Source organism: Mesorhizobium sp. B264B1B (genome assembly GCF_020165765.1).
In the GTDB taxonomy this organism is placed as follows: Bacteria; Pseudomonadota; Alphaproteobacteria; order Rhizobiales; family Rhizobiaceae; genus Mesorhizobium.
Genome location: NZ_JAIUIS010000007.1, coordinates 53,670 through 169,012, shown reverse-complemented (window position 1 = coordinate 169,012; position 115,343 = coordinate 53,670). Strand labels below are relative to the sequence as shown.

The 115,343-nt window shown below is 64.8% G+C and carries 97 protein-coding genes, 1 tRNA gene and 1 pseudogene (2 of these 99 cut by a window edge); 54 read left to right on the top strand and 45 right to left on the bottom strand.

The window, feature by feature from the left end:
• Nucleotides 1-612, top strand: the final stretch of a protein-coding gene (locus tag LB547_RS16415; RefSeq protein ID WP_140759032.1) for a PhoX family protein. Its footprint begins 1,392 nt before the window's first position; the window shows 612 of its 2,004 coding nt (coding positions 1,393-2,004); its start codon lies beyond the left edge, outside the window; its stop codon occupies nt 610-612.
• Nucleotides 613-671: 59 nt separating this feature from the next.
• Here LB547_RS16415 and LB547_RS16410 read toward each other — a convergent pair whose 3' ends face one another.
• The gene (locus LB547_RS16410) at nt 672-1,853 is read right to left on the bottom strand and encodes a flavin-containing monooxygenase (protein ID WP_140559138.1); all 1,182 of its coding nucleotides are present in this window, start codon (nt 1,851-1,853) and stop codon (nt 672-674) included.
• Between the two features lie 331 nt (nt 1,854-2,184).
• Between LB547_RS16410 and LB547_RS16405 the strand changes: the two genes are divergently transcribed.
• Complete coding sequence (locus LB547_RS16405) at nt 2,185-3,222, top strand: phosphatidylglycerol lysyltransferase domain-containing protein (RefSeq protein WP_140559137.1); 1,038 nt, start codon at nt 2,185-2,187, stop codon at nt 3,220-3,222.
• A gap of 31 nt (nt 3,223-3,253) precedes the next feature.
• Here LB547_RS16405 and LB547_RS16400 read toward each other — a convergent pair whose 3' ends face one another.
• Together LB547_RS16400 and LB547_RS16395 are read right to left on the bottom strand one after the other, a co-directional pair.
• Nucleotides 3,254-4,015, bottom strand: a complete 762-nt coding sequence (locus LB547_RS16400) for an ABC transporter permease (RefSeq protein ID WP_140551751.1) — start codon at nt 4,013-4,015, stop codon at nt 3,254-3,256.
• A complete protein-coding gene (locus LB547_RS16395) occupies nt 4,012-4,938 on the bottom strand; it encodes an ABC transporter ATP-binding protein (RefSeq protein ID WP_140655140.1) in 927 nt (308 codons plus the stop codon). The genes LB547_RS16400 and LB547_RS16395 overlap by 4 nt, the downstream gene beginning before the upstream one ends.
• Nucleotides 4,939-5,140: 202 nt before the next feature.
• On the opposite strand from LB547_RS16395, the gene LB547_RS16390 reads away from it, so the two are divergent.
• The 3 genes from LB547_RS16390 (at nt 5,141) to LB547_RS16380 (ending at nt 10,274) form a co-directional block, all read left to right on the top strand.
• A complete protein-coding gene (locus LB547_RS16390; RefSeq protein WP_140559135.1) occupies nt 5,141-6,502 on the top strand; it encodes a cytochrome ubiquinol oxidase subunit I in 1,362 nt (453 codons plus the stop codon).
• Between the two features lie 13 nt (nt 6,503-6,515).
• On the top strand, nt 6,516-7,520 hold the full coding sequence (locus LB547_RS16385; protein WP_140759030.1) for a cytochrome d ubiquinol oxidase subunit II: 1,005 nt from the start codon (nt 6,516-6,518) through the stop codon (nt 7,518-7,520).
• A gap of 141 nt (nt 7,521-7,661) precedes the next feature.
• Complete coding sequence (locus LB547_RS16380; RefSeq protein ID WP_140759028.1) at nt 7,662-10,274, top strand: mechanosensitive ion channel family protein; 2,613 nt, start codon at nt 7,662-7,664, stop codon at nt 10,272-10,274.
• A 94-nt stretch (nt 10,275-10,368) separates the two neighbouring features.
• Here the strand turns inward: LB547_RS16380 and msrA are convergent, their stop codons facing one another.
• The 5 genes from msrA to LB547_RS16355 form a co-directional block, all read right to left on the bottom strand.
• Nucleotides 10,369-11,094: a peptide-methionine (S)-S-oxide reductase MsrA gene (gene msrA / locus LB547_RS16375; RefSeq protein WP_140759026.1), complete on the bottom strand. Its 726-nt coding sequence runs from the start codon at nt 11,092-11,094 to the stop codon at nt 10,369-10,371.
• 133 nt (nt 11,095-11,227) lie between these two features.
• Nucleotides 11,228-11,506, bottom strand: a complete 279-nt coding sequence (locus LB547_RS16370) for a hypothetical protein (RefSeq protein ID WP_140524380.1) — start codon at nt 11,504-11,506, stop codon at nt 11,228-11,230.
• A 127-nt stretch (nt 11,507-11,633) separates the two neighbouring features.
• Nucleotides 11,634-12,338, bottom strand: a complete 705-nt coding sequence (locus LB547_RS16365) for a DUF1223 domain-containing protein (RefSeq protein WP_140759024.1) — start codon at nt 12,336-12,338, stop codon at nt 11,634-11,636.
• A gap of 311 nt (nt 12,339-12,649) precedes the next feature.
• Nucleotides 12,650-13,021 carry an endonuclease domain-containing protein gene (locus tag LB547_RS16360; RefSeq protein ID WP_140491726.1) on the bottom strand — a complete coding sequence of 124 codons (372 nt, stop codon included), beginning with the start codon at nt 13,019-13,021 and terminating at the stop codon, nt 12,650-12,652.
• A 178-nt stretch (nt 13,022-13,199) separates the two neighbouring features.
• Nucleotides 13,200-14,279 carry a TadE/TadG family type IV pilus assembly protein gene (locus LB547_RS16355; protein ID WP_140759022.1) on the bottom strand — a complete coding sequence of 360 codons (1,080 nt, stop codon included), beginning with the start codon at nt 14,277-14,279 and terminating at the stop codon, nt 13,200-13,202.
• A 211-nt stretch (nt 14,280-14,490) separates the two neighbouring features.
• Here LB547_RS16355 and lepA point away from each other — a divergent pair, with 211 nt between their 5' ends.
• Nucleotides 14,491-16,296, top strand: a complete 1,806-nt coding sequence (lepA, locus tag LB547_RS16350) for a translation elongation factor 4 (protein ID WP_224655815.1) — start codon at nt 14,491-14,493, stop codon at nt 16,294-16,296.
• 32 nt (nt 16,297-16,328) lie between these two features.
• On the opposite strand, the gene LB547_RS16345 is transcribed toward lepA, so the two are convergent.
• Nucleotides 16,329-18,197, bottom strand: a complete 1,869-nt coding sequence (locus LB547_RS16345; RefSeq protein WP_140763077.1) for a KGGVGR-motif variant AAA ATPase — start codon at nt 18,195-18,197, stop codon at nt 16,329-16,331.
• Complete coding sequence (locus LB547_RS16340) at nt 18,197-18,721, bottom strand: type II TA system antitoxin MqsA family protein (protein ID WP_140763074.1); 525 nt, start codon at nt 18,719-18,721, stop codon at nt 18,197-18,199. The genes LB547_RS16345 and LB547_RS16340 overlap by 1 nt, the downstream gene beginning before the upstream one ends.
• 71 nt (nt 18,722-18,792) lie before the next feature.
• Here LB547_RS16340 and LB547_RS16335 point away from each other — a divergent pair, with 71 nt between their 5' ends.
• Nucleotides 18,793-18,960, top strand: coding sequence for a hypothetical protein (locus LB547_RS16335; protein ID WP_181171709.1), 168 nt, complete (start codon nt 18,793-18,795; stop codon nt 18,958-18,960).
• A 1,255-nt stretch (nt 18,961-20,215) separates the two neighbouring features.
• Here LB547_RS16335 and LB547_RS16330 read toward each other — a convergent pair.
• Together LB547_RS16330 and LB547_RS16325 are read right to left on the bottom strand one after the other, a co-directional pair.
• Complete coding sequence (locus tag LB547_RS16330; protein WP_140763072.1) at nt 20,216-21,856, bottom strand: ABC transporter substrate-binding protein; 1,641 nt, start codon at nt 21,854-21,856, stop codon at nt 20,216-20,218.
• A 244-nt stretch (nt 21,857-22,100) separates the two neighbouring features.
• Nucleotides 22,101-22,907, bottom strand: coding sequence for an undecaprenyl-diphosphate phosphatase (locus LB547_RS16325; protein WP_140649544.1), 807 nt, complete (start codon nt 22,905-22,907; stop codon nt 22,101-22,103).
• A gap of 319 nt (nt 22,908-23,226) precedes the next feature.
• On the opposite strand from LB547_RS16325, the gene LB547_RS16320 reads away from it, so the two are divergent.
• The 10 genes from LB547_RS16320 to LB547_RS16275 all read left to right on the top strand — a co-directional run bounded on the left by LB547_RS16320 (nt 23,227) and on the right by LB547_RS16275 (nt 32,818).
• Nucleotides 23,227-23,919 (top strand): glutathione S-transferase family protein, encoded by a 693-nt coding sequence (locus LB547_RS16320; protein ID WP_140491712.1) that lies wholly within the window; start codon nt 23,227-23,229, stop codon nt 23,917-23,919.
• Entirely contained in the window at nt 23,900-25,054 is a 1,155-nt protein-coding gene (gene queG, locus LB547_RS16315) for a tRNA epoxyqueuosine(34) reductase QueG (RefSeq protein ID WP_140763069.1), read from the top strand. The genes LB547_RS16320 and queG overlap by 20 nt, the downstream gene beginning before the upstream one ends.
• Nucleotides 25,051-25,953 carry an SDR family oxidoreductase gene (locus tag LB547_RS16310; protein ID WP_140649548.1) on the top strand — a complete coding sequence of 301 codons (903 nt, stop codon included), beginning with the start codon at nt 25,051-25,053 and terminating at the stop codon, nt 25,951-25,953. The genes queG and LB547_RS16310 overlap by 4 nt, the downstream gene beginning before the upstream one ends.
• Nucleotides 25,954-26,108: 155 nt before the next feature.
• Nucleotides 26,109-27,194, top strand: coding sequence for a penicillin-insensitive murein endopeptidase (gene mepA / locus LB547_RS16305; RefSeq protein ID WP_140649550.1), 1,086 nt, complete (start codon nt 26,109-26,111; stop codon nt 27,192-27,194).
• A gap of 110 nt (nt 27,195-27,304) precedes the next feature.
• Nucleotides 27,305-27,853 carry a cation transporter gene (locus LB547_RS16300; protein ID WP_224655816.1) on the top strand — a complete coding sequence of 183 codons (549 nt, stop codon included), beginning with the start codon at nt 27,305-27,307 and terminating at the stop codon, nt 27,851-27,853.
• Between the two features lie 133 nt (nt 27,854-27,986).
• Nucleotides 27,987-29,012, top strand: coding sequence for a glucokinase (locus tag LB547_RS16295; protein WP_140524358.1), 1,026 nt, complete (start codon nt 27,987-27,989; stop codon nt 29,010-29,012).
• A gap of 160 nt (nt 29,013-29,172) precedes the next feature.
• Complete coding sequence (locus LB547_RS16290) at nt 29,173-31,044, top strand: ABC transporter ATP-binding protein (RefSeq protein WP_140685311.1); 1,872 nt, start codon at nt 29,173-29,175, stop codon at nt 31,042-31,044.
• Complete coding sequence (dapB, locus tag LB547_RS16285) at nt 31,041-31,883, top strand: 4-hydroxy-tetrahydrodipicolinate reductase (RefSeq protein WP_140763066.1); 843 nt, start codon at nt 31,041-31,043, stop codon at nt 31,881-31,883. The genes LB547_RS16290 and dapB overlap by 4 nt, the downstream gene beginning before the upstream one ends.
• A gap of 92 nt (nt 31,884-31,975) precedes the next feature.
• The gene (locus tag LB547_RS16280; protein ID WP_140491695.1) at nt 31,976-32,596 is read left to right on the top strand and encodes a 2,3-bisphosphoglycerate-dependent phosphoglycerate mutase; all 621 of its coding nucleotides are present in this window, start codon (nt 31,976-31,978) and stop codon (nt 32,594-32,596) included.
• Between the two features lie 137 nt (nt 32,597-32,733).
• Nucleotides 32,734-32,818, top strand: a tRNA-Leu gene (locus LB547_RS16275).
• A 180-nt stretch (nt 32,819-32,998) separates the two neighbouring features.
• Here LB547_RS16275 and LB547_RS16270 read toward each other — a convergent pair.
• Nucleotides 32,999-33,175 carry a hypothetical protein gene (locus LB547_RS16270; RefSeq protein WP_181165187.1) on the bottom strand — a complete coding sequence of 59 codons (177 nt, stop codon included), beginning with the start codon at nt 33,173-33,175 and terminating at the stop codon, nt 32,999-33,001.
• Between the two features lie 97 nt (nt 33,176-33,272).
• A complete protein-coding gene (locus tag LB547_RS16265) occupies nt 33,273-35,354 on the bottom strand; it encodes a transcriptional regulator (RefSeq protein WP_140763063.1) in 2,082 nt (693 codons plus the stop codon).
• A 231-nt stretch (nt 35,355-35,585) separates the two neighbouring features.
• Between LB547_RS16265 and LB547_RS16260 the strand changes: the two genes are divergently transcribed.
• The 8 genes from LB547_RS16260 to LB547_RS16225 all read left to right on the top strand — a co-directional run bounded on the left by LB547_RS16260 (nt 35,586) and on the right by LB547_RS16225 (nt 44,789).
• Nucleotides 35,586-36,674 (top strand): PLP-dependent cysteine synthase family protein, encoded by a 1,089-nt coding sequence (locus LB547_RS16260; protein ID WP_140763060.1) that lies wholly within the window; start codon nt 35,586-35,588, stop codon nt 36,672-36,674.
• 12 nt (nt 36,675-36,686) lie between these two features.
• A complete protein-coding gene (locus LB547_RS16255; RefSeq protein WP_140514172.1) occupies nt 36,687-38,171 on the top strand; it encodes a pyridoxal phosphate-dependent decarboxylase family protein in 1,485 nt (494 codons plus the stop codon).
• Nucleotides 38,172-38,219: 48 nt separating this feature from the next.
• Complete coding sequence (locus tag LB547_RS16250; protein WP_140559119.1) at nt 38,220-38,576, top strand: hypothetical protein; 357 nt, start codon at nt 38,220-38,222, stop codon at nt 38,574-38,576.
• Nucleotides 38,577-38,691: 115 nt separating this feature from the next.
• Entirely contained in the window at nt 38,692-39,063 is a 372-nt protein-coding gene (locus tag LB547_RS16245; RefSeq protein ID WP_140559118.1) for a hypothetical protein, read from the top strand.
• A gap of 107 nt (nt 39,064-39,170) precedes the next feature.
• Complete coding sequence (locus tag LB547_RS16240; RefSeq protein WP_140491673.1) at nt 39,171-39,797, top strand: CDGSH iron-sulfur domain-containing protein; 627 nt, start codon at nt 39,171-39,173, stop codon at nt 39,795-39,797.
• 116 nt (nt 39,798-39,913) lie between these two features.
• Nucleotides 39,914-40,069, top strand: a complete 156-nt coding sequence (locus LB547_RS16235) for a DUF559 domain-containing protein (RefSeq protein ID WP_140491671.1) — start codon at nt 39,914-39,916, stop codon at nt 40,067-40,069.
• Nucleotides 40,070-40,248: 179 nt separating this feature from the next.
• Nucleotides 40,249-42,291, top strand: coding sequence for a hydantoinase/oxoprolinase family protein (locus LB547_RS16230; RefSeq protein WP_140559117.1), 2,043 nt, complete (start codon nt 40,249-40,251; stop codon nt 42,289-42,291).
• Nucleotides 42,292-42,617: 326 nt separating this feature from the next.
• Nucleotides 42,618-44,789: a malate synthase G gene (locus LB547_RS16225; protein ID WP_140559116.1), complete on the top strand. Its 2,172-nt coding sequence runs from the start codon at nt 42,618-42,620 to the stop codon at nt 44,787-44,789.
• Nucleotides 44,790-44,845: 56 nt separating this feature from the next.
• Here the strand turns inward: LB547_RS16225 and LB547_RS16220 are convergent.
• From LB547_RS16220 to LB547_RS16205, 4 genes and pseudogenes are all read right to left on the bottom strand, one after another.
• Nucleotides 44,846-46,378 (bottom strand): annotated as a pseudogene (locus LB547_RS16220) (YifB family Mg chelatase-like AAA ATPase).
• Nucleotides 46,379-46,563: 185 nt separating this feature from the next.
• Nucleotides 46,564-47,505 carry a glutathione synthase gene (gene gshB / locus LB547_RS16215; RefSeq protein ID WP_140514181.1) on the bottom strand — a complete coding sequence of 314 codons (942 nt, stop codon included), beginning with the start codon at nt 47,503-47,505 and terminating at the stop codon, nt 46,564-46,566.
• 73 nt (nt 47,506-47,578) lie between these two features.
• Nucleotides 47,579-47,953, bottom strand: a complete 375-nt coding sequence (locus LB547_RS16210; RefSeq protein WP_140763057.1) for a GtrA family protein — start codon at nt 47,951-47,953, stop codon at nt 47,579-47,581.
• A 4-nt stretch (nt 47,954-47,957) separates the two neighbouring features.
• Nucleotides 47,958-48,968, bottom strand: coding sequence for a glycosyltransferase (locus LB547_RS16205; protein ID WP_140514184.1), 1,011 nt, complete (start codon nt 48,966-48,968; stop codon nt 47,958-47,960).
• 162 nt (nt 48,969-49,130) lie between these two features.
• Between LB547_RS16205 and LB547_RS16200 the strand changes: the two genes are divergently transcribed.
• The 7 genes from LB547_RS16200 (at nt 49,131) to LB547_RS16170 (ending at nt 57,079) form a co-directional block, all read left to right on the top strand.
• Nucleotides 49,131-50,927 carry a GtrA family protein gene (locus LB547_RS16200; protein ID WP_140763054.1) on the top strand — a complete coding sequence of 599 codons (1,797 nt, stop codon included), beginning with the start codon at nt 49,131-49,133 and terminating at the stop codon, nt 50,925-50,927.
• A gap of 153 nt (nt 50,928-51,080) precedes the next feature.
• Nucleotides 51,081-52,430, top strand: coding sequence for a putative bifunctional diguanylate cyclase/phosphodiesterase (locus LB547_RS16195; RefSeq protein WP_140491655.1), 1,350 nt, complete (start codon nt 51,081-51,083; stop codon nt 52,428-52,430).
• A gap of 155 nt (nt 52,431-52,585) precedes the next feature.
• The gene (locus LB547_RS16190; RefSeq protein ID WP_140662524.1) at nt 52,586-53,353 is read left to right on the top strand and encodes an SDR family NAD(P)-dependent oxidoreductase; all 768 of its coding nucleotides are present in this window, start codon (nt 52,586-52,588) and stop codon (nt 53,351-53,353) included.
• Complete coding sequence (locus LB547_RS16185) at nt 53,350-54,321, top strand: 2-dehydro-3-deoxygalactonokinase (protein WP_140763051.1); 972 nt, start codon at nt 53,350-53,352, stop codon at nt 54,319-54,321. Before LB547_RS16190 ends, LB547_RS16185 begins: the two co-directional genes overlap by 4 nt.
• Entirely contained in the window at nt 54,321-54,965 is a 645-nt protein-coding gene (locus LB547_RS16180; RefSeq protein ID WP_140524327.1) for a 2-dehydro-3-deoxy-6-phosphogalactonate aldolase, read from the top strand. The genes LB547_RS16185 and LB547_RS16180 overlap by 1 nt, the downstream gene beginning before the upstream one ends.
• Entirely contained in the window at nt 54,962-55,843 is an 882-nt protein-coding gene (locus LB547_RS16175; protein WP_140763048.1) for an SMP-30/gluconolactonase/LRE family protein, read from the top strand. Before LB547_RS16180 ends, LB547_RS16175 begins: the two co-directional genes overlap by 4 nt.
• A gap of 183 nt (nt 55,844-56,026) precedes the next feature.
• A complete protein-coding gene (locus LB547_RS16170) occupies nt 56,027-57,079 on the top strand; it encodes a D-alanine:D-lactate ligase-like protein (RefSeq protein ID WP_140763045.1) in 1,053 nt (350 codons plus the stop codon).
• A 26-nt stretch (nt 57,080-57,105) separates the two neighbouring features.
• On the opposite strand, the gene LB547_RS16165 is transcribed toward LB547_RS16170, so the two are convergent.
• The 9 genes from LB547_RS16165 to dnaK form a co-directional block, all read right to left on the bottom strand.
• Entirely contained in the window at nt 57,106-57,522 is a 417-nt protein-coding gene (locus LB547_RS16165; protein ID WP_140763080.1) for a GFA family protein, read from the bottom strand.
• A gap of 29 nt (nt 57,523-57,551) precedes the next feature.
• Nucleotides 57,552-58,016, bottom strand: a complete 465-nt coding sequence (locus tag LB547_RS16160; RefSeq protein WP_140491642.1) for an SRPBCC family protein — start codon at nt 58,014-58,016, stop codon at nt 57,552-57,554.
• Nucleotides 58,013-58,333 carry an ArsR/SmtB family transcription factor gene (locus tag LB547_RS16155; RefSeq protein ID WP_140491640.1) on the bottom strand — a complete coding sequence of 107 codons (321 nt, stop codon included), beginning with the start codon at nt 58,331-58,333 and terminating at the stop codon, nt 58,013-58,015. Before LB547_RS16155 ends, LB547_RS16160 begins: the two co-directional genes overlap by 4 nt.
• A 277-nt stretch (nt 58,334-58,610) precedes the next feature.
• Nucleotides 58,611-58,898, bottom strand: a complete 288-nt coding sequence (locus LB547_RS16150; RefSeq protein WP_140491638.1) for a DUF1330 domain-containing protein — start codon at nt 58,896-58,898, stop codon at nt 58,611-58,613.
• Between the two features lie 29 nt (nt 58,899-58,927).
• Nucleotides 58,928-59,626, bottom strand: a complete 699-nt coding sequence (pyrF, locus tag LB547_RS16145) for an orotidine-5'-phosphate decarboxylase (RefSeq protein ID WP_140491636.1) — start codon at nt 59,624-59,626, stop codon at nt 58,928-58,930.
• A gap of 11 nt (nt 59,627-59,637) precedes the next feature.
• Nucleotides 59,638-60,234 (bottom strand): NADPH-dependent FMN reductase, encoded by a 597-nt coding sequence (locus tag LB547_RS16140; protein ID WP_140582725.1) that lies wholly within the window; start codon nt 60,232-60,234, stop codon nt 59,638-59,640.
• Nucleotides 60,235-60,456: 222 nt separating this feature from the next.
• Nucleotides 60,457-61,062, bottom strand: a complete 606-nt coding sequence (gene pmtA, locus LB547_RS16135) for a phospholipid N-methyltransferase PmtA (protein WP_140625262.1) — start codon at nt 61,060-61,062, stop codon at nt 60,457-60,459.
• A 210-nt stretch (nt 61,063-61,272) separates the two neighbouring features.
• Nucleotides 61,273-62,403, bottom strand: a complete 1,131-nt coding sequence (gene dnaJ, locus LB547_RS16130; RefSeq protein WP_140491627.1) for a molecular chaperone DnaJ — start codon at nt 62,401-62,403, stop codon at nt 61,273-61,275.
• Nucleotides 62,404-62,616: 213 nt separating this feature from the next.
• Nucleotides 62,617-64,533 carry a molecular chaperone DnaK gene (dnaK, locus tag LB547_RS16125; protein WP_140514198.1) on the bottom strand — a complete coding sequence of 639 codons (1,917 nt, stop codon included), beginning with the start codon at nt 64,531-64,533 and terminating at the stop codon, nt 62,617-62,619.
• 591 nt (nt 64,534-65,124) lie between these two features.
• Here dnaK and LB547_RS16120 point away from each other — a divergent pair.
• The 5 genes from LB547_RS16120 to LB547_RS16100 all read left to right on the top strand — a co-directional run bounded on the left by LB547_RS16120 (nt 65,125) and on the right by LB547_RS16100 (nt 74,547).
• Nucleotides 65,125-67,104 (top strand): hypothetical protein, encoded by a 1,980-nt coding sequence (locus LB547_RS16120; protein WP_411909470.1) that lies wholly within the window; start codon nt 65,125-65,127, stop codon nt 67,102-67,104.
• A 10-nt stretch (nt 67,105-67,114) separates the two neighbouring features.
• Entirely contained in the window at nt 67,115-70,768 is a 3,654-nt protein-coding gene (locus tag LB547_RS16115; RefSeq protein WP_140763042.1) for a hypothetical protein, read from the top strand.
• Between the two features lie 202 nt (nt 70,769-70,970).
• A complete protein-coding gene (rpe, locus tag LB547_RS16110) occupies nt 70,971-71,648 on the top strand; it encodes a ribulose-phosphate 3-epimerase (RefSeq protein WP_140524315.1) in 678 nt (225 codons plus the stop codon).
• Between the two features lie 415 nt (nt 71,649-72,063).
• Nucleotides 72,064-72,810: a GntR family transcriptional regulator gene (locus tag LB547_RS16105; RefSeq protein WP_140493447.1), complete on the top strand. Its 747-nt coding sequence runs from the start codon at nt 72,064-72,066 to the stop codon at nt 72,808-72,810.
• Between the two features lie 207 nt (nt 72,811-73,017).
• Nucleotides 73,018-74,547 carry a malonate--CoA ligase gene (locus tag LB547_RS16100; RefSeq protein ID WP_140763039.1) on the top strand — a complete coding sequence of 510 codons (1,530 nt, stop codon included), beginning with the start codon at nt 73,018-73,020 and terminating at the stop codon, nt 74,545-74,547.
• Between the two features lie 78 nt (nt 74,548-74,625).
• Here the strand turns inward: LB547_RS16100 and LB547_RS16095 are convergent, their stop codons facing one another.
• From LB547_RS16095 to LB547_RS16075, 5 genes are read right to left on the bottom strand one after another with little or no spacing between them, the layout of a single operon-like run.
• Nucleotides 74,626-75,738 carry an NAD(P)/FAD-dependent oxidoreductase gene (locus LB547_RS16095; protein WP_140763036.1) on the bottom strand — a complete coding sequence of 371 codons (1,113 nt, stop codon included), beginning with the start codon at nt 75,736-75,738 and terminating at the stop codon, nt 74,626-74,628.
• A gap of 9 nt (nt 75,739-75,747) precedes the next feature.
• Nucleotides 75,748-76,926: an N-acetylglucosamine-6-phosphate deacetylase gene (nagA, locus tag LB547_RS16090; RefSeq protein ID WP_140559106.1), complete on the bottom strand. Its 1,179-nt coding sequence runs from the start codon at nt 76,924-76,926 to the stop codon at nt 75,748-75,750.
• On the bottom strand, nt 76,923-77,975 hold the full coding sequence (locus tag LB547_RS16085) for an SIS domain-containing protein (RefSeq protein ID WP_140559105.1): 1,053 nt from the start codon (nt 77,973-77,975) through the stop codon (nt 76,923-76,925). The genes nagA and LB547_RS16085 overlap by 4 nt, the downstream gene beginning before the upstream one ends.
• Nucleotides 77,972-78,754, bottom strand: coding sequence for a GntR family transcriptional regulator (locus LB547_RS16080; RefSeq protein WP_140491609.1), 783 nt, complete (start codon nt 78,752-78,754; stop codon nt 77,972-77,974). Before LB547_RS16080 ends, LB547_RS16085 begins: the two co-directional genes overlap by 4 nt.
• Nucleotides 78,751-79,629, bottom strand: coding sequence for an N-acetylglucosamine kinase (locus LB547_RS16075; RefSeq protein WP_140559104.1), 879 nt, complete (start codon nt 79,627-79,629; stop codon nt 78,751-78,753). The genes LB547_RS16080 and LB547_RS16075 overlap by 4 nt, the downstream gene beginning before the upstream one ends.
• 199 nt (nt 79,630-79,828) lie before the next feature.
• Between LB547_RS16075 and LB547_RS16070 the strand changes: the two genes are divergently transcribed.
• From LB547_RS16070 to LB547_RS16045, 6 genes are all read left to right on the top strand, one after another.
• Complete coding sequence (locus LB547_RS16070; protein WP_140763033.1) at nt 79,829-80,779, top strand: N-acetylmuramic acid 6-phosphate etherase; 951 nt, start codon at nt 79,829-79,831, stop codon at nt 80,777-80,779.
• Nucleotides 80,780-80,896: 117 nt separating this feature from the next.
• Complete coding sequence (locus LB547_RS16065; protein WP_140685619.1) at nt 80,897-82,156, top strand: ABC transporter substrate-binding protein; 1,260 nt, start codon at nt 80,897-80,899, stop codon at nt 82,154-82,156.
• Nucleotides 82,157-82,405: 249 nt separating this feature from the next.
• On the top strand, nt 82,406-83,335 hold the full coding sequence (locus tag LB547_RS16060; protein WP_140524307.1) for a carbohydrate ABC transporter permease: 930 nt from the start codon (nt 82,406-82,408) through the stop codon (nt 83,333-83,335).
• 226 nt (nt 83,336-83,561) lie between these two features.
• Nucleotides 83,562-84,401 carry a carbohydrate ABC transporter permease gene (locus LB547_RS16055; RefSeq protein WP_140728776.1) on the top strand — a complete coding sequence of 280 codons (840 nt, stop codon included), beginning with the start codon at nt 83,562-83,564 and terminating at the stop codon, nt 84,399-84,401.
• A 241-nt stretch (nt 84,402-84,642) separates the two neighbouring features.
• Nucleotides 84,643-85,704: a Gfo/Idh/MocA family protein gene (locus LB547_RS16050; RefSeq protein ID WP_140763030.1), complete on the top strand. Its 1,062-nt coding sequence runs from the start codon at nt 84,643-84,645 to the stop codon at nt 85,702-85,704.
• Nucleotides 85,705-85,930: 226 nt separating this feature from the next.
• A complete protein-coding gene (locus LB547_RS16045) occupies nt 85,931-86,929 on the top strand; it encodes an ABC transporter ATP-binding protein (protein ID WP_140514224.1) in 999 nt (332 codons plus the stop codon).
• 186 nt (nt 86,930-87,115) lie between these two features.
• Here LB547_RS16045 and LB547_RS16040 read toward each other — a convergent pair whose 3' ends face one another.
• The 5 genes from LB547_RS16040 to LB547_RS16020 all read right to left on the bottom strand — a co-directional run bounded on the left by LB547_RS16040 (nt 87,116) and on the right by LB547_RS16020 (nt 93,713).
• Nucleotides 87,116-87,961 (bottom strand): fumarylacetoacetate hydrolase family protein, encoded by an 846-nt coding sequence (locus tag LB547_RS16040; protein WP_140514225.1) that lies wholly within the window; start codon nt 87,959-87,961, stop codon nt 87,116-87,118.
• A gap of 169 nt (nt 87,962-88,130) precedes the next feature.
• Complete coding sequence (locus LB547_RS16035; RefSeq protein WP_140514227.1) at nt 88,131-88,862, bottom strand: SDR family oxidoreductase; 732 nt, start codon at nt 88,860-88,862, stop codon at nt 88,131-88,133.
• A gap of 179 nt (nt 88,863-89,041) precedes the next feature.
• Nucleotides 89,042-91,414: an aldehyde dehydrogenase family protein gene (locus tag LB547_RS16030; RefSeq protein WP_140559098.1), complete on the bottom strand. Its 2,373-nt coding sequence runs from the start codon at nt 91,412-91,414 to the stop codon at nt 89,042-89,044.
• A gap of 223 nt (nt 91,415-91,637) precedes the next feature.
• On the bottom strand, nt 91,638-92,678 hold the full coding sequence (gene deoC / locus LB547_RS16025; RefSeq protein ID WP_140559097.1) for a deoxyribose-phosphate aldolase: 1,041 nt from the start codon (nt 92,676-92,678) through the stop codon (nt 91,638-91,640).
• Nucleotides 92,679-92,885: 207 nt separating this feature from the next.
• Nucleotides 92,886-93,713: a ferredoxin--NADP reductase gene (locus LB547_RS16020; RefSeq protein WP_140491577.1), complete on the bottom strand. Its 828-nt coding sequence runs from the start codon at nt 93,711-93,713 to the stop codon at nt 92,886-92,888.
• 222 nt (nt 93,714-93,935) lie between these two features.
• Here LB547_RS16020 and LB547_RS16015 point away from each other — a divergent pair, with 222 nt between their 5' ends.
• The 4 genes from LB547_RS16015 (at nt 93,936) to LB547_RS16000 (ending at nt 98,599) form a co-directional block, all read left to right on the top strand.
• Entirely contained in the window at nt 93,936-96,020 is a 2,085-nt protein-coding gene (locus LB547_RS16015) for a hydantoinase/oxoprolinase family protein (protein WP_140763028.1), read from the top strand.
• 1 nt (nt 96,021) lies between these two features.
• The gene (locus LB547_RS16010; protein ID WP_140763025.1) at nt 96,022-97,707 is read left to right on the top strand and encodes a hydantoinase B/oxoprolinase family protein; all 1,686 of its coding nucleotides are present in this window, start codon (nt 96,022-96,024) and stop codon (nt 97,705-97,707) included.
• Between the two features lie 105 nt (nt 97,708-97,812).
• Nucleotides 97,813-98,019, top strand: coding sequence for a hypothetical protein (locus tag LB547_RS16005; RefSeq protein WP_140491571.1), 207 nt, complete (start codon nt 97,813-97,815; stop codon nt 98,017-98,019).
• A gap of 4 nt (nt 98,020-98,023) precedes the next feature.
• Complete coding sequence (locus tag LB547_RS16000) at nt 98,024-98,599, top strand: Fic/DOC family protein (protein ID WP_224618431.1); 576 nt, start codon at nt 98,024-98,026, stop codon at nt 98,597-98,599.
• A 9-nt stretch (nt 98,600-98,608) separates the two neighbouring features.
• Here the strand turns inward: LB547_RS16000 and LB547_RS15995 are convergent, their stop codons facing one another.
• The 3 genes from LB547_RS15995 to LB547_RS15985 form a co-directional block, all read right to left on the bottom strand.
• Entirely contained in the window at nt 98,609-99,265 is a 657-nt protein-coding gene (locus LB547_RS15995; RefSeq protein WP_140491569.1) for a methionine ABC transporter permease, read from the bottom strand.
• Nucleotides 99,246-100,334 (bottom strand): methionine ABC transporter ATP-binding protein, encoded by a 1,089-nt coding sequence (locus tag LB547_RS15990; RefSeq protein ID WP_140763022.1) that lies wholly within the window; start codon nt 100,332-100,334, stop codon nt 99,246-99,248. The genes LB547_RS15995 and LB547_RS15990 overlap by 20 nt, the downstream gene beginning before the upstream one ends.
• 71 nt (nt 100,335-100,405) lie before the next feature.
• Nucleotides 100,406-101,260: a MetQ/NlpA family lipoprotein gene (locus tag LB547_RS15985; RefSeq protein ID WP_140491565.1), complete on the bottom strand. Its 855-nt coding sequence runs from the start codon at nt 101,258-101,260 to the stop codon at nt 100,406-100,408.
• A gap of 748 nt (nt 101,261-102,008) precedes the next feature.
• Here LB547_RS15985 and LB547_RS15980 point away from each other — a divergent pair.
• The 7 genes from LB547_RS15980 to LB547_RS15950 all read left to right on the top strand — a co-directional run bounded on the left by LB547_RS15980 (nt 102,009) and on the right by LB547_RS15950 (nt 110,071).
• Entirely contained in the window at nt 102,009-103,103 is a 1,095-nt protein-coding gene (locus LB547_RS15980; RefSeq protein WP_140763019.1) for a transporter substrate-binding protein, read from the top strand.
• Nucleotides 103,100-103,717, top strand: coding sequence for an ANTAR domain-containing response regulator (locus LB547_RS15975; RefSeq protein WP_140491561.1), 618 nt, complete (start codon nt 103,100-103,102; stop codon nt 103,715-103,717). The genes LB547_RS15980 and LB547_RS15975 overlap by 4 nt, the downstream gene beginning before the upstream one ends.
• Complete coding sequence (locus LB547_RS15970; RefSeq protein WP_140554661.1) at nt 103,695-104,603, top strand: ABC transporter permease; 909 nt, start codon at nt 103,695-103,697, stop codon at nt 104,601-104,603. The genes LB547_RS15975 and LB547_RS15970 overlap by 23 nt, the downstream gene beginning before the upstream one ends.
• Nucleotides 104,600-105,520, top strand: coding sequence for an ABC transporter permease (locus LB547_RS15965; RefSeq protein ID WP_140625241.1), 921 nt, complete (start codon nt 104,600-104,602; stop codon nt 105,518-105,520). The genes LB547_RS15970 and LB547_RS15965 overlap by 4 nt, the downstream gene beginning before the upstream one ends.
• 34 nt (nt 105,521-105,554) lie before the next feature.
• Nucleotides 105,555-107,198, top strand: a complete 1,644-nt coding sequence (locus LB547_RS15960) for an ABC transporter substrate-binding protein (RefSeq protein ID WP_140514253.1) — start codon at nt 105,555-105,557, stop codon at nt 107,196-107,198.
• A complete protein-coding gene (locus LB547_RS15955; RefSeq protein WP_140763016.1) occupies nt 107,188-108,132 on the top strand; it encodes an acetamidase/formamidase family protein in 945 nt (314 codons plus the stop codon). The genes LB547_RS15960 and LB547_RS15955 overlap by 11 nt, the downstream gene beginning before the upstream one ends.
• Nucleotides 108,133-108,295: 163 nt before the next feature.
• Nucleotides 108,296-110,071 carry an ABC transporter ATP-binding protein gene (locus tag LB547_RS15950; RefSeq protein WP_140763013.1) on the top strand — a complete coding sequence of 592 codons (1,776 nt, stop codon included), beginning with the start codon at nt 108,296-108,298 and terminating at the stop codon, nt 110,069-110,071.
• 85 nt (nt 110,072-110,156) lie between these two features.
• Here LB547_RS15950 and ggt read toward each other — a convergent pair whose 3' ends face one another.
• The 5 genes from ggt to LB547_RS15925 all read right to left on the bottom strand — a co-directional run.
• Nucleotides 110,157-111,743, bottom strand: coding sequence for a gamma-glutamyltransferase (ggt, locus tag LB547_RS15945; protein ID WP_140763010.1), 1,587 nt, complete (start codon nt 111,741-111,743; stop codon nt 110,157-110,159).
• A gap of 48 nt (nt 111,744-111,791) precedes the next feature.
• Complete coding sequence (locus tag LB547_RS15940; RefSeq protein WP_140491547.1) at nt 111,792-112,592, bottom strand: ABC transporter permease; 801 nt, start codon at nt 112,590-112,592, stop codon at nt 111,792-111,794.
• Nucleotides 112,589-113,515 carry an ABC transporter permease gene (locus tag LB547_RS15935; protein ID WP_140625237.1) on the bottom strand — a complete coding sequence of 309 codons (927 nt, stop codon included), beginning with the start codon at nt 113,513-113,515 and terminating at the stop codon, nt 112,589-112,591. The genes LB547_RS15940 and LB547_RS15935 overlap by 4 nt, the downstream gene beginning before the upstream one ends.
• Entirely contained in the window at nt 113,515-114,597 is a 1,083-nt protein-coding gene (locus LB547_RS15930) for an ABC transporter ATP-binding protein (protein WP_140763007.1), read from the bottom strand. The genes LB547_RS15935 and LB547_RS15930 overlap by 1 nt, the downstream gene beginning before the upstream one ends.
• Nucleotides 114,598-114,666: 69 nt before the next feature.
• Nucleotides 114,667-115,343 carry the 3' portion of an ABC transporter substrate-binding protein gene (locus LB547_RS15925; protein ID WP_140514265.1) on the bottom strand. The gene runs 364 nt beyond the window's last position, so 677 of the gene's 1,041 nt are visible here — the last part of the coding sequence; its start codon lies off the right edge, out of view; it ends in the stop codon at nt 114,667-114,669.

The following is a 115,343-nucleotide window of genomic DNA, read 5'->3' as shown; positions in this document are numbered from 1 at the left end:
AACGGCAAGGTCTATGTCATGCTGACCAACAATTCCAAGCGCAAAGCCGACCAGGTCGACGCCGCCAACCCGCGCGCCGACAACGCTTTCGGCCACATCATCGAGATATCGGAAGATGGCGGCGATTTCGCCGGCACCAGGGGCAAATGGGAAGTGCTCCTGAAATGCGGCGATCCGGCGGTTGCCGATGTCGGCGCCACCTTCTCCACCGCCACCACGGCCAATGGCTGGTTCGGCATGCCCGACAATTGCGCGGTCGATTCAGCCGGGCGCCTGTGGGTCGCCACCGACGGCCAGGGCCCGAAGGCCACCGGCCGCACCGACGGCCTGTGGGCGGTCGACACCGAAGGGCCGGCGCGCGCGACGTCAAAACTGTTTTTCCGCGTGCCGATCGGCGCTGAAATGTGCGGGCCGCTGTTTGCGCCCGACGATCAGACCGCCTTCGTCGCCGTCCAGCATCCAGGCGACGGCGGCGAGGATTGGGAGGCGTTCGGCCGCCCGTCCTATTATGAGGATCCGTCGACGCGCTGGCCCGATTTCAAGCCGGACATGCCGGTGCGGCCGGCGGTCGTCGCCATTACCAGGCAAGGCGGCGGCAAGATCGCGATTTAGAGGGCAATTCCAGGAAAGTGGGGTTCCGTCCGACGCGTAAAACGAACCTCCAGCCCGGTTCAGCGGCCCGAATTGGCGATCCGCCGGGCAATCCGCTCGGCGATCGCCTTGGCCTGGATGGCGGCATTGGCGAAGCAGCCGCGGATGCTCGGCCGCATGCCGGTGAACCAGAGGCCAGGCAGTTTCGGATCCGCATCGCCGCCGTTGAAGACCGGAACGCCCTTGCCGTCGAGCACGCCGAGATTGCCGACCATCTGCTCAAGCCCGGTGCGGTAGCCCGTCGCGGCAATGACGATGTCGGGATCGATCAGGCTGCCATTGGCCAGGATGACGCCGTCGCGGGTGAATTCCCGCACCCCCGGCACGACGGTGATCCTGCCCGCGCGGATGGCGTCGATCGCGCCCTCGTCGGCGGCGATCGCTGTGTAGTCGGTGGTCAGGCGGCTGGCGCCGCCCACCGGTGCCGGCGGCACGCCGAATTTCGTCAGGTCGCCGAAAACCAGGCGCTGCGTCAAGGCGATCACCGCATCGGCGACCCGCAAAGGCAACCGCGCCATCAGCGGCGACAGCCGGTGCACGGCAATCTTGCCGATGCGCTTGGGCAGGACCGACGGACCGTTGCGGGCCGACAGCCACAGCGAGGCGGTGCTTGCCTGCGCCAGGTGGTTGAGCGCGTCTATACCCGAGTTGCCGGCGCCGACGACCAGCACCTTCTTGCCGGCATAGTCCTTCGCGTCGCCGAAATCCGCCGAATGGATGATGCGGCCGGCGAAATCCCGCATTCCTTTCCAGTCGGGGATGAACGGCTGTCTGTCGCGGCCGGTGGCGATCACGACGTGGCGCGCCAGGCGCATCCCGGCGCTGGTCTCTATCGCCCAGTGGTCGCCCCTGAACAGGACCGCCTCGACGGCGACGCCGAGCTCCACCGGCAGCCGGTTCGCCTCGCTGAAATCGTTCAGATAGCGGATGACGGCGGTTCTGTGGGGGAAGGCGAGCGTGCCCTTCGGATAGGCAAGGCCGGGAAGTGACGAAAGGTCGCGGTGAGTATTGAGGCGCAGCTGCTTGTGACGCCGATGCCATGGCTCGGCCAACCGGCTCTCCTTTTCCAGGATCGCCGTCGCCACGCCGGCCTTGACCAGCGCCTGCGCTGCCGCGAGACCGGCGGCGCCGGCGCCGATGACGATCGCCGGTTCGATGGTTACCGTCTGGTGCGCTGCCGGTCTGATTGTCGTATCTGCCATTCGCTCACGAACCCCATTCCACCCTTGTGGCGCTTCCGCCGACACCGGCAGAACGCCCTCCCGCGCATGATCCATACAGCAGATCGGCCCCGGATTTCGAGGCCATGCGCCGCACCGCGGTTGCGTCCTATATGGCATATACGCGAGATCGGCGATAATCAGGTCGCGGCAATGTGATTGATTCGAGATCCGGGGGCTGGCGGATCTCTGTTACCGGTACAGGAATCCGAAGTCCTCGAAACGCTTTTTTCGGCTTCCTGTGCAAAATCAAGGCGCCACGGCGTATAGCGTACCCGGGTGCGCGCCGCAGATGCACGCGGAATCTCGACCCATGCCCTCCTTGCGGATCTATCTCGACAAAATCCTCGAGCGTGCCTCGCCAAAGGTCGAGCGCCAGGCGTTCACCCATGCCGAACGGCTGGCGCTGGTGCGCCGCCACGGCGACTTCTCACTCGCCTACTCCTCCGCCGTGCAAGGCAGGCTCTCCTATTTCGGCGACGCCGACGGTTACATCGCCTTCGGCACCAAGATGAAGCATCATTTCGCGCTCGGCGACCCGGTCGCCGATCCGGCCCATCGGGCCGACTATATCAGGCGCTTCGTCGAGACCGCCGGCAGCCCCTGGTTCGTGCAGATCGGCGAACAGTCGGCGCGGGTGCTGGCCGGGCTCGGCTACAAGGTCAACCGGCTGGGCATCGACACCCGTCTGCCGCTGCCCGAACACGATTTTTCCGGCAAGCGCAACGAAACCGTGCGCTACTCCGAGCGCTGGCTGTTGAAGAAGGGCTTTTCGTTCGCCGAGGACAAGCGGACGATCTTTCTCGACGAGATCTCCCGGCTTTCGGCGAACTGGCGCGGCGACCGCATCGTCAAGCGTTGGGAAATGGGCTTCCTCAACCGGCACTTCGCCGATCATGTGGGCGTCGACATGCGCCGCTTCGTGCTGCACGGCCCCGATGGCGAACTGGTCGCCCTGCTCGACTTCGATCCGCTGTTTCGCGGCGGCAAGGTCATCGGCTACACCACAGCCTTCAAGCGCAAGCACATCGACGCCTCGCCGCATGCGGAGGTCGGCCTGACCAAATTCGCCGTCGACCGCTTTCGCGAGGAAGGCATTTCGGTCGTCACGCTCGGGCTGTCGCCGCTGGTCGACGTCGGCCCCAGCGGATTCGCCGAAAGCGATTTCTGGCGCAACGCCTTCCAGCGCGCCTATGATTCGCCCTGGGTCAACCGCCGCCGCTTCAACCTGCAGGGGCAGGCGGCGTTCAAGCGTCGTTTCCACGGCATCGAGGAGCCGGTCTACGTCGCCTTCCGTGAGGGAACCTATGTCGAGATGCTGGGCCTGCTGCGGCTGGTGAAGGCGATCTAGCTCTGACCGCGGTTCAGCGTGGCTTCGCCCCTCAATTCCTCAGCCGGTAGCCGGTTTTGAATATCCAGGCGACGGTCGCCACGCAGATCAGCAGAAACACCACGGTCATGCCGAGGCTGATGCCGACCGAAACGTCCGATTTTCCGAAAAAGCTCCAGCGGAAGCCGCTGATCAGATAGACGACCGGATTGAACAGCGTCACCGTGCGCCAGGCGCCCGGCAGCATGTTGATGGAATAGAAGCTGCCACCGAGGAAGGTCAGCGGCGTGATGATCAGCAGCGGCACCAGTTGCAACTGCTCGAAGCTCCTGGCCCAGATTCCGATGATGAAGCCGAACAGGCTGAAGGTCACCGCCGTCAGCACCAGGAAGGCCAGCATCCAGAACGGATGCTGGATCGAGAGCGGCACGAACAGCGAGGCCGTCGCCAGAATGATCAGGCCGAGGATGATCGACTTTGTGGCGGCGCCCCCGACATAGGCGAGGACGATCTCGAGATAGGAGACCGGAGCCGACAACAGCTCGTAGATCGAGCCGACGAATTTCGGGAAGTAGATGGCGAAGGAGGCGTTGGAGATCGACTGCGTCAAAAGCGACAGCATGATCAGCCCGGGCACGATGAAGGCGCCGTAGCTGATGCCGTCGATCTCGGTGATGCGCGAACCGATGGCCGAGCCGAAGACGACGAAATACAGCGACGTCGACAGCACGGGCGAGACGATGCTCTGCAAGACGGTGCGCAGCGCGCGCGCCATCTCCACCCGGTAGATCGCCCATACCGCGCGCAGGTTCATGGCTCTTGCCTCAGAAGATTGACGAAGATCTCCTCCAGCGAACTGTTCTGCGTGTCCAGGTCGCGGAACTGGATGTCGGCGGCCTCGAGATCGCGGATCAGCGACGCCACGCCCGGCCGGTCGCTCTGGTTGTCATAGGTGTAGGTGATCTGCCCGCCATCCGGCGACAATTCCAGGGCGTAGTGCGAGAAGGCGTCCGGAATGGCGCCGAGCGGGCTGCGCAGTTCCATCACCAGGCGCTTGCGGCCGAGCTTGCGCATCAGTTCGGCCTTGCCCTCGACCAGGATGATCTCGCCGCGGTTGATGACGCCGACGCGGTCGGCCATCGCCTCGGCTTCCTCGATATAGTGGGTGGTGAGAATGATGGTGACGCCGTCCTCGCGCAGCCGCCGCACCATCGCCCACATGTCCTGGCGCAGTTCGACGTCGACGCCGGCCGTCGGCTCGTCGAGGAACAGCACGCGCGGTTCGTGCGACAGCGCCTTGGCGATCATCAGCCGCCGCTTCATGCCGCCCGAAAGCGTGATGGCCTTGGCGTCCTTCTTGTCCCACAGCGACAGGTCGCGCAGCACCTTCTCGACAAAGGCATGGTTCGCCGGCTTGCCGAACAGGCCGCGGCTGTAGTTGACCGTCGCCCAGACGCTCTCGAAGGCATCGATGGTCAGTTCCTGCGGCACCAGCCCGATCAGGCCGCGCGCGGCGCGATAGTCTCTGGTGATGTCGTGGCCATCCACCGTGACGCTGCCAGACGAACGGTTGACGATGCCGCAGACGATCGAGATCAGCGTCGTCTTGCCGGCGCCGTTGGGGCCAAGCAGCGCGAAGATCTCGCCGCGCTCGATGTCGAGATTGATTTCCTTCAGCGCCTTGAAGCCGGTGGCGTAGGTCTTGGTGACCCCGGAAATGGAGATGACAGGCTGCATGGCTGAAAACGGCTGCTTGAAAGAGGACCCCAGATATAGGACGAATGTCGCCGCATGCAACCGCAAGTCAATGCCGTTGCTGACAGTTCTCGACATTGCCGCCGCATGGCGCTGCGGCGTTCCGCCTCGCGGCGGGACGCCGCTTTGACCGGCTGGCCCTACAAGCCTATTCTCCGCTTATTAGAAGCAGCCGGAGCCCGCCATGGACCCGCTCATCCTTTCGCGCATTCAATTCGGTGCGAATATTTCGTTTCATATTCTGTTTCCAGCCATCACCATCGCACTCGGCTGGGTGCTGCTTTTCTTCAAGCTCCGCTACAACGCGACCAATGATTCGGCCTGGATGCGCGCCTATTTCACCTGGGTGAAGGTGTTCGCATTGTCCTTCGCCATGGGCGTGGTTTCCGGCGTCACCATGAGCTTTCAGTTCGGCACCAACTGGCCGGGCTACATGGAAACGGTCGGCAACATCGCCGGGCCGCTGCTGGCCTACGAAATCCTCACCGCCTTTTTCCTCGAGGCAGCCTTCCTCGGCATCATGCTGTTCGGCTTCCGCCGCGTTTCCAACCGCATCCACACGCTGGCGACCGTGCTGGTGGCCGGCGGCACCACGGTGTCTGCCTTCTGGATCATCGCGCTGAACTCGTGGATGCAGACGCCGGTCGGCTTCGAGATGCGCGACGGCGTCGCCCACGCCGTCGACTGGTGGGCGATCCTCTTCAACCCCTCCATGCCCTACCGTCTCGTCCATATGCTGCTCGCCTCCGGGCTTACGGTATCGTTCCTCATAGCCGGCCTGTCGGCGCTGCGCTACCTCAAGGGCGACCGCTCGGAATCGATGTGGAAGGCGCTGCGCACCGGCGTCTTCACCGCCGCCATCCTCATCCCCATCCAGATCCTTGCCGGCGACCAGCACGGCCTGAACACGCTCGAGCACCAGCCGCAGAAGATCGCCGCCATGGAGGCCAACTGGAACACCGGCCCCAACGTGCCGCTGGTGCTGTTTGCCATTCCGGATGAAGCGGCCAGGGAAAACAGGTTCGAGGTGACCATTCCCGACGGGGCGAGCTGGATCCTCCGGCACAGTGCCAGGGGCGTGGTGCCGGGGCTCAACGACTATCCCGGCAACCATCCGCCCGTCTTCCCGGTGTTCTGGGGTTTTCGCGTCATGGTCGGCACCGGCCTGTTGATGCTCGCCGTCTCCTGGTCGGCCGCCTTCTTCCTCAAGCGCCGTCATGGCTTGCCGAGGCCGCTGGCGCTGCTCATGGTGCCGATGACCATCTCCGGTTGGGTGGCGACGCTCGCCGGCTGGTATACGACGGAGATCGGCCGCCAGCCCTGGCTGGTGACGGGCGTGCTGAGGACCGCCGACGCCGTCGGCCCGGTGGCCGGCAGCCATGTGGCGCTGACGCTGGCCGTCTATCTCGCTCTCTACGTGCTGTTGCTGATCGCCTATCTCGGCGTTCTGGTCCACCTGGCGCTGAAGGCGGCCAAGGACGGCGACACCTCGCCGCTGCCGGGCGTGCTCAACAAGCCGATGTCGCAGCCCGCGGCTGGCGAGTAGGAGAGAGAGAGAAATGACCTATGACTGGCCGACCCTGCTCCCCCTCATCTTCGCCGGCCTGATGGGCCTCGCCATCCTGATCTACGTCATTCTCGACGGCTTCGATCTCGGCATCGGCATCCTGTTCGCGGCGGCCGAGGACGCCGAGCAGGACACCATGATCGCCGCCATCGGCCCGTTCTGGGATGCCAACGAGACCTGGCTGGTGCTGGCCGTCGGCCTTCTGCTGGTCGCCTTTCCGATGGCGCATGGCGTCATCCTCAGCGCGCTCTATATCCCGGTGTTCGTGCTTCTGGTCGGCCTCATCCTGCGCGGCGTGGCCTTCGACTTCCGCGCCAAGGTGGCGACGGAGCGCAAGCATCGCTGGAACCGCATCTTCTTTCTCGGCTCGCTCATCGCCTCACTGGCGCAAGGCTATATGCTGGGCGTCTATGTGCTTGGCCTCGACTTCGGCCTGGGGGGCATGGCGTTCGGCGTGCTGGTGGCGTTCTGCCTGGCGGCGGCCTACGCCGCGATGGGGGCGGCCTGGGTCATCTACAAGGCCGAAGGCGACTTGCAGAAGAAGGCGGTGCGCTGGCTGCGCACCACATTGGTGCTGACCGCGCTCGGCATGGCTGCCGTGTCGCTGGCCACGCCCTTCGCCAGCCCGCGCATCTTCGCCAAATGGTTCGTCCTGCCCGAAATGCTCTATCTGTCGCCGCTGCCGATCCTGTCGGCGCTGCTGTTCCTGGGGCTGTGGCGGCAGACCTCTCATCTGCCCAGGCCCGACGACCGCCATTCGCTGACGCCGTTCCTGATCTTGGCCGCCATCTTCGCGCTGGGCTTTGCCGGGCTCGCCTGGTCGTTCTATCCGTTCGTGGTGCCCGACAGGCTGACCATCTGGCAGGCGGCTTCCGCAACCGAAAGCCTGGCCATCATCCTGGCCGGCACCGTGGTCGTGCTGCCGATCATCATCTTCTATTCCTTCTATGCCTACCGCGTGTTCGGCGGCAAGGCGAGGGACCTGACCTACGATTGAAGGGCCAGGCGACGGCGCGAAATCATCGCCTCCGCCTGCCGCCTGTCGCCTGCCGGAAAGACAATATTCATCTTCACGCGGAATAACCTTCCGCGACATGCTGCGGCCTGATGGCAGCGGTCCGAGAAGAAGGGCAATGCAATGCGCGGTGTCCCGGTTGCCTCGATAGAACACGATCCGCAGGCGCGGCAGCGCTACGCAGTTTTCCCGGGAAAATCGCTACGCCGCTTTCCTGGAATTGCTCTGGTCCTGATCCGCCTGGTCACGCTGATCGCCGCGCTTGCGCTGGCCGGCCTGCTGCCTGTCATTCAGCCCGCTTATGCCCAGCAGACGGCCAACTGGGCCGGTGTCTGGGACACCAAATGGCGCGGCGGCGGCGCCCAGATCACCTTCGAGCAGGACGGCGCCGAGGTGAAGGGCGTCTATCCCCTGTATGACGGCCGCATCGAAGCCAAGGCCGAAGGCGAAAAGCTGTTCGGCCGCTGGTTCGAGGGCAGTCGCCAGGGCGAGTTCAGCTTCGTCATGGCGCCGGACGGCGCGAGCTTCATGGGCCGTTTCGAATCCGCCACCGCCGAATGGTGGACGGGCGTGCGCGTCGACGCCGCCGAGACCCTCAAGGTCGACCAGACCAGCCCGATGACGACGATGCGCTCATTCCTGCAGACCATGAACGAGAGCGGCGCCGACAATGTGCCGCGCGCCACCGGCGGCGGCATGGGCCTTGCCGCGCTGGCGGCCGGCCTCGTCGACGTCACGGAGGCCGATCGCGGCGGCCTCAACATGCCCGATTACACCAAGCTCCTGTTTTCGGTGATCGACAACGCCACCTTGCGCCTGTGGAACCTGCCGCATGATGCGATCCCCGGCGACGAGGTGACAGCCAGGCTGCAGCAATATGGCAGCAAGGTTTTCTTCGACGTCACCTTCCGCCGCAAGGCCGGCGAATGGTTCATCGTCGGGCCGCAGCTCGCCGTGCTGCAGGCCAAGCTCGCCGAGTTCCAGGCGGCGCGTGGCGAAGCCCCCGACATGGTCGACGATCCGGCCAAGCTCGCCTCGCCGCGCGACACGTTCAAGATGCTGCTCGGCGGCATCGCCGACCAGAATGGCGGTTCGACGCAAACGGCGCTCGACATGCGCGGTTACAATCCGGCGGTGCGGTCCGACGAGGCGGTTCTGCTCGAGAGCTATCTCAAGAAAGTCATCGACCGCATCGGCTACGTCTACTGGCAGGAAATTCCCGACGATCCCCAAAGCAACACGCCCTATGTGTATTTCGAGCACCCGGCCGGCAACATCGTCGTCGCTCCGGTGGGGACTGAGAAAGGCGGCAAGCTGTGGAAATTCACGCCGGAAACGCTGGCCAACATCCGCACGCTCTATGCCGATATCGAGGATGCGCCGGTGGCGCCGGAATTCACCGCCTTCGCCAGCAACGATCCCTTCTTCGCCACGAGGGGCCTTGCCCGTGAGATCAGCCCTGCCCTTTTGACCCGCGCCGGGCCGATCGAACGCTGGCAATGGCTGGGGCTCGGCATTGCCGTGCTTGCCGGCATCGCCTTCGGCTTCCTTGCCAACGCCGTCATCGTGTTCTTCGCCCGCCGCGGCAGGAGTTCGGGGCGGGCCGGCTTCTTCCGCGTCGTCGAATGGGCGGTGCGCTCGATCTTCCTCGGCCTGTTCCTGCTGTTTGCGCTGCGGCCGCTCGGCTTGCCGCAGGTGATCGCGGCATCCGCCAAGGCGGCGGCCTGGAGCCTGATCCTGATCGGCGCGGTTCCCGTCGTCTGGCACCTGATCGGCAAGATCGCCGAGCGCTACCGCGCCACCTTCAACGTGCCCGGCTACCACGAGACGCTGATCTCGCTGCTGACCGGCGTGGCGCGCATCGCCGCCCTGGTGGTCGCCTTCCTGCTCCTGGCTGAGGTGCTGGCGATCCCCTATCAGGGCGTGCTGGCCGGCCTCGGCATTGGCGGCCTGGCGGTGGCGCTGGCGGCGCAGCCGACGCTGCAGAATTTTCTTTCCGGCCTGACGCTCTATGCCGACCGGCCGGTCAGCGTCGGTGACTTCTGCAAGTTCGGCAACCAGTCCGGCACCATCGAGCATATCGGCATGCGCTCGACCCGCATCCGCTCGGTCGACCGCACGGTGATCTCGGTGCCCAATTCCGACTTCGCCGGCATGCAGATCGAGAACTACGCCCATCGCGACCGCACCCGCTTCGCCACCACGCTGCAATTGCGCTACGAGACGACGCCCGACCAGCTGCGCTACACGCTGGCGGCGCTGCGCAAGCTCCTGATCGCTCATCCGCGCGTCATCGACGACCCGTGCCGCGTGCGCTTCGTCGGCTTCGGCCCCTATTCACTCGACATCGAGGTCTTCACCTACATCACGACCGCGGATGGCTCGGAGTTTCTCGCCATCCGCGAGGACATATTGCTGTCGATGATCGCGGTGATGGACGAGGCCGGCGCCCAGTTCGCCTTCCCGGCGCAGCTGGAATACAGCGCCGCCGACCTGCCGCTCGACCAGGAAAAGCGCATCGCCGCGGAAAAGCGGGTCAGCGCCTGGCGCGAGGAGGAAAAACTGCCTTTCCCCGATTTCAGCCAGCTCGACAGGCTGGAGCTCAACGACAGCCTGCCCTATCCGCCGCGGGGCTCGGTGCAATACCGAGAAGCCCAGTCCGCCCCGGCCACGGTCGAAACCAAGGCCTCGCTGGAGAAGGCGCGCTGGAGCCTGCCGTGGCGGAAGAGGGTGTAGCCTTCTTCGCAGGAGAGGCCGCGATCCCTCGCGCCCCCCTCTGGCCGGCAGGGCAGCAGGAGGCGCTTCCCGCCAGCGCCTCCGCTTCTGAACCTCAATTGCTGGCCGACAGCACCAGCACCGGCTTGTCGCTGTAAAGCTTCGGGAACAGCGTCTTCAAATTCGCCACCTTTGGCAGGTCGTTGTAGACGATGTAGGGATAGGTCGGATTGAGCGTCAGGAAATCCTGGTGGTACTCCTCGGCCGGATAGAAGGTCTTGCCGGTTTCGATCGTGGTGACGATGGGCTTGCCGAACAGCTTGGCCTGGTCGAGCTGGGCGATGTAGCTCTGCGCGATCTTCTTCTGTGCCTCGTTTTCGGCGAAGATCGTCGAGCGGTACTGCGTGCCGGAGTCGGGCCCCTGATAGTTGAGCTGTGTCGGATTGTGGGCGACCGAGAAATACACCTGCAGCAGCTGGCCATAGGTGACTTTGGAGGGATCGTAGGTGATCTCGACGGATTCGGCATGGCCGGTGCGGCCGGTGCCGACCGTCTCGTAGACGGCGTCGTCCTTGGCGCCGCCGGTATAGCCCGAGACCGCCTTGGTGACGCCCTTGACGTGCTGGAACACGCCCTGCACGCCCCAGAAGCAGCCGCCGGCGAACACTGCCGTCTCGCTGCCGCCCGCGGCCTTTTCATCCAGCGCCGGTGGCGGGATCACCACGGCATCCTCCGCCGAAACCGCTGGGGTGAGCCAGAAGGCGGCGCCCGCGACGGCGAGCGCGAAAGCTGCGAGCGCGCCGCGGACGAGGCCGCTCGAACGGTTCTTGATGTCGGTCATGGTTGCACTCCTCATGGCTTGCATAGGGTCCAGTCTATTGAATTAGCGGAGCCGGTGCGATGCGCGAGTTGCGGCGGAGGCTCACATTCTCGTGCGGCCCCAGCGGGTGCGTAACTCTCCGCCGCGGCTTGACCTAGTTGGCAGGCTTCATCGCATCCGTCGCCGGCTTCATCGCGTCAGCCGCCGGCTTCATGGCGTCCGCCGGTTTCATCGCATCGGCGGCGGGCTTCATGGCATTGGTGGCCATCGGGTCGGCCGGCTTCATTGCATCGGTTGCCGGTTTCATCGCGTCGGCGGCGGGTTTCATGGCGTTGGTGGCCTCGTCGGCCCGGGCGATGCCGCCGGCCAGCAATGCCGTCGAGCACAAAGCGAGCGCAAGCGCCGGCAGCGTCAGGCGGGAAAGAACGGTCATGATGGTCTCCTTGGTTGGGTGGCGCGCCCTCGCGGCGGCCGGCTGTTGCGGCGCCGCAGGCGCGGCGTTGCGCAATTTCTGATCGGGCATGGTCTCTCCCCGCAACCGGGAAGTTCCCGGAGGCAAGCTAATCGGCGGCGGCGGCCAGGATCGGCCCGCCGCCGGGCGACTGCACCAGCACGGCGGTGCTGAGGCCATGGGCGGCGGCCGGCACGTCGAGCGTCGTGGCCTCTCCGGTCCAGCTGCCGAGCTTTTTCAGCGCATGCACGACATTGCCGTGCGGCAAGGTGCGGCCGGTGTTCTCGCCGCGCGCCACGGGCACCTCGACGACGCCCCTGGCATAGCGCACCAGCCAGATGTCGGCTTTGCCGCCCGGCACGCTCCCCGCGCCGATGCTGGCCTTGCCGCCATCGAGCGACAGCGACGGTCCCTTGATGCGTCCGCTCGCCGCAATCAGCCGTTCGATCTCGCCGGGCGCGGCGCCGACCGCATCGGCACGGCCGTTGACCACCACCTGCGGCGTGAACGGCCCGTCACGGCCGAGCGGCGGCTCGTAGCTCACCTGGCGTTGCGTGAACTCCTGCCGGCCGAAAATGTCCTTCCAGCCGAGATAGTCCCAGTAGGTGACATTGAAGGACAGCGCCAGCACGCCGGGCTGGTCCTTGACCTTGATCAGATTGGCATTGGCCGGCGGGCAGGACGAACAGCCCTGGCTGGTGAACAGCTCGACAATGGTAAGCGGCTGCGCCGCGGCCGCACCGAGCGACGCCGCGAGCGCAAGCGCGCCCAGGCTGGACACTGCGAGGAACCTGCTGCGTTTGGCTTGCGACATGGAATGCTCCGTGGGCGACGGCGCCGCGATGCGCCGCTCATATCCCCACTTCGCCGCCAATTATCGCTTCGTTACAGCGCTCACCGGTTTGTGATTGAGCGCCAGCGGGTTCTTCCTTCTCCCCCTGTGGGAGAAGGTGGATCGGCGCGCAGCGCCGAGACGGTTGAGGGGTGTTCCAGCGGAGTGAGACGTTGGCGTTTCCTGGAACAGCCCTCATCCGACCTCGCTTCGCCAGGCCACCGCCCGGGGGCGAGCCACGCGTCCCGCCCCGTCCTTCGGACCCCACAAGGGGAGAAGGGAAAACGGCGCCACTATCTCCAGGGCTGCAGACTTCTGTCCCGCACATAGGCGATGATCGTGTCGCAAACGGCATTCATCTCTTTCAGGACATCGTCGTTCCAGAAGCGCAGAACGCGAAAACCCCTAGCCTCCAGCTCGGCCTTGCGGATCCGGTCAGCATCCGAGTCCGCGTGTTGGCTGCCGTCGATCTCGATAATCAGCCCGGCTTCGAGGCAAACGAAATCGGCAATGTATTTTCCAAAAGGAACCTGGCGCCTGAATTTGATCCGGTCCAGTCTGCGGTCTCGTAGTTCCTGCCAAAGCCTGTCTTCCGCTTCCGTCATGTCACGGCGGAGTGAGCGAGCAAAGTTGCGCTTGGCGGGGGTGACGGGTTGGTGCGGCATGGCGCCAGACTAGTCGAACGCTGCGATCCGTCTATAGCCCCGGCGGACGGGACGAGGCCGAGCGCAAAAGGGCTGTTCCAGCGGAGTGAGGCGTTGGCGTTGCCTGGAACACCCCTCATCCGACCTCGCTTCGCGAGGCCACCTTCTCCCACAAGGGGAGAAGGAAGAAGCCGCAGTGTCACTGCGTCAGCACCGTTTGCGAGGGGCGCTGGTTGAAGTCGCATTTGCCCATCACGGTGTAGAAGAAGTCGGCGTTGACGACAGGCGCCGGCACGGCGGAGCCGCCGTCTTCCCAGGCCTGGTAGCCTGTCTGGCCGCACGGCACGGCGGTGAAGATATCGACGGTCTGGCCCGTGGCGATTTCGGGCATGTCGGTCGGGCTGGTGCCGATATAGAGCCGGTTCGAGGTGTTCGGGTCGTTCGACCTGAGCGTGGTCGGCTGGGCCGGTTTGGCCGTCGCGGCGGAAGGCACGTCCATCTCGAGATAGAGCTGGTCCATCTGGCTGACGTCGATGACCGCGCCGGTGCTGTTGGCCGGCGTGGTGGTGCAGACGGTCTGCCGCATGACGCCGTTGCCGTCGGTGCTGGTGATGGCGCCGGAGGGCGTGTTGTTGAAATTGGCGACCGCCGTGGTGTTGCACACCTGCTGCTGCACCTGGGTAAGCGTGGTGCCGCTCACGGTGGAGACGGTGGTGGTGCCATAGCCCTTGGGGTCGCCGCCCTTGTTGTAGACATAGCTGATCTGCATCAGCTTCTGCTTCGTGGTCGAGCCGAATCGCGTGCCGTAGAGATACATCGTCTTGTCCCACCAGCCCGACGCCTTCTCGATCTTGAAGGTGGTCTGCACCAGGGCCGCCGCCTTGTTGACCGCCGAGGTGACGCCGACCGGCACGGTGTTGATCCTGGCGATCTGCATGAAGTCGGTCGGCATGGCGAAGCTCGCCGAGGCCTGCGCCGTGGCGGTGCCGTTGGCCGCGATGGTGAAGCTCACCAGCGTGGCGGTGCCTTGCCCGCCATTGGCGGCAAAGGTGTCCTGTAGCATCTGCTGGCGGGCCGCCAGCGCCGTCGTCTTCGGCAGCGTGGTGATGGCCAGCGTCGCCGCGTCGAGCGCCTGCTGCATATTGGACCGGGTCTGGACCGCCGACGTATAATCGACCGAGAAGCCGACCACGGTGACCAGCGGCACCAGGCTGATGAAGAACAGCGGCATCATCGAGCCGCCGCGAGAGCGGGCGAACCTTCCTGCAAGCCCCGGCATTTTTTCTTACCCCAAAAAACGGTTTACCTGCGGGGGAACTAACATGCGCCGGCAAACCGGGGTCTAAGAGGATCGTTCAAAGTTTAAGCATCCGGCCGCACCCGCCCGCTGTTTCGGGCTTTTCCGCCCGGCTCACCGCTTTGTGATGGCCAAGGCGCCCCTTGCGCCGCAAGCCTTGCCGCAGCAAGCCGCCCCTGCTAAAGCGCGCGGCATGAGCACGCCCCTCGACCACATCAGGAATTTCTCCATCGTCGCCCATATCGACCATGGCAAATCCACCCTTGCCGACCGCCTGATCCAGCTCACCGGCGGGCTGGAGCTGCGCGACATGAAGGAGCAGGTGCTGGACTCGATGGACATCGAGCGCGAGCGCGGCATCACCATCAAGGCGCAGACGGTGCGGCTGAAATACCGCGCCAACAATGGCGAGGACTATATCCTCAACCTCATCGACACGCCCGGCCATGTCGACTTCGCCTATGAAGTGTCGCGCTCGCTGGCCGCCTGCGAGGGCTCGCTGCTGGTGGTCGACGCCTCTCAGGGCGTCGAGGCGCAGACGCTCGCCAATGTCTACCAGGCCATCGACAACAACCACGAGATCGTCGTGGTGCTGAACAAGGTCGACCTGCCGGCCGCCGAGCCCGAGCGCATCCGCGAGCAGGTCGAGGAGGTGATCGGCATCGACGCCTCCAACGCCGTGCTGATCTCGGCCAAGACCGGGCTTGGCATTCCCGATGTGCTGGAGGCCATCGTCCACCAATTGCCGCCGCCGCGCGAGGGCGACGCGACCGCTCCCTTGAAGGCGATGCTGGTCGACAGCTGGTACGACGCCTATCTCGGCGTCATCGTGCTGGTGCGCATCATCGACGGCGTGCTGAAAAAAGGCCAGACCATCCGCATGATGGGCACCGGCGCCAAATACCTGGTCGAGCGCACCGGCGTGTTCACGCCCGCCCGCATCAATGTCGAGGAGCTCGGCCCCGGCGAGTTCGGCTTCTTCACCGGCTCGATCAAGGAAGTGGCCGACACCCGCGTCGGCGACACCATCACCGAGGACAAGCGCCAGACCGCACATGCGCTCCCCGGCTTCAAGCCGGCGCAGCCGGTGGTGTTCTGCGGCCTGTTCCCGGTCGACGCCGCCGATTTCGAGGACCTGCGCGCCGCCGTGGGCAAATTGCGCCTCAACGACGCCTCCTTCTCCTACGAAATGGAAACCAGCGCCGCGCTCGGCTTCGGCTATCGCTGCGGCTTCCTCGGCCTGCTGCATCTGGAAATCATCCAGGAGCGGCTGGAACGCGAATTCAACCTCGACCTGATCGCCACGGCACCCAGCGTCGTCTACCGGCTGCTCCTCAATGACGGCTCGGTGAAGGAATTGCACAACCCGGCCGACATGCCCGACGTGGTGAAGATCTCGGCCATCGAGGAGCCGTGGATCCGCGCCACCATCCTCACCCCCGACGACTATCTCGGCGGCATATTGAAACTCTGCCAGGACCGGCGCGGCATCCAGGCCGACCTCTCCTATGTCGGCAAGCGCGCCATGCTGACCTACGACCTGCCGCTCAACGAAGTCGTCTTCGATTTCTACGACCGGCTGAAGTCGATCTCCAAGGGCTACGCCTCGTTCGACTATCACCTCACCGACTATCGCGAGGGCGACCTGGTGAAGATGTCGATCCTGGTCAATGAGGAGCCGGTCGACGCGCTCTCCATGCTGGTCCACCGCACCGCGGCGGAAAAGCGCGGCCGCCAGATGTGCGAGAAGCTGAAGGAACTGATCCCGCACCATTTGTTCAAGATCCCGATCCAGGCCGCGATCGGCGGCAAGGTCATCGCCCGCGAAACCATCTCCGCCCTGCGCAAGGACGTCACCGCCAAATGCTACGGCGGCGACGTGAGCCGCAAGCGCAAGCTGTTGGACAAGCAGAAAGAAGGCAAGAAGCGGATGCGCCAGTTCGGGAAGGTGGACATTCCGCAGGAGGCGTTTATCCAGGCGCTGAAGATGGGGGATTGAGCAAGAGCGTCAGTAAATAAATCAGATGCTCCTCAGTTGGTTCGAGTCAGTGAAAGCTTCCGCTCCAAAAAAGGCGGGGAGATATTCCCCCCTTTGAAGGCGCTCTGCATTTCCTCAATATCCTTTCGCATTATATTCTTGCCCACATAAAGATACTGCCAACAACTAAAAATACGACCCGGCCCAATAGACCGTTTTGCTCTCTCCAAGGTTTCCAGCGCAAAGCTAACCTCATCAAGGACTGCCGCTGTAAGGGCCATACATTGCATAAAATTAGCGTCTTCTGAACCTCCAAACATACCTTCTAGCTCCCTAACCCGGGCAAACATGTCCTTAGAAGGTGATTTTCTATAGCCCCACTCAGCCATAGCGTAGTTAAAGACGACCTGTATATCCGAGTCCTCTAGGATTTCCTCTCGACTCCTTCTGGCGGACAACATGGCTTCTTCAAAGTGGCCCGTACCGATAAGTATAAGAACTAAGTCATTATCGAATGTGTCATTGTCCTCTCCATCAATCCTGTTTCGAATGACTTTTTCAATCAAACGATAAGCAATACGGAGGCCATTCACATCTGACATCAATACATCGGCCACCGCACCAAGGTCCTTCGAACTAAGCTCCTCAAGGGCAGGGGCTTCCTCAACGATTTCGCTCCACTTATCGTCAATTGACTTCAGCACCTGGATAGCAGACGTCAAATCAATGGCGGTCGTTTCTCTCGATCCCAAAACCTGCAAAAGATCCTGACGTGCCTCATTCGGCTTAGATTGACTCAACAGATTAAACGCACGCCGCAGTCTAGCTTTTGGAACGTCATAATCCGCGTCAATCGCAGCGCTCAGCGCTTCGAACTCACTCGTAAAGTTGCCAAGTGCCCGATATACCGCAGCAAGTTCCCATGAGACCTTCCCATTCGTTTTGTGGATACGGCCGATTCTATCTAACGCACTGAGCATCTCGCTCAGTGGTATCTCATAGTCGATCCTGAGGCCCGGATCTTGCGAGCGGTACTCGATATTCCGCCGGACCTTCCGAAGATAGAACATAGCTCCATCCCCATCCTCAATGTTGAGCTGGACAACCGAATCTACCAACGCTCTATATTGAGAAGCCAATTTCGTCTTCGGTCTATCTATAACAAATATGCTTTGATCAACTAGAAATAAGCTGCCATAATGCTCTATGGACAAGTTACTGTCATCATAGCCAAGCCTATCTTTCGATAGATCAAGCATAGTCTTTAGGATATCTAGCTCATCGTCCAAATCTGGAACGTTGGAAGGGCAAAAAAGCAAGCCTATGTCTTTCGATCTTCTGGATTTGTCTAGCCGTATCTCCTCAACAATCGACTGGAGACCGGTGATATTTTGCAAGTTAGGGAAAAACATAAGCACAACGGCATCTGCTAACTGGCGCGTACAGATACCACCAACATCCGTATGGCCTGTCCGGCTGTCGATAAGAATGTAGTCAAAACCGCGCGCGTCTTCTTTAAGTTGCTGACGGAAATCTTCAAACAGTAAATAACCGCTCTGGAATTCGTAAAGGCCCTGCCAGTCGATTGCAGATAGGCGAGCGCTGTAAGTCTTATCCCTATTCCCTGCGGGAAACACCCATATAGGAAAGACTTGCTCCTGTGACTTAATGCTGCACTCTATAATGAAGTCAGAAACTCTCGGCGCAACGTAAGTCGACATATATTCTGATATGTATTCAACCAATCCCGGCTGATATTCCGACTGAGAAAACTCCGTGTAGGTCGACACTCCTGGCGCCTCAAGATCGAAGTCAACTATAAGCACTTTTCGGCCACGCCTAGTCAGTTCTGCAGCGGCATTTACGAGCGCCATAGTTCGCCCGACACCACCTTTGTATGAGTAAAAGGTAATCGCAAACATTACGCAGCCTCTCGGGCACCAGACCTGGAACTAAGGTGGAAAGACTTGGCATCTTCGATAGTCCGCTCAGACAAGGAAGTTTGGAACACTGGGGCTTTTGAAGCCAATGACGAGCCTTCCAGCATTTGCAGGAATCTGAAATTTGGTGGCAGCCGAAGAAGGCGGAGGTATCGGTCCGCAGACAGGTTTTGAATTTGATATCCGCTCTCCCACCGTTTGATGGAGGCGATTCCAAACCCGCTGATTTCCGCGAGCTGATCTTGGGTAAGTCCGTAAGTTTCGCGTATCGCCTTGATATCCGCAGGCGTAACACGCTGCAGATGTCTGCAAACGGCCTCGTGGCGAAGGAGCTCAGCCTCTTCACCGGTGAAACTTTCTCCGCATTCCGCGCAGGTTATGACCGGAACGTTTGCGCTCAGTGTAACCACATCATCTTGGGCGCCATAGGAGAAATGTTCGATTTGATACGAAACACTCAGTGCGCCTGCGCCGCAAGAATCACACATGCGAGACAGTCTGGTCATGAATGTTCCTTCCGTATGCTGGCTGTGAGCAACAAGGCTGATACCGCTGTTATTTTAGGCGGGCGGTCTTCGTGAAAGCTGCGACCAATTATCTTATCCGAGCCAAGTTGGAGCTTTACGTATATGGCTACGACAGGGAGGCAGCCGGGAATTTTGAAGACATAACCCATTTTGCCTGGCGGCTGGCGCAGCTCGATTATTTCAACGGCACAGCCCCCTTCCAAGGACTCTGCTATTAGCTCCCAAGCTGATTCATCGGTCAGGTATTCGTCCGGAGATCTGGGATCCCGGAGAGTTCGTGGTTGCCAGTCGGTAGGTGCATCCCGAGAAAAAATTGCGCTTCTCGTCCCTCGAGATCGGCAACGGCGCGCCATCTGACTCCGGATCTGAGGCTTTATATCTTCACATTCCTCGCTCACGCAGCCACCCTCTGATCTTGGTATCAAATGATACTTTCTGGAGAAAGTCAAGCCATAAGGCAGGAACACGGATGAGCGATGTCCACGGACTTGCTTCGCGAGTTAGCCTCACCCTCTTGAGAAAGCCCCACCCGAAGTATCCCCTCCCCGGCTTGGGGAGACATCGCATGCATTCCACCTCAGACACCGTCGGCGCGATCGGCCTCCCCATTGGCGGCACCTTCGTCGCCAGCGCTCCGTTGCGCGAACACTCTGGATGATAGACGGCGCGGGCCACGTGCTGGCGACCGCGCTGCTGACGGTGAAGTATCAGCGGCCGGGCAATGACCGCGTCGCCGCCGGGTTCCTGACCTTCTCGCCGGCGAGAGCCTGCTTCTGGCCGGCAACGCAGCGGGGCTGGAGGCCAGCGTGCCTTCCTATTCCGGCGGCATCTTGCTGTGGGCGGCGGGGCTGATCATGGTCAGTGTCCCAAAACCTTCGCTTTTTGGATGCGGCTCAGCGCACTCGTTGCTGCATGGGAGCGGGGCGCTGACGCTGCTGACCTTCTCCCCTTGTGGGAGAAGGTGGATCGGCGCGCAGCGCCGAGACGGATGAGGGGTGTTCCAGCGAAGTGAGGCGGTGGGGTTTTCTGGTTCGGTTGGTTGTCGACGTCCGCGCCAAGCTGGAGCACCCCTCATCCGACCTCGCTTCGCGAGGCCACCGCCCTGGGGCGAGCCACGGGTCTCGCCCCGTCCTTCGGACCCCACAAGGGGAGAAGGAAGAACTTGCGTTGGCGCTGCCTCACCTGACGATCAAGCGGCTAGCACTGGAGATGCTGATGGGCGGCAGGATGGCGCTGGTTCCTCGCCCTACGCAGTGGGGAGAGGTGGCCCGGCGAAGCCGGGACGGAGAGGGGTCTGCGCGGCGCTGGGAGGTTGTTTCAGGGGTTCCTGAGAGGATTTTCTTTCATGCCAGCCAGCTCTCAATCCTGACCCGGTTTTGGCTTCGCGGAGGGCGTCCCCCTCTCCGTGCCGGCTTCGCCGGGCCACCTCTCCCCCACTTTCGTGGGGGCGAGGAAATCAGGTCGGCGCTGGCCTCACCCCTCCAACCAAACCTTCTCGAAATGCTGCTCCAGCGCCTGGTGCTGCTCGCAGCCTTCGACGCCCTTGCGATAGGTCCGGTAGACCGAGCGCCAGTAGGGTTGGATGATTATGCCGGAGTCCCGCAAATTCTTTTCGATGCCGGCCATGATCTCCTTGCGCTGGGCGGCGTCGGGGGTGGCGAGCGCCTTGTCGAGCAGCTCGTCGAACTCCTTCGAGGCATAGGCGCTTTCGTTCCAGGCGGCGCCGGATTTGTAGGCCAGCGCCAGCACCTGGACGCCGAGCGGGCGGCCCAGCCATTCGGTGCAGGAGAAGGGATATTTGCTCCAGTCGTTCCAGAAAGTGGCGGCGGGCAGCACGGTGCGCTTGATCTTGAGGCCGGCCTCGCGCATCTGCGCCGCTATGGCGTCGCCGGTGCTTTTTTGCCATTCGACGTCAACCGAGATGAGGTCGTATTCATGGTCGGCCTTGCCGGACTCGGCCAGCAGCTTCTTCGAGGCGTCCACGTCGCGCGTGGCCGGGCCGATATCGGCATATTCGGGGTGCATGGGGCCGACATGGTGGTTGTCGGCGGGCTTGCCGCGGCCGCCGAGGCCGAGCGCCAGCACGGCCGAGTTGTCGACGGCGAGCTGGGCGGCGCGGCGCACCTTCACGTCGTCATAGGGCGCGTTGGCGACATTGAAGCGGGCGACGATGGTGGAGCCGGTGGCGATCTCGGAATTCTTCAGGCCCATCTGCTCGGTCTGCGAGACGGCATCGGACGCGGTCTCGTGGTCGGTGTCGATCTCGCCGGATTCGAACGCCGACAGCATGGCGTTGGGGTCGGAGCCGTAGTCGATCCACTGGATCCCATCCAGGTGGAATTCGCCCTTCCACCAGGGCTTGTCCTTGCGCTTCACCTCGGCTCCCGTCTCGGCATCCCACTTCACCAGCTCGCAAGGGCCGGTGGTGATCGAAAGTGCCTTCAGCGGATCGCCGTCGCCATCATAGGAGCGGTGCATGATCAAAGCGGGATAGTCGGCCATGCCGGCGATCAGCGAAATGTCGGGCTTGGGCAGGTTGAGCTTGATGGTGTGGTCGTCGACCTTCTCGATGCCGCCATCGACCACCTTCTTGGTGTCGGCATTGACCAGCGCGCCCATGCGCGCGGCGACCGAATTGCCGGCAACACCGGCTTCGCACCAGCGGGTGAGGTTGTGGACGACATCCTCGGCGTTGAAGGCGTCGCCGTTCGACCAGGTGATGCCCTTGCGCACATGCAGCGTGAGCGTCTTGGCGTCGTCGCTCATCTCCCATTTTTCGAGCAGCCAGGGCTCGAACGAGAAGTCGGTGTTCCAGCGCACCAGATATTCGTTGCAGTGGCGGGCGACGTTGGACATTTCGACGCCGTCGAAGGTGCGCGGGTCCTTGAACCCCTTGACGTTCATGGCGACGCGCAGCACGCCGCCCTTCTTGGGCTCCGCCGCGCGGGCAGGCGTGGGCGCCAGCCCGCCCAGGGCAAAAGCGCCGGCGGCGCTGACGCCGAGCCCGGCCATCAGCGCAAAATATTCGCGCCGGTTGATGGCGCCGCTCCTGAAATCCTCGGCGACGGGTTTGGCTTTCGGGTGCAATTTCCTGCCGGTCAGCATGAATTTCATCGTCGTTCCCTCTTGTTGGGCGCCCGGCCGACCGCGTGCGCGGGGGCGGATGCGGCTCGCCGGACGCCATTGCCTGAGGGATGATAGGGCGAGCTTACGCAGCGGAGTGTTCTGGAATCCGCAGGACTTGTGCGTTGCTCCGCAGGAGGTTCGCATGAAGGGGGCGCGCGAAGGCCTTCACCTTCGTCATCCACGGGTCTGCGCGGCGTCGCTGCGCTCCTTGCTTCGCCCGTGGATGACGAGGTCACCCCCAGATCATCAGCGCGGCGAGCCCGACGATGCCGACCACCAGCCGCCACCAGCCGAACAGCGCATAGCCCTTGCGCGAAACGTAATCGAGCAGCAGGCGCACCACCAGCAGCGCGGTGACGAAGGCGGCGACGAAGCCGACGGCGATGATCGGCAGGTCGGCCGACGTCAGCACGTTGCGGTTCTTGAACAGGTCGAAGGCGAAGGCGCCGACCATGGTGGGGATGGCGAGGAAGAAGGAAAATTCCGCCGCCGCCCGCTTGTCGACGCCAAGCAGCAGGGCGCCGACGATGGTCGAGCCCGAGCGTGAAGTGCCGGGGATCAGCGACAGGCACTGGAACAGCCCGATCTGCAAATAGAGCCGCGTCGGGAAGCGTTCGACGTCGCGGTACATCGGCTTCAGCTTCATGCGGTCGACGACGAGCAGCACCACGCCGCCGATGATCAGCATGATGCAGATCAGCCGCGGCGATTCGAACAGGATGGTCTTGATGAAATCATGCGCCAGCGCGCCGATGATGGCCGCCGGCAGGAAGGCGATGAGGATGCCGATGACGAAATGCCGCGTCAGCCGGTCATGCGGCAGGTCGAGCAGCATCTGCCACAAGCGCCGGAAATAGACGCTCAGAATGGCCAGGATGGCGCCGAGCTGGATCAGGATCTCGAAGGCCTTGCCGGTCGAGTGGAAGCCGAGAAAGTGGCCGGCGAGCAGGATATGGCCGGTCGAGGACACCGGAATGAACTCGGTCAATCCCTCCAGCAGACCGAGCAGCAGGGCTTCGACGATTGTCTGGCTTTCCATTGGCTACCTCGGCATTCGCTGGATGGGCTGACAGGGCTTGCTTGTCATGGCGCCGAACTCCCCCTATAGGTCGCAACACCCTGACGGCCCGCTTGATCGGGCGGCCAAGACTTACCGGTGCGCCGGGCGATTCGCCAGTGTGGCAATCCGGAATTCGCCACACCCGGGAGGAGCGCGATGCGCGAATTCCGGATTCTGAGCCACACTGCCAACTTCAAGTTCTGGTGTGGTTTGAATTTGAAGTTCCTGAACGCGGATGCCGTTGAGGGGACAGGAACTTCAAATCCAAACCACCAGTGCGCTTTATCATCGCGGAACCATGCTGACGCTTTTCCATCATCCCATGTTCGCCTCCTGCCGGTTCGTGCGCCTCGCTTTCGGCGAGTATGGCGAGGAACTGGCGCTGATCGAGGAGAAGCCGTGGACGCGGCGCAAGGAGTTCTTGGCGCTGAACCCGGCCGGCACGCTGCCGATCCTTTTGGCCGAGGGCGATGTGCCGATCGTCGGCGCCACGGTCATCTCTGAATATCTCGACGAGACGCGCGGCGTCCTGAAGCGCGACAAGCGCCTGTTCGCCGAGGACCCGATGCAGCGCGCCGAGATCCGCCGGCTGACCGACTGGTATCTCCACAAGGCCGAGAGCGAGGTCACCCGGCATCTGGTGCGCGAGCGCGTGCTGAAGCCGGTCATGCCGGAAACCGCCGGCGGCGGCTCGCCCGATTCGGCCGCCATCCGCGCGGCGCGGGCCAACATCCGCCAGCACATGAAATACACCAACTGGCTGGCCGGCACCCGCCACTGGCTGGCCGGCTCGAGGGTCACCTATGCCGACCTCGCCGCCGCCGCCACCCTTTCGGTGCTCGACTATCTCGGCGAGATCGACTGGCGCGAGCACACCGCCGCGCGCGAATGGTACACGCGGGTGAAGTCGCGGCCTTCGTTCCGGCCGCTGTTGACCGACCGCGTGCGCGGCCTGTCGCCGGTGTCGCATTATGCGGACCTCGACTTCTGACGCCGCAAAACTGCGCGCGCTGATCGACGCGCAGGCGCGGCGCGCCGGTTTCGAGGCGGTCGCCGTCACCACCCCCGATGCGATCCCGCTGGCGCCGGCCCGGCTCGCCGCCTTTGTCGAAGACGGGTTCCACGGCTCCATGGGCTGGATCGCCGAGACGCTGCAACGCCGCAGCGAGCCGTCAAGCCTGTGGCCGCAGGTGCGTTCGATCGTCGTGCTGGCGATGAATTACGGGCCGGACCACGATCCGCGCGACCTGTTGGCCAGGCGCGACCGGGGCGCGATCTCGGTCTATGCGCAAAACCGCGACTATCATGACGTGATGAAGGGCCGGCTGAAGGAAATCGCCGGCAAGATCGTCGCGCGGGCGGGAGGTGACGTCAAAGTCTTCGTCGATACGGCCCCCGTCATGGAAAAGCCGCTGGCCGAGGCCGCCGGGCTCGGCTGGCAAGGCAAGCACACCAACCTGGTCAGCCGGCAGCACGGGTCCTGGCTGTTCCTCGGCACGATTTTCACAACGGCCGAACTGGTTCCCGACATGCCGGAGGAGGACCATTGCGGCTCCTGCCGCGCCTGCCTCGACGCCTGCCCGACCGGCGCCTTCCCGGCGCCCTACCGGCTCGATGCGCGGCGCTGCATCTCCTATCTCACCATCGAGAACAAGGAGCCGATCCCGCATGAATTCCGCGAGGCGATCGGCAACCGCATCTATGGCTGCGACGACTGTCTCGCCGCCTGCCCATGGAACAAGTTCGCCAAGGTGGCGTCCGAGGCCAAGCTCGCCGCGCGCGACGATCTACGCGAGCCGGCGCTGGCCGATCTTCTGCGGCTGGACGACGCGGCCTTTCGCGCGTTCTTTTCCGGTTCGCCGATCAAGCGCATCGGCCGCGACCGCTTTGTCCGCAACGTGCTGATCGCCGCCGGCAATTCCCGCGATGCCGCGCTTGCCGGCGCCGTGCGCGCCTTGCTAGCCGACGCCTCGCCGCTGGTGCGGGGCGCGGCAATATGGGCGCTGGCGCGGCTGGTGTCCGAGGCCGAATATGCCGAACGCGCCGCGACCGGCCTGGAAACCGAGAGCGACGCGGCCGTGCGCGAGGAATGGGCGCGGCCGATTCCAGCCAGGGCGCCTGCATGAGTGAAAAGCGGATATTCATCTTCGGCGCCGGCTATTCGGGTCAGGCTTTTGCGCGCGCCAACCGGGATTCCGCCACGACGGTCCGCGGCACGACGCGCTCCGCGGAGAAATTCGAGGCGCTCCGCCAGGCCGGCATCGCGCCGCTGCTGTTCGATGGCGCGCTGACCGGCGAAATCAGCGATGCGCTGGCGACAACAACCCATCTGGTGATCTCGATCGCGCCCGAGGAGGCCGGCGATCCCGTGCTGAATGCCGCCCGCGAGGCGATCGTGCGGATGCCTGCGCTCGAATGGATCGGCTATCTCTCCACCGTCGGCGTGTATGGCGACCATGGCGGCGCCTGGGTCGACGAGACGGCGCAATGCCGGCCGGTGTCGAAACGCTCGGCGATGCGGGTGGCGGCCGAGCAGGACTGGCTGCGGCTTGGCCGCGAGATCGGCCGGCCGGTGGCGGTGTTGCGGCTCTCCGGCATCTACGGCCCCGGCCGTAACGCCTTGGTCAATCTGGAAAACGGCACCGCGCGGCGGCTGGTCAAGCCCGGCCAGGTGTTCAACCGCATCCATTGCGACGATATAGCCGGCGCGCTGTGGCATCTCATCGGGGATGATACGGGCGGCATCTTCAACGTCACCGACGATGAGCCCGCGCCGCCGCAGGACGTGGTGGCCTATGCCGCCGCGCTGATGGGCATCACGCCGCCGCCCGAAATTTCCTTCGAGGCCGCCCAACTTTCGCCCATGGCGCGGTCCTTCTATGGCGAGAACAAGCGCGTCGCCAACGCGGCGCTCAAGGCGACGGGCTACCGGTTCCGCTTCCCGGATTACCGCGCCGCCTTCGACCATATGTGGGCAAGCGGCGACTGGCGCGACGGCGCGCCGCGCAGCCCGATGAAGCGCTGACGCATGCCGGGAAGCACGTGACACGGTTTCGGGCCGGAATGCGTCGGAAAGAAAACAGGGCGGTTGACCGGTTTGTGAAAAACGGAACCGCTCCGGCGATCGAAGCAACGTCCATTGCGTGCTATGATTCGGGCTTGGGTTTGCGGCGGGGGTTCATGGAGACAGCGATGCGGCTCGGCAAGCGTTCACAGCTGGCGGCGGCTTTTGGCCTGCTCGCCCTCACAAGTCTCGCCGTGCGGCCGGCAATGGCCGAGGAACGGGCAAAGGACCTGTTCGGCGCGATGAAACTGCCGGCTGCGACCGCCCCGCAATCCTTCGGCTTCTACTCCAAGGGCTGCTTTGCCGGCGGCGTCGCCATCCCCATGGACGGCCCGACCTGGCAGGTGATGCGGCCGTCGCGCAATCGCCGCTGGGGCCATCCGGCGATGATCGCGCTGGTCGAGAAACTGTCGCGCGATGCCGTCGCCGACGGCTGGCCGGGCCTTTTGATCGGCGACATCGCGCAGCCGCGCGGCGGCCCGATGCTGACCGGCCATGCCTCGCACCAGATCGGGCTCGATGCCGACATCTGGCTGACGCCGATGCCCAGCCGGCCGTTGTCGATGGCGCGGCGCGAGACGATGAGCGCGACCTTGATGGTCGACGAAAAGACGCATCTGGTGAAGGACGCGCTGTGGACGTCGGCGCATACGCGGCTTTTGAAGCGCGCGGCGAGCTATCCCGAGGTCGAGCGCATCCTGGTCAATCCCGGCATCAAGAAGAAGCTCTGCGACACCGTCAGGGGCGACCGCTCCTGGCTGCGCAAGATCAGGCCGTTCTGGGGCCACGACTATCATTTCCACATGCGCATCGGCTGCCAGCCGGGCTCGCCCAACTGCAAGGCGCAGGAAGCGACCCCGGCCGACGACGGCTGCGGCAAGCCGCTGGCCTGGTGGTTCACGCAGGAACCGTGGCGGCCCAACAAGAACCCGGATGCGCCCAAGGCGCGCGACCTGATGACCATGGCGAACCTGCCGAGAGAATGCCGCGCCGTGCTCGACGCGCCCGGGCCGGCTTCGGTCGAGGCCGCCACCTATCACGGCGGCGCCGTACCGGTCGCGATCGCCGCGCCCGAACCCGAGGCGCCGTCGCTGCCCGCCACCGCGGCCAGCGGCGCGGCCGGCCTGCCGGGCATGGTGAACGCCTTCACCGCGACGCCCGAGATCGGCGTACCGGTGCCGCGGCCACGGCCGGGAAACTGACCGCGTGATTTGACGCCCCGGCGCTTCGCCGCCGTTCATTCGTCACCCCGTGAGCAGGAGGGCCGGCATTGCAAACGCAGGATATAGGCCTTCGCCGCGTCGTCTGGTGGGTGGCCCTTCTGAACCTGGGCTACTTCATCGTCGAGTTCGCCGTGGCATCCGCGATCGGCTCCGTGTCGCTGTTCGCGGACAGCGTCGATTTCCTGGAAGATGCCTCGGTCAATTTGCTTATTCTCGTTGCCCTCGGCTGGGGCGCACGCAGCCGCGCAAGGGTCGGCATGGCTCTGGCGGCGATTCTTCTGGTGCCCGCTTTGGCAACGCTCTGGACGGCTTGGGTGAAGTTCAACCTGCCGGTCGCGCCGTCACCATTGCCACTGTCGCTTGCGGGCGCCGGGGCCTTGGCCGTGAACCTGTCCTGCGCGTTCATGCTGGCGCGCTTTCGCCATCACGGCGGCAGCCTGACAAAGGCCGCGTTCCTCTCCGCGCGGAACGACGCCTTTGCCAACGTCGCCATAATCGCCGCGGGCCTTCTCACCGCCGTGATCTGGCATTCTGCGTGGCCCGACCTGATTGTCGGCCTGGGAATTGCCGCCATGAACGCCGATGCGGCCCGCGAAGTCTGGTCCGCTGCCCGCGAGGAGCACAAGGCGGCAGCCTAGTCGCGGCCGTTCGGCTTCATAAATCGGTCGTGCGCACCATCGGTTTCGAAAACCGTTTCCCTTTTCAAACTCATGCGCTAGTCAACGGGAGAACGGCAATGGGCCGTCGGGCGCCGGGGACGGACGACAAAGCATGCCAAACACAGGCGACGACGACACGGCGCTGCGGTTCCCGATCCTGATCGGCGACATCGGCGGCACCAATGCGCGCTTCTCGGTCGTGCTCGACGCCAATTCGGAAGCCGGCGAGCCGGCGATCGTCCAGACCGCCAGCTACAACACAATCGACGAGGCGATCCAGGCGGCGGTGCTCGACCGCTCCTCGGTCCGCCCCAATTCGGCGGTGCTGGCGGTGGCCGGCCCGGTCGATGGCGACGAGATCGAGCTCACCAATTGCCCGTGGATCGTCAAGCCCCGGCAGATGTTCGCCAGCCTCGGCCTCAGCGACATCGTCGTGCTCAACGATTTCGAGGCGCAGGCGCTGGCCGTCGTGGCGCTCGGCGAAGAGCACATGGAAAAGATCGGCGGCGGCGCGCCGGAGCCCAATGCAGGCCGCGTGGTGCTCGGTCCCGGAACCGGGCTCGGCGTCGCCGGGCTGGTGCACGCGCTGCGCCACTGGATCCCGGTGCCCGGCGAGGGCGGCCACATGGACATCGGCCCGCGTTCTAGCAGGGATTTCGAGGTCTTCCCGCATATCGAGAAGATCGAGGGCCGCATTTCGGGCGAGCAGATCCTGTGCGGACGCGGCCTGGTCAACGTCTACCGGGCGGTGGCCAAGGCGGACGGCAAACCGTCGCCCTTCACCACGCCGGCCGAAATAACCGCAGCGGCACTTGCCAGGACCGATCCGGTTGCGCAGGAAGCGCTGGAGATATTCGTCACCTGCCTTGGGCGCACCGCCGGCGATCTCGCCTTGGTGTTCATGAGCCGTGGCGGCGTCTTTCTCACCGGCGGCATCGCGCAGAAGATCGTGCCGGCGCTGAAACAGGGCAATTTCCGCGCCGCCTTCGAGGACAAGGCCCCGCATAGCGAATTGATGCGCACCATGCCCGTCTATGTCATCACCCATCCGCTGGCGGCCCTTCTGGGCCTCGCCGCCTACGCCAGGAACCCTTCGCTGTTCGGCGTGCAGACCGCGGGCCGCCGCTGGCAGGCCTAGGCTGGGCCGCATGACGGACCAGGCGTCCGTCCGGTCCCCGCGACGAAGTTAATCAGCCGCAGGCATAGGCAAGCCGGCCGCTTGGCGCTAAGAGGGGCGCCAGAAGGGATGCTGTGTGCAGCCCGGTCTTGCCAAGCGGAAACCACGAAGCGCTCCCGATTTGACACTCCAAGCTCCACATAAGCAGAAAGCCACTCCCGGCGAGGTCTGGGCGGTGCTGCGCCGTATCATCGCCGAGAACGGCCGCGACTACCTTTGGTCCTACATCTTTGCCGGCGCCTGCCTGCTGGCGGTATCCGCCACGACCGCTTTCACCGCCTGGATCATGAGCCCTGTCGTCAACCAGATCTTCTACGAGCGGCGCGGCGATCTGATCGTGTGGATTTGCGCCGGCGTCATGGGCGCCTTTCTCGTGCGCGGTTTCGCCGGCTACGGCCAGGCGGTGACGCTGGCGACCGTCGGCAACAATCTGGTTGCGCGCTACCAGCGCCGCATCTTCGATCACCTGATGAAGCTCGGCGTCGGTTTCTTCAACGACACGAGATCTGGCCGGCTGGCGGCGCAGGTCAACGAGAACGTCAACGGCATTCGCGACCTGCTGTCGATGACGCTGACGTCGATCGCGCGCGACGGGGTGACGCTGTTCGGGCTGCTCGGCGTCATGATCTACCAGGATCCGGTCCTGTCGCTCAGCTCGCTGGTGATCGGGCCGCCGCTCATCTACACCGTTGTCTATCTGATGCGCCGGGTGCGCCGCATCACCCGCGAATCGGTGCAGATCAACTCGCGGCTGATCGGCGCCATGCAGGAAGCCACGCAAGGCATCGCCATCGTCAAGGCCTTCACCATGGAGGACGAGCTGTCGCGGCGCATCGGCCAGCTCGCCAACAGCGCCGAGCACCGCGGCAACAAGATCGCCCGGGTTTCGGAACGGCTGTCGCCGATTTCCGACATGCTGGCCGGTCTCGCCGTCACCGGCGTCATCGCCTATTCCGGCTATCGTGCGCTCGTCCTCGGGCAGCCGCCGGGCGCCGTCTTCTCCTTCATCACCGCGCTGATGCTGGCCTACGACCCGGCAAGGCGGCTGGCGCGCATGCAGGTCGGCATGGAGCGCGCGTTGGTCAATGCGCGCATGATCTACGAAATCCTCGATCTCGAGCCGCAGCAGGGCGACGCGCCGGGAGCCGCCGAGGCCAATTTCACCACGGGCGAAGTGCGGTTCAACAATGTGAGCTTCCGCTATGTCGAGGAGGCACCGGTCCTGCAGGACCTCAGCTTCGTCGCCGCCGCCGGCAAGATGACCGCCATCGTCGGCGCCTCCGGCGCCGGCAAGACGACGCTGGTGGCGCTGCTGCAGCGTTTCTACGACGTCGAGGCGGGTACGATCGAGATCGACGGCCAGGACATTTCGAAGATCACCAAGCAGTCGCTGCGCAGCTCCATCGCCTATGTTTCGCAGCAGCCCTACCTGTTCGAAGGCACCATCCGCGACAACATCCGCTATGGCCGGCTCTCCGCCACCGACGCCGAGATCGAGCAGGCCGCGCGGCTGGCCCAGGCCGACGGCTTCATCCGCCAGCAGCCGCTCGGCTACGACACGCCCGTCGGCGAAAACGGCGCGTCGCTGTCGGGCGGCCAGCGCCAGCGTGTGTCGATCGCCCGCGCCATCGTCCGTCAGGCGCCGATCCTGCTGCTCGACGAGGCGACCTCGGCGCTTGACAATGAGGCGGAAGCCAAGGTCCAGGAAGCGCTGACCCACGTCATGGAGGGGCGCACCACCATCGTGATCGCCCACCGGCTGTCGACGGTGGTCAATGCCGACCACATCATCGTGCTGGAACAGGGTCATCTGGTCGAACAGGGCACCCATGCCTCGCTGATGGCCGACCCGCACAGCGTCTATTCCCGCTTCCACCGGGTGCAGGGCAGGAAGGGCCTGGGGCTTGTCGATGACGGCGCGCCGATCCAAACTCCGGCGCCAGGGCCGACGCAACCTATCGAGACGCAGGGCATCGCCGGGAGCGCGAGATGAGTGAAACGCCGACAGCCGACAGACCCGCGGGCGATATGGGCCTGGTGGTGGTGGGCGCCGCCGGCCGCATGGGCCAGACGCTGATCCGCGCCATCCACACAATGCCGGGCGCACGCGTCGCCGGCGCGATCGAGCGGCAGGGATCGCCCTATCTCGGCAAGGATGCGGGCGAGCTTGCCGGCATCGGCATCATCAATGTGCCGATATCGGACGATCCGCTGCCGGCCTTCGCAGGGGCGGACGGCGTGCTCGATTTCACCGCCCCGGCTGCGACCGTCGAATTCGCCGGCTATGCGGCGCAGGCGCGCATCGTCCATGTCATCGGCACGACCGGCTGCTCGGCCGACGACAATGCCAGGATCGCCGCTGCGGCGCGCCATGCGACGATCGTCAAGTCGGGCAATATGAGCCTCGGCGTCAATCTCCTGGCGGTGCTGGTCGAACAGGCCGCGCGCGCCCTCGACGCCGGGGATTTCGACATCGAGGTCCTCGAAATGCATCACAGGCACAAGGTCGACGCGCCGTCCGGCACCGCTCTGCTGCTGGGCGAAGCCGCCGCCGCGGGGCGCGGTATTGCGCTTGCCGGCAACGATGTGCGCGTCCGCGACGGCCACACCGGCGTGCGCAAGCCGGGCTCGATAGGCTTCGCAACCCTGCGCGGCGGCTCGGTGGTCGGCGACCACAGCGTGATCCTGGCCGGCACCGGCGAACGTATCACGCTGGCCCACCATGCCGAGGACCGCACCATCTTCGCCCGCGGCGCCGTCAAGGCAGCCCTGTGGGCGCATGGCAGGAAGCCCGGCCTTTACTCGATGCGGGACGTGCTCGGGCTTGCCTGAAACGACCCCGGACCATCTTCATCCCATGCAATTCCGGACAGAAAACCGCTTCCCACTTCTGCTGGAATTGCTCAGATCCCAGAGGAGCAAAAATGTCGAGAACCCTCGTGCTCGTGCGCCATGGCCAGAGCGAATGGAATTTGAAGAACCTGTTCACCGGCTGGCGTGACGTCGACCTGACCGAACAGGGCCACGCCGAGGCCAAGGCAGCCGGGCAGAAGCTCAAGGCACGCGGCCTGAAGTTCGACATCGCCTTCACCTCGGCGCTGGTCCGGGCGCAAAAAACCTGCCAGCACATTCTTGACGCCGTCGGCCAGAGCGACCTGGAAACCGTCCGCGACCAGGCGCTGAACGAGCGCGACTATGGCGACCTCTCCGGCCTCAACAAGGACGACGCGCGCAAGAAATGGGGCGAGGAGCAGGTGCATGTCTGGCGCCGCTCCTACGACGTGCCGCCCCCCGGTGGCGAAAGCCTGAAGGACACCGGCGCCCGCGTCTGGCCTTATTACCTGCACGACCTCCAGCCGCATGTGCTGCGCGGCGGCACGGTCCTGGTCGCCGCCCACGGAAATTCGCTGCGCGCGCTGATCATGGCGCTGGACGGCAAGTCGGGCGAGGAGATCGTCAAGCTGGAGCTCGGCACCGGCGTGCCGGTTATCTACACGCTCAACGCCGATTCCACCGTGGCGTCGAAGGAAGTGCTGGAGGGCTGACCGCTCCGGAGCCGGCAGTCGGAGGCTGCGGCTCTTGCCGGGCATGGCCTTTTGCGAAAGCCGGTTCCACCTTTCGGGATCATGGTCCAAAAACCGCGTTGACACGCACCGCTTGCCCGCTTATTGAGCCCGCACCAGCCCAGATGGCGGAATTGGTAGACGCGCACGGTTCAGGTCCGTGTTCCGCAAGGAGTGGAGGTTCGAGTCCTCTTCTGGGCACCAAATTCCCGTCTCTGAACCGTTCGACGGTTCAGAGACTCGCAGAAAAAGCCCGGCTCGTCCGGGCTTTTTTGTTGCCTGTGCGACCGATCGCCTGGTCATTCCCGCCGACAGAAAGCCGCAGGGATTTGCCCGACATCATGCGCACGCCTGCCGGGAAACGTGCTGTCGATGACCGTGCCCTTATCGCACGGAGCCTGTCACCGTCCGGTCGACGGCGGGAACGGATTTGCGGTCGTTGCCGGCAAGTGCGGCGATGATCAGCAGGCTGGCGACGACCGGGACGAACAGAACCGCCACGCGGGCTTGTACGTAAAGAATGGCGCGCCATTCATTGCGCTTGTCAGGGCTGTCGCTCATCATACACTCTCTGTCATGCCCCTCCCGGGCGGTGACATAGCGACGAACGGTTAAACAACCCCTTCCGAAATCGTTAACCGGCGGGAATTGCGCTGGCTCAGTTCAATCCGATCCGCTTTGCGCCTTGCCGGAACAATGCCTCCGCGTCCGCCTCGAAACGGAACGTGCCGATGAAATCGTCGGCGCGGTAGTCCGGCAGCGCCTTGCGGAGGGCGGCGGCGAAATTGTGTGCCTCGTCGAGCCGCCCGGCCAGCGCCAGGCAGTGTGCTGCGATCGCCAGGATGATGGCGTGGGCATTGGGCCGCGCCGCCGCCTTTAGCGCCCATTCTGCCGCTTCCTCGAACTGGCCGAGCCGCACATGCGACATGGCGCGCGCGCCCAGCATGCCGAACAGCAGCGGGTCGAAAGGGCTGAGATGGCGCGAATGGTCGGAAGAGCCGATCGCCGCCTGCGGATCGCCTGACTGCGAGTGGACGAAGGACAGCGCATAGTGGCCGAGCGCGAAATTGGGGCTGAGCTCCACTGCCCGTTCCAATTCGAAGAGCGATCCGTCCTGTTCGCCGCGCAGCCACAGCGCCCGGCCCATCGCCCAGTGCGCGGCAGGGTTCTGTTCGTCAACCAGGAGACTGTGCCCCGCTGTCTCGTAGGCTAGCGCGCTTTCGTGGTCGCGGTCGCCCCAGCGCTGGAAAGCGCTTTGCCAATGGGTGAAGGACAGGCCGGCATGGGCGCGGGCGAAGGTCGGGTCGAGCGCCGTCGCCACGCCGAAGAAATGCTGCGCCAACTCGTTTTCCGGCTGGGTGAAGCGATACATGTGCCAGAGGCCGCGGTGATAGGCCTCCCAGGCGTTGAGCGAGTTGGGCGCCTTCAGCATGGCGCGGTTGCGCTCGACCGTCTCGATCTCGGCCGAGATAGACGAGACGATCGCGTTGCCGATATCGTCGAGCACGCCGAAGAGGTCGTCGGCCCGGCGCTCGAAGCTCTCGGCCCAGACGATCCTGGCCGTGCGAACCTCGATGAGCTCGACGGCGATGATGACGCGGCCGGCCACGGTGCCCACCGTGCCGGTGGCGACATAGTCCACATTCAGCTGCCGCCCCGCTTCCTGCGGCGCGATGTTTTTCTCGGCGAGCGCGAAGACCGAGCCGCGCGCGATGACGAAGAAATCCCTGAGCTTGGCCAGACGCGTGATGATGTCATGGGTCAGCCCGTCGGCGATCCCGCCGCGCGTGCCGCAAGGGCCGGCAGTCTCGACGAACGGCATCACCGCCAGCGAGGCGTGGCTGGGCTCCACGCCCGCCGGAGCGGGCGACGGCGGCGATGCCGCGATGCCGGCGGGCTGCGCCGCAAGCCGATCTACCGCCGGCCGATCTACCGACGGCCGATCCGACGGCCGATCTTCCGCTGGCCGATCTTCCGCTGGCTTGTCGCGCAGCGCCTGCCAAGCCGCGCGCACCGGTCCGAAGTCGAGCCCTTCCGATTGGAACAATTGCGCCGTCGCCGTCAGGTGCTGCTCGGCCGCGCCGATGGCGCCGCGCCCGGCCAGATGCGTGAGCAGCGCCAGATGCGCGCGGCCGTCGAACGGCGCCAGCTCCACCCATCGGTCAAGACCGGCTGCTGCCGCCTCCGAACCGGGCGGAACCGCCGCGACAAGGTGCTCCAGCACGGCGGCGTGAGACGACTGGAAGCGGCGGCGCTGCGCGATCAGCCAACTCTCGAAAAACGGACTGCGGTCGAGCTCCAGACCGTCGAGAAAGTCGCCGGCGAACAGCTCCGACAGCGATCGCAGGCGCTCCGCGTCGAGGGAGGCGATCCCTTGCGCGGCGGCGGCGCTAACCTCCAGCGCGTCGACGAAACAGCCGTCGAGGCGCAATGCGACCGTGTCGTCCTGTGTCTCGACCCGACGGTGCCCCGGCTCGTCGAGGACGGCGCGAAGCTTGCTGAGGCACCAACGCAACTCGCCCCTGGGGTCGTTCGGAACATCCCACAAGAGCTCGCACAGCCGAGCGCGTCCGACCGGATGCGGCGCCAGCGCCAGATAGGCAAGCAGCGCGCGCAGCTTGCGCGATGCCGGCAATTCGGCCCGCACGCCATCGCGCACGACCGCAAACGGCCCGAGCAGGCGCACGGCAAGAGCGGGCTTACCGCGATCCAGGCTCGGTCGAGCGGATTCCACGTGCATTTCCACGCTTGCTCCCACGCTTCCTCCCACGTTGGCCGGTCGGCCCTCGTTTATCACCGAACACGGCCTGAACGCACCCGGTTGCGAGTTGCGCGCCGGGATGCGGGCAGCCGCATTGCCGGCACGTCGAGCGACCCTAGCGCGGCAAGGTCTCGAAACCTCGCCGCCCAAGCCGCCGGTTTGTAACCGGCCCGTGACCGCAAGGTACCAACACAGACGAGGAGACCAGACATGTTGCAGCAAGCAAGAATCAGAACCACGGCCGGCCGCGGCCGCCTGTTCGACAGCATTTTGGACACGGTCGGCGACACGCCGGTCATCCGCATCAACAATCTTGGCCCGGCCCACGCGACGATCTACGTCAAGGCCGAGTTCTTCAACCCGGCTGCCTCGGTGAAGGACCGGCTGGCGCTCAACATCATCGAGGAGGGCGAGCGCAGCGGCGCGTTGAAGCCGGGCCAGACCATCGTCGAGGCCACCAGCGGCAACACCGGCATCGGGCTCGCCATGGTCTGCGCCCAGAAAGCCTATCCGCTGGTCGTCACCATGGCCGACAGCTTTTCCGTCGAGCGCCGCAAGCTGATGCGCATGCTGGGTGCCAAGGTGGTGTTGACGCCGCGCGCCGAAAAGGGGTTCGGCATGTACAAGAAGGCCGTGGAGCTGGCCGAGGCCAATGGCTGGTTCCTGGCGCGACAGTTCGAAACCAGGGCCAACGCCGCCATCCACGAGGCGACGACGGCGCGCGAGATCATCAATGATTTCGCCGGCTCGCGGCTCGATTGCTTCGTCACCGGCTACGGCACTGGCGGCACCGTCGTCGGCGTGGCGCGCGTGCTGCGCCGTGAGCGGCCGGATGTCCGTATCATCCTGTCCGAGCCGGCCAACGCCCAGCTCATCGGCAGCGGCAAGGCGCAGCAGCGCGGTGCCGACGGGGCGCCCGCCGCCAGCCACCCGGCCTTCGAGCCGCATCCGATCCAGGGCTGGACGCCTGATTTCATCCCCAACGTGCTGCAGGAAGCGGTCGATGCCGGCCTCTATGACGAGGTGATGCCGATCGCCGGGCCCGAAGGCATCAAATGGGCCAAGGCGCTGGCGCGGAAGGAAGGCATCTTCACCGGGATTTCCGGCGGCGCCACCTTCGCCGTCGCGCGGCAGGTCGCCGAGGAGGCGCCGGCCGGATCGGTGATCCTGTGCATGCTGCCCGACACCGGAGAACGCTACATAACGACGCCGCTGTTCGACGGCATCGATGCCGAGATGGACGCCGACGAGATGGCGTTGTCGCGATCGACGCCCGGCTGCCAGTTCCCGGCGGCTTGACGGGAGGCTGTCATGGACGTCGCGCAGGAAACCCTTGGCGCTGTGGCCGAGGAGACGCTTGACCCCCTGGACTGGGCCGATGTGCAGGCCCTGTCGCACCGGGTCATTGACGATGCCGTCGACTATCTGCGCGACGTGCGCGACCGTCCGGTCTGGCGGGAGGTGCCGGCTGACGTGAGGGAGGTCTTCGCCGCACCCCTGCCGCGAACGCCGGCGCGGCTGGCCGCCGTCTATGGCGAGGTCTCCCGCACCGTGATGTCATACCCGATGGGCAACATCCATCCTCGCTTCTGGGCCTGGTACATGGGCTCGAGCAACTTCACCGGCGCGCTCGGCGATTTCCTGGCGGCGATCCAGGGTTCCAACCTCGGCGGCGGCAACCATGCCGCCGGGCTGATGGACTGCCAGGTCGTCAACTGGTGCAAGCAAATGCTGGGGTTTCCCGTCTCGGCCAGCGGCACGCTGGTCAGCGGCGGTTCGATGGCCAACATGATCGGGCTGACGGTGGCGCGTAACGTCAAGGCCGGCATCGACGTGCGCGAGCATGGCGTTGCCGCCATCGAGAAGCCCCTGCGCTATTATGGCTCGGACCAGCTCCATTCCTGTCACCGCAAGGCCATGGAGGCGCTCGGCCTCGGCAACCGGGCCTTGCGGCGAATACCGACCGATGCCGGGCTGCGCATCGACATCGCTGCCTTGCGGGCGGCAATTGCCGAGGACCGCCAGGCGGGCTTCAAACCGGCCTGCGTCATCGGCAATGCCGGCACCGTCAACACCGGAGCGATCGACGACCTGCGGGCGCTTGCCAAGCTGGCGCATGAGGAAGAGCTCTGGTTCCATGTCGATGGCTGCATCGGCGCCCTGGTCGCCATCGCTCCGCAGAACGCCCATCGCGTCGCCGGCATCGAATGGGCCGATTCGATCGCGCTCGATCCGCACAAATGGCTGCACGCGCCGTTCGAGGCCGGCTGCGCCCTGGTCAGGGACGCCCTCGCGCATCGCCGTACCTTCGCCGTGACCCCCGAATATCTGGAATCGACGCCGCGTGGTCTCGCCTCCGGCGAATGGCTGCACGACTACGGTTTGCAGACGTCGCGCGGCTTTCGCGCGCTCAAAGTATGGATGGCGCTGAAGGAGCATGGCATCGACAAATTCGGCCGCCTGATCGACCAGAACATCGCGCAAGCGGCCTATCTCGCCGGACTGATCGAGGACGAGCCGTCGCTGGTGCTGATGGCGCCGACCACGATCAACATCGTCTGCTTCCGGCATCGGCTTGCCGGGGCGTCCGGCGAGGAGCTTAAGCGGTTCAACACGGAGATCATGCTGCGTTTGCAGGAACAAGGCATTGCGGCACTGTCGGACACGACGGTGCAAGGCCAGCATTGCCTGCGCGTGGCGATCACCAACCACCGGACCCGGCGCGACGATCTTCACCTGCTGGTGCGGGAAACGCTGCGGCTGGGACGCCAGATCGCGGCGGAGGCGGCTTCCTAGTTCGCGGCGGCCATGCGAGTCTGCTGGCATGATTCGAAAGGTCCAATCGTGACGCTCTTTCGCTCGGCCACACTCGCGGCATTGGTTTTCACCACCTCGGCTGGGGCTGCCGACATGGCTTTCTTCGTCAAGAACCAGCGCGGGCAGGCCGTTGCGGTCGAACTGTTCAGCCGCGACCGCGAAACGGTCTGGCCGGGCGACGACAAGGTGTTCCTGATCGATCCCGGCTCACGCAAATCGGTGCCGATTTCGTGCAATGAGGGCGAACGCATCTGCTACGGCGCGTGGGTCAACGGCAATGACGCCATCTCGGCCGGCGTCGGCCCGGACAACGACCGGCCCTGCGACGATTGCTGTTTCATCTGCGTGCACCATTCGACCGAGACCGTCGACCTGGTGGAGTAGCGCCAATCTCCCCAAAATTAGTCCGGGATTGTCGCGGTCGCCCCCTTTAGCGATCGCTCGCCCCGTGCAATGCCCGCAAGGCGGCCGGGTGGGCCGTTTATTTTTGGGGGATATCATGTTCTACGCCTATGCGCGCCGCTCGCTGGCCGCGCTGTCTCTTGCCATACTGCTGGTGCCGTCGGCCCATGCCGGCGACGTCACCTTCGCCATCAAGAACAGCCATCCCAATGCCATGCGCCTCGAGCTCTACAGCCAGGACCGCGACTATGTGTGGCCGGGCAACGGCAAGGATTTCTACCTCGATGACGGCGAGACCAGGCAATTGCCGGTCTCCTGCGACGAGGGCGAATCGATCTGCTACGGCGCCTGGGTCGACGGCGACGAAGGCACCTATTGGGGCGTCGGCCCCGGCGACAAGGAAAAATGCGACGATTGCTGCTATACCTGCAGCGGCGGCGAGACCGAGGAAATCGAACTGGTTCCCTGACCGGCTTGCCAGCTTGACGCTTTTCCTGCCTGGGGCATAGCCTGCAAGAACAGCACCCAAAGCACGCCGCATCCAGGCGGCGTGCGTCAGGCAACAGGAGCAAGGCGATGGCAGGTCCGGTCGAGGGCGAGAAGATAGACGTCGGCTTTGCCGGCCGGCGCTGCATCCATTCGCGCAATTGCGTGCTGGGCGATCCGCATGTCTTCGTGCCGAACGCGCCGGGAGAGTGGATCCATCCCGACGCGGCCAGCGTCGAGAAGATCGTCGCCATTGCCGAAAGCTGCCCGTCAGGCGCCATTACCTATGTCAGGAAGGATGGCGGGCCGCAGGAAAGGCCGCCGGTGGTCAACACCGTGCGCATCAGGGAAAATGGCCCGCTGGCCGTCCACGCCGAGATTATGCTCGACGGCGAGACGTTACACCGCGCCACGCTCTGCCGCTGCGGCGCGTCGCAGAACAAGCCGTTCTGCGACGGCAGCCACAACAAATCAGGTTTTGCCGCCACCGGCGAGCCGGCGCTGAAGGACACGCCGGCGCTGGACGCGCGCGACGGGCCACTCAAGGTTACGCCGACGAAAGACGGGCCGCTCAAGCTCGAAGGCAATGTCGAAATCGTCACCGGCACCGGCCACACGGTCGACCGCACGCAACGCGCCTTCCTATGCCGCTGCGGCCATTCGGCGAACAAGCCGTATTGCGATGGGTCGCATAAAAAGGTTGGGTTCGTGGGGTAGGTTGACCCTGCCATTGAAGCTGCCAATCTCCCCCCTCGTGGGGGAGATGTCCGGCAGGACAGAGGGGGGCGCCGTAGAGCGCGAACCGCAATAGCCACCGGGCACCGAGCATCACAATGCCTCATACCCTATTGTCTCCAACGTATCGCGCAAACGTCCTGCGCTTCTGGAATGACGATGTCGTCCGCAACATCGACAACGTCTGCCAGCGCATTGTGAATACGGTCGGGCTTGCAGATGCGTCGTCGACCAATCCGCTGGAGGGGCCGTAACCGCAGAAGGTAGGCGGGACAGCGCCCCCCTCTGGCCTGCCGGCCATCTCCCCCACGAGGGGGGAGATCGAACTCTTCCCGTGGCCCATCCCGTGGCCCAGCGCTCGCTGCTTTATCAGCCCGTCCGTATCGGCTAAGGGCTGGGTCAGAGAAATCTGCTCGTCCGGACCTGCTAAAAAATGACCACCAAGACCAAGCCAAAACCTCTTTTCCTCGGCATCGACACCGGCGGCACCTACACCGATGCCGTGCTGTGGTCCGAAACCGAAGGCCCGCAGAGCGGGCCGAACAAGGGAAAGGTGCTGGCCAAGGCCAAGGCTCTGACCACCAGGCACGATCTCGCCGTTGGCATTTCCGGCGCCGTCGACGCGGTTCTGGAAAAAGCGGTCACCGATCCGGCCGCCATCAAGCTTGTCTCCATGTCGACGACGCTTGCCACCAACGCGCTGGTCGAGGGCCAGGGTGGCCGCGTCGCGCTGGTGATGATCGGCTTTTCCGAGGCGGACCTTGCCCGCGATGGGCTGAAGGCGGCATTGGGCACCGATCCGGTCGTGTTCTGCCCCGGCGGCCACGATGTGCATGGCAATACCGCCAAGCTCGATCTGTCCGGCCTCGAGGCGGCGCTGCCCGGACTCGGCGGCTCGGTCTCGGGCTTTGCCGTCTGCGCCTATTTCGCCACCCGCAACCCGGCGCACGAGATCGCCGCCCGCGAGCTGATCCGGGAGAAAACCGGCCTGCCGGTCACCGCGAGCCATGAATTGTCGGCCAAGCTCGGCGGCCCGCGCCGGGCGCTGACGACGCTGCTCAACGCCCGGCTGATCTCGATGATCGACCGGCTGGTGGCGGCGACCGAAGGCTTTCTCGAGGCGCGCGGCATCGCCGCGCCCCTGATGGTGGTGCGCGGCGACGGTGCGCTGGTGTCGGCGGCGTTCGCCCGCCAGCGGCCGATCGAGACCATTCTCTCCGGCCCGGCCGCCAGCCTGGTCGGCGCGCACCACATGACCGGATTGGAAAACGCGGTGGTTTCCGACATCGGCGGCACCACCACCGACGTTGCGGTGCTCGACAAGGGACGGCCGCGGCTCGATCCGGAAGGCGCCACCGTCGGCGGCTTCCGCACCATGGTCGAGGCCGTCGCCATGCGCACCTTCGGCCTCGGCGGCGATTCCGAAGTAGCGTTGGAAGACGGCGCTCTCAACCCCAGGCTCCTGCTTGGACCGCGCCGGCTGGTGCCGCTGGCGCTGGCCGGCATGGTGCATCGCGAGGCCGTTCTGGCGGAACTCGAGCGCCAGCTGCGCGCGCCGAACACCGGCCGCATGGACGGCCGCTTCGCGGTGCGCACCGGCGTGCCCGACCGTCTTGCCGCCGGGCTGACGGCTCCGGAAGCAAGGCTCTATGAAGCGATCGGCGCAATGCCCTTGCCCCTCGACAGGCTTTTGACCTCGAATGCCCAGAACGCTACCCTGAACCGCCTGGTGTCGCGCGGGCTGGTGCACATTTCAGGTTTCACCCCGTCGGATGCGGCGCATGTGCTTGGCAAGCAGGCGAACTGGGATGCCGCGGCCGCCCGCCTCGGCGCAGAGCTGTTTGCCCGCAAGCGCGACGGCCGCGGCCAGGCGATCGCGGCCTCTCCCGAGGCGATTTCGGAGCGCGTGCTGGCGGCGCTGACGCGCTGGTCGGCCGAATATATCCTCCAAACCGCCTTCGCCGAGGACGGGCTCGACGGCGCGGCCACCGTTGCGCATGCGCTGGTGCAGCGCGCCGTCGACGCGCATCCCGGCATTGCGCGCCTGAGCGTCGCGCTCGACCGGCCGGTGATCGGCCTCGGTGCCTCCGCGCCGCTGCACTATGCCGGACTCCCGCCATTGGTCGGCAATGACTGCGTGGTGCCTGATGACACCGACGTCGCCAACGCGCTCGGCGCCGTTGTCGGCCAGGTCCGGGTATCGGCGGAGGCGCGCGTCAGCCAGCCCAAGGAAGGTCTGTTCCGTCTTGCCTCGGGCGAAACCGTGCGCGATTTCCTCGACGAGGCGGCGGCGATCGCGGCCGCCGAGGCCGATGTGCGCAGCATCGCTGCGCAGCGCGCCAGGGATGCCGGCACTGACAGCGCCGAGATCGATGTCGCGACCGAATTCCGCGTCTCCACCGTCGAAGCCCAGCGTATGTTCATCGAGGCACATGTGGTGGCGGTGGCTTCGGGCAGGCCACGGATCGCGGTGTGATGGAGGGTGTAATCTCCCCCCTTGTGGGGGAGATGGCCGGCAGGCCAGAGGGGGGCGCTGTCCCGCCAGCGTCTCGGAGCAGCGCCCGCTCATACTCGACGTCGACCGACTGCACGAAATACCGAAACTTGCCGAGGTCGGCATTCCTTCGCGCCCCCCTCTGCCCTGCCGGGCATCTCCCCCACTTGGGGGGAGATTGGCAGCGTCGCCGCCGGCACCAAGCCTAAAAACCGCGCCTACCTGCCTTGCCTTCACCCTAAGCTGAATTGACCCTGCACTCCCAACATGCCAAAGGCCCGCGAAAGCCTTTCATCTGGAGTAGCCTGATGACCGATCGCGTCGAAATCGCCGGATTGCGGATCGCCCGCGAACTTCATGACTTCGTTGTCAACGAGGCCGCTCCGGGCACCGGCATCGACCCGGACAAATTCTGGAACGGCTTTTCGGCCATCGTCCACGACCTCGCGCCGAAGAACCGGGCACTGCTGGCAAAGCGCGACGCTATCCAGGAAAAGCTCGATGACTGGTATCGCGCCAATGGCGCGCCGGTCGACATGGAAGCCTACAAAACCTTCCTGAAGGAGATCGGCTATCTCGTCCCCGAAGGCCCGGTCTTCTCGGTGACGACCGAAAAGGTTGATCCCGAGATCGCCGTCGTCGCCGGGCCGCAGCTTGTGGTGCCGGTGATGAATGCGCGCTATGCGCTCAACGCCGCCAATGCGCGCTGGGGCTCGCTCTATGATGCGCTTTACGGCACCGACGCGATTCCCGAAACGGACGGCGCCGGGAAGGGCAACGGATTCAACCCCGCGCGCGGTGCGAAAGTCGTCGCCTGGGCCAAGGACTTTCTCGACCAGTCGGTGCCGCTCACATCGGGCAAATGGGCCGGCGTCAACGGCCTTTCGCTGGCCAATGGCGCGCTGCGGCTCAGCGCCGGCGCCGGCTCGACCACGCTTGCCGATGTCAGGCAGTTCGTCGCTTATCGCGGCGATGCCGCCAACCCGCAAGCCGTGCTGCTGGTCAGCAACGGCCTGCATATCGAGATATTGATCGACCGCGATAACCAGATCGGCCGTACCGATCCGGCCGGCATCGCCGACATCATCCTGGAATCGGCGCTGACCACCATCCAGGACTGCGAGGATTCGGTCGCGGCGGTGGATGCGCAGGACAAGGTTGTCGTCTACCGCAACTGGCTTGGCCTGATGAAGGGCGACCTGGCCGAAGAGATCACCAAGGGCGGCCGGACTTTTGTCCGCAAGCTCAACCCCGATCGGTCCTACACCTCGCCAAATGGCGGCACGGTGACGCTGCCCGGCCGCTCGCTGATGCTGGTCAGGAATGTCGGCCACCTCATGACCAATCCGGCGATAACGGACCGAGACGGCAACGAGGTGCCGGAAGGCATCATGGACACCGCGCTGACCGCGCTGATCGCGCTGCACGATATCGGGCCGAACGGCCGCCGCGCCAATTCCCGCGCCGGCTCGATGTATGTCGTGAAACCCAAGATGCATGGACCCGAGGAAGTCGCCTTCGCCGTCGAGATCTTCGATCGCGTCGAGGCCCTGCTCGGTATGGACCAGAATACCATCAAGATGGGCATCATGGACGAGGAGCGGCGCACCACCGTCAACCTCAAGGAGGCGATCCGCGCCGCCAAAGAGCGCGTCGTGTTCATCAACACCGGCTTCCTCGACCGCACCGGCGACGAGATCCACACCTCGATGGAAGCCGGCCCGATGATCCGCAAGGGCGACATGAAGCAGGCCGCCTGGATTTCCGCCTACGAGGCCTGGAATGTCGACACCGGGCTGGAATGCGGGCTTGCCGGCCATGCCCAGATCGGCAAGGGCATGTGGGCGATGCCCGATTTGATGGCGGCGATGCTCACCGAGAAGATCGCCCACCCCAGGGCCGGCGCCAACACCGCCTGGGTGCCTTCGCCGACTGCGGCGACGCTGCACGCCACCCACTATCACAAGGTCGATGTCCACGCCGTCCAGGCGGCGCTGAAGAGCCGGCCGAAGGCCAAGCTCGACGACATCCTGTCGGTGCCGGTCGCGGTGCGGCCCAACTGGTCTCCGGCCGACATCCAGGCGGAACTCGACAACAATGCGCAAGGCATTCTGGGCTATGTCGTGCGCTGGATCGACCAGGGCGTCGGCTGCTCGAAAGTGCCAGATATCAACGATGTCGGCCTGATGGAGGACCGCGCCACGCTGCGCATCTCCTCGCAGCACATCGCCAACTGGCTGCACCATGGCGTCTGCACGGCCGACCAGGTGATGGAAACGATGAGGCGCATGGCTGATATCGTCGACCAGCAGAACCAAGGCGACCCGCTTTACCAGCCGATGGCCGCCGATTTCGACGGCTCCGTCGCCTTCCAGGCCGCCTGCGACCTCGTCTTCAAGGGCCGCATCCAGCCCAACGGCTATACCGAGCCGGTGCTGCACGCGCGGAGGCTGGAACTGAAGGCGAAGGGAGCGGCCTGAACCGGAGAGTTGAAGCCGGCAGGCGTTCCGTTTCCCTCCTCTCGAAGCAGCGCGAACTACGCCGCCTGTGCCACCCGCTCCGAACTCATCCGGTAGGAGATCGCTTCGGCGAGATGAATGCGGCCGACGGTCTCGCTGGCGTCGAGATCGGCCAGTGTTCTCGCCACCTTCAGCACGCGGTGATAGGCCCGCGCCGAGAAGCCGAGCTTTTCGCTGGCCTCCTTGAGCAGCGACAGGCCCGATGCGTCGGGCATGGCGATCTCCTCGATGACCGCGGGCGCGCAATGCGCATTCGTGGCGGCGCTGGTGACGCCGAGCCGTTCGAAGCGCTCGCGCTGGAGGGCGCGGGCACGCGCAACGCGCAGCGCCACGTCGGCGCTCTTCTCCGCCCGGTCGGGCCGGATCAGGTCGCTGGCCGAGACCGCCGGCACCTCGATCCTGAGGTCGATGCGGTCGAGCAGCGGTCCCGAGATGCGCGCCTGGTAGTCGGTGCGGCAGCGTTCGCCGCGCAGGCAGCGATAGCCGGGCTCGCCGGCCATGCCGCAGCGGCACGGGTTCATCGCCGCCACAAGCTGGATGCGCGCCGGATAGGTGACGCGGTGGTTGGCGCGCGCGATCATGCAGTCACCGGTCTCGAGCGGCTGGCGGAGCGCATCGAGCGTCTGCGGCGTGAATTCGGGAAATTCGTCGAGGAACAGCACGCCGTGGTGCGCAAGCGACACTTCGCCCGGCCGCGCCCGGATGCCGCCGCCGACCATCGCCGCCATCTAGGCCGAATGGTGCGGCGCGCGGAACGGCCGCCGGTCGGTCAGCTTGCCTTCGCCGAGCTCGCCGGCGACGGAGGCGATCATCGACACTTCGAGCAATTCCTTCGGCGCCAGCGGCGGTAGGATCGACGGCAGCCGCTGCGCCAGCATCGATTTTCCCGATCCGGGCGGGCCGACCATCAGCAGGTTGTGCCCGCCGGCCGCCGCCACCTCCAGCGCTCGCTTGGCGGTTTCCTGGCCCTTGATATCGGCAAGATCGGGCAGGTCGCGCGCCGCGGCATGGATACCGGCTTCGGGGCGCGACAGCACCTGCGTGCCGCGAAAATGATTGGCGATGGCGATCAGGCTGCGCGGCGCGAGTATGTCAAAGTCCTTCCCGGCCCAGGCGGCTTCCGGGCCGCAGGCGAAGGGGCAGATCAGGCCCTTGCCTTCGGAATTCGCGCCGATCGCCGCCGGCAGGGCGCCGGCGACCGCCGCGATGGTGCCGTCGAGCGACAATTCGCCAAGCACGACATAGCCGGCCAGCATGTCGCCCGGAATGGCGCCAAGCGCCGCCATCAGGCCGAGCGCGATCGGCAAATCGTAGTGGCTGCCCTCCTTGGGCAGGTCGGCGGGCGCTAGGTTGACAGTGACCTTCTTGGACGGCATCGACAGGCCGGAAGCATGCAGTGCCGCCTGCACCCGTTCGCGGCTTTCGGCCACCGCTTTGTCGGCCAGGCCAACGATGTGCATGTTGACCTTGCCGGGCGCGATCATCACCTGCACGTCGACCGGCACGGCCTCGATGCCCTGGAAAGCAACCGTGCGAACCCGCGCCACCATGTCTTGCCCCCGGATCTGGGCTTGCCCCAAGCCTTTTGCAATCAGGCCGCGAAGGGCCTGGGCCGGAGACAATCACAGTTCCTCGGCTAAATCAAGAACATTACAGGAACACGCAATCGCTTAAGTTGCGGCGCGATTGTCTCCGGTTGCAAAAACGGAACATGGTTAATACAAAATGAAAACGGCTATTTCCGCTTGGCCTCCACCGCGTCCCAGAACAGGCTGGCGATGTCGGCGCCGCCGAAGCGTTTGACTTCGCGCACGCCGGTCGGCGAGGTCACGTTGATCTCGGTCATGTAGTCGCCGATGACGTCGATGCCGACGAGGATGAAGCCGCGTTCCCTCAGTGCCGGCCCGATGCGGGCGCAGATCTCGCGCTCGCGCTCGGTCAGCTCGGTCTTCTCGGCGCGGCCGCCGACATGCATGTTGGAGCGGGAATCGTGCTCGGCCGGCACCCGGTTGATGGCCCCGACCGGTTCGCCGTCGATCAGGATGATGCGCTTGTCGCCCTTGCGCACGTCCTTCAGGTAGCGCTGCACGATGTAGGGCTCACGGAACAACTGGCCGAACATTTCGAGCAGCGAGGCGAGGTTGCGGTCGGCCTCCAGCAGGTGGAAGATGCCCGCGCCGCCATTGCCGTAGAGCGGCTTGACGATGATGTCGCCGAATTCCTTGCGGAAGGCGGCGACCTCCTGGGGATCCTTGGTGATCAGCGTTTCCGGCATCAGGTCGGAAAACTCGGTGACGAAGATCTTTTCCGGGCTGTTGCGCACCCAGGCCGGGTCGTTGACCACCAGCGTCCTGGGGTGGATGCGCTCCAGTATGTGCGTGGTGGTGATGTAGTTCATGTCGAAGGGCGGATCCTGTCTCAGCAGGATCACGTCCATCTCCGACAGGTCGGTTCGCACCTTCTCCCCCAGCGAATAGTGGCTGCCCTTCTCGTCGCGTACCTGCATCTCCTCGATGCGGGCGAACACCTTGCCGTCGCGCAGCGACAGCCGGTCGGGCGTGTAGTGGTAGAGCTGATGGCCGCGCCGCTGCGCCTCCAGCGACAGCGCGAACGAAGTGTCTCCGGCGATCGACACGGTGGAGATGTGGTCCATCTGGACGGCGATTTTCAGCTTCATGGCAGGTCCCCAGCACGGTCGATGAGAGAGCGATATAAGGGTCCCGGCGCCTTCTGCCAATCGGGCCACGCCTCTAGCGGTCGAAGACCAGCCTGGAATAGCCGAGAAAGGACAGCGCCATGGCGGCCAGCGAAGCGAAAGCAAGGGCGGCCAATGGCGGGGTTGTCGGCAGGACGACAAGGATGGCGCAGTAGACCAGATAGTTGGCGATGCTGGTGGCTATGCCGATGCTGCCATAGCGGGCACCTTCCCGCACCAAGCCGCGGCTCGACGGCGAGAAGGTCAGATGCCGGTTTGTCTGCCAGGTGACGCAGAGTGCAAAGCCGATGGACAGCATGCGGGCGCTGAAAGGGCCGAGCGGCGTGACGGCAAGCAGCAGCCAGAGGGCGGCCGCGTCGGCGACGAAGCCGATGCCGCCGGCAAAGAGGAAGCGGATAAGACGGCTCACCGCTTCATGCGGCGCGAGGCGTCTTGCCTGGGCCGGCCTTCGCGGCAGTCGGCTCGCTGGCGCGCTCGCGCCGCTCTATGCGGCCCGAAGGCATCGACAGGTAGAAGATGCGCTTCTGTTCGGCGCGGCCGCGCGACACCGAATCGAGGATCACCCCAGTCACACCAGCCAGCATCGAGAGCAAGAGCAGGCCGACCGACAGCACCCATGTCGGCATGCGCGGCACCAGCCCGGTCTCGGCGAATTCGACCAGCACCGGCGCCATCAGGAACAGGCTCGACGCCAGGAAGACCAGGGCGAAGGCGCCGAAGAAACGCAGCGGTTGCGTTTCCTTCATCAGCATGGCGAACATCCAAAGGATCCTGGCGCCGTCGCGAAACGTCGAAAGCTTCGACGACGAGCCGTCCGGCCGCTTGCCGTAATCGAGCGCGATCTCGCTGACGGGCAATTTGAGCTGCGAGGCATGCACCGACATTTCGGTCTCGATCTCGAAGCCGCCGGAGACGGCCGGGAAGCTCTTGACGAAGCGCCGGGTGAAGACGCGGTAGCCCGAGAAGATGTCGGTGAAATCGCTGCCGAACAGCCCTTTATAGAGGCTGTTGAAGACGCGGTTGCCGAAGGCATGGCCGGTCCTGCCGGCATCGTCGGTGACGCCGCGCCGGGTGCCCACCGCCATGTCGGAGCGCTCGGTCAGAAGCGTGTTGATCAATTGCGGCGCGTCTTCCGGCGCATAGGTGCCGTCGCCGTCGGCCATCAGGTAAATGTCGGCGTCGATGTCGGCGAACATGCGCCGCACCACATTGCCCTTGCCCTGGCGCGGTTCGCGCACCACGATGGCGCCGGCGGCGCGGGCCCTGAGCGCGGTCAGGTCGCGCGAATTGTTGTCGTAGACATAGACCGTCGCCAAAGGCAGCGTCTCGCGGAAGCGCCGCACCACCTCGGCGATCGTCAATTCCTCGTTGTAGCAAGGCAGCAGCACGGCGATGGCGGGTTCGTAGCGAAGCTCTTGCGGCATTTTCCTCTCCGGGTGCCTCGCCGCCACGCGCGGTTCGCGCCGAAAGTCAGGCGCGTTCAGGCGGTTTTACTATTTATTGAAGCCGTTAAGGCTAGGTTTAAGGCCGACTTTACGAGTGTCGATTGGCCGAAAAAGCCCGGCATTCCTGCCAGGGGCGATGGGATGAGCACAGCCAGCAACGGCGCTTCCACCTGGAAGTCCGACATAGCGTTTGCGTTGCTTGCCGCCTTGCTGCTGCTGGCGCTCGATCTCTATGCCGGATTCCCGCAACTGGCCAACCCGGCCGGCGACAATGACAGCCTGCTGCAACTGGTGGAGGTTCGCGACCTCCTGGCCGGCCAGGGCTGGTTCGACCTGCACCAGTACAGGATGGGGCTGGAGGGTGGCTTCGTCATGCACTGGTCGCGGCTGCTCGACGCCCCGCTGGCGCTCGGCATGCTTGCCCTGTCGGCCCTGACGGGCAGTGCCGCTTTGGGCGAGCAGGTCGTGCAGGTGCTTTGGCCTCTCCTGCAATTCTGGCTCGCGCTGTTCTCCATCATGCGCGCCGCGCGCGCTTTCGCCGGCGAGCACGCGGTCCTGCCCGCCGCGGTGGTCGGCGGAGCGGCCTTGTATTATCTCGGAATCTTCTCGCCCGGCGCGCTCGATCACCACAATGTCCAGCTGATGCTGACCTTGGCCGGCTTGGCTTTGCTGCTTGAAGCACCTCGCCACCGGACAGCCGCCCTGTTTGCCGGCGCGTGCGCCACGCTGGCATTGGCGATCGGCATGGAAAGCGCCCCCTATGCTGGAACCCTGGGCGCCATCGTCGCCCTGCTGTTCCTCGTCAGCGGTGGCGGCGAAAGGCTGATCGCCAGGGATTTTGGCTTGGGCGTCACCGCCGTCTCGGCCCTTGTTTTCATCACCACCATACCGGCGTCGGTATGGGGGCAGACCCAGTGCGACACCTTCTCGACCGTGCAGTTCGTGGTTGCCGCGCTTGCCGGCGCCGGCCTTGCGGTCATCGCCTCATGGGGCGCCGCCAATGCGACGTACGGCCGTCGCCTGGCCTCGCTCGGCCTGCTGGCGTTCGTGCTTGTCCTTGTCGTGATGTTTCTGTTCCCGCAATGCCTGGCTGCCCCCTATGCCGGCCTCGACCCGCGCCTCCAGCAGATGTGGCTCGGTCATATCGACGAAGCGCAGTCGATATTCCAGCTCGTCGCGGCCGATCCGGCCAGAGCGGTGGCGCGCTTCGCGACGCCGCTGGTGGCGATCGTCCTGATGGCGCTGCGCCTCGGCAAGGGCGGCTGGCGGCGGCAAGACAGTCTCGTCGGCGCGCTGCTGGTGATGGCTTTCCTGGTCAGTGCCTGGGAGGTCCGCGGCTCGACCTTCTCCATCGCCTTCGCGGTGATCCCGCTTTGCGCCTGGATCGCCGAATGGCGGCAGCGCGCCGAAAACAGCCCGTCCGGCGGCTCCGTGCTCCGTATGGCCGCGGCCTGGCTGATCTCGGTCAATGCGGTTTGGTCCAGCGCTGCCGAGGCGGCATCGAGCGCCTTCCAGACCGGTGCGGCCGTCACCAATGCCGGCATCGATGCACCTTGCAACAGCAAGGCCTCGTTCGCCGTGCTCGCCCGCATGCCTGACACCACGGTGCTGGCCATCTCCAATCTCGGCTCGCCGATCCTGGCCTTTACCGGTCATCGCGCGCTCGCTGGGCCCTACCACCGCAACGTCGCCGGAAACCTGCTCGTATTCGATGCCTTGCTGGGCTCGGCCACTGACGCGAAAGCCGTCGTGGCAAACCATCGCGTCGGGATTGTCGCGCTCTGCCGCGGCAATCCCGAAACCAGGCTTCTCGCAACCAAGGCGCCTGACGGCTTTCTGGCCGGGCTGATGCATGGCAGCGTGCCGGATTGGCTGGAACCGGTGGCGGAGACCCAGGGCGCGCCGCTGGAGCTCTATCGCGTTCGCACCGCCGGTTGAGAATCCGCCTGAGCGACGGCGCCCTTGAGCCCGGGCGGCTTTGCGGAGGGCAACGCGCTCTAGCGGCGAAAAATCGATTTTCCCGATACGTTTCCTAAAGGGTTTGCTGCCAGTCTCGGAAATAAATTCCGACTTCGAGAAACAGGGACACCGATGCAAACTTCGTTTGGCACCGGTCAGGCAAACAGGGAGAGCACGGATCTGGCATTCACCGATCCGTTGACCGGGCTTGGCAACCATCGCCGCTTCTTCGACAAGGTCGATCGCCTGATCAGCGACCGTGCCGACGATCCCGCGCCCTTCACCGTCGGCATTCTCGACCTTGATGGATTCAAGCCGATCAACGATCTGTTCGGCCACAAGGCCGGCGACGACATCCTGATCCAGGTGGCGATGCGCCTGCGCGCCTCGATGGACGGCCATTCCACCGTCTGCCGCATCGGCGCCGACGAATTCGCCTTCCTCTATCCGCTGGTGTTCAGCGAGGAGGCGGCCGCCGAAAAGTCGCGCATGCTGATCGAAATCCTGTCGGCCCCGTATGATGTCGGCGAACGCACGGCGAGGCTGTCGGCCTCCGTCGGCTGTTCGCTGTTCTATTCCGGCGACGAGACCACCGAGATCCTCATCAACAAGGCCGAAACGGCGCTTTACCATGCCAAGCGATCCGGCCGCGGCCGGGTCGTCGTCTATACCCGCGAAATGGAAGAGGCGGCCAAGCGCGTCACCCGCATCGAGCAGGCGCTGCGCCGCGCCGTCTCGGCCGGCGAGGTGGAGCCGCATTTCCAGCCGATCGTCGACCTCACCACGCGCCGCACCATCGGCTTCGAGACGCTGGCGCGCTGGACCGACCGCGATCTCGGCTCGGTGCCGCCGACCGTCTTCATTCCGATCGCCGAGGAGCGCGGCATCATCGGCCCGCTGTCGCAGCTAGTGCTGCGCAAGGCGACCGAGGCGGCGAGAAGCTGGCCGAAGGACCTGTTCCTGTCGTTCAACCTGTCGCCCTCGCAGCTCGTCGACCAGAACACCGGCCTGCACATATTGGCGATCCTCGACCGTACGGGCTTCGATCCGCGCCGGCTGGAGATCGAGATTACCGAGACCGGCCTGATGAACGATCCGGCCTCGGCCGCGCAGATCGTCGAGGACCTGCGCCGCGTCGGCATCCGCGTCTCGCTCGACGATTTCGGCACCGGCCAGTCCTCGCTCGGGCGGCTGCGCGAATTCCATTTCGACAAGTTGAAGATCGACCGCGCCTTCGTCTCCTCCATTCTCGATGACCGCCCGTCGGAGCACATCATCCGCGCCATTCTCGCGATGTGCGAAGGGCTCGGCATGGATGTCGTCGCCGAAGGCATCGAGGAAGAGGCGCAGGCCGACCGGCTCGTCCAGTTCGGCTGCGCCGGTGGGCAGGGCTATCTGTTCGGCAAGCCGGCCGATGCCGACGCCACGCTCGGCTATCTCCGCGATTCCTTCCGCGGCGCCCTGCGCGCCAAGGCGATCTGAACGGGCGATTGGCCCGTTCGATCGAGGCCGTGCCGTGCCTGCGCGCGACCTCCAGGCTTTTTGTCAGACATAAGCCGGAAAATCCGTCTTTTCGCCCTTGCCCGCCGGACCGGTCTGGCTAGGATGCGCGCCGGTCAACCCGGGAGACGAAAACCATGATGCCATCGGCACGTTTTGCCGACCTCGAAAGCGCTTCGGTGCTGATCACCGGCGGCGGCTCCGGCATCGGCGCGGCATTGACCGAGGGTTTCATGCGCCAGGGCGCCAAGGTCGCCTTCGTCGACATCGCCGACAAGCCCAGCACCGCGCTTGCCGACCGCATCGAGAAAGAGCTCGGCCGCCGGCCGCTCTACCTCAAGTCCGATCTGCGCGACATCGAAGCGCTCCGGGCGTCTGCCGCGAAGGCGGCCGAAGCGCATGGCGACGTCACCGTGCTGGTCAACAATGCCGCCTGGGACGAACGCCACGCCGTCGAAGACGTGACGGTGGAGTTTTGGGACAACAACCAGGCGATCAACCTCAGACCGCATTTCTTCACCGCGCAGGCGGTGGCGCCGGGCATGAAGCGGGCCGGCGGCGGCTCGATCATCAATTTCACCTCGACCTCCTACCTGATCAACCACCCCGACATGCCGGCCTACACCGCCGCCAAGGCGGGCATACTCGGCCTCACCAAGGGTTTGGCCGGCAAGCTCGGGCCCGACCGTATCCGCGTCAACGCCGTCGCGCCCGGCTGGGTCATCACGGAACGGCAGCAGGAACGCTGGGTGACGGAGCAGGCGCTTGCCTCTCATGTCGCCAAGCAGTGCATCAAGGACGTCATGCGGCCGGACGATTTGGTCGGCACCGTGCTGTTCCTGGCCTCGGACGCCTCGCGCATGCTGACCGCGCAAATGCTGATCGTCGACGGAGGTTTCCTGTGAGCCCCGGGTTTGCCGGCCCCCGATTTGTCGGCAATGTGCCGGCGGTCGCGGCGCTCGATTGGGGCACGACCCGGCTTCGTGCCTGGCTGATCGACGGCGGCGGCAAGGTGCTTGCCGAGCGTCGCGGCGACGACGGACTGATCACCGCGCGCGAGAAGGGCTTTTCCCGGGTTCTCGAGGGTCATCTCGCCGCCATGGGCGCGCCGGAAACGCTGCCCGTCATCATCTGCGGCATGGCAGGCTCGCGCCAGGGCTGGCTCGAAGCGCCCTATGTCACCGTGCCGGCGCCGATCGGCGCCATCCTGGCCGGCGCGGCCCGCATCCCGGGGGAGAGCCGCGACATTCGTATCGTGCCCGGCCTTGCCCAACGCCTGGCCGATGCGCCAGACGTCATGCGCGGCGAGGAGACGCAGCTTGCCGGCGCCGGTTTGCCGGCAAAGGGGCGTGAAATCGTCTGCATGCCGGGCACCCATTCGAAATGGGTTCTGGTCAAGGACGGCGCCGTTGCCGGCTTCGGCACATGGCCGACCGGCGAGCTGTTCTCGGTGCTGGCCGCGCATTCGATCCTGCGCCATTCGCTCGGCGAGCATCCCGAGCCGGTCGATCCGGAGAACCTTTTCTTCCGCCGCTGGTGTGATGCGGCGTTGAACGAAGGTGGCGACGTCACCGCAAAACTCTTCTCGATCCGCGCCGCCGGTCTGCTCCAGGACATGAAGGCCGACGATGCCGCGGCCTGCCTGTCGGGCCTGCTGATCGGCGGCGAGATCGCCTCGGCGAGGCGCCGCCAGGCTGCGGGCGCCATATCGGTGGTGCTGATTGCCTCGGGCGCGCTCGCGGCGCTTTATCGGCAGGCGCTTGGCCTTGCCGGGCTTGGCGTGCGGACCGTCGACGCGGATGAGGCGGTGCGCGCCGGCCTGGTCGAGGCGGCGCGCGAAAACGGCATGATCGCCAGAACCGGAGTTGCCTGATGAACCAGACCGCTGCGTTCCCGAAGCTCAAGCGCGGGCTGGTCGCCATCCTGCGCGGCCTCAAGCCTGCCGAGGCGGTGGCGATCGGCCAGGCGGTCTTCGATGCCGGCATCGAGGCGATCGAGGTGCCGCTCAATTCACCCGATCCGTTCGCGTCCATCGCCGCCATCCTCAAGGCGCTGCCGCCGGCCGCGCTGGTCGGTGCCGGCACGGTGCTGACGCCAGCCGATGTCGATGGCCTGCACGAAGCCGGCGGCCGGCTGCTGGTCAGTCCCAATATCGATGCCGAGGTGATGGAACGCGCCATGCAATACGGCATGGTCACCATGCCCGGCGTGTTCACGCCCACGGAGGCCTTCCTGGCGATCCGGCTCGGCGCCTCGGCGCTGAAATTCTTCCCGGCCAGCGTGCTCGGCGCGTCGGGCATTTCCGCCATCCGCGCGGTGCTGCCGGCTTCGACATTGGTTGGCGCGGTCGGCGGCGTCTCGGAGAAGGACTTTGCCGGCTACAAGGCCGCCGGCGTCACGGTTTTCGGGCTTGGTTCCAGCCTGTTCAAGCCGGGCATGAGCGTCGACGACGTGGCCGCGCGGGCCCAGGCGGCGGTGACGGCCTGGGACGCGGTGTTCGGCGGAGACGCAGGATGAGCGAAGCGATCGTTTCGGTTTTTTCCGACCATGTCTGCCAGCTCGGCGAGGGGCCGAGCTACGACCCCGCCACAGACACGCTCTACTGGTTAGACATCGTCAAGGGCCATCTCCTGGAAATGCGCCTGTCCGGCGGCGCGGCCCAGGTGCACGAGCTTGGCCGGATGGCCAGCGCTATCGCCATCATCGACGACAAGCGCCAGCTGATCGCCACCGAAACCGGGCTTTTTGTCCGCGACGTCGCCACGGGCAGGATGACGCTGCACACGCCTGTCGAGGCCGACAATCCGGTCACCCGTTCCAACGATTCGCGCGTCCATCCCTGCGGCGCTTTGTGGACCGGCACGATGGGCAAGGGCGAGGAGAAGCGCGCCGGCGCGATCTACTGGTTCTTCAAGGGCGAATTGCGCAAGCTGTTCTCCGACATCACCGTGTCGAACTCGATCTGTTTTTCCGCGGACGGCGCACTCGCCTATTACACCGACACCTCGACCGGCCTGTTGATGCGCGTCGCTTGCGATCCGGCGACCGGCCTGCCGGCGGGCGAGCCGAAGGTGTTCGTTGATCACCGGTCGGCCAAGGGCTTCGTCGACGGCTCCGTGCTCGACCGCGACGGCATCCTGTGGAATGCCGTCTGGGGCGGCAAGGTGATCAAGGGCTACGCCCCGGACGGCAAGCTGGTGCGCACGATCGCCATGCCGGTTACGCAGCCTTCCTGCCCGGCCTTTGTCGGCAAGAACGCCAGCCGGCTGGCGGTTACCTCGGCTTGGCATGGCAAGGACGACAAGCAGCGCCAGCTCGACCCGCAGGCCGGCATGACCTTCCTCCTCGACATCGAGGTCAATGGCCGGTTCGAGCCTCGCGTGCTGATCGCCTAGGGCACCTCAGGTGATGCCGGCCTTTTCGGCTCGGCCTGACTTGAGTCTCGGTACCCCGATGCACCGGGTCTGACGGGATCATTCGGCCGGCTGTCACGCAGGCGTCCGGCCCGCGTCGGTTTCGCGAAAGCCTGACGTCTTCGCCATGCGATGGTGTGGAATTGCATCACTGGGAATCATATCATGTCCAGCCCCAGGCTGATCCTCGTCCACGAGCCGGAAAAGGCCTGCCTCGAGCGGCTCCTCGCCGAGGGCCACGCGCCGGAGCGTGCCGCCGAAATCGTTTCTTACCTGGCGCAATCGACCGATCTCGCGCATGAATTCGACGCCCTCGCTTCTGCCTTCAAACGGCGCGATCTCGGCTTCGCAGCGGTGGAGCTGGACGATGCCGCCGATATGCTCGCCAAGGCCGATCCGGCGGCCACGCTGGTCTGGACGCTGACCGACGGCATCGCCTATTTCCGAGGCGGCACGGCGCCCGCGCTTGCCAGGCTGAACGGCCTGAAGACGATCGGCGCCGAGGACTCGCTGTTCGCGCTCTGCCAGGACAAGTTTCGCTCCGGCGCCGTGCTCGGCGCGCTCGGCCTGCCTGCGCCGCAGGCCGGCCTGGCGCGCAACGGACAATGGCTGGTCGAGCCGCCGGTTTCCGCCGCCGGCTGGTTCGTCAAGCCGAACCGGCTCGGCGCCAAGATCGGCATCTGGCCGGATTCGCGCTGCGGCGATCTCGGCCACGCGCTGGAGCTTAGCCGGCGTGTTTTCGCCGCCTATCGCGACGACGCCGTCGTCCAGCCCTATGTCGGCGGCCGCAATGCGCGCGCCAGTTTCCTCGGCCTGAGGCCGGACACCGGCGTCGAAGCGCTCGGCGTCGCCTTCGTCGAGTCCGGCGGCGATTTCCAGACCATGGAAGACAGCCTGGCGCTTTACGGCGAGACCGGCGAGGCGGCGAAGGCGGCGGGCAAATACGCCGAGCCGCTTCTGCTTCCGGTCGCCGAAAGCCAGCCGGTCGCCGATGCAAAAGTCCGCGCGATCGCCGAACGGCTGATGAGCGGGCTCGGCCTGCGCGACGTGTTCTCCATCGATCTCCGCATCGAGCCCGACGACACCGTTCACCTCATAGAATTCGAAGTCTGCCCCGGCCTGCCCTGCTTCGATTTCCGCGCCTATTGCCGGTCGCAATGGAACCTGGAGCTCGCCGACGCCATGGCCGAAACCGCCGCGAACCGGATGACCCGTTAGCGCGCGGCAAGATTGCCTGCCGTACGCTATCCCAAAGGCATTCGCTCGAATGTCTGCAAGGAAGGATCTATCCTGTCCCAGGCACGGCCGCGGATGGCATATGTGACCACCTGCGGATTGAACTGGCCGGGATCGTCAAGGCTGGTCGCGTGAACCGCTATCAGGTCCGGCCTTGCGACCTGCGTCAGGTAGACCGGCGTTCCACAGGTCGGGCAGAAGGCGTGGATCTTTTCGTTGCCGCTGTCGCCCGCCACCCGCCAGGTGCTCGCTTCGCCCGTGATGATCACATCGGCTCGCCGGGGGAAAGTCAGGTAGGAGCTGTGGCCCGTGCCGCTTCGCTTCTGGCATTCGTGGCATTGGCAGTGGTTTTCGAAGATGGGCTCGCTGCTCGTTTCATAGCGGATCGCACCGCATGCGCATCCGCCGCTATAGTGTTTGGTCATTGTCGTTTTCCCGCAGTCGGATTTGCTGGTCAAGCCGATTTCGGCTTGGCGAAAATATCGATGCCGCTGCCGGTCTCCAGGAAGGATTTCATGCTGGACAGCACCGCCGGCCATCCCTGGCTGACGCCCTTCGCCATGCCGCTGCCGGCTTCGAGTTCGTCATGGCTGACGGTCAGCCGCACCATCGTGTCGTATTCCTCGATGGCGAACGTCACCCGGCTGTGTTTCGACGGATCGTCGGCCTGCGAAGCGTTTGCCCAGGTCATCACGAGACGGGTCGGCGGCGAGATCTCGACGACCTTGCCGACCAGTTCGACGGTGCGCTCGTCATTGGCGCGGATATGTTCCCATTTCGATCCCGCCTTCCAGTCCGAGACGTTCTCATGGCCCCAGTAACGCCGTGCGATGTCGGGCCTGGTTATGGCCTCGAACACTTTTTGCGGCGTCGAGCGGATGTAGGTCACGTAGACAAAGCTGGTCGTCTCTGCGGTCATTTGTCTTCTCCTTCGAGTTCCTGTTTCAGGTCATGCAGCAGGCTGAGCCGCTGGCGTTCGAATTTGCGCACCCAGCGCTCGTAGACCTCGTGCAGCGGCACGGGATTGATGAAATGCAGCTTCTCGCGGCCGCGTTTGACCGTGCTCACCAGATTGGCCGCCTCCAGCAGGTCGATGTGTTGGGTGGCGGATTGCCTGGCCATATCGAGATGTTCGCAAAGCTGGCCCAGCGTCTGCCCGTTCTTCTCGCACAGAAGATCAAGCAGCCTTCTGCGTGTCGGGTCGCCCAGCGCCTTGAAAACCTTGTCCGCGTCCATCGGGTTCACTCTGATGTGAAGCCATAATATGCAGGTAAATACCTGCATGTCAACCCGCGATCGGCCGGCATCAAAATTACCCCCGTGTAAGGGCTGTTCGGACGCGATTGCTAAAGGGATTATGCGTCAGCCATGTCGTGGCCGTTGTCGAACGACTGTGCCGGTTGTCGCTCAAAGACAACCGGTCGGGGCGCCGCCTGCTGGGCCAGGCTGCGGGATGTGAACCTCAGGACTCGTGCAAAGGCCGCGGCCGGCACTGATGCCGGCCGGGATAGCCTCAGACGCCCTCGACCAGCACGATCTCGCCGTCGGCGACCTTCTGGCGAATGGCGGCGGCGCGCTGGTATTCAGGTGAATGGTAGCAGTCATGCGCGGCGGCAAGCGTCTCGAACTCGATGACGACGTTGCGCGCGCGGCCGGCCCCTTCTGCCTTCTCATGCTCGCCGCCGCGCGCCAGGAATTTCGCGCCGAAGCGCTCGAAGGCCGGCTTGGCGGCGGCGACATAATCCTTGTAGCCTTCCGCGTCGCGCACATCGACGCGGGCGATCCAGTATCCCTTGGGCATCCTTCTTCTCCGAAGCCGTTCGTTGGAAATTATGCCGAGCGCATTTCGTCGAGGATGGCTTCAGCCGCCGCGCGTCTGTCCGCCGCGGCGACGATCGGGCGCCCGACGACCAGATGGCTGGAGCCGCTGCGGATGGCATCCGCCGGCGTCATCACGCGCTTCTGGTCGCCATGGTCGCTGCCGGCGGGGCGTATGCCTGGCGTTACCACCGCCATGTCGGGCCCGACGATGCGGCGCACCGCCTCTGTTTCCGCGGCCGAGCAGACGATGCCGCCCATGCCGGCATGCAGCGCCTGTTCCGCGCGCCGCAGCACCAGCGTGTGCGGGTCGTATTCGTAGCCCGCGTCGATCACGTCCTGTTCGTCCATCGAGGTCAGCACGGTGACGGCAAGCAGGCAAAGCTCGCTGCCTCTCGCCGCCTCGACCGCCGCCCGCATGGTCTTCGGGTAGGCATGCAGCGTCAGCATGGTCATGCCCATCTTGACGATGTTCTCGACCCCCTTGGCCACAGTGTTGTCGATGTCGAGCAGCTTCATGTCGAGAAAGATCTTCTTGCCCGCGCTGGCGAGCTCCCTGGCGAAATCGAGCCCGCCGGCGAAGGCGAGCTGGTAGCCGATCTTGTAGAAGGAGACGACGCCATCGAGTTCGCGTACCGCCTTCTCGGCCTCTTTCAAGCTCGGCACGTCGAGGCCGACGATCAGCCTTTCGCGCATTGTGTCGGTCTGCATGGCGTTGGCGATCACGGCTCGACCCGGGTCGACAGCATGCGCGAGGTTTCGATCAGCGTGCGGCATAGGTGCTCCATGGTTCGGTGCAGTCGTTCGTCCTTGAAACGCCCGTCCTCGTCGAAGGCGTTGCCGCCTTCCGGCACCGAGCATTCCGGCGTCACCACCTCCATCTGGCAACGCACCAGCACGGCGCGCAGATGATTGATGCAGCGTATCCCGGCGAAGTGTCCGCTGGAAGACGAACTAAGGCCGGCGACCTTGCCGGCAAACGGCCTCACCGCACGGCCGCCATCCCTGCGCACCCGGCTCACCCAGTCGATCGTGTTCTTGAGCAGCGGCGGAATGGAGCCGTTATACTCGGGCGTGGCGATCAGCAGCCCGTCATGGGCAATGATCATCCGGGCAAGTTTCAGGGCGTTTTCGGGGACGCCTTTTTCCTTCTCCAGATCCTCATCCATGATCGGCAAGGGATAGTCGCCAAGCGAGATGCGAGTGACCTCGGCGCCTTGCACCGCAAGTTCCTTCTGCGCCACGTCGGCGGTCCTGCCACTGAAGGCCCCGGCCCGGACCGAGCCGGCAAAGACGAGGATTTTTGGGATCACTGCCATTGGCCAACCTTGTTCCCGGACAGGTACAGCCAGAGCCCGCTCAAATCAATGCAGATCAGACAAAGCGTCATCCTCGGGCTTGCCCCGAGGATCTGCCAACGCATCCAAGTCAGACATTTTCGTCCCAATGCCCACCGCATCTGATACCGCTATGCGGCAGATCCTCGGGACAAGCCGCAGGATGACGACTTTCGAAGACATTCGCGGTCGGCTTCGCAATCCCTAATGCGCCTCGCGCCGGTAGATCCACAGCTGCGTCGGCGGGATGTTGCGGATGATGAAGTCGAAATGCTTGACCGTGTAGTCGCCGCGGCCGGGCGGGATCGGCGACATCGGGCCGTAGGTCAGCTGCACGATCGGGCGGCCGGCCGGAATGCGGTCGAGCAGGCTTTCGATATAGGCGATGCGCTGGGCGACCGGGAAGTTGAGCAGCGGCACGCCCGAGACCACCGAATCGAACATCATCCCGCTCTTGTCGCCAAGCGTGGCGTTGAGATTGAAGGCGTCGCCCTCAATGACGTTGACGCCGGGGTAGAGCCGGCGCAGATGGCGCACGAAGTCGGTGGAATATTCGACCGCGTAAAGGTTTTCAGGCCTCACGCCCTGGGCCAGGATGGCGCGGGTGATGACGCCGGTGCCGGGCCCGACCTCGAGCACCGGCAGACCGGACTTCGGGTCGACGATCGAAGCCATCTTGCGGGCGGTGATGGAGCTGGTCGGCACGATCGAGCCGACCGTCTTCGGCTTGTCGATCCAGCCCTTGAAGAACTTCAGCTCGTCATCGAACTTTTCGGCAAGCGCCTTCCGCAGTCCCGGACCACGTGTCATGCAAGCTCTCCTCAGCGCTCCCCTGAGAGCTACTTAACACCTAAGCCGCCCAAGGCAAGGCAGGGTCATGCCTATGTCGTGGATAAGATAGTTTTCGTCGCGTCTAAAAATGCGCGCCTACTGCGGTTTTCACGGCGCGTGTTGGCCGCCCGGCAGGTGAGGCGCAGCGCCGACACCGGCAAGGCAAGCCACACGCGCACAGGCCGTCGATCAACGCTCGCCGAACGACTCGAAAAAGTCCTTCATGCGGGCGAAAAAGCCGCTCGATTGGGGGGAATTGTCCTGTGAGGAGAGCTGTTCGAATTCCTCCAGCAGCTCGCGTTGGCGGCGCGACAGGTTCTGCGGCGTCTCGACCGCCGTCTGGATGTAGAGGTCGCCGACATTGGGCTGGCGCAGCACCGGCATGCCCTTGCCCTTGAGGCGGAACTGGCGTCCGTTCTGGGTGCCTTCCGGCACCTTCACCTTGGTCTGCGTTCCGTCCAGCGTCGTCACCTCGAACGAGCCGCCAAGGGCGGCAGTCGTCATCGAGATCGGCACCTTGCAGTAGAGGTCGGCGCCGTCGCGCTGGAAGAATTCGTGCGGCTTGACCGCGAGGAAGATGTAGAGGTCGCCCGACGGCCCGCCGCGCAAGCCGGCTTCGCCCTCATTGGCAAGCCGGATGCGGGTGCCGTCCTCGATGCCGGCTGGGATGTTGACCGACAGCGACCGCTCCTCGGTGACGCGGCCCTGGCCGGCGCATTTCGGGCACGGATCCTTGATCGTCTGGCCGCGGCCCTGGCATTGCGGGCAGGTGCGCTCGATGGAGAAGAAGCCTTGCGTGGCGCGCACCTTGCCGTGGCCGTTGCACATCGAGCACGTGACCGGCTGGGTTCCGGGCTTGGCGCCGGTTCCCGAGCATTCCGAACAGGAGATCGAGGCCGGCACGCGGATCTGCGCGGTCTTGCCGGCAAAGGCCTCTTCCAGTGAGATTTCCATGTTGTAGCGCAGGTCGGCGCCGCGCTCGCGGCCGCCGGAAGAGCGGCGCTGGCGGCCACCCATCATGTCGCCGAAAATGTCCTCGAAAATGTCGGCGAAGCCGCCGGCGCCGAAGCCGTGTGCGCCGCCGTTCATGCCGCCCTGCTCGAAGGCCGCGTGACCGAAACGGTCATAGGCCGCGCGCTTCTGCGGATCCTTCAGCGTCTCGTAGGCTTCGTTGATTTCCTTGAACTTGTGCTCGCAGGCATGGTCGCCCGGATTGCGGTCGGGGTGGAACTGCATGGCGAGCTTGCGGAAAGCGCTCTTCAGTTCCTTGTCGTCGGCACCCTTGTGCACGCCCAGCGTTTCGTAGAAATCAGCTTTCATTTTTTCCCGCTGTCCGGATGCTCAACGTCTTCATGCAGTGTTGCGTCGTTTGCCGGCACGTTGCCACGATTTAGGATCGGCGCAGCCCGGATGCTAGGGCCGGTGCGGAGCTGTTCGTGTTTTTCGACGATTTTTTCCGCACTTTTTCTGCCAGGGTTGCAAAAAAGCCCGGCTTTGCGCCGGGCTTTCCGCTTTATCTTGCCGTCAGCCGGTTCAGGCCGACTTCTTCTTGTCGTCGTCCTCGTCGATTTCCTCGAAATCGGCATCGACCACATCCGAGTCCTTGGCGGCGTCCGCCTTGGCATCGGCTTCCGCCGCTTCCTTCTGCGAGGCCTCGTACATGGCCTGGCCGAGCTTCATCGAAGCCTCCGCGAGCGCTTGGCTCTTGGCTTCGATTTCCGCTGCGTCGTCACCCTCGGTAGCGGTCTTCAGCGCCGCGATCGCGTCCGATATCGCCGTGCGGTCGGCTTCCGAGACCTTGTCGCCATATTCCTTCAGCGACTTCTCCGAGGAATGCACCAGCGCCTCGGCCTGGTTGCGGGCCTCGACCAGCGCGCGCCGCTTCTTGTCGGCGTCGGCATTGGCTTCGGCATCCTTCACCATCTTCTCGATGTCGGCGTCCGAAAGGCCACCCGAGGCCTGGATGCGGATTTGGTGCTCCTTGCCGGTGCCCTTGTCCTTGGCCGAAACGTTGACGATGCCGTTGGCGTCGATGTCGAAGGTGACCTCGATCTGCGGCACGCCGCGCGGGGCCGGCGGAATGCCGACCAGGTCGAACTGGCCGAGCGCCTTGTTGTCGGCGGCCATTTCGCGCTCGCCCTGGAAGACCCGGATGGTCACGGCCGACTGCGAATCCTCAGCCGTCGAGAACACCTGGCTCTTCTTCGTCGGGATCGTCGTGTTGCGCTCGATAAGCCGGGTGAACACGCCGCCCAGGGTCTCGATGCCGAGCGACAGCGGGGTCACGTCGAGCAGCAGCACGTCCTTGACATCGCCCTGCAGCACGCCGGCCTGAATGGCGGCGCCGAGTGCGACGACCTCATCGGGGTTGACGCCCTTGTGCGGCTCCTTGCCGAAGAACTGCTTCACGATTTCCTGGATCTTGGGCATGCGGGTCATGCCGCCGACCAGCACCACTTCGTCGATCTCGCCCGCCTTCAGGCCGGCATCCTTGAGCGCCGCCTTGCACGGATCGATGGTGCGCTGGACGAGGTCTTCGACCAGGCTTTCGAACTTGGCGCGCGTCAGCTTCAGCGTCAGGTGCTTGGGCCCGGTGGCGTCGGCGGTGATGAACGGCAGGTTGATCTCGGTCTGCGTCGTCGACGACAGCTCGATCTTGGCCTTCTCGGCAGCCTCCTTGAGGCGCTGCAAGGCAAGCTTGTCGTTCTTCAGGTCGATGCCCTGTTCCTTCTTGAACTCGGCCGCCAGATACTCGACGAGGCGCATGTCGAAATCCTCGCCGCCGAGGAAGGTGTCGCCATTGGTCGACTTCACCTCGAACACGCCGTCACCGATCTCGAGCACCGAAATGTCGAACGTGCCGCCGCCAAGGTCATAGACGGCGATGGTCTTGCCGTCCTTCTTGTCGAGGCCGTAGGCGAGGGCAGCCGCGGTCGGCTCGTTGATGATGCGCAGCACTTCGAGGCCGGCGATCTTGCCGGCGTCCTTGGTCGCCTGGCGCTGGGCGTCATTGAAATAGGCGGGAACGGTGATGACCGCCTTCTCGACCTTCTCGCCGAGATAGGCTTCCGCCGTTTCCTTCATCTTCTGCAGGATCATGGCCGAGATCTGGCTGGGCGACTGCTTCTTGCCGCCGGCCTCGACCCAGGCATCGCCATTGTCGCCCTTGACGATCTTGTAGGGGACAAGCTTCTTGTCCTTTTCCGTCACCGGATCGTCATAGCGGCGGCCGATCAGGCGCTTGACCGCGAAGATGGTGTTTTCAGGATTGGTGACCGCCTGGCGCTTGGCCGGCTGGCCGACGAGACGTTCGCCGTCGCCCGAGATGGCGACGATGGAAGGCGTCGTGCGCGCGCCTTCCGCATTCTCGATCACCTTCGGCTCCTTGCCGTCCATGATGGCGATGCAGGAGTTGGTGGTGCCGAGATCGATACCGATTACTTTTGCCATTTTTCTAGTCTCTCCGCTAAGCAGGCTCTCAGGACCCGTAAGGCGTTCCGACGAAAGCCCCTGTTCACAAGAAATCCCGTTCGGCAACCGCTGTTGCGGCGCTGGACGGCTTGGCGCGTATATAAGAACAGGCGGCATCGGGCGCAAGCATTCTGCGCAAGGCTTCCACCATCCTCGACAGCGGATGGCGAAACGGCCCGATTACGCCTGCGCCCGAGGCATCGCGTCCGCCCGCTTCGCGGCGTCTGAAAGAATAGCCGGGCCCCACAGTGAACCTTTCCGCCTCCGCGTGCGACTGACGCTCAGGCGCCGCATGATGCGGCCACGGGAAAGGGAGCCACCATGACCAGCACCCCAGGGACGCCATGGCCTCCCCGACCAACAGGAGCTCGGCGCGACCATCGTCTTCGCGACAGGGTCGATGCGCTTGGCTTTCCGCTGGTTCCGTTGACCCTGCACAGGAGCAGGCGTATCGTAATTATGAGGAAAGCAGACAATTCGATCGGGGACGAACGTGCTGGAACGCCGCGCCTTGCGCTGGTTTGCGCGGCAGGATCGGTTGGTTCTCCGTTAGACTTCGGGGGGAGTTCCATGTCTCGCGATCACCGCCGGTTCGCGCCCTCTCGTGCCGGCCGTTTGGGCGGCGTGGCGAAGGCCGCCAGCGCCTTTCTTGTCCTGGCGCTGACCGCCGGCCTATGGCTTGGCGGCCCCGCGCGGGCGCAGGAAACCCGGATCATCTATCCCGGCTCGATGGCGGTCACCGGATTTTCCGGCACCGTCATTCCCGATTTCGACTCTTCAGATTCCGAAAAGGGGGGCCTGCCGCCCGGCGTCGATCCGATTGACGAGACCTTCATCGACACGGCGCGCGCCACCTTGCGCGTTTTCGACGTTTCAAGCCTGGGCGGGCCGGCCTCCGGCCAGCTCGTCTACACGCCGCCGCCTTTCGAGGTGACATCAGGCCAGATCGGCCAGGTGTTCGGCCTCACTTATGATGACGGCATGCGCGATGGCGCCCCGTCAGGCGTTCCCAATCTCTATGCCGGCGCCACCTCGCTGCACGGCATCCGCATCGTCACGCCTGACGCCGACGATGACGGCCGTCCGGAGCGGCAGCACCGCGGCATGGCAGGCGCTGCCTTCATGGAGGGCCAGTTCGGCACCGAGAACGGCGGCCGGCCGGGCACCATCTGGAAGGTCGACGGCATCACCGGCCAGGTCGCCAAATTCGCCGACATCGACACCAACAGCGGGCCCGGCATCGGCAATCTCACCTTCGACCCCATCCACCGCCAAGTCTTCGCCTCCGACCTCGATACCGGTCTGATCCATCGCATCGACGCCAATGGCGCGCTGGTCGACACGTTCGACCATGGCGTCGCCGGGCGCCCGGCGCATGGCCTGGCTCCGGTCACCGACGATGGCGCCGTCATGGACATACAGGGCGCGGCCTTCGACACGGAAGACCCCGAGACCTGGGGCTACACCCAGGACGAGCGCCGTGTCTGGGCCGTCGCCTATCATGGCGGCCGGCTCTATTATTCCGTCGGCGAGAAGGCCGAGATCTGGTCGGTGGGCATTGCCCGCGACGGCCGCTTCGCCGGCGATCCCCGTTGGGAGCTGACGGTCAAGGCCGACAAGGACTACGCCGTCACCGACATCGCCTTCGACGATAGCGGCTTCATGTACCTGGCCCAGCGCGGCCCGGTCGAGAACCGCTACGACTACAGCCAGCTCGCCGATTCCGGCAAGGGCGAGGTCATCCGCTACTTCAGCGAAAACCCGGACGATCCGGCAACGGAATCGGTCTGGGTGGAAGCGCCGCAGGAATATGCCGTCGGCTTCCCGCAAGGTTTCAGGCAGTCGGCCGGCGGGCTGGACCTGCAATATGGCTACGACGCCGAGGGCGATCTCGACACGTCGGCCTGCACCCGGACGCTGGTCAACACCGGCGATAAATTGCGCGACAATCCGGCTCTTGCCGAGCGGCTCGCCGCTGGCGGGCCGCTCGCCGTGCATGGCGTGCAGATCACGCCCAGGGAGCTGGTCAAGCCGGCCAATGTGCCGCCTTTCGGCTCCCGGTTCGTCGACTTCGACGGCTATTTCGAGGACCCGGAAGTGGAAGGCCATGTCGGCGACGTCGCCGTCTGGCATCCCTGCGAGGGCCGCGCCGGCTATTATGAGGAAATCCCGGGCGGCTATCTGCCACCGTTCTATCCGCCGGACTTCCAACCGCCCGGCAACCTGCCCCCTTGTCTCGATGTCGACGATGTCAGGTATTTCTGCACACCGCGCGGGCTCGAGGCGGACCTTTATCTCCATGACCATGCCGGCCTCGGGGGCGATTCGATCAAAGCCCAATCCAGGACGCCAGGCGTCGGGGTGACCTCGCCCATGTCGCATGTGCCTGGCAAGCCATACACGATCGGCATCACCGGCCACGATCCGGGCGACACGGTCGATGTCGGACTCTGCTTCTACAGGAAGTCCGACAAGGACAAGGGCGGCTACTACCCTTGCTGCAAGATGACCTTGCCGCTCAGAACGCCAGCCGTCAGCTGCGACCGTTGAGGAGGGGACGATGAACAATCTCGCACTCTCCCCGCTGGGCGTCGCCGACAAATCAACCGTCATGAACACGAGGCGCCTGTCTTTTGCCAGGCGCGCTGCGCGCTGGCTGGTGGCGGCCGGTATCGCGGTCGCCATGCTGCCGGCGCTGCCGGCACTTGCCGAAGGCACGGCTCCGGCCAAGACTGTCCAGGCCGCCAGCCCGGATAAGGAATTCAAGCTCGACAATCCGCGCATCATCAATCCGGAGCCCGGACGAGCCGTGCCGTTCTTCACCAAGACCGGCGGCCAGCGAAGCTGCGACTATGTCTTCTACACTTTGAGCTTCGGCCTGCGCGGCGCACCGCAAGGCTTCGCCAGCCCGGGGTTTGCGGCTTCGCTGCAGACGGTCCGGCTCGACTTCAAGGACCAGCTCCCGCATGGCTTGCAGATCGTCAACATGCAGGTCTCCGGTGACGGCACCGATGCGTCCGGCGGACCTCTGCCTGGCGCCGTCATCAGCAATTCGGCCGGCCCCAACGACACGGCAACGGTTTCGGATTTCCGGATTTCCGCTTCCGACCTCGACGGCTCGGGCGCACCGGACGAACGCGTCATCACTTTCCGTATCACCGCCAGGATCGACCACGCGGCGTTCCCCGCGCCGGCGACGGTCGACAATCAGGGCCTGGTCAAAGTCACCGTCGGCACCGGCACGGGAACCATCATCCCGTCGCAGGATCCGGGCAAGCCGGACGACGGCAATTTTCTCACCGGCGAAAAAACCTCGATCCGGATCGACCTGACCAAGTGCAATCCGCCACCACCGCCGCCTCCGGGCAAGGAATGCTTCAAGGTGGAGCGCGGCACGGTCGACTGCGTGCCCGGCGGCGGCGCGTTCATCTACCATATGCCTGTCGGCCCCGAGATGGGCGGCAGGTGGGTGCAGCTTTCGACCGCCACGCCAGGCATCACCATCGTCCCCGACACACAGAAGGTGCCGGCCGGCGGCGGTGTGCTGAACTGGAAGATCGTCGGCGCCTCGCCCGGCGACGTCATCCACCTCGTCGTCACCGGCATCGAGACCTATGCCGGGCCGAAAGAGGGTTGGGGGCTCTGCTGCACGCAGACCAACGACATCGTCATCCCGCGCGACCAGAGATGTCCGCCCAAGGACAGGGAACCGGACCTGAAGGTCGAGAAACGCGCCGATGTCACGCGCTGCACGATGGGCGGCGGCTGCGACTTCAGCATCCGGGTCACCAATGTCGGCGACGCGCCCTACAACGGCAAGATCGTGCTCGACGAGGTGACGCTGCCGGCGGGCTCGACGCTCGATTCGGGACCCAATCCGCCCTGGACCTGTGTGCCCCGCGCCACCCCGATGATGTGCACCCATCCGGTGACCACGCTCAATCCGGGGGCTTTCATCGACCTGGAGTTCGGCTTCAAGCCGGCTGGCGGCTGGCAAGGCAGCAGCTTGCGCAACTGTGCCACCTATAACTATGCCGCCAGCGGCAAGCCGCTGTTCGGCAGCCAGGCCAACGCCCGTGGCTGCGCCTCGATCCCGATCTGCCGGCGTGGCGATCGCGATCGCGACTGCCGGCCGCCGGTCGAGAAGAAGGCCGACCTGATCCTGAAAAAGCGTGCCCGCGCGGAAGCCTGCACCGCCGATGGCGTGTGCAGCTTCGTCATCGACATCATCAACAACGGCACCTCGACCTATAACGGGCCGCTGACCGTGGTCGACACCTATCCCGGGGGCGCGCCGGCCTCCTCGACCTTTGGCCCGAGCCCACCCTGGACATGCGGTCCGAACGGCCCCGGCCAGTTCCGTTGCGACAATGCCGGCATCTCGCTGCCGCCGGGCGCTTTGACGGCGATCGTCGTCAAGGCGGTGGTGCCGGCCGGCTACCGGTCGGACACGGTCGAGAATTGCGCCGAGGTGAAACCGATCCCCGGCGAAACCGACCTCACCAACAACCGGGCCTGCGCCAAGCAACGCATCCCTCGTCCCAATGGCGGCCAGCCTGTCCTGCGTATCACCAAGACATGCGGCGGTTCGCTGGCGGGTGCCGCTTTCGTCTCCTGCCGCATCACCGTCAGCAATGCCGGCACGGCTGCCCCCACCGGTCCGGTGCGGGTCAACGATGCCGCCACTTTGGTGGCGGGCGGCGCGCCCGTCCAGATCCAGACCGTCACATCAGACGGCGCGGAATGGGCATGCGGGCCGGTTCCGGCCGACACGCTGGCGTGCCAGATTCCAGGCGCCGTCATGACACCCGGAACCAGCAGGCACTTCGACGTGACGGTTTCGGCCAACGGCGAGTTCGAGAATTGCGCGCGGGGCTCCTACGGCCCGGCGCAGGGCGAGGACGTCGTCCATCCGGTCGGCCGGGCCTGCGCCAAGGGCGGCGGGGTCTCGTCCATCCGCGTCGAGAAGACCGGCGACCGCGAGTGCCGGCCCGGAGAACCCTGCTCGTTCGAGATCACCATCACCAACGACGGCTCGGCGGAATTTTCCGGCCCTGTCCGCATCGGCGATGCGATCGGCGTCGAAGGCCTCGGCCGGCTGGAAGGCGTCGCGATCACCTCGATCGAGCCGGCCTTCGGCTGCTCGCCGGAACCGGCGGCCTTGCCTGCGTCCTGCATCGCAGACCTGACGCTTGGCGCTGGCGAAAGCCGCGTCCACCACGTCACCGTGGTCATCCCCGACGACGGCCGCCTGGCCAATCTGCAAGGCAGCGTCAACGGCCAGAACTGCGTCGGCGTGCTTTCTCCCCATACGCGGGTGCAGGGCGGGGGCGATGTGCTTTCCCGCGACCAGGCCAACACCCAAGCCGATCGCGGCAAGGCCTATGCCTGCCATCCCTTCGCCATCAGCCATGAGACGAAGAAGGAATGCTCGGCAGGCTTCGTCATGAACGACGCCGGCCGGTGCGTCTGCCCGCAAGGCACCACCTATCGCAACGGCCAGTGCTCGTCCGGCGGCGTCATCATCCCGCCGAAGGAGCCAAAGCGTTGCGTGCTGCTCGAGGGCCAGGTCCGCACAGAGGATGGACGCTGCGTCTGTCCGCGCGGGACCGAGCTGGAGAATGGCGCCTGCGTCAAGACATCCAGGCCGGGCTGCGCGATACCGGGATCGGTGCCGACATCGAACGGCCATGGCTGCACCTGCCCCAAGGGCACGCATCTCGATCGGGATGCCAACGCCTGCGTACGCGACAGGCCGAAGCCCGAGCAGTGCACCATCCGTGGCCAGGTCCACGGCGCGGACGGCGACTGCGTCTGCCCGAGGGGGACCGAGCTGCGCAATGGAGTGTGCCGGCGCAAGCAGCCCGATGTGGAGCAGTGCGACATTCGCGGCCAGATCCACAACAAGCGCGGCGAGTGTGTCTGTCCGCGTGGAACCCGGGTGATCGACGGCGCATGCCGCCGGTCCAGGCAAGAGAGCGAATGCGCGCCGGGCTCGCAAATGGTCAACGGCCAGTGCCAGCCGATCTTCAGGCGGCGTTGCCCGGAAGGCATGATCGGCCGTTATCCAAACTGCAGGCCGGTGCGCGGGCAGCCCTCGCTGGAACTCAACCCGGGCATGCTGCTGCAGCAGGTTCTGCCACGGCGCAGGCCGCAGTCCGAACAGCAGCAGGATACGGCTCCAAACAGAATCCTGAATCTCCAGCAGCAGTAACCATCGCCTGAAGGCACATCGGAAACCCCGCCGGAGGAATCCCGGCGGGGTTCTTCGTGGCCGGGCAGGCTGAAGCTGCAACACGAAGAGGACGCCGCACTACCCCAGCTGTGGAACCGCCAAGCTCGCACCCTCGACAAGTCAGCGGCTGCGCTTTAGGCAGTGATCAGATGAAAAAGGCGCTCGGAAAGGCCCCGTCATCATGACGAAAAAAACCTTGATCGCACCTTCGGTGCTGGCTTCGGACTTTTCGAAGCTGGGCGACGAGGTCGAGGCCGTCGCGGCAGCCGGCGCCGACTGGATCCATCTCGATGTGATGGACGGCCATTTCGTCCCCAACATCACCTTCGGTCCGCCGGTGATCAAGGCGATCCGCAATCGCACCAAGGCTTTCTTCGACTGCCATTTGATGATTGCGCCGGCCGATCCCTATCTGGCAGCCTTCGCCGAGGCCGGGTGCGACGGCATGACCGTGCATGCCGAGGCCGGGCCGCATCTCGACCGCTCGCTGCAGACGATCAGGAATCTCGGCAAGAAGGCCGGCGTTTCGCTCAATCCGGCAACGCCGGAAAGTGCGATCGAATACGTGCTCGACAGGCTCGACCTGATCCTGATCATGACCGTCAACCCGGGTTTCGGGGGCCAGGCCTTCATTCCGGCAATCGTCGACAAGGTGAGGCGGGTCAAGGCGCTGATCGGCGGCCGGCCGATCCGCATCGAGATCGACGGCGGCGTGTCGCCCGAAACCGCGCCGCTGGTGACCGCCGCCGGCGCCGATGTGCTGGTGGCCGGCGCCGCCATCTTCAAGGGCGGCAGCGTGGAAGCGTACCGGGCAAATATAGAGGCGATCAGGACGGCGGCCGACAAGGCAGCCGGCTAAAAGCACCGCACAAGAACCGATGGAGGCCAGGATCTCCCCACGTGGTCAACCCCGGGGGCCTGCACTGCGCGCTTCGCTGCGGCTGGCCCCGCGACAAAAGCCATGGGCAGGATAAAAGGCCTGATTCGGTCCCACTGTTCGGTGTCTTTTGCGCGCGACGGAAAAGAGGTTCGCGCGGAGGCACGGAAGAACAGTGATCCTGCATATAAACACGTTAAATTTCCGCCGGTTGTAGCCGAACACGATTTCGTTCGACCAGATATAGGATCGTGCATATTTCTTTGTTCTAAAGTACAATGACGCGATCTCCCGCTTGAGCGCGTCGAGGCGCGCGCGGTAGGGTACGTGTACGGAAAGGGAACTGTTTCTCGGACTCGAATTGCCCAGGACCAGATTTGGGGACAAGGAGCCGATTTTGACATACGCAGCTGCCAATCTGAATGACGACGGCACAGGCTCGAAGAGTACGCTCGCCAGCACTGTCTATCATCAACTCCGTGCCGATCTTCTGCGGGGCGCCTTTGAAACCGAGAGCAAGCTGCGGGTTGAGTGGGTTGTTTCCAAATATGGCGCCGGCGCTTCCCCGGTTCGTGAGGCTCTCAATCGCCTGGCTTCGGAAGGGCTTCTCGGTCGGCATGACCAGCGAGGCTTCTTCATCATGCCGGTCAGCGCGGCAGAGCTCGAGGAATTGACACGTACCCGTTGCTGGCTCGAGGAACGGGCGCTTCGCGAATCCATCGCCCACCGCACCGCCGAATGGGAAGAACAGCTGGTTCTGGCGTTGCATCGGTTGGGGCGCACCTCACGTCTCATGCCAACGGATCTGTCGTCGCTCAATCCGGACTGGGAGAGACTGCACCGCACTTTCCACCGTGCGCTGATCTCGGCCTGCCGGTCGCGATGGCTGGTGGGGTTTTGCGACCAGCTTTCCGATCACGCCTACCGCTACCGGCGAATGGCCAGTAACGGCGAAGGCGTCCAGCGCGACGATTTTGCGGAGCACCGCCTGATCGCGGAAAATGCGCTGGACGGTAATGCCGACGCCGCGGTCGAAGCCCTGCTCAATCACTATCGCCTGACGGCAGCGATGTGCATGGAGCGCTTCAAGCAGGTCGAAGCATCAGAGCCGGCCAGCGCCAGGGCCGAGCGCACGCCACGGTAGCGCCGCATCGCGCCCCAGCCTTTGCCGCCAAAGCCTTCCGCTTTCGCCCGGCGGCATGGTCATGGCGGCCGCGTGGAGCCGCCCTTGCGGGCTTGACGGGTCGGCAAGAACCGCCAACAGTCTGGCGCCGCGCAAAGCGGCCGACCCGGAAGACAGGCCCGGCTCCGTCCGATGCATGCCTTTCTCCGCCAGACGCAGGAAGACCTCATGAGCAATCATCTGTTCGACATTTTCCGGTCCCGGATGCCGAAGCCCGGACGCCTGTTGATGCGGACGGATGACGGCCGCGTGCTGACCTATGGCGACATGCTGGCGCGCTCGGCGCAACTGGCGCACGCGCTTTTGCAACTCGGCGTAGAGCCCGGCGACCGGGTCGCGGTGCAGGTCGAGAAGAGCCCGGAAGCCATGCTGTTGTACCTCGCCTGCCTGCGCGCCGGCGCCGTCTTCCTGCCGCTCAACACCGCCTATACGCTGGCCGAACTCGCCTATTTCTTCGGCGACGCCGAGCCCCGGCTGGTCGTCTGCGATCCGGCACGGGTAGCCGACATCGACGCCCTGGCGCAAAAATGCGGAGCTCTTGCCGTCACCCTCGACGGCAAGGGCGAAGGATCGCTGGCGGACCAGGCGTCGCGGCAATCGCCCGACTTCCACGACGTCGCGCGCGGTCCCGACGATCTTGCGGCGATCCTCTACACGTCGGGAACGACCGGCCGCTCGAAAGGGGCCATGCTCAGCCACGAGAACCTCGCCTCGAATGCGCGCGTGCTGGTCGACTATTGGCGCTTCACATCGGACGATGTGCTGATCCACGCACTGCCCATCTTCCACACCCATGGGCTGTTCGTCGCCACCAACGTCATCCTGATGGCCGGCGCCTCGATGCTGTTCGAGCAGAAATTCGACGCAGGGCGCGTCGTCGCGCTCTTGCCGGACGCCACGGCGCTGATGGGCGTGCCGACCTTCTATGTCCGGCTCTTGCAGCAGGACGGGCTGACCCGCGAGGCGGCAAGAAACATCCGCCTGTTCGTTTCCGGCTCGGCGCCGCTGCTGGCCGAGACGCACAGGGCCTGGCGCGAGCGCACAGGCCACGCCATTCTCGAGCGCTACGGCATGACCGAGACCAACATGAACACCTCGAACCCCTATGATGGCGAGCGCCGCGCCGGCACCGTCGGCTTTCCCTTGCCCGGCGTGTCGTTGCGCATCGCCGACCCCGACACTGGCAGGCCGCTTGCCCAAAGCGAGGTCGGCATGATCGAGGTCAAGGGGCCGAATGTCTTCTCCGGCTACTGGCGCATGCCGGAAAAGACCAAAGCGGAATTCCGCGACGACGGCTTCTTCATCACAGGCGATCTCGGCATGATCGACCCCGACGGTTATGTCCACATCGTCGGCCGCGGCAAGGACCTGATCATCTCGGGCGGCTACAACATCTATCCCAAGGAGCTCGAGAGCGAGATCGACGCGCTTGACGGCGTCCTGGAAAGTGCCGTCATCGGCGTTGCCCATCCCGATTTCGGCGAAGGCGTAACGGCCGTCGTGGTTCGCTTGCCGGCTTCGACCGTCACCGCTGCCGAGATACTCAATGCCATTGCCGCGCGCGTGGCGAAATACAAGCATCCCAAGCGCGTGGTCTTCGTCGACGAATTGCCGCGCAACACCATGGGCAAGGTGCAGAAGAATCTGCTGCGCGATACCTACAAGGACCTTTTTTCCATAAGCAGTCCCGCCAGCTAAGTCGATCCAGGCAAGGATACCTCATCCCGCTTGTTTGGACGGGAGGCATCGCGACAGTTTCGTGCGGTCGCCTGGGCACTATCGGGGGAACAAGAGACCGACGACATGCTCGGCCAGCGCCAGGCTTGCCGTCAGGCCCGGGCTCTCTATGCCGAACAGGTTGACGATCCGGCCCGCGCGGTGGTCGGCCGGCCCCTGCACCATGAAGTCGGCCGCCGGCTGGTTCGGGCCCGACAGTTTCGGCCTGATCCCGGCATAGGCCGGCAGCAGGGCGCCGTCCCTCAGATCCGGCCAATAGCGCCGGATCTCGTCATAGAAGACCGTGCTGCGGCCGGGATCCACCGTATAGTCCGCCTGGCCGATCCATTCGACGTCGGGGCCGAAGCGCGCGCTGCCGCCGAGGTCGAGGGTCAGGTGCACGCCCAGGCCGCCATTGACCGGCACTGGATAGATCAGCCGCGAGAATGGCGAGCGGTCCGAAAGCGAAAAGTAGTTGCCGCGCGCCAGCCAGAGCGGCGGCACGAGCTCTTGCGGGAACCCTTCGATGCGGCCGGCCAGCGCCTGCGCGTCGAGCCCTGCGGCGTTGACGAAAGCGCCGGCTTTCAACGCGAACGTCTCGCCGTCGCCATCGCGCGTGGTGACACGAATCCCGTCGGCCTCGACCGTCGCCGCTGCGACGGCGGTCAGGAAGGCGAACGACGCACCGGCCGCCTCCGCGTCGCCGCGCAGCGACAGCATCAGCCCCCGGCTGTCGACGATGCCCGTCGACGGCGACAGCAGCGCCCCGGCGCAGCTCAGCGCCGGTTCGAGGCTTTCTGCTTGCGCGGCGGTCAGCAAATCGAGGTCGTCGACGCCGCATTGTTCCGCATTGGCCCGGATTGCATTGAGCCGAGGCAGTTGGCCTGGTCCGAGGGCGACGATCAGCTTGCCGGTGCGTCGATGGCCGATGCCGCGCTCGCGGCAATAGGCATAGAGCCGTTCGCGTCCTTCGACGCAGAAACGCGCCTTCAGGCTTCCGGGCGCGTAATAGAGCCCGGCATGAACGACTTCCGAATTGCGCGAACTGGTGACGGTGCCGATCGAAGCGGCCTTTTCGACCACCAGCACTTCGCGGCCCGACAGGGCGAGCGCCCTGGCGATGGCGAGCCCGACGACGCCGGCTCCGGCGACGACGCAATCGACGTCAGGCATTGCCGGCTTTCACCGTTGCCCGCCGGCGCTGGTCGAAAAAACCTTGTCGCCGCCGATCCAGACCCTTTTGATGTCGAGATCGTCTGAAAGCGCAACGATGTCGGCGGCGGTGCCCTTGGCGAAGCGGCCGAGCCGGTGCGACTGGCCGATCGCCTGCGCCGGATAGAGAGAGGCCATGCGCAAGGCCTCGGAAAGCTCCACGCCCACGCTGCGATGGGTGAAACGCACAGCCGAGATCATGTCGAGATCCGCGCCGGCCAGCGTTCCATCGGCAAGCCGCAGGCTGCCGTCCTTGCGGTAGATGGTGCGGCCGTTGAGCGTGAAGGAGGTCATGTCGGTGCCGATCGTCGCCATGGCGTCGGTGACCAGCACGATCCTGCCCGGCCCCTCTTTGGCCCGCAGCGCTATTGCGATGGTGGCGGGATCGACATGGATGCCGTCGGCGATCAGTCCCGCGGACAGGCCGCCGATGTCGATGGCGGCGCCGGCCAGTCCCGGCTCCCGGTTGCCGATCTGGCTCATGGCGTTGAACAGATGCGTGACCACGCTGGCGCCGGCCTCGCTGAATGCTTTGGCCGTGGCGTAGCCGCTGTCGGAATGGCCGAGGCTGACGATGATGCCGGCCTTGGCCAAGGCCGTCACGCGGGTCGCCTCGACGGATTCGGGCGCGATCGTGGTGAGCAGCACCGGGAGCTTGGCTCTCGCCGCGATCAGCATCGCCTCGTCCTTGTCCGTCATCGGCCGGATCAGCGCCGGGTCATGCGCGCCCTTGCGGGCGATCGACAGATGCGGACCTTCCAGATGCAGCCCGAGGAACCCCGGCACTTTCCGCAGTGCCGACGCCTCGCCAGCGGCAATCGCCGCGGCGGTGATATCAGCCGTATCGGTGATGAGCGTCGGCAGCAGCGCCGTGGTGCCGAACGGCGCATGCGCCCGGCAGATGGTCTCGATCGAGGCGACATCGGGGTGATCGTTGAGCATGACGCCGCCGCCGCCATTGACCTGGATGTCGACGAAGCCCGGCGTCAGCATGCCGCCGCCGGTGTCGACGCGGCGCATATCCGCGGCAAGCGCGCCGGTGGGCAGGATGGCCTCGACCAGACCGTCGCGCACGACGAGGGCATGACCGTCATGCCAGTCGTCGCCGTCGAAAATACGGGCGCCAGTCAGGGCGAAACGGTCGCTCATACGGTCTCCGTCACCTTGCGAAGGTTGCGCGGCGTGTCCGGATCGAGGCCGCGGTGGCGCGCAAGGGCCTCGACGAACACGTAGAAGGACACGATCAGCGTCAGCGGATCGGTCAGTGGATGGCCGGTGGCGACATGCGGCAGGCGTATGGCCTTGTTCGCCAGCATCGAGGTGACGAAGACCGGCGCCCCCTTGGCCGCCAGGCTGTCGGCGGCTTCGGCTACGGACGGTTCGGACGCGTCGCGCGCGGCCAGCGCCAGCACCGGAAAATCGGGGCCGATCAGCGCCAGCGGGCCATGCATGACTTCGGCAGCACTGTAGGCCTCGGCATGCATGCCGCAGGTTTCCTTGAATTTCAGCGCCGCTTCGTTGGCCATCGCCGCGGATGGGCCGCGGCCGAGGATGAACAGCGACTTCTGCTTTTCGATCGTTTCGACGAGCACGCTCATCCAGTCACAGGCGATCGCCTTGCCGAAATGCTCGGGCAAGCGGGCAAGCGCCTTGAGAAGCGCTTCGTCGCCGGTGGAATGCGCCATCAGAGCAAGGCCGGCGACAGCGGAATTGACGAAGGTCTTGGTCGCCGCGACGCTGCGCTCGGGCCCGGCCAGGATGTCGATCGCATGGTCCGAGGCGCGCGCCAGCGGTGAATCGGCGGTGTTGGTGACGGCGATGGTCAGCGCGCCACCTGCCCGTGCGGTTTCGGCCATGGCGACGATGTCGGGGCTCTTGCCCGACTGCGAGATGGCCAGGCACGCGGAGCCGCCGAGCCTGAGCTTGCGGCCATAGATCGAAGCGATGGAAGGGCCGACCGAAGCCACCGCAAGACCGGCGGTGAGTTCGACCGCGTACTTCATAAAAGTAGCGGCATGGTCGGACGAGCCGCGCGCCACAGTGACGACGAAATGCGGGTCGCGCTCGCGAATGCCGCGGCCGGCTTCGGAAAGTACGGCACCGGAACCGTCGAGCAGGCGGGCGACGGCTTGCGGGATCTCCTCGATCTCGCGCCGCATATGGGTCGGCTCCGTCGATTTGTTCGGCTCGGTCGTCATGGTCGGCCCTCTTCGCTCGGCCCTGTCAGCCGCAGTTCGGCGACGAAATCATAAGCGTCGCCCCTGTAGATGGAGCGGGTGAACTCGATCACCTTGCCGCTCGCCAGATAGGAAATACGCTCGATGTGCAGGCCGGCAATGCCCGGCGGCACTTCGAGCAGGCGCGCGTCGCCGTCGCCGAGATTGGCGGCCGAGATGCGCTGCACCGCGCGCACCGGCCTGTTGCCGGTCAATTCCAGGGCTGCGTAGAGCGAGGAGCCAATTCCAGCGGGGTCCGGCAGCACGCTGGCCGACAGCGAGGCGCGCTCGATCGCCAGCGGCGTGTCGTTGGCTATGCGCAGGCGCGCCACGCGCGCCACCAATTCGTTCGACGACAGGCCAAGCACCATCATCTCGTCGGGCGAGGGCGCGTAAAGGCCGCGGTCGAGCCAGGCCGAGCGCACAACCATGCCGCGCCGCGCCATGTCCTCGGTGAAGGAGGTCAGCCGCGACAGCGACTGCTCGACCCGCTCCATGCGCGGCGCCACGAAGGTGCCGGAGCCGTGGCGCTGGACCAGGATGCCGCCCTTGACGAGGTCCTGCACCGCCTTACGCACGGTGACACGCGAAATATCGGCCTTGATGGCGATGTCGCGCTCGGAAGGCAGCGCGTCGCCGGGCCCGATCAGACCGCGATTGACGGCATCCTCAATGCTTTTGCGCAGTTGCAGGTAGAGCGGCGCACCGCTTTGCGAGGACTGTTTCAGCGCGGCGAAGATCTGGTCGGCGGCGTCGCTCATCGAGCCGCTCCCCTCGGCGCGAACAGGCGGACCGCCATCTGCACGGCGCCGCCGAGCGCATCGTCGAGCGGCTCCCGAAGCAGCGCCCGGTAGCGTGCAGACAGGCGCGGCGCGTAGAGCGGCGCCAGCCCGCCGAGCAGGCAGAGCGGCGCGTCTGCCGCGAGATCGAGAGCGCCGAGCGAGGCCTCGACATCGGCGACCGCCTTGTCGAGGATCCAGTTGGCGACCGCGTCGCCCTTTTCGGCATGTTCGAACACTTTGGGGGCGAAGCCGCCGAAATCGCCGGGCTTGGCATTGGTGGTGAACTCGACCACATCCTCCGGATTGTCGCGGAACACGGCCATCATGCTATCGGTCAGCGGCGTGCGCGCTCGCACGCCATCATGGGCAAGCAGGGTCTGTTCGAGCAGGTCGCGGCCGATGCGGGCGCCGCTGCCCTGGTCGCCGACCTGGAAGCCCCAGCCGCCGATGGCACGCGACTTGCCGTTCTTGCGCGCCATGTAGGCGGTGCCGGTGCCGAGGATCGCCATGGCGCCGTCGCCGGAACCGACTGCGCCTTCCAGCGCGATTTCGGCATCGGTTTCGACGCGGCTGGTGCTGAACGGCAGGATCGCCTCGAGCTGCTGCCGGTAGGTGCCGACATTGGCGCCGGCGAGGCCGAGAATGGCCGGTGTTTGCGGGATCAGGTCCGAATCCTGGCCAGCCGCGACAAAGGCTTGCCGCGCCGCCTCGACGATGTTCGACCGGGCGCCGGTCAGGTCGGTGCGGATGTTGGCGGCGCCGCTTTTGGCGCGGCCGAGCACCGTGCCGTCCGCCATTGCCAGGGCCGCCCTGCAGCTGGTGCCGCCGCCATCGATGCCAAGCACGAATTTCACGTGATTTCTCCTCCAGGCCGATAATACCAATAAAATACCAATAGCCAAGGGTTAATTTCCGCTGCAAAAAGGTTAGAGCGTATTTCACTGAAAAACTTGGCCATTTACCTGCGCCAGCGATTTCGGTACCGCGAATTCGTTAATGCGTGTGGACAAGTGGTATTTTTTTGGTATTGTTTTTCGAATTGGAGGAATTGGGATGGCGGAAACGCGCACCGAAGCGCTGCACAGGAATGCCGAGGGGCTGGATATCCAGGCTCCCGAAGCCATCCTTGCTTCGCTGGCCGATGCGCAGGTCGAGGCGGCGAAGACCGTGCACAACGCCATTCCCTCCATTGCCAAAGCGGCCGAGATCATCACCGGCAGCCTGAAGGGCGGCGGCAAGCTCGCCTATGCCGCGGCCGGCAGCTCCGGCCTGATGGCGCTTGCCGATGCGCTGGAGCTGCCCGGCACCTTCGGCATCCGTCGCGACCGCATCGCCATCCTGATCGCCGGCGGCGATGGGGCCTTCAGAGCCCTGGCCGGCGGCCCCGAAGACGATACCGAGGAGGCCGCGACAGCGGTCGCCAACGCCGGCATCGGCAAGGGCGACTGCCTGATCGCAATCTCGGCCAGTGGCACCACGCCCTATGCGCTACGGGCGATCGAGGAAGCCGCCCGTCGCGGTGCGGCCACCATCGGCATCGCCAACAACCGGGACTCGGCTCTGCTGCGTCTGTCCGGAACCGCCATCCTGCTCGAAACGCCGCCGGAAGTGATCGCCGGCTCGACGCGCATGGGCGCCGGCACGGCCCAGAAGATCGCCCTCAACATGCTGTCGACGCTCGCCGCTATCCATCTCGGCCATGTCCATGACGGCTACATGGTCAATCTCATGGCCGACAACAGCAAGCTGCGCGACCGCGCGGCGCGGATCGTCGCGGCCATCAGCGGCGGCAGCCGCGACGACGCGGCCCGTTTGCTCGAAAAGAGCGGCGGTGCGGTCAAGACCGCCATTCTGCTTGCCGCCGGCGCCGACAGCGCCGACACGGCGCAGAAGATACTGGAAGAGGCCGGCCAGAAGCTGCGGCCGGCCCTTTCCGCGCTGGGGCATGATCCCGAAAAGTGGAGACCGCTTCTCGGAAAAGATCATGCTCGAACAAAGAAATAGAGCCTGTTTCATCCCGGTGTCCATCGGGGTGAAGCAGGCTTGCGAGGGGAGCAAGGGGCGCAACGCCTCTGTTCTCATCAAAACCGAACCTGAAAAAGGTCAACAGGGAGACTGAGCATGACAACGAAACTACTGACGGCACTGCTTCTGGGCACCAGCATTCTCGGCTCCGCCGGGATGGCTTACGCCGAGGACGTAACGCTCAACATCGAAAGCTGGCGCGGCGACGACCTTGCCATCTGGAAGGACAAGCTGATCCCCGCTTTCGAAGCCAAGAACCCCGGCATCAAGGTGGTGTTCGCGCCCTCGGCGCCGACCGAATATGACGCGGCTCTCGGCGCCAAGCTCGCCGCCGGTTCGGCGGGCGACCTGATCACCTGCCGCCCGTTCGACAAGTCGCTCGAGCTGTTCAAGAAGGGCAATCTCGCGGACCTCTCCTCGCTGCCGGGCATGGACAACTTCTCGCCGGTGGCCAAGTCCGCCTGGCAGACCGACGACGGCAAGGCGACCTTCTGCGTGCCGATGGCGTCGGTCATCCATGGCTTCATCTACAACAAGGACGCCTTCGACAAGCTCGGCATCAAGGTGCCGGAGACCCGTGACGAGTTCTTCGCCGCGCTCGACAAGATCAAGGCCGACGGCACGTACATCCCGATGGCGATGGGCACCAAGGATCTCTGGGAAGCCGCGACCATGGGCTACCAGAACATCGGCCCCAACTACTGGAAGGGCGAGGAAGGCCGTGCGGCCCTCATCAAGGGCGAGCAGAAGCTGACCGACAAGGACTGGGTGGCGCCCTATGAGGAACTGGCCAAGTGGAAGCCCTATCTCGGTGACGGTTTCGAGGCGCAGACCTATCCGGACAGCCAGAACCTGTTCACGCTCGGCCGCGCCGCCATCTACCCGGCCGGCTCGTGGGAAATCGGCCTGTTCAACACCCAGGCCCAGTTCAAGATGGGCGCCTTCCCGCCGCCGGTCGAGAAGGCCGGCGACACCTGCTACATCTCCGACCATACCGACATCGGCATGGGCCTGAATGCGGGCTCCAAGCATGCGGATGCGGCCAAGACCTTCCTGTCCTGGGTCGCCTCGCCGGATTTCGCCACCATCTACGCCAACGCGCTGCCGGGCTTCTTCAGCCTGAACTCCTCGCCGGTGAAGATGGAGGACCCGCTGGCCCAGGAATTCGTCTCCTGGCGCGGCAAGTGCAAGTCGACGATTCGCTCGACCTACCAGATCCTGTCGCGCGGCACGCCGAACCTCGAGAACGAGACCTGGGTCGAATCGGCCAATGTCATCAACGGCACCGATACGCCGGAAGCCGCTGCCAAGAAGCTGCAGGACGGCCTCGACAGTTGGTACAAGCCCGCCAAGTAAGGCTCGGGCAATGAGCTGGGCCGTTCCAAGTGGACGGCCCAGCGTTTTTCGATAGCATCGACTGCGAAGGACGGCGCCGCCCCTTATCCGCCTGCCGGCACCTTCTCCCCGTACAGTGACGGTGAGAAAGGGAGTTGCCGCAATGCTGGCGACCTCCTCTCTCCGTTCTTCACCGGGAGAGGGTAAGGATGAGGGGCACCGCTGTTGTCGAAAGCATTTTCCCAGACCTGATCGGTGGGGACCGAACTCATGGCCGCACAAGCACGACCGAAAAGACCGATCCGCTGGCATATCGCCGTCTTCCTGGCGCCGGCGGTGCTCGTCTATACGGCGATCATGATCCTGCCGCTCGCCGGCACTTTGCAGCTGTCGCTGTTCCGCAACATCGAGCAATCCCAGGTCTTCGTCGGGCTGGCAAACTTCCGCACCCTGTTCGGCGATCCAAACTGGTCGGTGAATTTCTGGAACGCGCTGCGCAACAATGTCTGGTTCTTCATCATCCACATGCTGGTGCAGAACCCGATCGGCGTACTGCTGGCCGCACTTCTGTCCAGCCCCAGGCTGCGCTTTTCGGCCTTCTACCGCACGGCGATCTTCGTGCCGACCATCCTGTCCTTCGTCATCGTCGGCTTCGCCTGGAAGCTCATCCTGTCGCCGCTATGGGGCGTGGCACCGCACATGATGGACCTGGTCGGCCTCAAAAGCCTGTTCACGCCATGGCTCGGCAAGGAGCAGTATGCGCTGACCGCGCTCAGCCTGGTCTCGGTGTGGCAGTTCGTCGGCATCCCCATGATGCTGATCTACGCCGCGCTGCTGTCGATCCCCAATGAGGTCATAGAGGCGGCGGAATGCGATGGCATCACCGGCCTGTCGCAGTTCTGGAAGATCAAGCTGCCGCTGATCCTGCCCTCGATCGGCATCATCTCGATCCTGACCTTCGTCGGCAATTTCAACGCCTTCGACCTGATCTACACCGCGCAGGGCGCGCTCGCCGGGCCGAATTATTCGACCGACATTCTCGGCACCTTCCTCTACCGCGCATTCTTCGGCTTCCAGCTGCAGGTCGGCGACCCCAACATGGGCGCGACCATCGCCACGATCATGTTCCTGATCATCCTCGGCGGTGTCTGCGTCTACCTCTTCCTCATCCAGACGCGCCTGCGTCGATATCAGTTTTAGGGGGCGATATGTCGAGCTCGAGCACCCCCCTCTGTCCTGCCGGACATCTCCCCCGCAAGGGGGGAGATCAGCTGTTGTCACGGCCTTCGCCAGCCACCAGCGATGCAGGAGATGTGTCGGCGCCAAAGCTGCCAATCTCCCCCCTTGCGGGGGAGATGGCCGGCAGGCCAGAGGGGGGTGGCTGGGTGCTGTTCCTCGGCAAAGTAGCTCCTCAGGAGACCATCCAATGAGCACCGCCACCCGTTCGCTGCCCCGCACGATCGGCGCCCATGCGGTCCTGTTGACCTACACGGCGATCGCGCTGTTCCCGGTGATCCTGGTCATCATGAATTCGTTCAAATCCCGCGCCGGCATTTTCGGCGCGCCTTTGACGCCGCCGACGCCAAAGACCTTCGACCTGATCGGCTACACCACGGTGATCGGCCAGGGCGACTTCATCCACTACTTCCAGAACAGCCTCGTCGTCACGGTCGCCTCGCTGTTCTTCGTGCTGCTGTTCGGCGCCATGGCGGCATTCGCCCTGTCGGAATACCGTTTTCGCGGCAATACGCTGATGGGCCTCTATCTGGCGCTGGGCATCATGATCCCGATCCGGCTGGCCACCGTCGCCATCCTGCAATTGATGGTGGCGAGCGGGCTGGTCAACACGCTGACGGCGCTGATCCTGGTCTACACCGCGCAAGGCCTGCCGCTGGCCGTCTTCATTCTGTCGGAATTCATGAGGCAGGTGTCGGACGACCTGAAGAACGCCGGCCGCATCGACGGCCTGTCGGAATACACCATCTTCTTCCGGCTGGTGCTGCCGCTGGTGCGGCCATCGATGGCGACAGTCGCCGTCTTCACCATGATCCCGATCTGGAACGATCTGTGGTTCCCGCTGATCCTGGCGCCGTCGGAAGAGACCAAGACTGTGACCCTCGGCGCGCAGCTCTTCCTTGGCCAGTTCGTCACCAACTGGAACGCCATCCTGGCCGCGCTCTCGCTGGCGATCATGCCGGTGCTGATCCTCTACGTCATCTTCTCGCGGCAGCTGATCCGCGGCATTACGTCAGGAGCCGTCAAGTGAGCGGACAAATCTCTGTTGGAGCCTTCACCCCCCCCGGCGCTGCGCGCCGACCTCCCCATCAAGGGGAGGTCGAAGGTCACGGCTTCATTCACGACGGCCAAGGGACACGTTTCGGAGAAGCCTCTTTGAGCGTGGCGGGGGTCACGCCGACGTCCTACCATCCCTCGATGGGGAGGTCGGCGCGTAGCGCCGGGTGGGGTGACACCCTCTCAAGACAAATCAGGATATCTGGAGCAGCTCCGTGAACTCTGAATCCCCCCTTCGCGTCGTCGTCGCCGGCCTCGGCAATATGGGCCGCAGCCATGCGCTCGCCTATCACACCAATCCGGGCTTCGAGATCGCCGCGTTGATCAACCGCTCCGACGTGCCGCTGCCGAATGGGCTGTCGGGCTACGGCATCAGGCGCTCCTTCGACGATGCGCTGCGCGACGAAAAGCCCGATGTCGCCTGCATAGCCACTTATTCCGACAGCCACGCCGACTATGCGGTGAGGGCGTTCGAGGCCGGCTGCCATGTCTTCGTCGAAAAGCCCCTGGCGACGACGGTGGCCGACGCCAGGCGCGTCGTCGCGGCCGCCAAGGCCAATGGCAGGAAACTGGTGATCGGCTACATACTGCGCCACCACCCGTCCTGGATCAGGCTGATCGCCGAGGCGCGCAAGCTCGGCGGCCCTTATGTCTTCCGCATGAACCTCAACCAGCAGTCCTCCGGCCATACCTGGGAGACGCACAAGCAATTGATGCGCACGACCTCGCCGATCGTCGACTGCGGCGTGCATTATCTCGACGTCATGCTGCAGATCACCGACGCCAGGCCGGTCGAGGTGCGCGGCATGGGCGTGCGGCTGACCGAGGAGGTGGCGCCCACGATGTACAATTACGGCCACCTCCAGGTGCTGTTCGATGACGGCTCGGTCGGCTGGTACGAGGCCGGCTGGGGACCGATGATTTCGGAGACCGCGTTCTTTGTCAAAGATGTCATCTCGCCGACGGGCTGCGTGTCGATCGTCATGAAGGAAGGCGTTAAGTCCGACGACATCGACACTCACACCAAGACGTCGACCATCCGCCTGCACAGTGCGAAAACCGGCGCGGACGGCAAGTTCGCCAAGCCAGACGAGATGCTGTCGATGGAGGGCGAACCCGGCCACCAGGATCTCTGCGATCTCGAACAGGCTTTTGTCCTCAAGGCGATCCGCGAGGATATCGATCTCACCCGCCATATGGACGACGCCGTGAAATCGCTCGCCGTCTGCCTTGCCGCCGACGAGAGCGTGCGCAGCGGGAAGGCGGTGCGATTGTGAAAAGGGAGCTAGCGGCAGGGGTTGCGGTCTACGGCGCCCCCCTCTGGCCTGCCGGCCATCTCCCCCTCAAGGAGGGAGATCAGCTGTCGGCATGGCCTTCGCCGATCACAAACGTCAAAAAGAGTGTTTCAGCGTCAAAGCTGCCAATCTCCCCAGTTGAGGGGGAGATGTCCGGCAGGACAGAGGGAGGCGCCCTGGCGCCCACTCATCAATTTGGAGGACTGCCGTGGGCTCGCTGAAGATCGAGAATGTGAAGAAGGCCTTCGGCCCGGTCGAGGTGCTGAAGGGCATCGACCTCGAGGTGACGGATGGCGAATTCGTCGTCTTCGTCGGCCCCTCGGGCTGCGGCAAGTCGACTTTGCTGAGGGTGATCGCCGGGCTGGAGGATTCGACCTCGGGCCGGGTGGTCATCGATGGCGCGGATGTCTCGGCTACGCCGCCGGCCAAGCGCGGCATCGCCATGGTGTTCCAGACCTATGCGCTCTATCCGCACCTGACGGTGAAGAACAATATGGGCCTTGGCCTCAAGCAGGCCGGCACGCCGGCGCCCGAGATCGAGCGCCGCATCGGCATCGCCTCGTCCATGCTGTCGCTTGAGCCCTATCTGGAAAGGCGTCCCGCGGAACTCTCCGGCGGCCAGCGCCAGCGCGTCGCCATCGGCCGCGCCGTGGTGCGCGAGCCAAAGCTGTTCCTGTTCGACGAGCCTTTGTCCAATCTCGACGCGGCACTGCGCGTCAACACGCGGTTGGAAATCGCGCAGCTGCATCGCCGCCTCAAGGCGACGATGATCTACGTCACCCACGACCAAGTCGAGGCGATGACGCTGGCAGACAAGATCGTGGTGCTCAATGCCGGGAAAATCGAGCAGATCGGCGGACCGATGGAACTCTACAATTCGCCGGCGAACGAATTTGTCGCGGGCTTCATCGGCTCGCCGAAGATGAACTTCATCGACGGCGCCAGGCTTGGGGAAACCGCCAAGAGCATCGGCGTGCGGCCGGAGCATCTGACTGTCGACCCGAAATCCGGCGCCTGGAAAGGCACGGTCGTGCATGCCGAGCACCTCGGCGCCGACACCAATCTCTATCTCGACTGCGAGAAGGCCGGGCTGATCACCGTGCGCATTTTCGGTGTTTATGACGCCGAGCCGGGGGCGACACTTTATGCAACGCCGGATCCGGCGAAGACCTATCGGTTTGGCGCGGATGGGAAGGTGCTGAAGTAGTATCGCAACATAGTTGGCGCTGCCCCTCATTCGCCTGCCGGCACCTTCTCCCCGTATAGTGACGGGGAGAAGGAAGATAGCTCCAGCGCCGGCGATTGGCGAAAGCAGCAACGACAGCGTCCTTCTCCCCGTTCTACGGGGAGAAGATGGCGGCAGCCAGATGAGGGGCGGCGCGACTCGTGAAAGTTATGCGTCAGCCCTGAACGTCTGCTTCTGCTGGCCCAACCCTTCGATGCCCAGCTCCACCACGTCGCCGGCCTTCAAGAACACCGGCGGCTTCATGCCCAGGCCGACACCGGGCGGCGTGCCTGTCGAAATGATGTCGCCAGGATGCAGCGACATGAACTGGCTGAGATAGGACACAAGATAGGCGACGCCGTAGACCATGGTCTTCGTCGAGCCGTTCTGCATGGTCTTGCCGTTGACGGTCAGCCACATCTTCAGGTTCTGCGGATCCGAGACCTCGTCCTTGGTCACCAGCCATGGGCCGGTCGGGCCGAACGTGTCGCAGCTCTTGCCCTTGGTCCATTGGCCCTGGCGCTCGGCCTGGAAGGCGCGCTCGGAGACATCGTGCGCGACGCAGTAGCCGGCGACGTAATCGAGCGCATCGGCCTGGCTGACATATTTTGCCGTTTTGCCGATGACGACGCCGAGCTCGACCTCCCAGTCGGTCTTCTCCGAGCCGCGCGGGATCAGCACGTCATCGTCCGGTCCGACGATGGCCGAGCTGGCCTTCATGAAGATGATCGGCTCCGGCGGCACGGTGGCGCCGGTCTCGGCGGCGTGGTCGGAATAGTTGAGGCCGATGCAGATGAACTTGCCGGTGCCGGCAACGCAGGCGCCGAGCCGCGGCTTGCCGGAAACCGCCGGCAGCGACTTTGCGTCGAGCTTGGACAGCATCTCCAGCGAGGCCGGGTGAAGCGTGGTGCCGGCAATGTCGGCGACATGGGCGGAGAGGTCGCGGATCGTCCCATCCGCATCGAGCAGGCCGGGACGTTCGCTCCCCACCTCGCCATAGCGCAGCAGTTTCATTTAGACCCTTCTCCTGGTTGCGGCCTCGCGGCCTTTTGCAAACTCTTCACCGAAACGAATGGCTCCCGTTTGGGAAGCCGGCGGACCGTACCACCGGCCTGATCCAGGGCAAGCGCGGACACCATATAGTGATCGCCGGTGAGCGGGATTTTCAGACTCCTCGATCCGGTCAGATCGACCAGCCACCATCGATATTGTAGGCCTGCCCGGATGTGTAGGTGGCGCCGGCCAGATAGACGGCCAGATCGGCGATTTCCTCCGGCGTGCCGAGCCGGCCCATCGGCTGGCGCGCGATGAAGGCGGCGCGCGCGGCTTCATAATCGCCCTGCGCGTGCATGCGATCCTGCAGCGACGGGCTTTCCACCGTACCGGGGCAGATGGCGTTGCAGCGTATGCCCTTGCCGACATAGTCGGCCGCGACTGCCTTGGTCAGGCCGATCACCGCAGCCTTGGTGACACCATAGGCGAAACGGTTCGGCACGCCCTTCTGCGAACTCGCCAGCGAGGCCATGTTGATGATCGACCCGTCTGCGCGCTCCAGCATGCCGGGCAGCACGGCGCGGATGGTGCGGATCATGGCGCGAACGTTGAGGTTGAGAGCGAAATCGAGATCGCTGTCCTTCATCTCCAGGATCGAGCCGGAGTGGACGAAACCGGCGCAGTTGAACAGCACGTCGACGCGGCCGATCCCGGCGAAGGCGGTGTTGACCGCCTCGTCATTGAGCACGTCGACCTTGCGTGTCTTGATCCCGGCAGTCTTGGCGAGTTCCGCCAGCAGCGTTTCGTTGATGTCGGTGGCATGGACGGTAGCTCCTGCCTTGGCGAAGGCGAGCGCGCTTGCCTTGCCGATGCCTTGCGCCGCTGCCGTGATGACGACGACCTTGCCTGCCAGATCCGCCATGCTGTTCTCCTCCTGGGTTAACTGCCTTTATCGGCGGCCTGCGAAGGCGTCATGTGCCAGTCACAGGCCATGATGTGGCCTGCTCTGTCAGTTCACAGATAAAGATGTTTTTTCTCGTTAAAGAACATAAGCCCGAGCGTCAAGCCCGAACCCGATCTCCATCGTGACAGCATGGAACGTCAGTCGCCGTAGGGCACCCAGACGTTCTTCACCTCGACGGCGCGGCGCAGCAAAACATCGCCAGCGGCTTCTTCCGAGGCCCAGTCGAGGCTACGGCCATTGCCGCTCCAGATACGTTTGAGGTTGCCGACGGACTCGACCTCCGCCTTGGCGCAGGTGTCGGCATCGGCGAACAGCCAGAGCCCATCGACATCGTCATGCTTGGCCAGCACGCCGGCAAGTTCGGCCGTGCGTCCGGTGACGATGTTGATGGCGCCGGCAGGCACGTCGGAATATTCGATGACCTGATAGAGATCGGTGGCGAGCAGCGGATGGCGCTCCGAAGGCACCGCGACCACCGTGTTGCCCATTGCCAGCGCCGGCGCGACCAGTGAGATGAACCCGAGCAGCGGCTGATTGTCGGGCGCGACGATGCCGACGACGCCAACCGGCTCATGCAGCGCCAGCGTCACCGCCCGTGCCGGTGGCTGGTGCACGCGCCCCTCGAACTTGTCGGCAAGTCCGGCATAGAGAAACAACCGCTCGATCGACTGGTCGACCTCCTCGCGTGCCGCCTTGGCGGTCGCGCCCGTGAGCTGGACGAGACGGGCGGCGAACTCCTCCGCCCGGCCGGAGAGGTTTTCCGCCAGATAGTAGAGCACCTGTGAGCGGTTGTAGGCGGTCGCCTCCGGCCAGCTCTTGCAGGCCCGCGCCGCGGAGACGGCATCGCGTATATCCTTGCGGTTGCCCAAGCCGACTTCGCCGGCAAGCTTGCCCTTGGCGGTGACAACCGCCAGCGAGTAGTTGCCATCGGGCCGAACCTGTTTGCCGCCGATGAACAGTTTTGCCGTCCGGTCGATTGCTGCGCCATCGGCCTGTTCAACGGGTTGTGCCGAGACTGTCGCCGGCTTGATGACCGGGCCGAGCGGCAGCTTTGCCGTGAGATATTCGAACATGCCTTCGCGCCCGCCCTCGCGGCCGAAACCGCTCTCGCGGTAGCCGCCGAAGCCGCAGGCGGCGTCGAACATATTGGTGCCGTTGACCCAGATCACGCCGGCCTTCAATTGCGGTGCGACGTGCAAAGCGAGGTTGACGTTTTCGCTCCACACCGAAGCGGCAAGGCCATAGCGGGTGTTGTTGGCGAGCTCGATCGCTTCCTCGGTGTTGCGGAACGTCATGGTCGCCAGAACGGGGCCGAATACTTCTTCCTGGGCGAGAATATTAGCCGGCGAAACGCCGGTAGCGAGGGTCGGCAGATGGTAATAGCCGGATGAGGGCAGCGCCGCATCCGGCTGCCAGCAGACCGCCCCCTGTTTTGCGCCCTCGGCGACCAGGCCCTTGACGCGATCGAGCTGCGTCAGATCGACCAGCGGGCCGATATCGGTGTTCTTGTCCAGCGGGCTGCCGACGCGCAGCCGGCTCATCCTGACCTTGACCTTGGCGAAGAACGCTTCGGCGATGCCTTCCTGCACCAGCAGCCGCGAACCGGCGCAGCAGACCTGTCCCTGGTTGAACCAGATGCCGTCGACCAGGCCTTCGACGGCGCTGTCGAGATCGGCATCCTCGAACACGATGAAGGCCGACTTGCCGCCAAGCTCCAGCGACAGCTTCTTGCCCGAGCCGGCGGTAGCCTTGCGGATGATCTTGCCGACTTCGGAAGACCCGGTGAAGGCGATCTTCTGGATGCCGGGGTGTTTGACGATGGCCGCACCCGCTTCCGGGCCGCCCTGCACGATGTTGACGACGCCTTTCGGCACGCCGGCGCGTTCGCAGATTTCGGCGAACAGGATGGCTGTCAGCGGCGTGAACTCGGCCGGCTTCAGCACCACCGTGCAGCCGGCGGCCAGCGCCGGCGCGATCTTCCAGGCCAGCATCAAGAGCGGAAAGTTCCACGGGATGATCTGGCCGACGACGCCGACGCCCTTGTGGCCGGGGAAATCCCTGTCCAGCGCCTGCGCCCAGCCGGCATGATGGATGAAGTGGCGGATCGCCAGCGGCACGTCGATGTCGCGGCTCTCGCGGATCGGCTTGCCATTGTCGATTGTCTCAAGCACCGCGAGCAGGCGCTGGTGGCGCTGCATGGCGCGGCCGATGGCATAGAGCACTTTTGCCCTGGTATAGCCCGAGGAGGCCGACCATTTCGGCAGCGCCTTGGTGGCCGCCGCGACCGCCGCGTCGATGTCGGCGGCGCCCGCGTCCGAAACCTTGGCCAGCAGCTTGCCGGAAGAAGGCTCGCTGGTCTCGAAGGTCTTGCCGCCCCCAGCCGCCTTCCAGGTGCCGTCGATGAACAATGCCTTGGAAAAATCGCGCACGGCAAGCCAGGCGTCGGCCTCGTTGCGGGCTTCCGGCGCCGGACCGTATTCCATGGCGTGATAGCGTTCGAGAATGTTCATGGGGCCCTCCAGATAATTGCCTCGGCAAGCGCTCTGTCGCGCCCCCCTCTGTCCTGCCGGACATCTCCCCCACAAGGGGGGAGATTGGCAGTTTCAGCGTGTCGCTGCCCTTGCGACGTTGAAAATGGACGAAAACAAGGAAGCGCGTGATCTCCCCCCGTATGGGGGAGATGTCCGGTAGGACAGAGGGGGGCGCCGTAGGGCTCCACGTTCGAGCCCTGACTCAAGCCATCGCGTGGCGATGATTGGCCGAATAATGCCCGGTCAGGTGATGCTCGAGCTGCCTCTCGATATCGGTGAGAAGGCTCGAGGCGCCGAAGCGGAACAGATCCGGTTCCAGCCATGGCCGGCCGAGTTCTTCCTTCATCAGCACCAGCCAGTCGAGCGACACCTTGGCGGTAGAAATGCCGCCGGCCGGCTTGAAGCCGATGAGATAGCCGGTCTCCTCGAAATAGGCCCTGATGGCGCGCACCATGGCAAGGCCGACGGGCAGCGTGGCGTTGACGCTTTCCTTGCCGGTCGAGGTCTTGATGAAATCGGCGCCCGCCATCATTGCCAGCATAGAGGCCAGCATCACATTGCGCAGCGTGGCGAGGTCGCCGGTGCCGAGAATGACCTTCAGATGCGCATCGCCGCAGGCAGCGCGCATCGAGACGATCTCATTGTAGAGCTCGCGCCATTTGGCCCCGAATACCAGGCCGCGCGGGATGACGACATCGATCTCGTCGGCGCCGTCGCGCACCGAGGCCTCGATCTCCTGGAGGCGGGTCGACAGTGGCGCAAGACCATGCGGGAAGGCAGTGGAGACGGCGGCGACATGGATGCCGGTGCCGCGCACGGCGTCGACCGCGGTGGCGACGAACGGATGATACACGCAGACGGCGGCCGGGCGGATGGGTTCGCCCGCAATGCCCAGGCCCTCGGCGATGTCGCGGCGCAGCGGATTGATCGCTTTGGCGCAAAGCCGGCGCACGCGCTCTTCCGTGTCGTTCGAGTTGAGCGTCGTCAGGTCCATGCAGGCTATCGCCCGCAGCAGCCAGGCCGCCTGGTTGTCGGCCTTGATCGAGCGCCGCTTGGTCAGGCTGGCGACGCGCCGTTCCAGCGCCGAGCGGTTGACGCTGCGCACCGACTCCAGAAAGCCGAGGTCGAGCTTCATGCCGGGATTGCGCGCGATGCGATGATCCAGCGGGAGGGCGGTGTTGGCGGCGGCGCGCGCCGGCAGCGGCATCACCTTGGCCTCGGCCTCGCGGATTGTGCTGCTCATCTCCTGCCCTTTCACTCAGCGACTGCGCTTATGTCTAGGTGTGTATCGTCTTCCCAAACCGCTCGGCACTTTTGGGCGACACGCACGAAGATAGCCCGCGAAGCCGCGCTTCACGAGTCCTCAAGCGAGGATAGCTAAAAAAGGCCGCGAAAGCAGCTAATTTTTGACCAGAAGGTCAAAAGCTCGATCGCCGGAGAAGAGCAGGCCTCAGCCGACGAAGGCGCGCTCGACGACAAAAGTCGAGGGATGGCTGAGCGAGCCTTCCTGGAAACCGAGGCTCTCGGCCATCTCCTTGACGTCCTTGAGCATATGCATCGAGCCGCAGATCATGATGCGGTCGGTCTCGGGATTGAGCTTCTCTATGCCGAGGTCGGCGTAGAATTTGCCGGAGCCGATCAGCGCGGTGATACGGCCCATGCGGGCCGACTCCTCGCGGGTCGTGGAGTTGTAGAGCGTGACACGGCCGCCGGTCAGTTCGCCGATCAGCGGGTCGCTTTCGAGCGCCGCCACCAGTTCCTGGCCATAGGTCAGCTCGGCATTGTCACGGCAGGTGTGGGTCAGGACCAGCTGCTCGAATTTTTCATAAGTGTCAGGGTCACGCAGCAGGCTGGCGAAGGGCGCGATGCCGGTGCCGGTGGAGATCATGAACAGCCGCTTGGCCGGCGTCAGCGCGTCGACCACCAGCGTGCCGGTCGACTTCTGGCGCATGATGACGGTGTCGCCGACCTGGATCTTCTGCAACTCCGAGGTCAGGGGGCCGTCCGGTACCTTGATGGAAAAGAATTCCAGCTCTTCGTCCCAGGCCGGGCTGGCCACCGAATAGGCGCGGAACACCGGCTTCTCGGCATTGGGCAGGCCGATCATGACGAATTCGCCGGAACGGAAGCGCAGCGACTGCGGACGGGTGATGCGGAACGAGAACAGCCGGTCGGTGTAGTGCTTCACCGAGACCACGGTTTCGGCATAGACATTGGCTGGAATCGGAAATTGCAGCGGGCGGGCGCCGGCGGTGTTGAACGCGGATGTGGTGTTCATCAAATCCAACCTTCTGGCCCAACTCACGAACGCGGGCGCCAAACCTTATTCCTGCGCGCCCGGACCGTTCAGGTTCCGGCGTGCTGCTCGCACACTCCAAAGCGGTAAGCTCTTGTGTCCGGAATTTATTAGTATACAAACGATATTTGCGTCAAGATGCCGCCGTAAAACACCTTTCCAAACTGTGACATATCCGTAGTCCCAGCATTTCGGGTTTCGACAATGAAAGAGAATTTTTCGGTGCAGCCGCCGGATTCCCTGGGCAGTGTCGTCGCCGGCATCGACGTCGGCGGAACCTTCACCGATCTGCTTCTGATTGATGGCAAGGATGGCGGGCGGGTACATATCGCCAAGACGCCCACGACCGTCGACAACCAGGCCTTCGGCGTCGTTTCGGCGCTCGATACCACCGGCTTTCCGATCGACGGCATCGATCTTATCGTGCATGGCACGACGACAACCACCAACGCGGTGCTCGAACGCCGGCTGGCGAAGACCGGCATGATCACCACGCGCGGCTTTCGCGACGTGATCGAGCTCGGCCGGCGCACGCGGCCGCAGCCCTATGGCATGACCGGCACCTTTGTTCCGGTCATCCCGCGCAACCTGCGGCTCGAAGTGTCCGAGCGCGTCGAGGCGTCGGGAGCGGTACGCATGCCACTCGACGAAGCCGAAATGCGCGAGGCGGTGAAGGCGCTGATCGATGCCGGCTGCGAATCCCTGGTCATCCACTTCCTGCATTCCTACGCTAACCCTTCGCACGAGCGGCGCGCCGCCGAGATCGCCGCCGAACTCTGGCCGAACGACTACATCACCGCGGGTCATGCGCTGCTGTCGGAAGCGCGCGAATTCGAGCGCGGCGTCACCGCCTCGGTCAACGCTTCGGTGCAGCCGATCCTCGAGCGCTATGTCGAGCGGCTGCGCAAGGAACTCGCCGACAAAGGCTACGCCCGCGACTTCCTGATCATGAACGGCAATGGCGGTATGATCTCGGCCCGCTTCGTCACACGTGAATCGGCCAAGACCGTGATGTCCGGCCCGGCCTCGGGCGTCATCGCCGCCGCCTACACGGGCAAGCGCGCCGGCTTCGAAAATCTCGTCACCTACGACATGGGCGGCACCTCGACCGACGTGGCGCTGATCCGCAACGCCGAACCGGCGGTTTCGAACGAGATCGAGATCGAATACGCTATGCCCATCCATGTGCCGATGGTGGCGGTACACACGGTCGGGGCCGGCGGCGGCTCGATCGCGCGCGTCGACGCGGCAGGCCTGATCCAGATCGGCCCGGAAAGTGCCGGCGCCAATCCAGGCCCGATCTGCTACGGCCGCGGCGGCCTGGAGCCGACCATCACCGACGCCAATCTGGTGCTCGGCCGGCTGGCGTCGAAGAAGCTGCTTGCCGTTGACAATCCGGTCACATCAGAGCGTGTCACCGGCATTTTCGCCGACAGGATCGGCAAGGCGACGGGCTTGTCCGGCGTCGAAGCAGCCGGCGCGGTGCTCAGGCTCGGCAATATGAAGATGGCCGGCGCCATCCGCATGGTGTCGGTGTCGCGCGGTCACGATCCGCGCGATTTCGCGCTGTTCGCCTTCGGCGGCGCCGGCCCGCTGCACGCCACCGCCCTGGCGCGCGAACTCGGACTGCCCCGGGTGCTGGTGCCGGCTCGGCCCGGCATCACCAACGCGCTGGGCTGCGTCGTCGCCGATCTGCGCCACGATTTCGTCAACACCATCAACCGGCCGGTAGGCGTTCTTGATGAAAGCCAGCTCCATCGGGTTTTGGAACGGCATCGAAACGAAGGCGAGGAGCTGATCGCCAAGGAGGCGGTGAAACCGCAGACCATCCGCGTCACCCATTCCGCCGACATGCAGTTCGTCGGCCAGACCCACATCATCAACGTGCCGCTGCCGTCCTCGTCGGTGACCCGGCAGGAGCTGCAGGCGCTGTTCGAAAAGGCCTATTTCGCGCGCTTCAAGGTCGAGCTGCCGGAAATCCGCGCCAATCTGGTCAACTTGAACACCTCGGTGACGGGTGTCAGGCCGGCGATCGATCTGTCGCGGCTGATCGACCCCGCCGGGCGGGCAAAGACGCTCGACGAGGCCCGGCGCGAGATCCGGCCGGTCTGGTACAGCGGGCGCTGGCATGACACGCCCGTATACGCACGCGAAGAACTGCCGCTCGATGTGATCATCGAAGGGCCCGCGATCCTCGAACAGATGGACGCTACCACGGTGCTCGAACCCGGCGACCGTGCCCGCTCGGACGCCGACGGCAACATCATCATCGACATTGGCGAGGCCTGAGATGCAAAAGCTCGACGCCATCACGCTCTCGGTTCTCCAGGCAGCCCTGCAGCAGGTCTGCGATGAGATGGACCTGACCTTTTCCCGCGCCGCCTTCTCACCTGTCATCGCCGAGGCCAATGACCGCTCCGACGGCATCTATTCGGCCGTCGACGGCTCGCTGATCGCGCAAGGCAGCCAGGGCCTGCCGGTATTCGTCGGCGTCATGCAATATTCGACCAGGACGGTGATCGAGATGATCGCCGACGGCCGCTGCCTGGCCCCGGAGCCGGGCGATATCTACATCGTCAACGACCCGTATCTCGGCGGCACGCATCTGATGGACGTGCGCTTCGTCATGCCGGTCTACCGGGACGGCAAGATTTTCTGTTGGCTGTCCAACACCGGTCATTGGCCCGACATTGGCGGTTCGGTGCCCGGCGGCTTCTCGGCTTCGGCGACGGCGGTCGAGCAGGAAGGCTTGCGGCTGCCGCCCGTCAAACTGTTCAAGAAAGGCGTACTCGACCCGGAGATCTACGCCATCATCTGTTCGAACATCCGCGTCGCCGACCAGCGCATCGGCGACATCAGGGCGCAGGCTGCCGCACTGCTGATCGGCCAGGATCGGCTCAATGGAATTCTGGATCGTTACGGAGACGAAACTGTTGTCGAGGCGATCGCAGAACTGCGCCGCCGCGCCGCCGAGCAGATGCGCGCCAACATAGCGGCCATTCCCGACGGGACCTACCGCTCGAAGGCCTTCGTCGATTCCGACGGCGTGGTCAACGAGCCGCTGACCATCGCGCTCGCCGTCGAGAAGAAGGACGACACCCTGACTTTCGATTTCGCCGGCTCGTCAAAGCCCTGCGCGGGGCCGATGAACAGCGTGCTGGCGACCACCTTGTCCTCGGTTTATCTCGCCATGCGCCATATCTTCCCCGATGTGCCGATCAGCGCCGGCGCCTTCGAGCCGCTCGAGGTCAAGCGGCCGGAGGGTACCTTCCTGGATGCCAGATATCCCCGCCCGGTCTCGGGCTGCGCCGCGGAAGTGTCGCAGCGCATCGCCGAGGCGGTGTTTGCGGCCATGGTGCAGGCGCTGCCCGACAAGGTAACGGCGGCGCCCGCCGGCTCCAGCGGCAATTTCGCGCTCGGCGGCAACGATCCGGCGCGCGGCCGCGACTATGTCATGTACCAGATCTCTGGTGGCGGCTATGGCGGCAATGCCGGCCATGACGGGCTGACCAATGGCTGCTCGACCATCGGCATCTCCAAGTCGCCGCCGGTCGAGATCATGGAGCAGGCCTTTCCGGTGCTTTACCGTCACTATGCGTTGCGCGAGGGCTCGGGCGGCGCCGGCAAACATCGCGGCGGCTTTGGCCTTGCCTACGAGGTCGAGATCCTGCGTGGAGAAGCCCGCGCCTCCTTTGTCATGGACCATGGCCGCTTCGGCCCGCAAGGCGCGCTCGGCGGCCGGGATGGCGAGCCCAACACGGTGGCCGTCATCCGCGACGGGAAGGAACATGTGCCGCCGCACCTCTCCAAGGAGCAGGACATCGCGCTCAAGGCCGGTGACCGCGTCCGCGTCGGTACGCCGGGTGGTGGCGGCTACGGCGATCCGCGTGAGCGCGATCCGGAACTGGTGGCTCAGGACGTCAGGCTTGGTTATTATACGGCTGAACAGGCCAGGGATTTGTTCGGCGCCGCATGAACTCGCTGGCGCCTTGTTCGACCCGGAGGAGTAAGGCCGCGGCCTGGTCCGGCTTGCTCGGAAATCGTTTTGGCCTCTCCTGCGGGTCCATGATATGATTTGCGAATGAAGTATCTTAATTCAAGAACCGGCCGCTCAGCCAAGACGGGTCATTTCGTGCTGACGAGAGCGCATGGCGAGAAAATCAGCGCTGTCGAAGGTATGAAGTTGTCGTCCCGCATGGCGAAAATACTCAACCATAGTGTGCGGCAAGGGTTGTCCGGTGACGAGCGGCGCTCGCTGATCAAAGAAGAAATCCGCAAAAAGAAATAGGCCGTTGGTCTACGCTGCCGAGTTCGATCCACTCTGCTACCCCGGCACGACCGTGCTTATGAATCTGCTTGATATCCGCGAGCAGGCAGAGCTCGATGAGGTCGAGCTCGCCTTGTTCCTGACTCGCGCGGACGAGCCCCTTCCGGCAGGCGAACTCGACTACCGTCACTATCTCCACCTGCATCGGCACCTGTTCCAAGACGTGTATGCTTGGGCCGGTCAGCCGCGCACCATCCGGATCGGCAAGGGTGGCAGCTGGTTTTGCTATCCCGAGCACATCGCCAGCGAGATGGTTCGGGTGTTCCGTGAACTTGGCGACCCCGACTCCTTGGCAGACCTAGACAGCCTCGGTTTTGCGAGGCACGTGGCCCACATCGTTGCGGAGGTCAATGCCGTTCATCCTTTTCGCGAAGGCAACGGCCGTACCCAACTCACCTTCCTTGCGATGCTTGCTGAACATGCGGGCTTCACATTCAACGCCGATATCCTGGAGCGAGATCGCGTTATTCAGGCGATGATTGACAGCTTCGGTGGTTCCGAGGCGCCGCTTCAAACGCTTATCGAAGACATCATCGCGTAGCTCAGCCGCTCACCCCCTCCGGTCCAGCTTCGCCACCAGCCGGTCGCCCACCCACTGGATGCCGCAGACCAGGATGATCAGCACGATCACCACGGCGATCATCACTGACGTCTCGAACCGCTGGTAGCCGTAGCGGATGGCGAGGTCTCCGAGGCCGCCGGCGCCGATCGCGCCGGCCATGGCGGAGGCGCCGACCAGCGTCACCAGCGTCACGGTGAAGCCCGCGACGATGCCTGGCAGCGCTTCCGGCACCAGCACCTCGCGGATGATCGTCCAGCGGTTGCCGCCCATGGCGCGCGCCGCCTCGATCAGGCCATGGTCCACCTCGCGCAGCGACACTTCGGCGATGCGCGCGTAGTAGGGCGTGGCGGCGATCGACAGCGGCACGATCGCCGCCCAGGTGCCGATCGAGGTACCGACGATCAGCCGCGTCACCGGGATCAGCGCCACCAAAAGGATGATGAACGGCACCGACCGGAAGCCGTTGATGACTGCGCCGAGCACGCGGTTGACCCACAGGCTTTCGGCGATGCCGCCGCGTTCGGTGGCGATCAAGGCGAGACCAAGCGGCAGGCCGAAAACCAGCGAGATGAGGCCGGAAGCGGCCGTCATCAGCACCGTCTCCCAGATCGACCGCAGCAGAAGCTCAAACAGGATCGGCGACATGGCCAAGCACCTCCACCCGCGCCTGGCGGGACTTCAGGAATGCGATCACTCGCGCGAGATGGCTTGCATCCTTGCCGGGAACAGAAAGGAACAATGTGCCGACCGGCTGCTGCTGGATATGGTCGATGCCACCATGGATAAGGCGGAACGGGCCAGGCACCGTCGCCGCGAGATCGGACAGCAATGGGCTGCGCGCGGTCTCGCCGGCCACATCCACGCGCAGGATCGTCTCCGCCCCGGTCGCGGGCAGCAGCCGGGCCGAGAGCTCGGCCGGCAATTGCGGCCGGATGGCGCCAAGCAGGCTTTTCGTAATGTTCGAGCGCGGCTCGGCAAATACCGACCAGACCGGGCCTTGCTCGACGAAGCGCCCGGCGTCGATCACCGCCACGCGGTCGGCGATCGAGCGGATCACCTCCATCTCATGGGTGATCAAAAGGATGGTCAGGCCAAGCTGCCGGTTGATGTCCCTCAGCAAGGCGAGGATGGACCGCGTCGTCTCCGGGTCAAGCGCGGAGGTAGCTTCATCCGACAACAGCAGCGCCGGCCGCGCGGCCAGTGCCCTGGCGATGCCGACGCGCTGCTTCTGTCCGCCCGACAGCGATGCCGGATACGCCTTTGCCTTCTCCGACAGGCCGACCAGTTCAAGCAGTTCGGCGGCGCGCATCAGCCGCTCCGCCTTCGGGCGGCCCTCGATCTTGAGCGGTAGCGCCACATTGTCCTCGACCGTCTTGGCCGACAGCAGGTTGAAATGCTGGAAGATCATGCCGATGCGGCGCCGCAGCGGCTGCAGGTCGCGCTCGCCGAGCCGGCTGATCTCGCGGCCTTCGATGAAGACTTCACCGGAATCCGGCCGCTCCAGCCCGTTCAGGCAGCGGATCAGCGTCGACTTGCCGGCGCCGCTGCGTCCGATGATGCCGAGGATCTCCCCCTTGCGCGCCGTCAGCGAAATGCCGTCGAGTGCCGCCGTCGCGCCGAAGCGGCGCTTCAGGTCGACGAGCCGCACCACGTCTTGCGGCGGTGGGCCTGTGCCCTCCATGGCTTCTGCGGTTGCTGAGAAATGCTGGTTCATGCGCGGATCCCGAATACGATCGCGGCCCGCGCACCGCGCGGACCGCCTTCATGTCAAATGCACTAACAGCCTCAATAGGCGCTGAGGCCGGTGCCCTTGTAGACCTTGTCGAACTCGGCTTTCACCGCCTCGTTCTGGTAGGAGGCGACCAGCGTCTTCACCCAGGGCTCGTTCTCATTGCCAACCTTGACCGCGATGAAGTTGCGGTAGGGGTTGTCGGCGATAGGCTCCTGCGCGATACGGTTTTCCGGTGTCAGGCCGCTCTTCAGCGCCCAGTCGGTGTTGACCACGGCGGCATCGAGATCCTCGACGGAGCGGCCGACAATGCCGGCGTCAAGCTCCTTGATCTCGACCTTCTTCGGGTTTTCCGCGATGTCGGCGGTGGTGGCGAGAATGCCGGTGCCGTCCTTCAGTTTAATCACGCCCTCGTTCTGCAGCACGCGCAGCGCCCGGCCTTCATTGGAGGGATCGTTCGGCACGCCGATCACCGCGCCCTCGGGCAGGTCGGCGATCTTCGTATATTTCTTGGAGTAGAGGCCGATCGGCCAGACGCCGGTATAGCCGACGCGCACGATGTGGTAGCCCTGTGTCTTGATCTGGTTGTCGAGATAGGGCTGGTGCTGGAAGGCATTGGCGTCGATCTCGCCGCGTTCCAGCGCCTCATTGGGCTGGGTGTAATCGTTGAAGACCACGGTTTCGATGCTGAGGCCCTTTTGCGCCGCCTGGGCGACGACGACGCGCCAGACATCCTCGTCCTCGCCGCTGATGATGCCGACCTTGATCGCCTTCTTGTCCTCGGCGAACGAAGCGCTGGGCGCAATCAGCCCGGCGACCGCGACCGCCGAAGCGAAAAGCAAGCCAAGACCCGCGCGGCGGTTGAAATATGACGAGAGGGAAGACGACAAGGTGTTCCTGAAATCGGACATGATGGATCTCTGCGGTTGCGAAGTCACAAGCCGGGCGGAACGCCAAGCCTTGTCCAGATCATCAGAAACTCTAGGGATATTATCAAAGAACCGCGTTCCCGGTTCGCCCGGAAGCCCGGAATATTCTCTCAAAATTTTCTGAACGGCGAGCACGGTAGCCTAGCCGCCGCGCCAAACGGGCCGCAGCGCCGCGGTTGAGCTGACGAACGCACTTTCCCGTAGTGTCCCGGTTGCGATCTGGCCGGTCTGCTGGCGCATTCCGCTCTGAATCCCTATATGCCTAGAGGAAAGCACAGGAGATTTCATGATAGCCAAATACACAACCGCTGAAGAAATGGCTCAAACCGTAGGCGTTGAGCCGACAGCATTCCGTGAAGCGCTACGCAGTGCTAAGTTTCCCCGTAAACGCGGCACTGACTGGGAAGTGACAATCGGCGGCCCGGCATACTCAGGAATGCGTACCGTCCTAGCATCTCTCATACGGCGCAAGGCGGCCTGATTCCGACCGGTCCAAAAGGTCACATGTTCTTTTCAATCGCGCCGCTTTTCCATAGGAGTTTGGCTAGGATCGCGACAAGCGCGGCGTCTAATTTCAAACTGAGACACTACCCACTTTCCCGCTTGACTGCGTGGTGGCACGGAATAGTTTAGGCTGAAAATACCGGCCCTGATCGCCGGGCGGCAAGAATGCCTCGTATGCCTCGCCCTCCGGCGGTGGCTGCGGGGCATTGTTATTTTGGGGATCTGTTTGAAACGGCGTATCGAGATCGGCATCCTCTATTCCCGCTCGGGAAGCTATCAGCTCGTCTCCGATGCGTGCCGGATGGGCGCCATGCGCGCCATCGCCGACATCAATGCCGACCGCGGCTCGGGTATCGAACTGGTGCCCGTCGAGCGTGACCCACAGAGCAATGCCGATCGCTACGCGACGCTGTGCGAGGACATCTTCAAGACCAGCAGCGCCCGCCACGTGGTCGGCTGCGTCACCTCCTGGAGCCGCAAGGAGACCATTCCGGTGCTGGAAAAAGCCGGCGGCATGCTCTGGTACGCCTGCCCCTATGAAGGCTTCGAGGCCAACGAGCACGTCGTCTACATGCACGCTTGTCCAAACCAGCATCTGGTGCCGCTGATGGCCCATGTCGTGCCCCGCTTCGGCGCCAACGGCTTCCTGCTCGGCTCGAACTACATCTGGGGCTGGGAGATGAACCGCGTTGCGCGCGACCTGATCGCGGATGCCGGCGGCAAGGTCTTGGGCGAGCGCTATCTTCGTATCGGCGAGACCGACGTGTCACGGCTGATCGCCGAGATCCGGGCGACGCGGCCGAACTTCGTCCTCAACAACCTGATCGGCACCTCCTCCTACGCCTTCCTGGCGGCCTACCGCGACCTGGGCGTTGAGGACCCGGCCTTCAGCCCCGAGGTGTGCCCGATCATCTCCTGCAACCTCACCGAGGGTGAGCTGCCGGCGATCGGCGAAACCGGCAAGGGGCATTTGTCGGTCGGGCCGTATTTCGCGCCTCGCCCGGCGGCCTTCGCCTCGTCTTTCGAGGCCTCCGCCTATGCCTCCGTGCAAGTGATGGCCGACGTGCTCTCGCGTGATCCCGACGCCGGTCCGGCGGAATTTTCCAAGGCCTTCGCCGAACGGCGCTTCTCCACCCGGCTCGGCCCGATTGCTATCGACGCTCATTCCCAGCACGCAACGCTGCCGGTAATCATCGGCCGGATCGCCGACGGCTTCTTCGAGGTCGTCAGCCGGCAGCACGAGGTCGCGCCCGATCCGTACCTGTCACGCTACGACCCCGCCACGACATTCGGCCGGCCGCGCCTGAGGGTGGTGTCGTGACCAGGCCATCGCGCATCCCGAATCTCGGCGGCGCCAGGGCATTCATCCTGCATCGCCCGCACCCGACCGTGCAGGCCATCACCAGGCAGTTGTCCGCCATCGGCCTGGTCACCGTCGACTGCTGGCCCGAACTGCCGCCTGAAGCGCTGGCCGCCGATTTCGTGTTCTTCGACGCCGATCTCGGTTTCGACGAGCAATTCCCGTGGAAGGCCGGCGAGGCGCCGATGCCGCTGGTGGCGCTGATCGGTTCGGAGGCGCCCGGCCGCATCGAATGGGCTCTCTCGCACAAGGCCGATGCGCAGCTCCTGAAGCCGGTCGGCACTGCCGGCGTCTACAGCGCGCTGCTGATCGCAAGGCAGAGTTTCGAGGCGCGAAAACATTTGGCCGGCGAGATCGCCTCGCTGCGTCAGCGTGTCGCCGAGCGCCAGACCATCGTGCGCGCCGTCGCGGCACTGTCGAAAGGCGCCGACGACGATCGCGCCTACGCGCAGCTGCGCTCGCTGGCGATGAGCTGGCAGATCAGTGTCGAGGATGCGGCGCGCCGCATCGTGGCAATGACCAATGAGGAAGTAACGGGTGAGGAAGGCGGCGATGACCACTCCTATCGCGCCTGACCTCCCGGCGGCCGCACGCATGCCGGTCAAGTCGCGCGCCGGCGTCTGGCGCCGGCTGGTCAAACGCCGCCTGGCGCTGCTCGGTCTGTTCATCGTCGCCATCGTCCTTGCCGGCGCGATCCTCGCGCCATGGCTGACCGGCTATGACCCGAATGAGCAGATGTTCGACGGGCTGACGTTGGAAGGCTCGCCCTTGCCGCCTGACGCAAAATTCTGGCTGGGCACCGATCTGCTCGGCCGCGACCTGTTGACCCGCATTCTCTACGGCGCCCGCACCTCGCTGATCATCGGCATCGCCGCCAATGGCGTGGCGCTGTTGATCGGCACGCTAGTCGGCGTCACGGCGGGTTATTTCCGCGGCTGGATCGGCAGCGCTCTCATGCGCTTCACCGATCTGATGATGGCGTTTCCGGCGCTGCTGCTCGCCATTTGCCTGGCGGCAGTGTTCGAGCCAAGTCTCTGGATCGTCGCTCTGGTCATCGCGCTGGTCAACTGGGTGCAGACCGCGCGCGTCATCTACACCGAAACCTCTTCGCTCGCCGAACGCGAGTTCATCGATGCCGAACGCACCATCGGGGCGAGCGCGCCGCGCATCCTGTTTCGCCACATCCTGCCGCATCTTCTGCCCACCATCATCGTCTGGGGCACGCTCGGCATCTCCACCACGGTGCTGCTGGAAGCGACGCTCTCCTTCCTCGGCATCGGCGTGCAGCCGCCGACGGCCTCCTGGGGCAACATCATCTTCGAGAACCAGACCTACTTCCAGGCGGCACCCTGGCTGGTGTTCTTCCCGGGTGCGGCGATCCTGGCGCTGGCGCTGGCCTTCAACCTGATCGGCGACGCGCTGCGCGATATCCTCGATCCGACGCAAAGGGGCCGGGCATGATCTCCTATCTCGGCCGCCGCCTGATCCAGTCGCTGCTCATCCTGCTCGGCGTCTCGCTGATCACCTTCGCGCTGCTTTATTTGCTGCCTGCCGACCCGGTGCGCCAGATCGCCGGCCGCAGCGCCACGCCGCAGACGGTCGAGAACATCCGCCAGCAGCTCGGCCTCGACCAGCCCTTCGTCGTCCAGTACTGGCACTATCTCACGAAGCTCGCCAGCGGCGATCTCGGCCGCTCCTACATCCAGCGCTCCGAGGTCACCGAGCTTATCGTCTCGCGGCTGCCGGCGAGCCTGCTCCTGATGGTCGGCGCCATCCTGTGCGAATTGCTGATCGGGCTCAGCATGGGCCTGATCGCCGCCGTCAAGCGCGGCACCGCCACCGACCAGACGCTGATGGTCGCCTCCTTCGTCGGCGTCTCGGCGCCGCAATTCGTCGTCGGCCTGCTTTTGCTCTACGTGTTCGCCGTGCGGCTGGGCTGGTTCCCGATCGGCGGCTACGGCACCTGGCGCCATCTGGTGCTGCCCTCGCTCACCATGGGCATACTCGGCGCCGGCTGGTACGCGCGCATGATGCGCTCCTCGATGATCGACGTGCTGCGCCAGGATTATGTGCGCACCGCCCGCGCCAAGGGCCTGGCCCGCCGCGCCATCCTGTTCCGCCATGCGCTCCCCAACGCCATCCTGCCGGTCATCGCCATGATCGGCATCGACATCGGCATCTTCATGGGCGGCATCGTGGTGGTCGAAAGCGTGTTCGGCTGGCCAGGCATCGGCCAGCTCGCCTGGCAGGCGATCCAGCGCGTCGACATTCCGATCATCATGGGCGTCACGCTGGTGTCGGCCTTCGCCATCGTGCTCGGCAATCTCTTGGCCGACATCATCGCCCCGTTCATCGATCCCCGCATCAAGCTCAGATGAAACCAGAAAACCAACAGAGAAAGGGAACATAACAATGAAAAAGCTTCTCGCATCAACCGTGGCCGCATCGGCGCTGGCGCTGATGCTCGGCATGACGAGCGTCCGCGCCGAGGACGCCGTCGACCCCAACGCCAAGCAGGGCGGCGCCATCACCATCACCTACAAGGACGATGTCGCGACCCTCGATCCGGCGATCGGCTATGACTGGCAGAACTGGTCGATGATCAAGAGCCTGTTCGACGGGCTGATGGACTACGAGCCGGGCACCACCAATCTCAAGCCCGACCTCGCCGAAAGCTACGAGATCTCGCCCGACGGCAAGACCTTCACCTTCAAGCTGCGCCATGGTGTGAAATTCCACAATGGCCGCGAAATGACCGCCGAGGACGTGAAATACTCGCTCGACCGCGTCACCAATCCGAAGACGCAGAGCCCCGGCGCCGGATTCTTCGGCTCGATCAAGGGCTATGACGATGTCGCCGCCGGCAAGGCCGAAAGCCTGTCCGGCGTCACCGTCGTCGATCCCTATACCGTCAAGTTCGAGCTGACCCGGCCCGACGCCACCTTCCTGCATGTCATGGCCATCAACTTCTCGCATGTCGTGCCGAAGGAAGAGGTCGAGAAATACGGCGCCGATTTCGGCAAGCATCCGGTCGGCACCGGCGCCTTCAAGCTCGCCGAGTGGACGCTCGGCCAGCGCATCGTCTTCGAGCGCAACGCGGACTACTGGCACAAGGGACTGCCGCATCTGGACAAGATCACCTTCGAGATCGGCCAAGAGCCGATCGTGGCGCTGCTGCGCCTTCAGAAGGGCGAGATCGACGTGCCCGGCGATGGCATTCCGCCGGCCAAGTTCCAGGAGGTGATGGCCGATCCCGAGCAGAAGGCGCGCGTCGTCGAGGGCGGGCAGCTGCACACCGGCTACGTCACCATGAACACCACCATGGCGCCGTTCGACAATGTGAAGGTGCGCCAGGCGGTCAACATGGCGATCAACAAGGCGCGTGTCGTCCAGATCATCAACAACCGTGCCGTGCCGGCCAACCAGCCGCTGCCGCCCTCGATGCCGGGCTACGACAAGGCGTACAAGGGCTATCCCTATGACGTCGCCAAAGCCAAGGCGCTGCTGGCCGAAGCCGGCCATCCCGACGGCTTCGAGACGCAGCTTTTCGCCATGAACACCGATCCCAATCCGCGCATCGCGCAGGCGATCCAGCAGGACCTCGCGGCGATCGGCATCAAGGCCAGCATCCAGTCGCTCGCCCAGGCAAACGTCATCGCCGCCGGCGGCGACAAGGCCGGCGCGCCGATGATCTGGTCGGGCGGCATGGCCTGGATCGCCGACTTCCCGGACCCATCGAACTTCTACGGTCCGATCCTCGGCTGTGCTGGCGCGGTGCCTGGCGGCTGGAACTGGTCGTGGTATTGCAACAAGGACCTCGACGCCAAGGCGGCCGAGGCCGACTCGGTGGTCGACCCGGCTAAAGCCGCCGAGCGCGACAAGATGTGGAGCGCCATCTACGACAAGGTGATGGAGGACGCGCCCTGGGCGCCGGTCTTCAACGAGCAGCGCTTCACCATGAAGTCCGCGCGCATGGGCGGCGCCGACAACCTCTATGTCGACCCGGTCCATATCCCGATCAACTACGACAATGTGTACGTAAAAGATGTGCAATAACTGCGACTACACCATCCACGGACGCCATCACCATTTCGGCTGGGACAATTCCTTTGCCCCGGCGCAGCGCGTGGCGCCCGGCTCGACCATCGAGTTTCAGTGCCTCGATTCCTCCGGTGGCCAGCTCAAGCCCGACAGCACCGTCGCCGACATCGCCAAGCTCGACTTCGCCGGGATCAACCCTGTCACCGGGCCGATCTTCGTCGAGGGCGCCGAGCCGGGCGACGCGCTGAAGGTGACGATCGAGATGTTCAAACCGTCCGGCTTCGGCTGGACGGCGAACATTCCAGGTTTCGGCCTGCTCGCCGACGACTTCAAGCAGCCGGCGCTCAACATCTGGAAATACGATGCCGCCTCGCTGGAGCCGGCCTTGTTCGGCAAGAACGGCCGCGTGCCGCTGAAACCCTTCGCCGGCACCATCGGCAACGCGCCGGGCGAGATGGGCCATCACTCGGTGGTGCCGCCCCGCCGCGTCGGCGGCAATCTGGACATTCGCGACCTCGCCGCCGGCACAACGCTCTATCTGCCGGTGGACGTGGCCGGCGCGCTGTTTTCGGTCGGCGACACGCATGCCGCGCAGGGCGATGGCGAGGTCTGCGGCACGGCGATCGAAAGCCCGATGGACGTCGTGCTCAAGCTCGACCTTGTCAAGGACGCCAGGCTGAAGATGCCGCGCTTCACCACGCCCGGCCCGGTGACGCGCCACCTCGACACCAAGGGTTACGAGGTGACCACGGGCATCGGCCCGGACCTGATGACCGGCGCGAAAGAGGCGGTCGCCCAGATGATCGACCTGCTCGCCGGCCGTTACCAGATCGATCCGGTCGAGGCCTATATGCTGGCCTCGGTCTGTGGCGATCTCAGGATCAGCGAGATCGTCGACATGCCGAACTGGGTGGTGTCGTTCTACTTCCCGCGCTGCGTGTTCGAATGATGTTCGGTCGGCGCTGCACCCCCACCCCGCTGCTTCGCAGCGACCCTCGCCACAAGGGGGAGGGTAAAAAACCGGCGCCCTACCTCCCCCTTGTGGGGAGGTCGGACCGAAGGTCCGGGTGGGGGGCGCCACAGAATAAATCCCTTGCAGGTTTGCGTCTGCAATGACCTCAGCCACCGAAACAATTCTCGACATCGCCAATCTCTCCGTCTCCGTGCGTGGCGAGGACGGCGAGCGCGACGTCGTCTCCAACCTCTCTCTGACGCTTTCACGCGGCGAGACGCTCTGCATCGCCGGCGAATCCGGCTCCGGCAAATCGATGACCGCGCTGGCGATCATGCAACTACTGCCGCAGCCCGCCGCGCGCATATCTTCGGGCACGATCCGCCTTCTTGGCGGGGATGCGGGCGACACCGATCTCACAGCGCTCGACGAGCGCCGGATGCGCCGCATCCGCGGCGACCGCGTCGCCATGATCTTTCAGGAGCCGATGACCTCGCTGAACCCGGTGCTGCCGATCGGCCGCCAGCTCACCGAATCCATCGAGGCGCACACCAGCCCCTCGCCCGCCGAGGCCCGAAGCCGCGCCATCGAGGCGTTGAAGGCAGTGCGCATTTCGGAAGCCGAAAGCCGGCTGAAACAGTTTCCGCATGAGCTGTCCGGCGGCATGCGCCAGCGGGTGATGATCGCCATGGCGCTGGCGCTCGAGCCGGACGTGCTGATCGCCGACGAGCCGACGACTGCGCTCGACGTCACCGTGCAGGGCGAGATTCTGGAACTGCTGCGCGACCTGCAGCGCCAGCACGGCACCAGCGTCATCCTCATCACTCACGACATGGGCGTGGTCGCCGAAATGGCCGACCGCGTCATCATCATGCGGCATGGCCGCATGGTCGAGGAAGGCAAGACATCGGACATTTTTGCTCGCCCGCGAGCCGACTACACGCGCGAGCTGCTCGCCGCCGTGCCGCGCATCGGCACTGGCGCCGGCCGCCAGAAATCGAAAGAGATTGCCGAGCCGGCTGCGCCGGCAAACGTCGCCGATGTCACCGATCTGCATGTCCGGTTCGACCTGCGTGGCGGCTTCTTCGGGCGCGTCAACCGGCGCGTCCATGCCGTCGAAGGCGTCAGCTTTTCGATCGCGCCCAACGAGACGCTGGCGCTGGTCGGCGAATCCGGCTGCGGCAAGTCGACCACCGCCAAGGCGCTGGCCGGACTGGTGCCTTATACCGGCGACATCGTCATCGGCGGACGCAACCTGTTGGGCCTCGGCCGCGACCAGCGCAAGGCGGTGCGCCGCGACGTGCAGATGATTTTTCAGGACCCCTACGCTTCGCTCGACCCGCGCATGCGCGTCGGCGATCTCGTTGCCGAGCCGCTGGTCATCCATGGCGTCGCCTCGAAGGAGGAGCGCAGGGACCGGGTGGCGGCTTTGTTCGAGCGGGTCGGCCTGTCGGCCGACCAGATGGAGCTCTATCCCCACGAATTCTCCGGCGGCCAGCGCCAGCGTGTCTGCATCGCCCGCGCCCTGGCGCTAAGGCCGAAGCTGATCATCGCCGACGAAAGCGTTTCGGCCCTCGACGTTTCCGTGCAGGCGCGCGTGCTCGACCTGTTGAAGGAATTGCAGCGCGAATTCGGCGCCGCCTACCTCTTCATCTCCCATGATATGGCCGTAGTCGAAAACATCTCCGACCGCGTCGCCGTCATGTATCTCGGCCAGATCGTCGAGATGGGCACGCGCGACCAGGTTTTCTCCAACCCGCGCCACCCTTACACCAGGCGGCTGATCGAAGCCGTGCCGGTGCCCGATCCGGCGAAGCGCAGGAGCCGGTTCGCAAGGCTGGACCAAGAGATTCCGAGTGCGACGCGGAGGCTGGGCGAGAGCCCGCAGAGGCTGGCGCTGAGCGATGTCGGAGGCGGTCACCTGGTGGCGGGGTGAGGGTATGCTGCTCATGTGGGGCGGCGCCGACGCTTCCTGTGGCAACTGCAGCCGTATCCGGGCCGCGACGGCTGTCCCGATCCCATCAATACCCAAGCGCCATTCCGTCCTTGCGTGGGTCCGACGCCCCGGTCAGCGTTCCCTTTTCCCAGTCGATCAGCACCGCTTGGCCGCCGCCGAGCGGGTGGTGCGGCTGGGTGATGGCATGGCCGCGCCGGCGCAGGCCTTCGATTGCCTCTGCAGGCACATGACGCTCGGCCTCCACCATGCCGTCATTGTAGAACACCCGTGGCGCGTCGAGCGCCTGCTGCGGGTCCATGCCGAAGTCGAGCATGTTGGTCAAAAGATGGACATGGCCGAACGGCTGGTAGCCGCCGCCCATGACGCCGAACGGCATCACCACGCGGCCGTTTCGCGTCGCCATGCCGGGCATGATCGTGTGCATCGGCCGCTTGCCGGGCGCGATGGCGTTCGGATGCGCCGGGTCGAGGCGGAAGCTCGAGCCGCGGTTCTGCAGCACCACGCCGGTCTTCGGGCCGACGACGCCGCTGCCGAAGGAATAATAGGTCGAGTTGATGAAGGAGACCGCGTTGCGGTCGCGGTCGACGATGGAGATGTAGACCGTGTCGCTGCCGGGCAGCTGCACATCCGGCAGGTGCGTCATGGCACGCTGGCGGTCGATCTCGGCGCGCAGCCGCTCGGCATAGGCGGCCGACAGAAGCTCTTTTACCGGCACCGGCACCTGGTCCTGGTCGCCGAGGAAACGGTCGCGGTCGCGGTAGGCCAACCGCCCCGCTTCGATCTCCAAGTGCAGGCGCTCGGCGCCGTCGGGGTCGAGCTCGCCGAGCCTGAGCCCGGACAGCACATTCAGCATCACGAGCGCCGTCAGCCCCTGATTGTTCGGCGGCATCTGGTGGATCTCGTGGCCGCCATAGGAGACGCTGACCGGCGCTACATAATCGCCCTTGGTCGAAGCGAAATCCTCAAGCGAATGCAGTCCGCCCAACGCCTTGAGCCGGCTCACAATGTCGTCGGCGACGGCGCCTTCATAGAACCCGGCGCGGCCATGCCTGGCAATGATGCGTAAGGTGGCGGCAAGCTCCGGCTGCCGGTGCACGTCGCCGGCCCTGGGCGCCTCGCCGCCCGGCAGGAAAATGCGCGCGGCGTGCTCGTCGGCCGACAGGTCGGTCTCCGGTTCGGCCCAGTCGAAGGCGACGCGGTCATGCACGACATAGCCGTTCTCGGCATAGTTGATCGCCGGCGCCAACACCTCTGCAAGGTCCTTGCTGCCATGGTCTTCCAGCAGCCTGCACCAGGCGTCGATCGCGCCGGGCACGGTCACGGCATGCGGTCCCTGTTTGGGAAGTTCGCTGAAGCCTTTGTCGCGATACCAGTCCACGGTCGCCTTGGTGGGCGCCCGGCCGGAGCCATTGAAGGCCAGCACGTTTCCCTGCCCCGCGGGGCAATAGAGGACAAAGCAGTCGCCGCCTATACCGGTCGATTGCGGCTCGACCACGCCCTGCACGGCGGCGGCGCAGACAGCGGCGTCCATGGCATTGCCGCCGGCGCGCAGCATGTCGATGGCTGCAAGCGTCGAAAGCGGATGCGAGGTCGCGGCGATCGCTTCGGTGGCGCGGACCGGCGAGCGGCCGGGAAACTGGAAATCACGCATTCTGTCCGAATATCTCCTGGTCACTTGAAGCCAATTGGTCCGGTGAAATCAATGCCGCCTGCCGAAGATCTGCGCCACCGACAAGAGCACGACCGACAGCACGATCAGGCAGGTCGAGATGGCAGCGATCGTCGGGTCGATCTGGTCGCGCAGGGCGTTGAACATGCGGCGCGTCAAGGTCGTCGTCTCGCCGCCCGATATGAACAGCGAAACCACCACTTCGTCGAAGGAGGTGATGAAGGCAAACAGCGCGCCCGAAACGATCGAGAAGCGGATCTGCGGCATGGTCACCTGCCAGAAGGCGGCGACGCGTCCGGCGCCGAGGCTGCGCGCCACGCGCTCCTGGTTCATGTCATAGGAGCGCAAGCCGGACAGCACCGTCAGCACCACCAGCGGCAGCGCCTGCACCGTATGCGCGATGACCAGGCCGGTCAGCGTGTTGTTGAGCCCGATGCGCGCATAGAGGAAGAAGGTGCCGATGCCGATCAAGATCACCGGCACGATCAGCGACGCGGTCATCAGCGCGTTGATGGTGCCGTTGAAGCGCAGGGTGCCCCGGTTGATGGCATAGGCGGCGGCCGTGCCGAGCGGCGTCGCCACCAGCGCGGTCATAACGGCCACCTTGACCGAGACCACCGTCGCGTCGCGCCACTCCAGCGACTGGAAGTAGGTCTGGTACCAACGCAGCGACCATTGCTGCGGCGGAAACTGCAGCAGCGTCGAATCCGAAAACGACATGATGACGATGATGACCGACGGCGCGATCAGGAACAGCAGCACGAGGCCGCCCAGCGCATAGAGCCACAGACGTTGCCGGTGCGAGATCGGCAGGCCGACATCTCCACTCATCGCGAACTCCACACACCTGTGGCGCGCGCGCCGAGCAGCCACTGGAACAGGCCGAGCAGCGCCAGCGTGACCACGAGCAGCACGACGCCGAGCGCCGCGCCGGCGCCCCAGTTGGAATAGAGGCTGGTGGTCTGTTCCATGCGCATCGCCCACATGACGACCTTGCCGCCGCCCATCAGCGCCGGGGTGACGAAAAAGCCGAGACACAGCACGAAAACGATGACCACGCCGGAGGCGAGGCCAGGCAGCGACAGCGGAAAGAAGATCTGGCGGAAGGTGGCGACCGGGCCGGCGCCCAGGTTCATCCCGGCGCGCAGGCAGTCGGTGTCGATGGTCTTCATCGAGGCGTAGAGCGGCAGCACCAGGAACGGCAGCAATATATGCGTCATGCCGATGACGACGCCGGAAAAATTGTTGGCCAGCGGCAGCGGCTGGCTGATGACGCCGAGGTCGATCAGCCAGCTGTTGATCAGCCCCTTGCGCTGCAGGATCACCAGCCAGGCATAGGTGCGCACCAGCACCGATGTCCAGAACGGCAGGATGACGAAGATCAGGCAGATCGACGCCGCCCGGCGCGGCAGTTGCGACAGCATATAGGCCAAGGGATAGCCCAGCAGCACGCAGGCGGCGGTGACGATGAAGGCGACCTTGAAGGTGGTGAGGAAGGTCTTGATATAGGAGGCCTGCTCGAAGAAGCGCGCATAGTTGGCGGCGCTCAAGACGCCGACCTCGTCGAACAGCGACAGCCAGAACAGCCAGCCGATCGGCACGATGATGATGGCAAAGACGAGGAACAGGCTTGGCGACAGCAGCGCCAGCAGCCGAAACTGCTCGCGCCGCGCATCGGCGCGCAACGCATGCGCGTTCAGGTCCTGGGTCATGGCGCCAATTGCCTCGTCCATCGTGGCGGTTTGCACGCTCATCAGTCCGCCGCCACCAGGATCGTATCCTGCGCATCGAGGCCAAGCGCGATCGGCTGCCCGGCGGCCGGCAACCTGGCCAGCACGTCGCTGCGGCAATAGTCGCGCAATGTCAGCTGCCTGCCGTCGCGCAGCACGGCGTAGCAGACGAAGCTGTCGCCCTGATAAATCACGTCACTGAGCGTCGCGCTGAGCACGTTGACGCCCTTGGCCGGCTCTGCATTTGACAGCAGCCGCAGCTTTTCCGGCCGCACCACCATCAGCTGCTGGCCCGATGCCGGCGCCGGCGCCGCGGTGTGGATTTGCCTGTCCTCGTACCAGACCGAACCGGAGCGGCATTCGACGGGAATGAAATTCGATTCCCCGATGAAGCCGGCGACGAACCGGGTGCGCGGCGCGGCGTAGAGAATTTCGGGCTTGTCGAGCTGCTCGATGCGCCCGGCATTCATGACGGCGATACGATCCGACATGGTGATCGCCTCGCGCTGGTCGTGCGTGACATAGACAGTCGTCATGCCAAGCCGCCGATGCAGGGCGCGCAGTTCGATCTGCATGTGCTCGCGCAGGCCCTTGTCCAACGCCGACAGCGGCTCGTCCATCAGCACGATGCGCGGCTCGAACACGATGGCGCGCGCCAGCGCCACGCGCTGGCGCTGGCCACCGGAGAGCTGGTCGACGCGCCGTTCGCCGAGGCCCTGCAACTTCACCAGCTCCAGCGCTTTCTCGACGCGTTCCACCGTCTCGGCGGCCGGAACGCGGCGCTGCTTCAGCGGAAAGGCGATGTTGTGGAAGACGTTCATATGCGGGAACAGGGCATAGTTCTGGAACACCATGCCGATATTGCGCCTGTGCGGCGGCGTGGTGATGATCTCCTCGTCGCCGACCTTGATTGAGCCGGCATTGGCCCTGACGAATCCCGCCAGGATCATCAGCAGCGTCGTCTTTCCGGAGCCGGAAGGGCCGAGCAACGTCAGGAATTCGCCGGCCGCGACGTCGAGATTGAGGTCGCGCAGCACCGATACGGAGCCAAAACGTTTCTCTATCGCGCGCATGCCGATCGGCAGCGCGGATGGCGCAATGGACAAGATTGTTTTCTCCTAGGCAGGACTCCAAGAAGCAGGGCCAGGCGGCCCCGCAATGTCAGGGTTTCCGGTCTATTGCTGGATCAGATTGTTGAACTTCTCCGTCGCCTCGACGAGGTTGTCGCGCCAGAACTCGGCGTCCTGCAGCACCTGCTTCTTGACGTTCTCAGGCGACGAGTTGATGTCCTTGATCCGCTCCGGCGGGATCTTCCCGGTCTCGAACGCCTTCTCGTTGACCGGTCCGTTGTCGACATAAAGCGGCAGATTGGCCTGCAATTGCGGACTGACGAACATCGCCAGCGCCTTCATCGCGACCTCCTTGTTCTTGGCGCCCTTGGGAATGACCATGCAGTCGGCGGTGAGTACGCCCTGGTCGAAGGAGAAGCTGACCGGCGCGCCTTCCTTCTTCAAGGTGCCGGCGCGGCCGTTCCAGATGCTTGCCATGTCGACCTCGCCGTCCTTCACCAGTTGCATGGCCTGCGCGCCGGAAGTCCACCAGGCATCGACATGGCCACGGATCTTGTCGACCGATTTCAGCGCGCCGTCGATGTCGACAGGATAGACCTTGTCGATCGGAATGCCTTCGGCGAGGGCTGCAACGCTAAGCGTCTCCGTCGCCTGGCTGCTGCTCAGTGCGCGCCGTCCGGGAAACTTCTCCACATTCCAGAAGTCGGCCCAGGTCTTGGGGCCTTTGTCACCGAATACGTCGGTCCGGTAGACGAGTACCACGGAGGTGTAGGAGATGCCGA

What these genes read in the sequence shown, in the direction of transcription:
- LB547_RS16055 (WP_140728776.1), top strand. Translation starts at nt 83,562, where the DNA reads ATGAGCACCGCCACCCGTTCGCTGCCCCGCACGATCGGCGCCCATGCG.
- LB547_RS16085 (WP_140559105.1), bottom strand. Translation starts at nt 77,975, where the DNA reads ATGACGACCGAGCCGAACAAATCGACGGAGCCGACCCATATGCGGCGC.
- LB547_RS16330 (WP_140763072.1), bottom strand. Translation starts at nt 21,856, where the DNA reads ATGAAATTCATGCTGACCGGCAGGAAATTGCACCCGAAAGCCAAACCC.
- LB547_RS16160 (WP_140491642.1), bottom strand. Translation starts at nt 58,016, where the DNA reads ATGACCGCAGAGACGACCAGCTTTGTCTACGTGACCTACATCCGCTCG.
- LB547_RS16005 (WP_140491571.1), top strand. Translation starts at nt 97,813, where the DNA reads ATGAAGTATCTTAATTCAAGAACCGGCCGCTCAGCCAAGACGGGTCAT.
- LB547_RS16100 (WP_140763039.1), top strand. Translation starts at nt 73,018, where the DNA reads ATGAGCAATCATCTGTTCGACATTTTCCGGTCCCGGATGCCGAAGCCC.
- LB547_RS16175 (WP_140763048.1), top strand. Translation starts at nt 54,962, where the DNA reads ATGAGCGAAGCGATCGTTTCGGTTTTTTCCGACCATGTCTGCCAGCTC.
- LB547_RS16065 (WP_140685619.1), top strand. Translation starts at nt 80,897, where the DNA reads ATGACAACGAAACTACTGACGGCACTGCTTCTGGGCACCAGCATTCTC.
- LB547_RS16140 (WP_140582725.1), bottom strand. Translation starts at nt 60,234, where the DNA reads ATGGCAGTGATCCCAAAAATCCTCGTCTTTGCCGGCTCGGTCCGGGCC.
- LB547_RS16395 (WP_140655140.1), bottom strand. Translation starts at nt 4,938, where the DNA reads ATGCAGCCTGTCATCTCCATTTCCGGGGTCACCAAGACCTACGCCACC.
- LB547_RS15965 (WP_140625241.1), top strand. Translation starts at nt 104,600, where the DNA reads ATGATCTCCTATCTCGGCCGCCGCCTGATCCAGTCGCTGCTCATCCTG.
- LB547_RS16180 (WP_140524327.1), top strand. Translation starts at nt 54,321, where the DNA reads ATGAACCAGACCGCTGCGTTCCCGAAGCTCAAGCGCGGGCTGGTCGCC.
- LB547_RS16195 (WP_140491655.1), top strand. Translation starts at nt 51,081, where the DNA reads ATGCAAACTTCGTTTGGCACCGGTCAGGCAAACAGGGAGAGCACGGAT.
- LB547_RS16150 (WP_140491638.1), bottom strand. Translation starts at nt 58,898, where the DNA reads ATGCCCAAGGGATACTGGATCGCCCGCGTCGATGTGCGCGACGCGGAA.
- LB547_RS16040 (WP_140514225.1), bottom strand. Translation starts at nt 87,961, where the DNA reads ATGAAACTGCTGCGCTATGGCGAGGTGGGGAGCGAACGTCCCGGCCTG.
- LB547_RS16015 (WP_140763028.1), top strand. Translation starts at nt 93,936, where the DNA reads ATGAAAGAGAATTTTTCGGTGCAGCCGCCGGATTCCCTGGGCAGTGTC.
- LB547_RS16310 (WP_140649548.1), top strand. Translation starts at nt 25,051, where the DNA reads ATGAGTGAAAAGCGGATATTCATCTTCGGCGCCGGCTATTCGGGTCAG.
- pmtA (WP_140625262.1), bottom strand. Translation starts at nt 61,062, where the DNA reads ATGACACGTGGTCCGGGACTGCGGAAGGCGCTTGCCGAAAAGTTCGAT.
- LB547_RS16255 (WP_140514172.1), top strand. Translation starts at nt 36,687, where the DNA reads ATGGACGTCGCGCAGGAAACCCTTGGCGCTGTGGCCGAGGAGACGCTT.
- LB547_RS15935 (WP_140625237.1), bottom strand. Translation starts at nt 113,515, where the DNA reads ATGAGCGTGCAAACCGCCACGATGGACGAGGCAATTGGCGCCATGACC.
- msrA (WP_140759026.1), bottom strand. Translation starts at nt 11,094, where the DNA reads ATGACCGACATCAAGAACCGTTCGAGCGGCCTCGTCCGCGGCGCGCTC.
- LB547_RS16080 (WP_140491609.1), bottom strand. Translation starts at nt 78,754, where the DNA reads ATGAGCGACGCCGCCGACCAGATCTTCGCCGCGCTGAAACAGTCCTCG.
- LB547_RS16235 (WP_140491671.1), top strand. Translation starts at nt 39,914, where the DNA reads ATGCCTCATACCCTATTGTCTCCAACGTATCGCGCAAACGTCCTGCGC.
- LB547_RS16170 (WP_140763045.1), top strand. Translation starts at nt 56,027, where the DNA reads ATGTCCAGCCCCAGGCTGATCCTCGTCCACGAGCCGGAAAAGGCCTGC.
- LB547_RS16400 (WP_140551751.1), bottom strand. Translation starts at nt 4,015, where the DNA reads ATGAACCTGCGCGCGGTATGGGCGATCTACCGGGTGGAGATGGCGCGC.
- LB547_RS15940 (WP_140491547.1), bottom strand. Translation starts at nt 112,592, where the DNA reads ATGAGTGGAGATGTCGGCCTGCCGATCTCGCACCGGCAACGTCTGTGG.
- LB547_RS16190 (WP_140662524.1), top strand. Translation starts at nt 52,586, where the DNA reads ATGATGCCATCGGCACGTTTTGCCGACCTCGAAAGCGCTTCGGTGCTG.
- LB547_RS16230 (WP_140559117.1), top strand. Translation starts at nt 40,249, where the DNA reads ATGACCACCAAGACCAAGCCAAAACCTCTTTTCCTCGGCATCGACACC.
- LB547_RS16240 (WP_140491673.1), top strand. Translation starts at nt 39,171, where the DNA reads ATGGCAGGTCCGGTCGAGGGCGAGAAGATAGACGTCGGCTTTGCCGGC.
- LB547_RS16320 (WP_140491712.1), top strand. Translation starts at nt 23,227, where the DNA reads ATGCTGACGCTTTTCCATCATCCCATGTTCGCCTCCTGCCGGTTCGTG.
- LB547_RS16405 (WP_140559137.1), top strand. Translation starts at nt 2,185, where the DNA reads ATGCCCTCCTTGCGGATCTATCTCGACAAAATCCTCGAGCGTGCCTCG.
- LB547_RS16340 (WP_140763074.1), bottom strand. Translation starts at nt 18,721, where the DNA reads ATGACCAGACTGTCTCGCATGTGTGATTCTTGCGGCGCAGGCGCACTG.
- deoC (WP_140559097.1), bottom strand. Translation starts at nt 92,678, where the DNA reads ATGAGCAGCACAATCCGCGAGGCCGAGGCCAAGGTGATGCCGCTGCCG.
- LB547_RS16370 (WP_140524380.1), bottom strand. Translation starts at nt 11,506, where the DNA reads ATGACCGTTCTTTCCCGCCTGACGCTGCCGGCGCTTGCGCTCGCTTTG.
- rpe (WP_140524315.1), top strand. Translation starts at nt 70,971, where the DNA reads ATGACGAAAAAAACCTTGATCGCACCTTCGGTGCTGGCTTCGGACTTT.
- LB547_RS16020 (WP_140491577.1), bottom strand. Translation starts at nt 93,713, where the DNA reads ATGAACACCACATCCGCGTTCAACACCGCCGGCGCCCGCCCGCTGCAA.
- dnaJ (WP_140491627.1), bottom strand. Translation starts at nt 62,403, where the DNA reads ATGAAAGCTGATTTCTACGAAACGCTGGGCGTGCACAAGGGTGCCGAC.
- LB547_RS16115 (WP_140763042.1), top strand. Translation starts at nt 67,115, where the DNA reads ATGAACAATCTCGCACTCTCCCCGCTGGGCGTCGCCGACAAATCAACC.
- LB547_RS15995 (WP_140491569.1), bottom strand. Translation starts at nt 99,265, where the DNA reads ATGTCGCCGATCCTGTTTGAGCTTCTGCTGCGGTCGATCTGGGAGACG.
- LB547_RS16345 (WP_140763077.1), bottom strand. Translation starts at nt 18,197, where the DNA reads ATGTTTGCGATTACCTTTTACTCATACAAAGGTGGTGTCGGGCGAACT.
- LB547_RS16120 (WP_411909470.1), top strand. Translation starts at nt 65,125, where the DNA reads ATGTCTCGCGATCACCGCCGGTTCGCGCCCTCTCGTGCCGGCCGTTTG.
- LB547_RS16325 (WP_140649544.1), bottom strand. Translation starts at nt 22,907, where the DNA reads ATGGAAAGCCAGACAATCGTCGAAGCCCTGCTGCTCGGTCTGCTGGAG.
- pyrF (WP_140491636.1), bottom strand. Translation starts at nt 59,626, where the DNA reads ATGCAGACCGACACAATGCGCGAAAGGCTGATCGTCGGCCTCGACGTG.
- LB547_RS16035 (WP_140514227.1), bottom strand. Translation starts at nt 88,862, where the DNA reads ATGGCGGATCTGGCAGGCAAGGTCGTCGTCATCACGGCAGCGGCGCAA.
- queG (WP_140763069.1), top strand. Translation starts at nt 23,900, where the DNA reads ATGCGGACCTCGACTTCTGACGCCGCAAAACTGCGCGCGCTGATCGAC.
- LB547_RS16070 (WP_140763033.1), top strand. Translation starts at nt 79,829, where the DNA reads ATGGCGGAAACGCGCACCGAAGCGCTGCACAGGAATGCCGAGGGGCTG.
- LB547_RS16280 (WP_140491695.1), top strand. Translation starts at nt 31,976, where the DNA reads ATGTCGAGAACCCTCGTGCTCGTGCGCCATGGCCAGAGCGAATGGAAT.
- LB547_RS16060 (WP_140524307.1), top strand. Translation starts at nt 82,406, where the DNA reads ATGGCCGCACAAGCACGACCGAAAAGACCGATCCGCTGGCATATCGCC.
- dapB (WP_140763066.1), top strand. Translation starts at nt 31,041, where the DNA reads ATGAGTGAAACGCCGACAGCCGACAGACCCGCGGGCGATATGGGCCTG.
- LB547_RS16030 (WP_140559098.1), bottom strand. Translation starts at nt 91,414, where the DNA reads ATGAACATTCTCGAACGCTATCACGCCATGGAATACGGTCCGGCGCCG.
- LB547_RS16295 (WP_140524358.1), top strand. Translation starts at nt 27,987, where the DNA reads ATGCCAAACACAGGCGACGACGACACGGCGCTGCGGTTCCCGATCCTG.
- LB547_RS16010 (WP_140763025.1), top strand. Translation starts at nt 96,022, where the DNA reads ATGCAAAAGCTCGACGCCATCACGCTCTCGGTTCTCCAGGCAGCCCTG.
- LB547_RS16385 (WP_140759030.1), top strand. Translation starts at nt 6,516, where the DNA reads ATGACCTATGACTGGCCGACCCTGCTCCCCCTCATCTTCGCCGGCCTG.
- LB547_RS16380 (WP_140759028.1), top strand. Translation starts at nt 7,662, where the DNA reads ATGCGCGGTGTCCCGGTTGCCTCGATAGAACACGATCCGCAGGCGCGG.
- LB547_RS15950 (WP_140763013.1), top strand. Translation starts at nt 108,296, where the DNA reads ATGACCTCAGCCACCGAAACAATTCTCGACATCGCCAATCTCTCCGTC.
- LB547_RS16165 (WP_140763080.1), bottom strand. Translation starts at nt 57,522, where the DNA reads ATGACCAAACACTATAGCGGCGGATGCGCATGCGGTGCGATCCGCTAT.
- ggt (WP_140763010.1), bottom strand. Translation starts at nt 111,743, where the DNA reads ATGCGTGATTTCCAGTTTCCCGGCCGCTCGCCGGTCCGCGCCACCGAA.
- LB547_RS15990 (WP_140763022.1), bottom strand. Translation starts at nt 100,334, where the DNA reads ATGAACCAGCATTTCTCAGCAACCGCAGAAGCCATGGAGGGCACAGGC.
- gshB (WP_140514181.1), bottom strand. Translation starts at nt 47,505, where the DNA reads ATGAAGCTGAAAATCGCCGTCCAGATGGACCACATCTCCACCGTGTCG.
- LB547_RS16155 (WP_140491640.1), bottom strand. Translation starts at nt 58,333, where the DNA reads ATGGACGCGGACAAGGTTTTCAAGGCGCTGGGCGACCCGACACGCAGA.
- LB547_RS16410 (WP_140559138.1), bottom strand. Translation starts at nt 1,853, where the DNA reads ATGGCAGATACGACAATCAGACCGGCAGCGCACCAGACGGTAACCATC.
- nagA (WP_140559106.1), bottom strand. Translation starts at nt 76,926, where the DNA reads ATGAGCGACCGTTTCGCCCTGACTGGCGCCCGTATTTTCGACGGCGAC.
- LB547_RS16095 (WP_140763036.1), bottom strand. Translation starts at nt 75,738, where the DNA reads ATGCCTGACGTCGATTGCGTCGTCGCCGGAGCCGGCGTCGTCGGGCTC.
- mepA (WP_140649550.1), top strand. Translation starts at nt 26,109, where the DNA reads ATGGAGACAGCGATGCGGCTCGGCAAGCGTTCACAGCTGGCGGCGGCT.
- LB547_RS15970 (WP_140554661.1), top strand. Translation starts at nt 103,695, where the DNA reads ATGACCACTCCTATCGCGCCTGACCTCCCGGCGGCCGCACGCATGCCG.
- LB547_RS15955 (WP_140763016.1), top strand. Translation starts at nt 107,188, where the DNA reads ATGTGCAATAACTGCGACTACACCATCCACGGACGCCATCACCATTTC.
- LB547_RS16225 (WP_140559116.1), top strand. Translation starts at nt 42,618, where the DNA reads ATGACCGATCGCGTCGAAATCGCCGGATTGCGGATCGCCCGCGAACTT.
- LB547_RS16245 (WP_140559118.1), top strand. Translation starts at nt 38,692, where the DNA reads ATGTTCTACGCCTATGCGCGCCGCTCGCTGGCCGCGCTGTCTCTTGCC.
- dnaK (WP_140514198.1), bottom strand. Translation starts at nt 64,533, where the DNA reads ATGGCAAAAGTAATCGGTATCGATCTCGGCACCACCAACTCCTGCATC.
- LB547_RS16260 (WP_140763060.1), top strand. Translation starts at nt 35,586, where the DNA reads ATGTTGCAGCAAGCAAGAATCAGAACCACGGCCGGCCGCGGCCGCCTG.
- LB547_RS15985 (WP_140491565.1), bottom strand. Translation starts at nt 101,260, where the DNA reads ATGTCCGATTTCAGGAACACCTTGTCGTCTTCCCTCTCGTCATATTTC.
- LB547_RS16360 (WP_140491726.1), bottom strand. Translation starts at nt 13,021, where the DNA reads ATGCCGCACCAACCCGTCACCCCCGCCAAGCGCAACTTTGCTCGCTCA.
- LB547_RS16355 (WP_140759022.1), bottom strand. Translation starts at nt 14,279, where the DNA reads ATGCCGGGGCTTGCAGGAAGGTTCGCCCGCTCTCGCGGCGGCTCGATG.
- LB547_RS16365 (WP_140759024.1), bottom strand. Translation starts at nt 12,338, where the DNA reads ATGTCGCAAGCCAAACGCAGCAGGTTCCTCGCAGTGTCCAGCCTGGGC.
- LB547_RS16270 (WP_181165187.1), bottom strand. Translation starts at nt 33,175, where the DNA reads ATGAGCGACAGCCCTGACAAGCGCAATGAATGGCGCGCCATTCTTTAC.
- LB547_RS15960 (WP_140514253.1), top strand. Translation starts at nt 105,555, where the DNA reads ATGAAAAAGCTTCTCGCATCAACCGTGGCCGCATCGGCGCTGGCGCTG.
- lepA (WP_224655815.1), top strand. Translation starts at nt 14,491, where the DNA reads ATGAGCACGCCCCTCGACCACATCAGGAATTTCTCCATCGTCGCCCAT.
- LB547_RS16200 (WP_140763054.1), top strand. Translation starts at nt 49,131, where the DNA reads ATGAGCACAGCCAGCAACGGCGCTTCCACCTGGAAGTCCGACATAGCG.
- LB547_RS16390 (WP_140559135.1), top strand. Translation starts at nt 5,141, where the DNA reads ATGGACCCGCTCATCCTTTCGCGCATTCAATTCGGTGCGAATATTTCG.
- LB547_RS16265 (WP_140763063.1), bottom strand. Translation starts at nt 35,354, where the DNA reads ATGCACGTGGAATCCGCTCGACCGAGCCTGGATCGCGGTAAGCCCGCT.
- LB547_RS16205 (WP_140514184.1), bottom strand. Translation starts at nt 48,968, where the DNA reads ATGCCGCAAGAGCTTCGCTACGAACCCGCCATCGCCGTGCTGCTGCCT.